Genomic DNA, 115,343 nt, shown 5'->3' with positions numbered 1-115,343 from the left:
TTGATGATGAAGGAAAAAGAGTAATTGATTTAGATATCAATTTATACATTGGTCCTGCCCGCGTCATCCATCTATCAAACAAGACAAAGATCGGAGCAGATGAATTGCAAAGCGTAAATCTTGAAGCAGTAACACGCCTATTAATCTATACAGGAGCATGGCAAAATCGCTCTGTTTTTCCGGAAACCATCCCTCATATTGAACCAGAATTGGCTTCTTATCTTTCACAACGCGGTATTCGGCTCATCGGCCTTGATTTACCGTCTGTGGATCCTTTGGATAGTAAAGAGCTGTCAGCCCATCACGAATTGGCCCGACACGGGGTTCATATTTTAGAAGGGATTGTCCTTGATGATGTGGCCCCGGGGGATTATGACCTATCAGCCCTTCCGCTTCCGCTTGCACAAGCTGATGGAAGTCCAGTAAGGGCTGTATTAAAAAAGATAGAGTAACATTTAGTTAAAAGCGTGGGAACGGTTTATTTCGTACGAATGAGCCAAGTACTCGAAATCAAGGTTGTGTTTCAATGAAGCCATACAATGAATGCAATCCAAGCATGAAAATGATGATATAAGGAGACTGACAGGATTTCTGCCGGTCTTTTGCTATGTATAGGGAAAAATGTACAGATACCTTATCGTTTTGTCTTTATGGAACAATAAGGCTTCCTAAAAAAATTCTTGTATCAAAAGCTGATGCTCCCTAGGCCAGTGATTACGAGTCACTATTTTCTAAAAAAAGTTTTTTTTCATCAAACACTATCCCGCACTTTCTCATAAACTTTAATGATCGTATTAAGGAGTGGTAGATGCATGAAAGGAGTTATATTAGCGGGAGGAACGGGTAAGCGGTTGAGGCCTTTAACGCGTATTATCAATAAGCATTTGCTTCCCGTCGGTCCATATCCGATGATTTATTGGCCAATTCAAAAATTGAGGGAAGCTGGTATTGACGATATTTTAATCATTACAAACCAGCACGATCTCGGATCTTTTATTTCTTTGCTGGGACTTGGCGAAGAACTGGGCGTTCGTTTAACATACAAGATTCAGCCTGCCGCAGGCGGTATTGCTGAGGCCTTGGGTATTGCAAGTACATTTGTGAAAGGCGAAAAGTTTGTTGCGCTGCTTGGAGATAATATTTTCCAGGACAGCTTAGTTCCATATATCCAAGCTTTTGAACAGCAGTCTGAAGGAGCAAGGATTTTACTCAAGCGTGTGAGTGATCCACATCGATTTGGAATTGCAACATTAGATTTGGCCCATAATCGTATCCTAGATATCATGGAAAAACCAAAAAATCCATCATCTGATTACTGCGTAACAGGCATCTATATGTATGGCCCGGAAGTATTCGAATATATTATGCTTCTTGAACCTTCCAATAGGGGAGAATTTGAGATTACAGATGTCAATAATTTGTACATTAAAACCAATAGCTTGCAGTTCGATTTTTTAAAGGGATGGTGGATCGATGCCGGTACTCCGGAATCGCTGCATCAATCCAATCAATTTGTTTTCAGGGACTTATGCAATGATTAAGTTCAAGATAGATGTTAATAGGCTGGCCAAAAGACAAGAGACTCACTTCCATTGAACCGGCTTCATGAAATGGTCCGTCCTGTGAAATTCAGTAAAACCAAGACGGACCATTTCGCATAAAATCAAGGGAGTTCTTTTTAGCCACCAGGCTTTACTTGTTCCATCCCGTTTGCTGGCTATATCGTGGATGAAATGTTGAAAAAGTAGAAAGGAGATGGGGAAAGTGAAAAAAATTAGAACAAAGCTGGACGGCGTATATATTATAGAACCGCATGTGTATGGTGATCATCGCGGATTTTTCATGGAAAGCTACAATCTGCAAGAATTCAAAGAACTGGGAATCGAACACCATTTTGTTCAAGATAACCATTCACTGTCGGTGCAGGCAGGAACGATCAGGGGGCTTCATTATCAGTTGAATCCAAAAGCTCAAACAAAACTTGTCAGGGTACTATCAGGCGCTGTATATGATGTTGTGGTAGATATCAGGATAGGCTCCCCTACATTCGGGGAATGGGCAGGAGTTATATTGAGCGAAGAAAATAAACGGCAGATCCTCATACCGCAAGGATTTGCCCATGGTATTTGCACATTGGTAAACAATACACAGATTATGTATAAGGTTGATGAATTTTATTCACCTAAGCATGATCGAGGAATTTATTGGAATGATCCTCTATTAGAAATTGCTTGGCCGGTTGCCGATCCGATCTTATCGGAGAAAGATAAAAACCTTCCATTGCTTGAAAACGCCGAAAATAATTTTCTTTTTAAGGAGGGGCTGTGGTGAAACAAGTTCTTGTGACTGGTGCCGGCGGATATATAGGAAGTGCGTTAGTTCCGAAACTTTTGGAAAAAGGCTATAAGGTAAAAGCTGTAGACCGGTATTTTTTCGGACACGATAAATTAAACTCTCATGAGAATTTAAGGATCATTCAAGAAGATACACGCAGGCTGAAGCCAGAACATTTTGCAGAAGTAGATGCCGTCATCGATCTCGTTGCGATTTCAAATGATTCAAGTGGAGAGTTATTTAAAAAAGCTACGTATGAAATTAACCATATCTCCCGGGTTCATACAGCCGTGACAGCGAAACAAATGGGCGTTAAAAGATATATATTGTCATCATCTTGCAGTTTATATGGATTTCAGGATCAAGATGCCATAGTAGACGAATCTTCACTGACTAACCCTCTTACAGTATACGCAAAGGCAAATGAGAAAGCCGAATTAGGCGTACTCCCTCTAGCAGACCAAACCTTCATTGTTACCGTCATCAGACAGGCGACTGCCTTTGGATATTCACCAAGAATGAGGTTTGACTTAGCGATTAATGGAATGACATACGGTGCATGGGAAAATGGGGTGATTCCATTAATGCGGGACGGCACGCAATGGAGACCGTTTGTTCATGTCGATGATACGACTGATGTGATGTGCCTGCTTCTTGAAGCGGAGCGCAGCCTGATCAATGGCCAGATTTTTAATGTAGGGTCCAATGAAAACAATTATCAGCTGGGGGAACTAGCGGAAGAAATTGTGAGCGCCCTCCCGAAAACAGTCAAAATCGAGTGGTACGGAGACCCAGACCACCGATCGTACCGAGTGAATTTTGATAAAATCGAACAAACACTAAATTGGAAAGCAAAATGGTCCGGTGCAGATGGGGCACTTGAAGTATACAGGAAGCTGGAAAGCGGGAAACTGACTAAATCAGAGCATACCATTACATTGAATTGGTATAAGGACTTAATGAAATGGCACCAAATCATAAAAGAGGTGGAAAAGTACGGCGGAATTTTGGATATTGAAACTTAACACATATGGTTGGACTTTGAATTCTCACTAAAAACGTGTAAAAAAGCAAAATAAAACAGATTAAAAGAATGACACACCGGTGGAGAGAATATTAGGAGGATGATAAATGAAAAGGATACTTCTTTTAGGAGCGAACGGTCAGCTTGGAACGGACATTCATTTTGTTTTTTCCTCTTTTCCGCAATATGAGCTAATCGATGTTTACCGAAAAGACTTAGATGTAGAAAAAGATGATATCCGCCAATTTTTTTCTCAAGTTGAATTTGACATACTTATCAATTGTACGTCCTACCATAAAACAGATGAGTGTGAGGACTTTCCATCCAAATCTCTTGTGGTGAACAGTCTTGCTGTATCGGAGATGGCAAAATATTGTCACGAGCATGATAAAGTATTGTATCACTTTACAACGAATTATATTTTTGACGGAAAGAAAAACCGGCCTTACAAAGAAGACGATTGTGCAAACCCGCTTAACGTTTACGGCATTTCCAAGCTTGCGGGTGAACATTTCATCAGCAACTTTCATGATAAATATTTCATTTTCCGGGTCTCCTCTCTATTCGGAAAAGCTGGAGCGAGCGGAAAAGGCGGAAATTTTGTGGAAACAATGATCCAGTTGGGAAAACAGGGAAAGACAATCAGAGTTGTCGACGATCAAGTAATGTCTCCAACGCATACACTAGAGATTGCAAAAGCTGTATTCACCTTTATTGATAAGAAAATAGATGCTTATGGTATTTATCATTGTTCAGGGGAAGGAGAATGCAGCTGGTACGAGTTTGCAAAGGAAATTTTTGTCCAATTAAATATGGACGTGGATTTAATCCCTATTCTGCACACAGGCTATCCAACAAAGGCTAAAAGGCCGGTATATAGTGTACTCGACAATACAAAGATCAATGAAATCTATCAAATGGTAAATTGGAAAAACTCGTTAACTGAGTATTTGTATCGAAAAGGGCACTTAACTTTTTAACATCAACCCTTGCCTTTTATCTTCTTCATGGCTCTTCTGTTCTCTCATCTTGAATAAACTTACAAAGGTTCTTGTATAAGCAGCTGGCAAGAACCCGCAAGGGAGCTTGCCAACTGCTTATGCGTAAAGAATTTAGCATGAGCGTTTTTTGCTCATATCAAATTCTTTATGTGGATTTATATAAAATAAGAAAAAATTGGAGAATTACAAGATAAGAGTTTCCATGCAAAACAAAGAGGAGGGAAGTATGGATGACAGCAGAGAAACGTTTGCTTATCTATATGCATATTCCCAAAACCGGGGGAACAACATTAAAAAACATTATTAAAAAGCAATATCATTCTAAGGAAGTATGGTTTCATATGGAGAAAGATATGATTCCTAAATTAAAAGAGAAAAGGAAAATCGATCAATTAAAGTGTGTGGGCGGTCATTGTTGGTATGGTCTTCACGAGTACTTTAAGCGGCCATACCAATATTTTACGATACTAAGAAATCCGATTGATCGGATTGTGTCAGAATATTATTACATTTTAAGAAGGCCTCATCATAAAGCATATCCTCAAGTCCAGAACATGTCTCTTATGGAGTTTATCCACCATTTCCCGCTAAAATCATCCAACCAGCAAACGAGGCGAATCTCAGGATGCATTCATGAACCAGATCTGGATCTTGCCAAAAAGAACCTCCAAAATAATTTTACCGTTGCGGGCCTTTCAGAAATGTTCGATGAATCCATTTTCTTGATGAAAAAAACGTTTAATTGGGGAGATATCTCTTATTCAAAAGAAAATGTCACAAATAATCGTCCTTCCGTTACTGACATGCCTAAAGACATTTTAAGTGAGCTAGAGAAGAGAAATGAAATGGATTTAGAACTTTATACGTTCACTAAGGAATTGCTGGCAGTAAAACTTGAGAGTCTAGATTCCGACTCTAAACAAGAATTAGAAATGTTTAAAGCCGGCAAACAAGATTAGGCTCTGATTTTTCATTTTTATCAAAGGTCTTCTCAGTTGTGCTTTATATATTTGACGTTCATGGGGTAAAGCACGATGCACAATCCAAAATAAGACAACAATTTGGAAAGCATATAACTTTGCTTTTCCAGTAAAAGAGGGTGATTCATTTGAAACCGGTGGTATCTATTGTCATGACAAGTTACAACAAGCCAGACACTGTAGGAGAGGCTATTCAAAGTGTACTTGACCAAACGTATACAAACTGGGAACTGTTTATTATGGACGATGCTTCAAATGCCAAAACGCAAAAAGTGATTGAAAAATATTTGGAAGACCCGCGCATTCGTTTTTATAACAGCTATGTAAAAGATGAAGAACGCTATAAAAAGACAAGATATGCGGTTTTAATCAATAAGGCACTCCCCTTAACACAAGGAAAGTACATTTCTTATTTAACGGACGATAATTTTTATTTGCGGAATCGATTAGAAGTGATGGTTGACTATTTTTGGGAACATTCGGACATTGATATTGTTTATTCTGCGCAAAGAGTGAAGAATGTCGACACAGAGTTAGATATTGTTTCAGAATTTATTCGAAAAACAAATGGAATCTTAACAAAGGCTTCGAATTTGGTCGATCACTGCTCGGTCATGCATACAAGATCAATTGCAGAAAAAATATACAGAAAATACGGAAGCTATTGGGATGAAGATGCAAAGTATTGGCATAACGGGGATGCGGCCTTTTGGAAAAGGCTGAACGAATGGGAGCCTTTTTATCCAATTGATAAGGTCCTGGATGTTTGTCTGAAAAATGAAGTGTCCTTTCAAAAATTAAATATCCATCTGCCCGACCACCTGCCTGACGGGATTCTTGTAACGGGAGTAGACACGGACATCTATTTTATTGACCGGCAAAAGCGCAGAAAAATCGATCATAACATGCTAAGAAAGCTGAAGCTGGATCGCAGGAAAATAATTCGAATTCATAATCCGCTTTTATTTAAATACAGAGAAGGACCCCCTATTAATGAGACAATTTATACCGACGTAAGCCTTTTTCCGAATCTTCTATTAGTCAAAGACACACATACACGCGCTGTTTATTATATTCAAGATCAAAAGAAACGGCTGATCAAGAATGAAGCTACGCTAAATAAGTTTCATTTCAATATGAAAGAGATCATTCACTGCGACCGGGATTTTCTCAATCAATGGCAGGATGGCGAACCTATTACAGATCGAATTACTGATAAGGTCTTGCTTCCGGACAGAATTTTATTTAACAAACGCGATAAGTACTATTTGAGCTGCAATAATCATCTTCACCCCATTGAAAAGAGAATTGTCGGGAGATTGGGTTTTTCATACAATCAGGCCGTGTCCATAACCAATGAACAAATTTCTTTTTTTGAACAAGGAAAACCGTATGTATGGGAAGTGGCCTTATTTTAATCTTTAATCTAATAGGGCTCTTATATGCAATCAACCCCCATTTAACACTACGTGAAGCGGGGGAAATCGGCAGTCTATTTTTTTGAGAGGAGATAAAGGAATGGATTTACAGGAAATTGTAAAGTCTGGTTTGTTTGATTTACATTTGCACACAACGGCATCGGATGGAGATTATTCTCCACAAGAGGTTGTGCAAAAAGCCTATGATAAAGAGCTGAAAACCATTGCGATTACAGATCACGATACATTGGATGGAGTAAACGAGGCGGTTAAAGCGGGACTTAATCTCGGTATACGGGTGATTGCCGGAATTGAATTAAGCACAAAGTACAAAGGAAAAACAGTCGATATTTTAGGTTACAACATCAAACCTGCGGGTGAATTGACCAAAGTGTTACAAGCAATGCGACATGAAAGAGAAACCCGTGCGGTACAGATTATCCGTAAGTTTCGAGACATCGGCATGGTTATCTCAATGGATGATGTCCTCAAGTACAGCCAGGGTGAAGTCATCTCAAGACCGCATATTGCGAAAGCGATTGTAGAAAAAGGGTATGTCAACGATTTTCAGACAGTCTTTGACATGTATTTAGCGGATGGCCGGCCTTGTGCAGTTGACAAAATGATCATTACACCAGAAGAAGGAATCCGTCTCATCCACAATGCTGGAGGGCTCGCTGTATTGGCACATCCGATTGTACTGGAAGATCATTTAGTCAACGAGTTACTTCAATTCCCGTTCGACGGTATTGAAGTATGGCATCGGAAACATGGGAGAGAGGATAACGAACGCTATAAGGCATATGCTCAGCAATATCACCTCATTATGACCGGTGGATCTGACTTTCATTCAGATGCCCATCGGCTGGGTGAATTCGGCTGTGACTTTTTTGACGGAACTTATTAGCAAAGAACATATTTCATCAAAATGGCCATTTAGCTTAGTCCCTCTTTTTCAGAGTGAATATATTATGTTATCGGGAAAGGGAGATAGAAAAATAGAAGAAAGTAAAGTAAAAGACAACAAAAAGAAGGAAAGAAAGCAAAAGAAGAGAAAATGAATAACCTTGCTGCCAGAAAAGAAGAACAAGCGACAGAAACAGTATACGAAGAAGTTCAAGAAGGAACAAATGAAGAAGAACATTGGTTATATTTTCATTTCAGTCATAAGAAGAGGCTGTCTTCTTGGAAGACAGCTCGCTTCACTGTGTAAGAATTTTCCCATTTTAAGTCTACACATATGTGGATATTCGGAACAGACCTTCCCATACAAGCATAAATAGTATATCAGAGGATCAATTATGAGTGCAATGTATCTCTAAAAAAGTAGGGTTAAGTATCGTTGACCATAATTTATGTATGAAAGGATGGAGCAGATGGAACGACAAGACAAATATATTGTCTGGCATCAAAGTACCGTTACGAAGAAAGATAGACAAGCGCTAAACAAGCATAAAAGCATGATGATTTGGTTCACCGGGTTATCAGGTTCGGGCAAGTCAACCTTGGCCGATGCACTTGAGAGGGTATTGTACACTGAGGGAGTACGGACATATTTACTTGATGGAGACAACTTGCGGCATGGGGTGAATCAAAATCTCGGATTCAGTCCGGAAGATCGGAAGGAAAATATTCGAAGAACGGCTGAAGTAGGAAAGTTATTTGTTGATGCGGGAGTGGTGGTTTTAGCGGCTGTTATTTCACCTTTTGAAGCTGACAGGAAAGCGGCAAGAAACATTTTTGAAGAAGGTGAATTTATTGAAGTGTATGTAAAATGTCCGCTCGAAGAATGTGAATTGCGTGATCCAAAAGGGCTGTACAAAAAGGCGCGTGCAGGAGAAATTCAAAACTTCACAGGTGTAACCCAACCATACGAAGAGCCAAAGAATCCAGAGATAGTTCTGGATACATCTGTCCTTTCAGTGGATGAAGCGCTAAAAAAACTGTTGGATTTTATTAGAGAAAGCCTGTAAAGCTGTCGAGTTCATGACTCTTATTGAATCTTGATGGCAAAAGGAATGATTGCTTTGTATACGAAGGAACCACACGGCGGGAGACTAGTCAACCAAATGAATTGATTTTATGATTATTCGCGACGGCCAAACACCGCCTCCTGAATTTAGTCGCCCCGAAGTGGTTAATATCCTGATAAAGGGAATGAAAAAGGAATGGGTAAGATGACTAAAAAGATGTGGATACCATACCCTTTAGTCATCTTACTAAAAGAACCTTTCATGAGGAATCCGTGCAGCATCAAGGATTTTAATGAAGGGTTTCTTCAGTGGAAAATGGCTTTCCTAGCTATCTCAGACTGATGCATCCCTTTATTCATTTTCTTTTGGATCTTCCTGGTAATGCTCATTCAAATAAGCATTTTCGGTTGTCGCAAAATGGACGGATTGAAGGCTTGTTTCAGGATCCAGTCCATAATATCCTTTTAATTCATTTTTTGCTAAGTTGCCGCTTTGAAAGAGAGGTTCTCCTTTCTTTTCCTTCATCTTCTATCCTTCCTTCCTATTCGTGTATGTTCTTGTATTAGTATGCTCGAAATTTAACGCTTCTTATTAAAGAATTGGAAGTAAGGAGTATACGGAGTACCTTACAGAGTTTTTTTTCGGGTAATTAGTCTTTTTATCGAGGAGGCAGCGGCGCCGGTCTGAGATTTTCGAAAGAAGCTCTTAAAACTGTGTTGACAATACGAATTTGTGATGCAGGGGATACGCTGTAAATTCTCATGATATCAAAAATCCATGGTTCTCGCCTTTGCAATTGCCGTGATGCTTGCTCTATTTTTTGATCGATGTTGCCAGTATAATTGTTGTAATTTTCATCTGCGAACGTCACCGTTGATCTAAATAAATAATCAGCAAGCTTTCGGTCCATCCCGCCCCTTTGAATCTCCGTATAAATGGTTCCATACTGTTGATTCAAAACTCGCATCACCCGGTTTACATCTTCCGGTGTTCTCATTGTCTCTTCATCATAATATTCGAATCCATCATATGCCTGCTGCACATAGCCGTTTGGCTGCCCGTAAAAGGAAGGATAAACCGCCCGCGCAGTATACAGGTTTTGATAAATGGGCGGATTTGCCATCCCCATATGCGGATTAAACCATTGATTGTATTGCATGTTGTCACCACCTAATTGTTATCACCCTATCATATGTGGGCATTGGAGAAATGGCACTAAGCATTCGATACATACTTTCATCAATTAGACTCACCCTGTAGGGACATAAAAAGCTATATAGGAAATAGAAAGAAAGGAAACGAAAAGGGGACCATATTATGGGGGGCCCCAAAGCCATCGTTTTTTTCATGGTTTTGGGGCATTTTTCACTTTTTAAATCATTTTGTCGCACTTAAAAATTATTGGAAGAAATGAAAGTAAAGAATTGGGTTTTTATTGTCTGGAATTTTGACGCTTCGTAGGATGAATGGCCTTTTCAAGCTCTTCAGCAGCCATTACGTTATTAACAGTATCTGCATTCGGCTTTCCTTTTTGAGACCCTTGTTTTGCCTTTGCCATCTTAATCACTCCATTTCTCAGTCGAGATAACAACGGATAGTTTGTGAAAAACCTTCCTGGAATATGCGTCCTGAAAGAAGTCAATCTACCCATTCAAGCTTGTACAAGAGAACGGCAAAAACGCTTGGCCGTAAATATTGCCAATAAAAAATAAAAACAAAGGGGTAAAATCCGCAAATATAATCTAAATAAACTATGTTCTAAAAGAAAATATAATATTAAATCATAGCCATTAAGACAGTCCCAAACCACATCCTATATATAGGAATTCTATTTATTTTTTTTAGCATCAATCCTCACCCTTAATAAGGCTAAAAGCAATGGTTTGTTGGCACTGGACTAAAATCTTCTTGACTTAGCAAGTTAAAGCATTATACAATACAAAACGTAATTATTACGGTTTAATCAAAGGAGGATATTACATAATGAGAGTAAAAGTAACACTACAATGTACGGAAACAGGTGATCGTAATTACATAACAACGAAAAACAAACGCAACAATCCTGATCGATTAGAGTTAAAAAAATACTCACCACGTTTAAAGCGTTATACTCTGCACCGTGAAACCAAATAGCGAGGAGAAAAAGAGATACAAATACTTAATCGTGTTACATGATCAAGATAGGCGAATTAAATTGGTGCCTTTATCAAAACCAAAATCGGCCTGTTCAGAAAATATCAATACCAGAAGAAAAGGGCTAAAAATGAATTTTTTATCGCCATAAAATCGTAATAATAACGATTTGTGATTAATAGGAGGATAACATGAATAAGATTCCAGTGACTGTATTGAGTGGTTTTCTTGGCTCTGGAAAAACGACTCTCTTAAATCATCTTCTTGCGAACCGGGAAGGCAGGAAGATAGCTGTTATCGTCAATGATATGAGTGAAGTGAACATTGATGCAGCATTAATTGAACAAGGCGGTTTTTCACGAACGGAGGAAAAATTTGTTCAACTGCAAAATGGCTGCATTTGCTGTACATTGCGAGAAGATCTGATGATTGAAGTTGAAAAATTAGCGCAAAATGGTCAGGTCGATGCTATTGTCATTGAATCAACAGGTATCAGTGAGCCCATCCCTGTGGCCCAAACATTCGTATATATGGATGAGGAGCTTGGGATTGACTTAACAAAAACATGCCGACTTGATACGATGGTGACGGTTGTGGACGGTTATCGCTTTTGGAGTGATTTTTCATCGGGTGAAAGCCTATTGGACCGAAAACAAGCAACAGATGAACAAGATACAAGGGAAGTAGTCGATTTGTTAATCGATCAAATTGAATTTGCCAATGTGATCGTTTTGAATAAGCTAGATATGGTGGACAGAGAGACCGCTGACATATTAAAAGGATTTATTCGAAAATTGAACCCTGGGGCAAAGCTGATTGAAACATCCTTTGGGAATGTTCCACTTTCTGAAGTGCTCGATACGGGGTTGTTTGATTTTGAACAGGCAAGTCAAAGTGCGGGCTGGCTAAAGGAATTGAATGAAGAACATATCCCCGAAACAGATGAATACGGTATTTCTTCTTTTGTCTACCGAAGAAAGCGCCCGTTCCATCCGGATAGATTCAACCGATTGTTGGAAGAATGGCCGATTGAAGTTGTCCGTTCCAAAGGCTTCTTGTGGATTGCCAGCCGTAGTTGTATAGCCACTTTACTGTCCCAAGCCGGTCCTTCCATTATGCTGGAACAAGCAGGTTACTGGGTAGCAGACCTTCCGGAAGATGAACGAAATGAAGTACTGAATGAAGAACCGGAGCTTCTCGAAAGATGGGATAATGAAACAGGTGACCGAATGACGGAGCTTGTATTCATTGGGATTGATATGGATCAAGAAGAAGTGGAGCGCCTTCTGGATGAATGTTTACTGTCCAGCGAAGAAATGGAGATGAATTGGGGGGATTTCTATGATCCCCTGCCGAATTTAAGTGGAGAAGGGATCGTACAATTCTGATAGAGGAAGCAGGAATTTCAAATAGCGTGTTGAATATCGTGATGGATAAGTCAGGAGAAATTGAAGTGGCTTCATATAAAAATTACGACATGAAAAAATGAACATATAACAGAGAAGTTTAACCATTTGACAAAAAGAGAAGTGGACATCATATGTGTCCACTTTCATTTTTTGTTATGCGGAAGTTTTATAGTTGGACACAGGGGCTTTGCCAGGTTGAGGCTTCCAGTTTTTTAACTTGTTTTTCAAGTAGTCCTTCAAAAAATCACGCTTCTTTTTCCGCTTTTTATCACGATTTTTCACAGGAACATCACCCCCTTTAAGTTTTACCGGAAAAAATCCGGTTATCTTTATTATAACTTTATCAGCAAACTCAATCTATCCCTTCCGGAGAAGGTAAAAGTATCCAATCATCTATTGCATTATATTCAAATAGCAACATAAAAAAACCCTTATAACAACCCAAACGACAGATTTATATAAGGGATTTTCTTATTAGCTATTATTGATGGGTTTTAGTCTCATCCTATAGATGCTCTAAAATGGCTTCCTGGTACAACCTTCTTAAAAGATCATTTTGAAAATCATCGAATAACCTCATAGGCAATCCTAACTCTTTTCGTTTTTGTATATCCATTCGAAGGGTGTTGCGCACTTCTGAGGCAGCGATTTTGGCCGCATCCTCTTTTTCCATGGACAGGTTTTTCTTCAGTTCATAAACCTCTAGGCAATAATGTTCGAAATTTTCTTGTAATTCAAATCGTTTGAGATAGGAAGAGAGTTTTTCATCCTCCGTTGTTTCCTTCATAAATGACGGAATCATCTCTTTTCTGATGACACCACGTCTTTTTGGCGCCCAACCTTTTTTGACAGCGGATAATAAATAACCGGGAACGTTATCAATTTCCTTTGTTTGCAATCGCTGCTCTGTGTATTCAAGGGCGTTTTTTATACGCTCAATCTCGTATTGTTCCAGTAAAGACGCAGCTGTTGATTCCTCCATGTTATATTTTAAAAGTTTGCGGAGTAATGCGGCTTGCTCCTCGCCCCATTTTTTCACAGAGACTTCTTCTACAGGTACAACAGAGTTTTCCTCTATAACCTTCTCCTTTGCTGGAAGTAAAGTTGGTTCCTCATGATCTTTTGGAATGATACGGAACTCTATGGCGACCACTTTTCTCCCGCTCTTTACTTCTTGAAACTCAAACTTCATATCTGTGACCTCATTGATATCTTCTTGGGCTTTTAACAAGATTCGATTCTTGAAGTGACCGTATTGTTTATATGTATTAGGTTCCAGCCCTATCCATTCCCTTAAGGTTTCAAGAGGAATCGTACGGGTTTTATGCCGTAAAAATTGATACTGCTTTAGCAATTCATAAATTCGAATCGAATAGAAAGAACTGAGTTGCAATATATATTTGAGCTGATAGGAAGTAAAGCGTTTCTTCATATTGAGCAAAAATGGTTTTAGCTTGGAAGAAATCTCTAATTCCACATAGCCTTCACCCGGAAAATATTCAGCGCTGGCTAACCAATTCACAACAAGAGTTGATTTGTCCTGTTTGATTGGAATGGTTTTTTCCTGCAACCCTGTGATGATCTCACGAATGTATTGATAAATATTGCCCTTAATTCCAACCATGTTAGCAAACTCTTTAACAGTAAACTTATAAACCTGGAAATGTTCATCATCAGGTTCAACCATACTAATAAGTGTATGTATAATCCTTGTTTCTTGCAACGATAACTTATAAGCGGTTTCGATTAAATCATTTGACTTGGTTACTTTATGATCGGGGCTAATTTTTTTCTCCTGTTTTATGACTTCCTGCATATGACTGCCTCCTAGCTATCCATCACTAATTTTAATAAATTGTGATAATTACATCAATCAAAATCCTTTTAAAAGTATAAAATCTGTGATAGTTGCTGCTTTTTACTATAAAAAGTGTGATAGTTACAAAGCAAATTCAATATCGAGATAAAAAATGTGATAGTTAATGGGACTGCCGCTTGCAACAAATTTTATAGAATGCCAGGAATACCTCATAATTAAAGGATTTAGCGTGTTTTGAAGACATTCATGGTGCATAAAATCATAAATAAAAAGTGTAATAGCTACAAAATGGAATGCGGAAAGAATGGAGATAAAAAATGTGATGGTTAAAATAAAAAGTGTGATAGTTAACATAAAAAGCATGATGGTTAAAGATAAAATCTGTGATAATTAAGATAAAAAACGTGATGGTTAAAGATAAAATCTGTGATAATTAAGATAAAAAACGTGATGGTTAAAGAAAAAATCTGTGATAGTTAAGATAAAAAGTGTGCTGATTAGGGATAAAACTTGTGATAATTGAGATAAAAAATGTGATGGTTAGAATAAAATATGTGAGAAATTGGATAAAAAGCGTGAGAGTTGGAAAATAAAATGTGTGATTCCTAACATAAAAAGTGTGAGAGTTCAAATAAAAAGCGTGAGATTATGAATAAAAAATGTGATAACTAAAATAAAATCTGTGATATCAAGGATAAAAAATGTGATAGTTACCCTCGATAAAAGTTGATATATCAAGCTTTTTAAAATCTTAAAACATAAAAACAAAAAACAATTAAACAAAGAAAACATAAAAACAAAATATATATAAACAGTATAAACAGATAGAAAAGTATGTTTTGGTTATAATGTTGAAAATACACATTGCTATAACTAAAATGACAAAGATACTGGCTGACTAGGCTGACTGCTTACATCACATTCATATAAATACAAAATCTTTTTTTAAAGAGGTTTAAAATATAAAAATTTAGGTAATTAATCAAGGATAAAGTATATTTAGCTCTAAAACAGGGTAACCGCTTATCCTGCCGTATGCTCCTTAAAGAGCGATTTATAAATAAAAAAGGAAAGTTAGGGGAAAGTTAAAAACAAATGTAATATAGAATTAGAAGGAGAAAGCCTATGAGATCAGAAAAAAGATTGTTGCATAACCATTCGGCCGTTAAAATTGGGGATATGATTAAATGGGAGAGAGAAGTGATTCAACAGCGCCAAAAAGAAAATGTGACCCTAACAGGAGAAGTAATAAAAATCAATGAAAACTCGGTGATTGTAAGACTGCTTGATCCAACTCTTACAAAGTTGTTACGAATTGAAAACGACCTCACCAATGTACATCATAATCGATATAGCATTTTAACCTCATAAAAGCAGCCTGGTTATTGGACCAGCTGTTTTTTTATCTATATAAATCATTTGACATAAATAAAAAGCATTTATGTCAAATGATTTATGCATAAGCGGCTGCCCGCGCACGTTGGAGCTGAACAGTCGGCTTCGCTTTTCTTAGTTGTCCAGCTGCGCCTCCTAGCTCCTCCTACGTTTCACTCCTTCCTGCGGAACCAAAAAGCGGTTCCTTCTCAGGAGTTCCAACGCACGTCGGAGCTGAACAGTCGGCTTCGCTTTTCTCGTCTAAAAATGAAAAAACCCTGTTAACCGCGCAGGATTTCCCATCCTGTTGGCAAAGGGTTTACCGACTAAATTTTCATCCCATCCGATAGTTAAAGCTTCCCGGCTTCATTAGCTAGGATATACGAAAGAGGTTCATCGTGAAACGGACAGAAGCGGAATTTTATCCATCTTTTTTATAAAAAAAGATGGATAAAATTCTAACAGATTCTTTTTATAGAGAATTTTTAAGTAAATATCAATAAAAATTCAGGGGCTACCTGAAGAAAAAACCATCTTATATTCCGAAATTGTTTCGTTAATTTCATTTCCTTTAACGAATTGCTATGGCAGTCATTTTCTATAAACATAGAAAATGGAGAGCACGCTTTTGGCAAAATCCAAATTCGCACTCTCCATACTTTTGTTTAAATTATTTAGCCGGCTGTTCGCCGCTGAACCATTTTTCGATTAATTTGTCTAGTTCGCCGCTTTCTTTCATTTCATTTAATACGCGGTCAAAGTCTGCTTTCAACTTGCTGTCATTAGGAAACGCAACAGCTGATCCCTTTTTCGCTGCATCAGGAACTTCAAAGCCTGTAAGGTTCTTATCTTTTGCAAAGTAGTTTTTCGCTACTACATCTTCGATGATTGCCGCATCAAAGCGGTTTGAATTCATTTCTTGAATAATTTCTGGAATGCGGTTGCGGTTTTCAACCTTCATATCAACAGTTTTCTTAATTTCATTCGCTTTTTCTTCTTGAATCGTGCCTACTTGAACACCAACTGTTTTTCCTTTTAAATCTTCCACTGTTTTAATGCCGCTGTCTTTCTTTATCACAATAAGATTTTTAGTAATGTAATACGGCTCAGAGAAATCGACGCTCTTTTCACGTTCTGGAGTAGGGGTCATGCCTGCCATAACAAAATCCACTTTCCCGGCTTGAATTGCAGGAATTAAACCATTGAAATCCATGTCCACTATTTTCACTTCGTAACCAAGTTCTTTCGTAATGGCTTTTGCTAAATCAGCATCAAAACCGATAATTTCATCACCTTTTGCTGTGTCAATGTACTCAAACGGCGGATAATCTGCAGATGTACCCATCGTTAATACTTTCTTTTCTTCTTTTCCTCCGGCATTTCCTTCAGAAGCATTTTCTTTATCATTGCTTGTCCCGCATGCAGCTAATAAACCAATAACAAGCATGCTGATTAAGGTTAATGAAAACCACTTTTTCTTTACCATACTTTTTCCCCCATTTTTATTTTTTAAAAATTAATAATATTATGAAATAAATTCTTTATTATTTCAAGGGCGTTGAACAAATTAATATTTATTCAACTAATTGTATTTTAACACGTTTTTATGAATATACAACTATTTTATTATAAATTTTTTATTGTATTAATAATATATAAATCCACATGATGAATTTGACATAGGCAAAGACCGCCCATGTCAAATTCATCATGCATAAGCGGTCGGCAATCTCCCTTTCGGGTTCTTCCCGACCGCTTATATGAAGACCTTTGTGAGCTTATTCGAGATGGAAGAACCGAAAGGCATAAATAACCTAAAAATCAGTAGTGAATGTTAAAAAATTAAATTGGATTTATATATATAAATTCACGTAAAGAATTTGACATGAGTCAAAAACGCCCATGTCAAATTCTTTACGCATAAGCGATTGCCAAGCGACATGAAGGGTTCTTGGCAATCGCTTATACGAAGACCTTTGTAAGCTCGTTCAAGATGAAGAAACAGAAAGGCGCAAATAGAAGAAGGAGCGGTGACAGAGGGGAAAATAAGCGGGATTTATATATAAATCGAACTTTAATGTACCACTAGTCTTCGCCTATGATCCTCTTCAGGGTTTTGTGGATTTATATAGACACTTTGCGGATGGATTCATTTTCCTTATTTGATTTAAAAAGTTGTTTTATTAATATGAGAGAGCAAATAAAAAAGACGATTACAACGAATCCGTACAATCCTCTAAAGCCCCCGAGGTGAAACAATATAGTGCCAATCATTGGTCCACATGCCATCCCCATATAACGGAAGAAATTATACACTCCTACTGCCGTTGCCCGATTGGTTTGGAATGCTTGTGTGAGTAAAGTTGTCTGTACAGGTAATGACGTTCCCAAAAATAATCCAACCAGAACAATAACCCCTATTAATAATGGAAGTGACACGGATGAAAGAAATAGAAACAGAAGGATAGAGGCTGCATTTAAAAAGGATGTAGTTACGACTACATTACGTCCTTCAAACCGTTCCTGAATTTTTCCTCCTATGAAACTACCGATCATAATGGAAAGAGACATAGGAAGAAATACCATTCCTTTTTGTTCTGCTGTTAATCCATATCGTTCACTTAGAAGGTGAGGAAGAAAGACAAGAAAGTTATAAAAGGAGTAGTAGTGAACAAATCCCAGAAGAATGATAGATGAACCTATCCGATTTTTTAAGATGATGAAAAAATCGTTTGGTGTAAATCGATTTCCCGTAATAGCTTCTGGTTTCGTTTCCTTAAGAAAAGCAAGATTACAAATAAACACAATCATCCCCACAACAGCTAGAGCGAGAAAGACAGAGTGAAAATCAAATGTTCCACCGAGAAAACCGCCAATGACTGGTCCGATAACCGGCCCGAGGGCTACCATCATCTGAAACGTCGCCATCGCCTTGCCGCGGGACTTTCCTTCAAATAAATCCCCGATCACTGTTACCGCTACAACAGAACCAGCCGCAATCCCGATGGCTTGTAACGCCCGAAAGAACAGTAATACATAAATGGAGTTAGAGAAGAAACAGCCGAGAGAAGCGAAAATATATAGTATAGTGCCGAACAAAATGACAGTTCTTCTTCCTTTTGTATCTGTCAAAGGACCATAAATCATCTGCATCAAGGCCAAGAACAAGGTGAAAATCGAAATTGTTAGGTTGACCAAAAATGGAGAGGTTTGAAAGGAGTGTGTCACTTCCGGGATGATGGGTGCATAAATCGTCTGGGTAAACGGACCTAAAAATGCAGCAAAGGATACAAGGTATACAATAAATTTTCTATTCATAAACAGAGGTCCCTTCCAAAAAATTTGATTTTCTTATTATAACAGGAAAGAAAGAAAAATTCCCTTTTCTTGTATGTTGATTCATTAAATAGTGTTTATTGAGTGATTTTCTTATGGTTTAATAGATTGATAGTAACTAAAAAATGCTATAATTATTTGAAAGTTCGATAAAAAAGAAAGTATTTGAATTATTTACATAGGGGGGCAAGCAATTGGTAGGTGTTCAAGGTCTACTCCTAAATATATTTATTATTTTATGTTCAATTTTTTTGAGCTTTATGATCATCTTAAATCAAAAGAAGAACAGCATTGTTGTGGACAAAAAGAGAAAATTCGCCATTCTCTTCTTGTCAGCTTTTACTATTATATTATGCATGTCTTTTCCGTTGTCGATGTTTCCCGGACACGTGTATGACTTAAGAATCATCCCTTTATTGCTGGGAATGCTATATGGAGGATATGTTACAGGGGGAGTATTAACCGTTGTGTTGTTCGCATATAGATTCTATTTGGGCGGGGATGGATTTTATACAACGATCTACTCTTATGTGATCATCATGTGTATTGCCTGTTTTTTTATGTCTAAATATAGGAGCGGTACAATTCAGAAAAAATTTTTTATTGGATTGGGCCTTTCATTTTTTTCCTCATTTTTGGTTACAATTATTAGTTACATTATAATGATCGATTCAGGAATACGGCTCGATGCAAATATGGGCAGCTTTTTCGTTGTTTATTGTCTCTTGCATGTTCTGGCGATGTGGATGGCCATCTATATCATTGAAATGATGCACGAAAATTTTATTTTTCGGAAGGAAATTGAACGGGCCGAAAAAATGTATGTATTAGGTGAACTGGCTGCATCGATTGCCCATGAAATTCGAAATCCGATGACCGTCATTCGCGGATTTATTCAACTCCTCAATAGTCAAGAAATTGACAAAAGAAATAAGGGTTATATGACTTTAATCATCAGTGAGTTAGATAGAGCTGAATCCATTATTGAAGATTATTTGTCCTATGCCAGGCCCCGGATGGAAAGAAATGAGGCTATTGAGATGGGGGAACTACTGAAGCAAATCATTAATATAATCGAGGGTTTTGCAACGATAGAAAATGTTGAAGTTCTATATCATATGCAGGATTCTTTGTTTGTAATGGGAGACTCAAAAAAGCTTGGGCAAGCATTGATTAATATTCTAAAAAACGGAGTAGAGGCAATGCCGGAGGGAGGAACACTCCAAATACATAGTTACCAAAGAGATCATAAAGTGATAATCGATATCACTGATAATGGGATAGGAATGGGACGCGAAGAAATAGAAAGATTAGGGAATCCGTTTTACTCAACCAAGGAAAAAGGAACTGGCTTAGGGCTAATGGTGACTTATCGAATTATCGAGACGATGGATGGCAAAATTGAAGTTTTTAGCAAGAAGGGAAAGGGGACAAAGTTTTCAATTATATTGCCGGCAATGAAAGAGAACAATTCCGTTTTGCAAACTAACGCGGTGTAAAAATCCCTTTTCACCAATGATGATATCATTCAATTATTACGAAAGCAAGGACGTGAGAAACGGTGGATTCCATTTCAAGTGCTGCTAAATACCTTACTGAAAATGCACAATCATTGGCTATTGAAATCGTTGATGACATTATCCATAGATTTGAATTTGAAGTTCCTAAAGAGGAAATAGAGCAGGCCATCATTGCCTATACTAATTTTTGGGGTTTTTTGGGGGAATCTGTTACTTTCGCTGAGGAGAATAAAGATTGTCAGTTGAATTTTAATGTTAATTTTTTATAAAACAAGCAAAAGGCCGGCCTGAAAATCGGTCCTTTTGCTTGTTTTGTTGAATATAGCCCATAAAAAACTTCTACCCCATAATAATTGGTAAGGCTTGTTGTAAACTGCTATAAGTAGAAATATTACGAAAATCTAACCCTAACTGTATGGTGGTTTGAGCTATCGTAGGGCTTATTCCTGTAATTACCGTACTGATCCCCAATAGGGAAAGTGCCTTATTGATTTGAAAGAGCTCATTAGCCACCATTGTATCCATATATGGAACCCCAGAAAGATCGATAATTAAGTATTCCAGTTTTAATTTGTTGCTCCGAGTAAGCGTTGTTTCTCTAATGATTCTGGCACGGTACGTATCAATATCACCTACCAGAGGTAAAATCCCGACTTTTGAAGTAACAGGGATAATGGGAGTACTCAATTCTAAAATCATTTCTTTGTGGGATGTTAAAAGTTCTTCATTTGCATGGCTTATCAAAAAGTCGTGCAGCCTTTGAATATTTGTCACGGAGAATCACCTTCATTAGAAAGATTTCAGTGTACTATTTTTATTTAACTATATCTTTAAATTTTTCTGCAACCATAACGCTTTATCTATCTTGCGAAGAACCTTTACTCCCTTTTATAGAGAAAGTCTCTCGTCTCTTGTATATGTTTACATCTTCTCTAACGAAATCAAATAGTTTTTGGATGGAAAATTTTCTATTGTAAGGATATTCAAAAATGCAACTATATGAATCCACATAAATCATTTGACGCGGATAAAAAACATCCACGCAAATGATTTAACCTTTGTAAGCTCGTTCAAGATGAAAAAACAGAAAATTTTCTACTTTTTTCAACACACTAAGCTCACCATTTTTGTGGTGGTTAAAGGACTTGATTTTTAGGATAAACCACTTCAGACTGAATATTTTGATAAATCAACTTCATTATTACTTCTTTTTTAACAGCCGGTCGTGTAGTTTTGACAGGATGAGCAACGCCAGGATCGAGCCGACTAAGGCAAACGACATATCCCATTGTGCATCCCAAATATCGCCCTGCGTACCCAAAAAATCTTTAGCCGCTTTTCCTCCCTTTGTTATCTTAGAAACTAACCATTCGGTAATTTCGTACAAGGCAGCGATTGCAAGCGAAATGCCTAGAACGATCACAACTAGCCAAGGGCCTGTAGTTAGTGGAGTTTTCCGTAATAATATTTCTCTTATTACAATGGCAAACGACCCCTTTAGAAAATGTCCAAATCGGTCGTAGTGATTACGTTTAAAATCGAACACATCTTTTATCCAATTAAAAAGGGGAACCTTTGAGTATGTGTAATGACCGCCGATGAACATCATAATGGCTAGAATTGCAATAATGATATAAGAAAGAGCAGTAAGGCGAAACTTGTTGTATGCTGCCATTACAACAATCAGTCCGATAACGGCAGGACTCACTTCCAGTACCCATGTTAAGTATCCTGCCGGCTTGATAACTGACCATATAAAAACGGCGATAACGGCCAATAATAAAAATAAATGAATGGTTGTACTTTTACCTCTTATCATTTTTTTCACTCCTATAAAGAGGTTTCCTGCTTACAGTATTTGAATAAACGCAGGATCGTATACAAAGTAAGTATAAGAAAGAAGGTGTATACTCAATGATTGGTAGACGCTTCTTTCATTATGTTAAAACACGAAACGATCAAACCTTTTATTAGATCAAGGGTTTGATCGTTTTGTGTTATTCATTGAAAATGATAGGGATGAATGTTTATGCCCAGTTGTTTCATTTTAAAAAATTATGTTGAGACATGAGAGTGCATGTTTTTGTGCAGCTCCCGGCGATTTAAGAATCTAAATAAAGGCGGTAAGATAATGCAGACGATCATGATACGAAGCACTTGTACCGCTACCACAAAAGTTGAATCCGCATGTAGAACGGCTGACGTTGTAGCCATTTCTGCAATACCTCCGGGTGCAAAAGCCAAGGCAGCGGTGACAAAAGTAATACCGGTTGCTTTTGAAACGAAAAACGCACATACAAACATGGCGAAGATAAGACCAAGAGTGCTTAACAAAGCTACAAAGATCGTTTTCTTTAATCCTGTTAACATATTTTTATGAAAACGGGAACCAATACTTGAGGCAATGAAAATTTGGGATAAAATCATAACACTGCGGGGCCACCAGGCAATCAGGTCATAACCAACATAAGAAGAACCGAGCGTTTGAACGCTGGCAACACCTAGCATTCCCCCGACTAACCATGGGGCCGGCAATTTTAAATATTTTCCTATATAGTACCCTCCCCATGCTGCCAATGCTAAAACAGCGGTCCAGAAAAGCTGGACTATTTCGAATTCGGGGATGCCGGCAGAAGCGGAATGGCTGGTTAGTGTATAGTCAGCAGGATTGGCGAGCCAAGAAGAAACAATCATTGGGATGGTCAGTACAACTAGAAAAACACGCATTGTTTGAATAATGCTGACGACTGCCGTATTCGCACCTACCTCTTCTGCAATGCCGGGCATTGCGGTTAGTCCTCCTGGTGCTGTTCCAAAAAAGCTTGTTAGCATATCCGTTTGACTAAACTTCCATAGAATGAAACCGGAAAGTACAGAAAACATAATGGACAAAAAAAGCATGACAATAATCGTCATCCAATCCTCTTTAAAGATATGCAAAACAGACAAGTTTATTTTTTGCCCCAACTCAATTGCCAACATACATTGCCCGATACGTAACCAATATGGCGGAATACCCTTTTGATTGATAGGTAACTTTAACGAAGCTGGCTGCCAAAAGGAAAGAAGAGCCCCGATAAGTAATGTTCCAATCATCCAGCCAATGGAAAGGCCTGTTAAAGAGAGAATAAAACCTCCGGTGCTGCTTATTGTGATGAACCCAACATTACGGATGAATAATTTATTTTCTTTCATACAAAGTCCTTCTTTCTTACTTAATACTAGCCGTTGAAAACGAAGGGGAGCATAAAGCCGCCATAGCAGCGTATTGTGAGGTATCCATGTTCTGATAAAAGCCATGGAATACTGTGTAGATAAATATAGTATAATTTTAGAAATAAATAAAATATCGAAATTTTATAGGTAACCATAAATAAAAACGATGGCTGAATAGGAGGGTTTATATGGAGGATCGAGATTGGCTGGTTTTGAAAGCCCTTCACAATGAGAAAAACATTACGAAGGCAGCAAAAAGCTTATACATTTCTCAGCCTGCCTTAACAAACCGTTTGCAACAAATCGAAAAGGAGTTCGGAGTTCAGGTTGTAAACAGAGGGAGACGCGGAGTCCAGTTTACCCCTCAAGGGGAGTATTTGGCAAAGTGTGCGGACAAGATGTTATTGAACATTCAAAAGATCAAAGAGAATGTACTGAATATGGAGCAAAATGTGGCAGGAACATTAAGGCTGGGTGTATCAAATTTTTTTGCCCATTATAAACTTCCTGATCTGCTAAAGCTTTTTAAAGACGAGTACCCTAATATTGAATTCAAAGTAACGACAGGCTGGAGCAGTGATATCACTAATTTGGTCTATAACCAAGACGTACATATCGGATTTGTTAAAGGAGACTACAGTTGGGGAGATCAAAAACGTTTATTATTTGCAGAAACAATATGTATTGCCTCAAAAGAAAAGATAGATATGAACGATCTACCCCGCTTGCCAAGAATTGATTACCGTACAGATTACTTACTAAAGACCTCGATAGAAAATTGGTGGGCCGAAAATTATTCGCAGCCGCCATTGGTCAGTATAGAGGTTGATAAAGCAGATACATGCAAAAAAATGGTTATGAACGGTTTAGGCTATGCCATTATGCCAAGTATGATTTTAAAGGACATAGACGATGTTCATAAAGTCGACATCAAAACAAAAGATGGGGAACCTATATTACGAAAAACTTGGATGTTTTATCATGAAGAATCTTTAAAGTTGAATATGGTCAAAGCGTTTGTTACTTTCATAGAAGGTGTAGATTTATATAATCTAGATACTCTCCCTTAAAGGAACAAGTTGATGCTTCGGAACCAGCAGGGAACTGGCGTGATGAACCTGAAGTGCATTTATTTTATCGAAGTATGGTTTTAAGAGCGGTCTATGCCATTAGCTCTCCCGTACCAGTACATATAGCAGTAAACACTTTGACCTTGTTCATATTATGTGATTATTAGCTGTCCTCGCATAAAAGTGTTCTATTTAAAATAACATGGCCCAACCAAAAAGACATCAACAATCAAGCTGATGTCTTTTTGGTTATTAATCGGGAATAGTAACATAGATGATCAAAAGCTGACCGGAGGGGGATATGAAATGGAAAACAAATACCGTAAAACAAACAGCTAGCTTTGCACCAAATCAAATCATGTGACGATTATTCCGTGTTTTCGAACAAATTTAAAAAAACATATTTTTATATTGATATATTTATTTTGTAGGAGTATAATACAAAACGTTGTTATCTCTTTATTTGATAAATTATTCTGAAAATTAAAAAATGTTATCGATGGATAATAAAGTGTTTTTGCTTGGAGGGTTTGTTGTGTCAACTAAAGTATCATCTTCTTATGTTCTTGTTATTGGACTGATGCTTTTTGCTCTTTTCTTTGGAGCAGGCAATTTAATTTTTCCGGCTATGTTGGGCCAAACAGCCGGAAGTAATGTATGGTTTGCGACTGCTGGATTTTTGATCACAGGGGTTGGACTTCCATTACTTGGAGTATTTGCATTCGGCATTTCTGGAAGTGATGATTTGCAGTCATTAGCAAGCCGCGTTCATCCTTGGTTTAGTGTCGTTTTCAGCTTTGTTCTCTACTTGGCTATTGGGCCTCTGTTTGCTTTACCTAGAGCAGGAAGCGTGTCTTTTGAAATAGGTGTTAAGCCGTTTTTGCCAGAAAACGCAGGGCATATACCTTTGTTTATTTTTACTATCATTTTTTTCGGTATTACATGCTGGTTCTCTCTCAATCCTGCGAAAATTGTCGATGTTGTCGGAAAAATCTTGACGCCAATCAAACTAACGTTTATCGGGGTTTTAGTGATTGCCGCAGTTGTACGTCCGATTGGTGCCATTCAAGCACCAGTACAAGCCTATACGCATAATTCCTTTTTCAAGGGATTTCAAGAAGGCTATTTAACGATGGATACACTTGCTTCGTTTGTTTTCGGGATTATTGTCATTAATGCCATTAAAGCAAAAGGAGCACATGATAAAAAAGAAATCATCAAAATTTGTGCAAAAGCAGCTTCTATCGCAGCTATCGTACTCGTTATGATTTACACGTCGCTTTCCTACATGGGAGCGTCAAGTGTTGAAAAATTAGGGCATTTGGAAAATGGCGGAGCAGTTTTAGCGAAAGTGGCTACTTATTATTTTAGTTCTCTAGGCGGTTTATTATTAGGATTAATGATTACTGTTGCTTGTTTAACAACCAGCGTTGGACTTGTTAGTTCTTGTTCAGCTTACTTCCATAAAGTATTTCCAAAGATTTCATATCAAGCAATAGCTGTCATTTTATCTGTTTTCAGTGCAGTTATCGCCAATTTCGGATTAACACAATTAATTCAAATATCTGTGCCGGTATTAACGGCTATATATCCTTTAGCCATTATGCTTATTTTCTTAACTTTTTTACACCCGGCATTTAAAGGAAGAGCGGAAGTATACCAAGGGAGCTTGTTGTTAACTTTTCTTGTTAGTTTATTTGACGGACTTAACGCTGCTCATTTGCCGATTCAAGCGGTAAATAATTTATTCAATCATATCCTTCCGTTATACAATGTAGGTTTGGGCTGGATTTTACCAGCCGTTGCAGGAGGAGTAATTGGATACGGTGTTAGTTTATTACGAGCTGGATATGCTCCTACTCCTAAGTCGCCTAAATTAAACCATTAAAAGTGTCAATACAAAAAGACATCAACAATCAAGTTGATGTCTTTTTGTTTGTTGGTTGGATAATCGTAACATAGATGAGCAAAAACTGAACAAAGGAGGACGAGGTTATGGAGAATAAAAACCGAAAAACAAACCGACTGATTCATGAGAAACCCCAGTATTTGCTGCAGCATGCGTTTTTATAGTTATTTATCTTTTTATAGATATTTTATAATAATATAGGGAACTTTTGTTTTTAATTGTTGATCTACAATTGTATTTGGAGGTCCTATTACCACAGAGTCATTTATCGGAGCTAATTTTTTATTATTTCTCAAACTCAAGCCGTCCGTTGAACAAGAACCCATCTCTTCTATTACATATCATCTTCGAACTGCACGCCAATTAATCCTTAATCACTACGCACACCAGACTAATTATAAGTGCATAACATGCCTATAAAGTTAATGTAAAGAGGTGAAGAAAATTTATGGTTTCATATATAGATTACACATCTCCATCAACTCAATACACTTTTGATGTAAATAAAAGTCCCTTGTTTAAAAAAGATAACAACAACTATATTAACGTATTAGGTGTGAAACAGCTGAATACATTGGAAAATGTGTCTCTGCTAGACATTTTCCTAAGTGCCAATCATGTCGTAGAACCGCACTATCACCAAAATGCAGCCGAGCTAGTCTATTGTATCTCTGGTGCTGCTGCTGTATCGATGCTGAACCCGTTTACAAAACAAATTCTCAGTTACTCTATTACACCTGGAAAAGTAGCAAACATTCCACAAGGTTGGTGGCATTATGAAGTAGCTACAGTTGATAACACTCATCTTTTGGCAATTTTTGATGCACCAACTCCAGAAGTGATCTTAGGCTCTGACATCTTAAAATTTACTCCTGCAAATATCATGTCGCATACTTATTGCATCGATGAAAATCAATGGAAACAAGCAACTGCATCAGTTAAGCCCACAACATATATAGGTCCATACAAGAACTGCGATAGAGTAAAGGAAAAGATGCCTCATCAATATTTAAATCAATATTATCAACAGCTGCAATATATTCCGCAATACCAACAAATTTCTTACGTTCCTCAGTATCAGTAATATTGGGGCTAATAGATCAACAAATACAACTATCGGCATGGATTTTATCTCTCTTGTTCAACCTGCCCCGTTAGCCAGCCGTGCTTCTGACGCAGCATCACAGATTATGGAAGATGTTTCGTTCTTCCACATGATGAAGAATAGATAATGTAATAAAACAAATGATAAAAAGAGCCTGTATCGATGATTACTTGGTAATTAACGATACAGGCTTATAACCTCAATATCAAACTGTCGGTATATATTTAATTCTTGAGTCGCTCCTTTTCATGAACCATAAATATATATGCTTAAGTTCCACAGATTTTGTGCGGCAGAACAAAAGTATATAGCTACATAGCTTTGCTTACATCAGAAGTTTTTGCCTCTTTTTCTTTATCGGCTATCGATCTGTTGATTTGCTCAGCCTCTTGAGTGTATCCTGTTTTTATTCCGCTTCTCACACCCCAAAAATAGAACATAAGTGACAAACATGCAATGAGGAGCATATCCCAGCCATATGGAATCATATTTCTCCCTCCGAATTTTTCACTTCCGAGGTAAGAAATCAGGATCATACATAATAAATAGACAATCAACCAAATTCCTGAAAAAAATTGTTGTTTAAATCCACGCCAGTTGTTCTTTGCCTGATAATAAAAATATAATGGCAACCCAATAATCATAATGAATAATACTTCTCCTGTCAGCGGCCAACGAGCCCAATATAAAGTAAGAGATGCAAAAATAAATCCGCAAGGCGCAATGAAAGATGCCCCTTTAAGATAGAACGGCCGGTGGAAATGTTCAGCAGTACGCCGCAACGTCATGAGTGCGACAGGTCCCATTATATAAGAAATCAATGTTGCCACAGAAATAATTTCAGCCAGTACCCCCCAACCCCGAAACAAAAACAAAAAGAGAAAGCATATGCCTAAATTCAAAAACATCGCCGCACGCGGAACGCCATAAACAGGGTGGACAGTTCCGAAAACAGGAGGCAAATATCCGTTCTTTTGCATTCCATAAATCATCCGTGCTGTGGTGGCGGTATAAGTCGTTCCTGTACCGGACGGGGAAACAAATGCATCCGCATACAGCAAAATTGCCAGCCAATTGAAAGCAAGTGCAATCGCCAAATCGGCGAATGGAGAATTAAAGTTAAGGTGACTCCATCCTTTTACAAGCAGGAACGGGTCTACTGCACCAATAAAAGCAATTTGCAAAAGAACATATATGACAGTTGCGATGAGAATAGAACCAATGACTGCAATTGGAATAGAACGGTTTGGTGTTTTGGCTTCACCGGCCATATTTACCGGACTTTGAAATCCGTTAAAAGCAAAGACAATTCCAGAGGTTGCGACAGCCGTTAATACACTTGCCCAACCGTATGGAGCCACACCGTTTGTGCTTGTAAAATTCTCTCCGTGGAAACCTGCAAATAGTAAAGCGCCGGCTGCGATGCCTGGAATAATAAGCTTAAATACTGTAATGGATGAATTGGCTTTTGCAAAAAGATTAACAGTCCAATAATTTAAGAAAAAATATACTAGAAGCAGCATAGATGCGATAAGTAAACCTTTGAATGTCAATACATTATTTTTTACGAGTGAATGTGTCCAATTTGCCCATTCCCAAGGCCATGTACTCATATATTGAACGGAAGCGATCGCTTCAACAGGAATAGTGGAAGCGATCGCGATCCAGTTTGCCCACGCTGCCAGAAATCCAACAAATGAGCCGTGTGAATATTGAGGATACTTTACCATTCCTCCGGCTTCTGGAAACATGGTGCCAAGCTCTGCATAAGACAAAGCAATCAATAAGATAACCGCCATACCGATAATCCAAGAAAAGATAGCTGCCGGGCCGGCAATTTGTGCAGCTTTCCAGGCTCCAAATAACCATCCTGAGCCAATGATGGAACCAAGACCAGTCATAGTTAGGGCAAAAGTTCCCATTTTTCTCTGCATATTATTCATGCATATCTACTCCTTTTTTTAAAATTAGGAAAATAAAAAGCACTTGATTAAAAAATCAAGTGCTTGCCCAGGCGCGCGGCTCATGAACCTATATGCTCCCTCATGGTACTCCATGTTGCGCCAGTTACATATAGGATTAATATTTGTGTGATATATCATTTGTTAGTATATAATATTATTTCGCAATTAACAATATTTTATGAAAAATAACATGATTTTACTTGTGAAATCTAAAAAGTGTTATTTAAAAAATGTTTGCATTCAACCAATCGTTATATTGAAATAAATGAAACATAATGCCAAGAAGATGTGTTTGATATTCATGCAGAAGTAAATCACACCTCTGCTTTTTCTTATTTCTCAATGTATGAATAAAAAACTTGTTATTCCCTGATTGATTTTCACCGTTTTTTCATTTTTGAAGATTAAAGTAACAAAGGTACAGGCATGTATATACCGCACGATGACGTGTTAATTCTGGATTGGATGATGCCCAACGGAGACGGAGTGGAAGTATGCCGGCGCTTGCGCAAAGAGGGGTATTCGGGAGCGATTCTTATGTTGACAGCAAAAGATGCCGTTGAAGACCGTATAGAAGGGTTGGATTCGGGAGCGGATGATTATCTCGTCAAACCGTTTGAAATTGATGAGCTGCGTCCACCCCCGGAGCGTCATGAAATTCATCTCATGATAGCCGGCCGTCCAATTTTCTACAAAGGTCAATTCATCGGAATGCTTTATATCGGAAAAGATATTTCATTTGCTTATCGACTATTCAAGTTGCTTCTGATGATTCTGGTGGGATTAGCCGTTCTATTTTTCGGGGTGCCCTGTTTATTAGTTATTTGATGTCGAAAAAGGCGATGATTCCCATTACCCGGGCATTTGCCAGACAACGTGAAATTTGATTTTCGGCCTCCCGTGGAAAAAGCGATTCAATCGGTTGGATCGCTGGCCGCATCGAAGCAAATTAATCTAAAAAGAATTGACGCACAAATCGTCGGTGCCGACCCGTTAACAGACTTAGCTGTATTAAAAATAGATAGCCAGTATGTGACACCGATTGTAGAAGACCTATTACAATACGGCGAAGTAAAAAGACCGTACCTTGGTGTAGGGCTGCAAAATATTAGCGACTTGTCCCAATACATTCAGCAAGGACAGTTAAGTCTGCCCGAGGATCTAACAGAAGGAGTGATCATTACAACTGTAGAGCCATCTTCACCTGCAGCAGAGGCCGGACTTCAAGTAAAGGATGTAATTATATCTATCAATGGCACTAAAGTAAGCACTGTCGGCGAATTAAGAAAATATCTTTATACTCAGACAAAAATCGGAGACGAAATTAAAATGGGACTTTATCGCAACGGGATTTGGAGGGTCTGACCCTGCTTTGCACGCTTGATTGACCGCAAGGTGTGCGGTCAATTAGTGAACATGAAGGAAAGAAGCCGCTTTGTCCGCGGGCTTGTCAGCTGGGTGGGGTTTAAACAAACCGCCATTGAATACGAGCGGGACGAACGCCTGGCGGGAGAGACGAAGTATCCGCTCAAGAAGATGCTCCATTTCTCGATGGATGGGATTACTTCTTTCTCCTATAAGCCGTTAAAAATGGCGAGTCTCTTAGGCGTCCTTCTTTCATTTGCAAGTGTAATCTGGATGTTCGTTGTTTTGTACCTGAAACTATTTACCGACTCGACCGTCACCGGCTGGTCTTCCCTTCTAATGACTATGCTTTTCTTTAATGGGGTGGTTCTCATTATGCTGGGAGTGATCGGTGAGTATATCGGAAGAATTTATGATGAAGCAAAGGGTCGTCCGTTATATATTCTTCAGGACAGCCATAGGGTCGAACGAGAGAGTGAAAAGGTATCTCGTTATGTCCAATATCTTTTAGCGCAGGTTTGTTCTTATGCAGCCGGCATGGTGAACAGCTATGTAAGGAACAAGTTAGTAGACACATTTAAATTAGCTCTTAAAAAATGTATAATGTAAAAAACTCAAAGGAGAATAAACAGTGGAAAGTATTACGCTCATATATGTATATATGGCTATAGCATTGGTTATCAGCCGGATACCTGTTCTAGGAGTTTATATTGCCCTTTGCAACACGCTGCTTCACGAGGTGTTTCATGTAATTTGTGCGGCTTGTTTAAGCGGAAGGATAGCACACAAAATTTCATTACACAGTGATGCTTCAGGGCTAGCGATAACAAGGATCAATTCTCGGTTTGCGAGAGTGCTGGTATTTTATGCTGGTTATACAGGCTCTTCATTAACGGCGATAGGATTGTTTTATTTAGTGGAAAAAGGTTATTTTAATATAATTATTTATTTTTTCATCACTCTGGCAATCATTTCTGTATTATTATGGGTACGCAATTTTTATGGTTTTTTCTGGGCGATTTCTTTTATTTCTTTATTGGGTTTTATTACTTATAAAAAGTATGAAATAGTTATGATGCATACAAGTATCTTCTTATCGTCAGTTGTACTCCTTCAATCTATCTTTACTGCCTTTACGGTGTTTAAACTAAGTTTCATTCAACGCAAAGATGCCGGAGACGCCACAAATCTTGCGCAAGCGACTTTTATTCCGGCACCGGTTTGGGGGACTGTATTCTTTGGTCAATCACTCTATGCCGGGTACTTTATCTTGAACTACCTACCACTTAATTTTCTAACGAAAATTTGAAGTGGGAGTCTTCTCGCCTAAAATGATAAACGGATTACTTGATCGGGGAGGCAAAGGAGTTGATTGCCAAAAGGACCCGGCAGGCTGGACTGGCGGTGGACCGTGGAGAAGAATCTATGGCACATATTTTGATAGACTACATTATCCAGGAAAAAACAGATACCTTCTGGTGTCTGTTTTTTCGTGGGAATGGGTTATGAAAACCAATATAGCGTTCATTTGATAAGCAAGTTTTCTTTATTGCAGCCTGTTATGTTCTGCATGTTTGATAAACATTCTTTCGTCCTCTACTAATCCGCAGGTGGCACACTGAACGCGGCGTTCAGGTCCACGGTATGGGGTATGGAACGGGTCCAAGTTGTCGTTTGTGTACTCTTCCATAATATCACCGGTACGCGGATCCATTTTTACGGGCTTTGCCACTTGTTCAATAATATTGAAACGTGAGCGATTCGTCTTACAGTTTGGACATAAGTAAGCATTTGGCATGCCGAACACCTCCTGTATGTTACCTTTTCCAATTTAAACAAAAACATACGGTTTGAAAACGAACGTTTATTCGTTAAAATAGAAGCTAGGTGATGTTGAATGAAGATACGGAAAAATGTACAGGAAGTTATGAACGTTTTAAAAGAAAATCCTGATTATAACGAAAATATTATCCATTGGCATACAATCGAACCGAAAGAAGCAAAAAACGTTCCGTTTCCTTCTTTTATGGATGAACGGTTAAAACGGGCATTGGAAAAACGGGGGATCGGCTCCCTTTATACCCATCAGGAAACAGCCTTTTTAACTGCTTACAAAGGACGAAGTTTTGTGGCGGTCACCCCGACAGCATCAGGGAAAACGTTGTGCTATAACTTGCCTGTCCTGCAAACGATTTTAGACAATCAACAGGCGCGGGCCCTCTATTTATTCCCGACCAAAGCGCTGGCACAGGACCAAAAGAGTGAAATCAATGAAATTATTGAAGAAATGGGAGCAGCGATCAACAGCTATACATATGACGGGGACACGCCGGCAAACATCCGGCAAAAAGTCAGACAAGCCGGTCATGTTGTCATCACAAACCCGGATATGCTGCACTCGGCGATTTTACCCCATCATACAAAATGGGTCTCGCTCTTTGAAAATCTAAAATATGTCGTCATAGACGAGTTGCATACGTACCGGGGAGTGTTCGGCAGTCATGCAGCAAACGTCATTCGCCGTTTAAAGCGCATTTGCGCCTACTATGGAAGCAACCCGACTTTTATATGTACGTCTGCTACCATTGCGAATCCGAAAGAGCTGGCGGAACAACTGACCGGGGAAAAAATGGTATTGATCGATAATAATGGTGCTCCATCCGGCCGGAAGCATTTCATTTTCTATAATCCGCCCATTGTGAATAAACCCCTTAATATTCGTCGCAGTGCAACATTAGAGGTTCGAAAACTGGCGAGCGAATTTTTGAAAAACAAAATTCAAACGATCGTTTTTGCCCGCAGCCGGGTACGGGTTGAAATCATTTTGACGTATTTACAAGAGTTAGTGAAAAACGAGTTATCAGCCAAATCCATCCGCGGCTATCGAGGCGGTTATTTGCCGAAGCAGCGACGTGAAATTGAAAGAGGTTTGCGCAGCGGAGACATTTATGGGGTCGTGAGCACAAATGCACTGGAGCTTGGAGTCGACATCGGCCAATTGCAAGTGTGCATTATGACGGGTTATCCGGGAAGTATTGCGAGCGCCTGGCAGCAAGCGGGACGAGCCGGAAGAAGACATGGAGAAGCAGTAATTGTGATGGTCGCAAGCTCAGGGCCTCTCGATCAGTACATGATTCAGCATCCGGATTATTTCTTTAACCGCAATCCGGAAACCGCACGCATCAATCCTGATAACCTGGTGATTCTGGTCGATCATGTGAAATGTGCGGCATATGAACTTCCATTTAAAAAAGGCGACATGTTTGGAAATGTGGATGTGGAAGACGTGCTTGAATTTTTAACAGAAGAACGCGTTCTTCACCTGAGTGGAGAAAAATGGTACTGGATGAACGATTCATTTCCGGCCCATAATATTAGCCTGCGTTCTGCTTCGCAAGAAAATGTCGTCATTATTGATCAATCCGATGTAGCGAATGTGAAAGTAATCGGAGAGATGGATCGTTTCAGCGCAATGACACTTTTACATGAAGAAGCGATTTATTTGCATCAAGGCATTCAATACCAAGTCGAAAAGCTGGATTGGGAAGAGAAAAAAGCGTTTGTTAGAGAAGTAGATGTTGATTATTTTACCGATGCTAACCTGGCTGTAAACCTTAAAGTGCTTGAAACAGATAAGTCCAAGCAGACGAAAGACCTTGAAATGGGCTACGGAGATGTAATGGTTACAGCGATGGCGACCATTTTTAAAAAAATTAAGTTTGAGACCCATGAAAACATCGGTTCAGGTCCCATTCATCTTCCGGAAGAGGAACTCCATACGAATGCGGTCTGGTTTAGTTTTGATGATCACTTGTTTGACAACTCGCAAGAAAGATTGGACCAAGCGCTCGTCTCGGTCGCCCATGCCCTGCAATCCGTTGCCCCGTTAATGGTTATGTGCGATCCGTCTGACTTACATGTTGTCCCGCAAGTAAAGGCTGTTCACAATGAGAAACCGACAATTTTCTTATATGACCGGTATCCGGGAGGAATCGGATTGAGTGACAAAGTATACACAATGATGGATAACGTGCTGCAAGAAACATATGAATTGATTGCAGGGTGTTCGTGCGAAAGCGGCTGTCCATCCTGCATAGGGACAGAAACCCAAACAGAAAAAGCGAAACAAGATGCTTTAACATTACTAAAAGCACTTGTACAATAACAGATGGGTGATAGGATATGTCGATGAAAAATAAGCTGCGGAGGATGAAACAACATTTAAATATAGAAAAACAGGATTCAATAAGCGAGAATAGGGAACAAGTAGAGCAGAAGGGGTTTACCTCCATTCCTTTTTGGCAGGAGTGGAAAGACTTCGGAGCCGTTCCATATTATACGGAAGGCGGCTGCTGTTTGATCCGGGAAGTCGTCTATCCACTTCATTATGAACATGGTGTCCATTCTTTTGGGCAGCTGCATGAGGTAGTGGAACAGTGGAATGGAACAACCGCAAGGCATCCGCTTTCCTCTGCAGGATATAAGTCCACGGACTTGTTTTTCTTTGACACCGAAACGACGGGGTTAAGAGGGGGAGCGGGAACAACGATTTTCCTGCTGGGCTACGCCAGGGTTTTTGAGGACAAAGTGGTAGTAAGGCAGCATTTTTTACCGGATCCGAGCGGAGAGATTGCTTTTTATGAAAGCTTTTTAAAGCATGTAGACTACACGACTCTTGTCACATATAACGGAAAGGCATTTGATTGGCCGCAGGTAAAAACACGCCATACGCTGCTGCGTGAACATTTGCCGAAGCTCCCTTCTTTCGGGCATTTCGATTTATTGCATGGGGCAAGACGGCTGTGGAAGCATAAGCTAGAGTCAGTCAAGTTGTCACAAGTAGAAAAAGAAATTTTACAAATTAAACGAATCAAGGACGTACCCGGCTTTTTAGCTCCCATGATTTATTTTGATTTTGTTCAGTCAAAAAATCCCCAGGGTGTCTTTGAGGTCATGAAGCATAACGAGCATGATATTTTGACTCTTATTACATTATATGTCCATATGTCAAAGCATTTGTTGAATTCTTCTTATTCTACTACTAAAGAGGCGTTTGAAGTGGCGCGCTGGTATGAAGCGATTGGTGATAGGAAAACTGCCGTAAAAGGCTATGAATATGTATCCGGTATAAAAGAAGAAGAACATTATAGAGCAAAAATGGCGTTGGCCGCTCAATATAAGAGGGAGCACCAGTGGGAAAAAGCGATCGGGTTTTGGAAAGAAATCGTCAGCCTTGGGGCGGGCGTAATCAGGATAGAGGCAGCTGTCGAACTTGCAAAAGCGTACGAACATCGGGTAAAAGATTTGGACGAAGCTCTTTGCTATGCTTCTATAGCTTATGAATTGCACACACGCCTGTTAACCAACCGTGAAAAACAGGAGCGTGAGTTGGAAAAGCGAATGGAACGGTTGAAACGAAAGCAGCAGAAACGGTAAGATACTTCCAGTAAAACGAGAAAAAAGACACCGAAATAAGACGAACTTTTCAAAATAGTGGAATTTTTGTTTTGAACCATTTTTTTTATTGTTCTACGATTCAGGCATTGATAAAATAATGCATTGTAATGACTAAAAACTTTGAAATATAAAAATAGGTGGAGAGAGGTTTCATGAAAAACATCATTCTCGTTTCGTTTTTTGCCCTTGTTTGTTTAACGATGATTGTATTGAGCAGTCTGAAAAATTCTTATTATACTTTTATGTAAAAGGCGGTAAAAATAGGTGTTTATATCAGTACATGTACACATCCTTTCACATACTGTATTAGTGTAACAAGTACAAGAAAGGGGAAAGATAGATGTATTGTAGACCACCATGTCCGACAGTATGTTGTCCGCCAATTGTTCATCCTACTAAATGTTGTGTGCAGCACACTTGCCAAAACGTCATTCAACCTCATGTTCATCCAACGCACACAACACTCGTGAATCATACGAACGTTCAGCATCAACACTATTTTCCACAAACTCAATCAGTAGCAAATGAAGTAACAAGCCAGCATGTTAATATGGGACCAGGGCCAGGGCCAGCACCATTAGCACCAGCACCAGGAATGCCATTCACTGGTACAATCTCAGGTACACTAGGAATGCCGGGTGCGATGCCAGGTATGATGCCAGGTATGATGCCAGGTATGATGCCAGGTGCAATGCCGGGTGCGATGCCAGGCTCATTCTATCGTTAATGCTTATGATAGGGATCGGATTTTTTTTTTCGGTTCCTATCTACTTATACATAGCAAGGAGTTATGATGTATTGAAAGTAGTGGCCATAACGGGATATAAACCGTTTGAATTAGGGATTTTTCAGGGGAACCACCCGGGAATCGGTTATATTAAGAAGGCGTTAAGTCGACAGCTTGTGACACTATTAGAAGATGGGCTGGAATGGGTCATCATCAGCGGCCAGCTAGGATCGGAACTCTGGGCAGCTGAAGTGGTATTTGACTTACAATTGAAGTATCCGCAGCTTCAACTGGCGGTTATTACGCCTTTTCTGGAACAAGAGGAAAATTGGAATGAAGCGAACCGGGAGCTGTACGAATTCGTCATCAGCCAAGCGGACTTTGTGGACAGTATTACGAAAAAAAAATATGAAAGTCCCGTTCAGTTTCGGTTGAAAAACCAATTTTTTATTACAAAAAGTGACGGATTATTAATGGTATACGATGAGGAACATGCAGGGAGCCCAAAGTACATGTTTGAAGCAGCCAAAAAAAGAGCGGAAACCGAAAATTATCCCATTATTCTAATCACATCGTATGATTTGCAGGCCATTGTAGAGGAAGAGCAATTCAATCAATAATGAAAAAATGTCGAAAATCTTTCGCTTAGATAAATTGACAATTGCTTTTATTTTTGAAAAAATAGTGAGAGAATAGGGTTTACCGTGTTGAGGTGAGTAAAATGCTTTCTGATAAAATTCGTTTTACAGCAAAAGACATATTGGAGAAAGATTTCAAAACAAGCATGAGAGGCTACAGTCAAGAGGAAGTAGACAAGTTTTTGGATGGAATCATTAAAGACTATGAGACATTCCATCAAGAAATTGAAGAGTTGCGCCAGGAAAACCTGCGGTTGAAAAAGCAAGTGGAGGAAGCGCAGAAGAAGCCGTCATACTCCGCTCCGCAAACGGCAACAGCCGGTACAACAAACTTCGATATCTTAAAACGTCTATCCAATCTTGAAAAACATGTATTTGGAAGCAAATTATATGAGTAAAAACATGGATTCAAAAAATCACGAAAGAACATGTGATTTTTTGGACCCGTCAAAAGAATCGTCACGAAGAATCCGGTGAAATCAAAGGTTCTTTTGACGATTCTTTTGGCTAAAAGACTTATTATAAAAAACAAAATTTTGATTAACGATATGTTTAATTTCATGGGAACGTTTTGCTCAATCCATGTTTCAGTGAAGCAAAGCGGACGTTTCAGTGAGTGGAGCTAACTTAAAAGTCTCTTGAGAATGATAATAATCTATTCTTTGCGATGAACGGTTACCAAGATTCTCGTTCTTCCTGGATTTTCGATGACGGTTCATCGCATGAGGATGTGCCCTAAATACGTTTTAGGGCACATCCTCATAAAAATAATAGTTGCATCTTGTTCATTTTTTTATTATACTTAAGTTTGTCTTTTGAGATGAGTGCATAATGTTCGGATAATCGCTGGATTGTTTGACAATTCAGAGGAAAGTCCATGCTCGCACAGGCTGAGATGCCTGTAGTGTTCGTGCCTAGCCAAGTCATAAGCTAGGGCATCCGGGCGATAATGCTCGGTTGACGGCGGAGAACGGACCTAAGTCCATTCGGATATGGTCTTACTATCCTGAAAGTGCCACAGTGACGAAGTCTTACAAGAAATTGTAAGAGTGGAACGCGGTAAACCCCTCGAGCGAGAAACCCAAATAATGGTAGGGGCACCTTTCTGAAGGAATTGAACGGAGGAAAGGACAGGTAGATGTTCTATCTGTAGATAGATGATTATCACCGGAGTACGAGGCGTTGCTTGCCGTTTGCAGTACAATGGAACAAAACATGGCTTACAGAACATTATGGCTAAGCAATATATACCCAATAATATTTCAATCAATCCACACCAGCTCTCCTTAGCGATGGGGAGATTGCTACATAAAGTGGCTGAATCAAAAGTCTTTAGAGGATGAACATCCTCTTTTTTTTATTTTCGCGTTTAACATAATTTGTTAATCTCTGCCATTGCTTCTTATTCTCTCCACGGCCTTCTGTTCTTTCATCCTGAATAAGCGTATACGTAAAGAATGGAACATGGGCGTTTTTGCCCATGTTCCATTCTTTATGTGGATTCGTATAGCGTTTTCATTTAAAATAGTGAAAGGTGCTCAAACAGGAAAAGAGTAAGCATCAGAGCAGTACGCAGTACGAGGAGTTGGTTTCATGGAGAAAAAATGGTGGAAAGAAGCCGTTGCATATCAAATTTACCCGCGCAGCTTTATGGACTCAAACGGTGACGGAATTGGTGATATTCAAGGTGTCATCTCCAAGCTTGATTATTTAAAAGATTTAGGAATTGATGTTATCTGGATTTGTCCGATTTATCAATCTCCGAACGATGACAACGGTTACGACATTAGCGATTACCAAGACATTATGAGAGATTTTGGAACAATGTCTGACTTTGATCAGCTGTTGGCAGAAGTGCACAAACGCGGGATGAAACTAATTATGGACTTAGTCATCAATCATACATCAGATGAGCATCCGTGGTTTGTTGAGTCTCGCTCGTCCAAGGACAATCCGTATCGTGATTATTACATTTGGCGTGAAGGGAAAGACGGCAAAGAACCGAACAACTGGGAATCTATTTTCGGCGGATCTGCTTGGGAATATGATGAGAAAACGGACGAGTACTACTTACATGTGTTCTCGCGCAAACAACCTGACTTAAACTGGGAAAACCCGAAAGTGCGTGAAGATTTATACGAAATGGTAAATTGGTGGTTAGATAAAGGAATTGATGGCTTCCGTGTAGATGCGATTTCTCACATCAAGAAAGTCCCAGGTTTCCCTGACCTTCCAAATCCAGAAGGGCTGGATTATGTTCCATCTTTTGAAGGTCATATGAACCGTGAGGGCATCCAGGACTTTTTAACAGAACTGAAAGAGCAAACGTTTGCAAAGTACGACATCATGACAGTTGGTGAAGCGAACGGTGTTTCTGCAGAGAATGCCGCTGAATGGGTTGGAGCGGAAAATGGAAAGTTCAATATGATTTTCCAATTCGAGCACATGGGTCTTTGGGATAAAGGTGAGTCCAATCCACTAGATATCAAAAACTTAAAAAGAATTTTAACCGCCTGGCAAAAAGGCTTGGAAGCAAGCGGTGGCTGGAACGCGTTATATTTGGAAAACCATGATCACATCCGTTCGGTCAACAAGTTTGGTGACCCTGAATTCCGTGAAGAAAGCGCCAAATGCTTAGCGGCCCTATACTTCAATATGCAAGGAACGCCATTCATCTACCAAGGTCAAGAAATCGGAATGACAAATGTCAAGTTTGACTCGATTGAGCAGTACAACGATGTTGGCATGGTGAACTATTATCGCATTGAGAGTGAAAAGGGCCGTCCGCATGAAGACATCATGAAGGTTGTGTGGGAACAAGGGCGTGATAATTCGCGTACACCGATGCAATGGAATGGTGAAGCAAACGGTGGCTTTACAACAGGAACACCATGGCTGGGCGTTAACCCAAATTATGTGGATATTAACGTAGAAGCACAGCAAAACGATCCAAATTCTATTCTAAACTTCTATAGGAATCTTGTTCGTCTCCGTAAAGAGCATGAAGTGCTTGTATATGGAACATACGACTTAATCTTGCCGGACCATGACAAAATTTACGCCTATACACGTACATTGGGAAATGATAAAGTGGTTGTCATTTGCAACATGTCCCGTCAAGAAGAAAAATTTGAATTGCCGCAAGACATTACATTTAACCGTCAACAACTATTAGTACACAATTATGATATTGAGAACATTGAGTCTGTTTACTCGTTTACATTAAAACCGTATGAAACACGTGTTTACTTATTATCACATGAGTAATGAGCAATCGTTTGCATTCAACAGGCCGACAGCCCCTTAAGCAGGGACATCGGCCTGTTGGCAGCCTGGGGATATCCTTGGGCTGTTTTTAATATATGGAGCCCCGTCCTGTCATTGCAATGAGGCTCCTAGTATGTTAATTTAACAATTGTTATACATAAACAAATATTAAAGAGGTTGAGCTATGAGTAAATATACATTAATCGCGACCGCTGCGATGGGACTTGAAGCACTCGTTGCGAAGGAAGTACGGGATTTAGGATATGAATGTACAGTAGAGAATGGAAAAGTCACGTTTAAAGGCGATGAATTAGCGATTGCCCGCAGTAACATTTGGCTGCGGACCGCAGATCGCGTCAAAATTAAAGTAGGAGAATTTAGAGCGAAAACATTTGATGAGCTATTTGAAAAAACGAAAGCGTTGAACTGGGGAGATTACTTGCCGGTAGATGCCCATTTCCCTGTAAGCGGAAAATCTGTCAAATCCAAATTGTTCAGTGTTTCTGATTGTCAAAGTATTGTAAAGAAGGCGATCGTTGAAAATTTAAAAAAACATTATAAAAAAACGACCGGTTGGCTGGAAGAGACAGGTCCCGAGTTTAAAATCGAAGTGTCTTTATTAAAGGATGTCGCCACGTTAACCATCGATACGAGTGGAGCAGGCCTTCATAAGCGCGGGTATCGTACAGGGCAAGGGGAAGCGCCGATAAAAGAAACGTTGGCAGCTGCGCTTGTCCTATTGACAACCTGGCACCCGGATCGCCCGTTTGTCGATCCATTTTGCGGATCAGGGACCATCCCAATTGAAGCCGCTTTAATCGGACAAAACATTGCTCCTGGTTTTAACCGTGATTTTATTTCTGAAACATGGCCCTGGCTTTCAAGGGAAATTTGGGATAAAGCCCGTGATGAAGCGGAAAATTTAGCGAACTATGATCAGGAATTGGATATTTCCGGTCATGACATTGATCACCGCATGGTCAAAATCGCACAGGAAAACGCTTTTGAAGCGGGGTTAGGGGATCTTATTACGTTTAAGCAAATGCAAGTAAAGGATTTTACAACCGATAAACAATACGGTGTCATCGTCGGGAACCCGCCGTACGGAGAACGTTTAAGCGACCGTCCATCGGTAGAGAAAATGTATCAGGAAATGGGCCGGGCCTTTGCCGATCTTGAGACGTGGTCCATTTACATGTTGACTTCTCACAAAGGTTTCGAGCAATTTTATGGGAAGCAGGCAACGAAAAAACGAAAATTATTTAACGGATTTATTGAAACGGATTACTATCAATATTGGGGAAAACGTCCGCCGAGAAAAGACTGATGTGGTGCGGGTTTGGAGGCTGTTAAATATAGTGGCCGGAAGTTCACTGGATTATTTTTCGTTTGACCAGATTGCTTTTCCAATGAAAAATCATTGGGAGGAAGATGGACATATTAATGAACATGAAAATCCAGACTGCAATTGACCACCCCAAATTCCAACCATGATGGTAGGAGATTAACTTCCCGAACTTGAATACACCTTCTATTATGGTGGAAAAAACAACACAGAGGGTTATATAGGCCATTTGCCAATACGTTGATAACTTGTAAGGATATTTTGAAAGATAAAGAAAGACTATTGAAGAAAAGGCTGTAAACGTAATGAAAAAATTGGCTGTTATATGGTTGGGAGTCAGATTACCGAATAATGGATATTTTTTTAAGTATTATTTGGTGTCCCACTGAAATTAATGTATTGTTATTACACCATATTGCCCCTTTTGTTAAAGAACCTTTCTGATAGACAATCTACAATTAATTTCAATCATATTTTCGTGAACGGTAAATCCCAATACCATATCATCGTCCCAATCAAGCAATACATAGTCATTACCGTTGGAGTACGATTTACAATCTTTGTGTGAATATAAAACCATCCGTTCATCTAAAATATGTGAATAAAGAAATCCAAACAAGTATATATTGATAATATTTAATAAAGTTAGGATGGCAAAGGAGGATGGATTGATGACGAAAGGACAAGTGGATTTTTCGATGATTCATCATGCATTGCAGCAGAGCTATCAACATCTTTTAATGTCAGCAGATGAAGTTTCCGCTGCTACTTTACACGAGCTTGAGCAAGCGCGAGAAGATTTGCAGTCGGCCCTGTCATGTGCAACAAATATTGATAAAAAATATTTAACCTATACAAGAACCACTTAAGAGGAGGGTGTCCCAACTTTTGGGACACCCTCCTGCGATGAACCGTCATCAAAAATCCAAGAAAATCATGGATTTCGGTGATGGTTCACCGGAGAAAAATAGATCATGGTCATCCTTTGAAGACTTTTGAGTCAGCTCCTTCTTTCTTTTGAAAAATATTGACAATTAAAGCAGAAAGCGCGATAATTATATTTTGTTTAATTCGAATTTATTGAAGGAGTATCGGTGAATGATTAGAGAACGGTTGCCTTTTGCCCTTGAACCAAAAGAAAACTTTTTTGATAAATTAAATGAATGGATTGGCGATGTGTTTTATGACCTTCTTCCGGAAGCAGGTCTGGAGCTTCGAGATGAACAAATTTTTATGGCGTTTCAGGTGGAACGTGCATTTAAAGAAAAAAAAGTGATGTTTGCAGAGGCAGGGGTTGGAACGGGAAAAACGATTGTATACTTGCTTTATGCACTGTGCTATGCACGCTATACAGGAAAGCCGGCCATTATTGCTTGTGCGGATGAAACATTAATCGAACAGCTCGTCAAAAAAGAAGGTGACATTGTAAAGCTTTCTAATATTTTAGGGCTGAACATGGATGTTCGTCTGGCAAAATCTCAAGATCAATATCTTTGTTTAAAAAAGTTGGATGAAGCATCAATGCGCCTGGATCATGAAGGAATCGAAGAAATTTACGACTCGCTGCCGCCGTTTGTACATGAACATGGTGCGATGCAGTCCTTTCATCATTACGGTGACCGTAAAGAATATCCTCATTTAGCGGACGAAGAATGGAAGCTTGTAAGCTGGGATTCTTTCCAGGACTGCTCTTCCTGCGATCAGCGCCATCGCTGCGGTTTAACTTTATCGCGCGAGCATTATCGTAAGTCGGTTGATTTAATCATCTGTTCACATGATTTCTATATGGAACATGTATGGACATATGAAGCCCGTAAGCGTGAAGGGCAGCTGCCGCTTCTTCCGGAAAGCTGTGCCGTTGTATTTGACGAAGGACATTTATTAGAATTTGCTGCTCAAAAAGCATTAACATACCGCGTGCAGGAAAATACTTTAGAAAACTTGCTGACCCGTTTGCTTGAAAACGATGTAAGGGAAGAGTTTGCTCTAAAGGTGGAACGTGCCATTGAAGTATATGGTGAGTTTTTTAACGTGTTGAGTTCTTCTACGAAAAACATCGAGGGATCGAACCGCAAGGAAATCAACTTAAATCAAGAGCTTTCTCAAGCTGCAAGCCGCTTGCTTGGAATATTAGAGCAAATCGGAAATGAAATGGTATTTGAAAGTGAAACGTATACAATTGAAGAATATGCGTTGAAAATTGTGGATGAATATTTGGATCAAATCGATTATTCCATTCACCTGTTTTTAGAAAATGAAAATGCCATCTATTGGGCGGAAGAACATGAAGGGGAATTAACGCTTGTTGTCATGCCGCAGGCGGTCAAAGATATTTTAAAGGAAAAAGTTTTTTCTAAAAAGATTCCTTATTTATTCACCTCTGCTACGTTATCAGACAACCAATCATTTGACTATTTGGCATACAGCTTAGGAATCTCAGACTATTTATCGTTCTCTGTCGAGTCTCCGTTTGAATACGAAGAACAAATGACTCTAACCATCAAGCAAGTTCCGAATGCTGAAATGTCATTTGTGGACAAGTTTGACTATAGTATGAAGATGATTGAAAAAACGAATGGGCGAGCATTGTTCTTATTTAATAGCAGAGAAGAATTGATGCAATTTAAGAACGCAGTCGTTTATGAGGACCGTTACACCTTCTTGTTTGAAGGAGACCAGGAAATCAGTAAGCTTGTATCGCGCTTCCAACAGGAAGAGGAAACGATTCTTTGTGCCGTTCATTTATGGGAAGGTCTGGATATCCCGGGTCCATCGCTTTCAAATGTTATCATTTGGTCGCTTCCATATCCACCGAACGATCCGGTGTTTCAGGCGAAACGGAATCAAGTGGCTGATCCGTTTTGGGATGCAGAGATGCCGTATATGCTGCTGCGCTTAAAACAGGGAGTCGGCCGTTTAGTACGTTCCCACGATGATAAAGGATACGTCACGATTTTTGTGCCGGAAAACACGGATCAGGAAGTACTGGATATTATCACTTCCAACTTACCGACTACACCGGAAATCGCATAAGAAGGAACCGCTGCTTTGGCAGCGGTTTTCTTTTTTATGGAAGAGAAATGTGTTAAAATTGTTCAGAAAGTTTTTTGACGGGGGGAATCGATGTGAACAAAGAGAGTATTCTCATGTTGGAGGAGCAATTTTTAGAATATGTGAAAAAAATGACGGCTTACAATGAAGCGATTGGGGTAATGTTTTGGGATTTGCGAACAGGAGCTCCGAAAAAAGGGGTCGAACAGCGCTCTGAAGTGATCGGAATGCTGTCATCTGAAGCATTTCAAATGTCTACATCAGAAGAAATGGCTGCTTTTCTTGCCCAATTAAACACGGGAGAAGCCGGGCAACATATATCGGACATCACAAAGAAAATGCTGTCTGAATGCCAAAAGGAATATGATCGCAATAAAAAAATCCCCGCAGATGAGTACAAAGAATACATAATATTAGCATCAAAATCAGAATCAGCCTGGGAGGAGGCAAAGGCAAAATCCGACTTTGCTTTGTTCCAGCCATATTTAGAAAAGATTGTGGAATACAAAAAACGTTTCGTGGAGTACTGGGGATATAAAGGAAATAAGTACAACACGCTTCTTGATATGTACGAGCCGGGGGTAACCGTTGAAGTGATTGACCGTGTATTCGGCCAGCTTCGCGATCGCATTGTACCGCTTGTTCAACAAATCGCCGCTTCAACCAATAAACCGGCCACGTCTTTTTTATACCGTCATTTCCCGAAAGAGCAGCAACGCAAATTTAGCCTGGCCATCTTGAAGGAGCTTGGCTATGACTTTGAAGCGGGCCGTTTAGATGAAACGGTCCATCCATTTGCAACAGGATTAAACCCGGGGGACGTAAGGATTACGACAAGATATGATGAGAATGATTTCCGGACGGCCATTTTCGGAACGATTCATGAATGCGGCCATGCACTGTATGAGCAAAACATTTCCAAAGAGTTGATTGGAACGAATTTATGTGATGGGACGTCAATGGGCATCCATGAATCACAATCACTGTTTTTTGAAAAGTTTATCGGAAAGAACTATTCGTTCTGGAAGCGCAACTACGGTATATTGAAACAATACACACCGGGACAATTTGACGATGTTGCTTTAGATGATTTTTACCGTGCAGTCAATGAATCAAAGCCGTCCCTCATTCGCATTGAAGCAGATGAACTGACGTATCCGCTTCATATCATGGTTCGTTATGAGATTGAAAAAGGATTGATTAATGGAGAAATCGAAGTAAAAGATTTGCCTCAAATCTGGAACGATAAATACGAAGAATATTTAGGCATCCGCCCTGAAAATGATGCGAAAGGTGTGCTTCAGGACGTCCATTGGTCAGGGGGGGATTTCGGTTATTTTCCTTCTTATGCCCTTGGATACATGTATGCCGCACAATTTAAGCATGCGATCTTAAAAGATTTACCAGACTTCGACCAATTAATCGAAGATGGAAAAGTAGATGAAATTCGCCAGTGGCTGACATATCATATCCATCAGTACGGTAAAACGAAGCAGCCGCTCGAGATTCTTCAAGATGTGACCGGTGAAGGGCTCAATGCGGGGTATTTGATTGATTATCTGGAAGAGAAGTATAGACGTATCTATCAATTAGTTTAAAAACAAAGAGGTTAACCAGTGTTTTGGTTAACCTCTTTGTTTTTAAATGAAGAGAAGGTAATTCATCATGCTTGGGAAGACATGTTGTGACCATGATTTTGCTTTTTATTCATAGAGGGGAGAGATATTCGTCCGTGAAGCAGATAGTAAACACCGATTCCGATTAAAACAAGGAATGAACTGTAAAAATATAAAGAGCTAAATCCTACTTTGGTTCCGGCGAGTCCTACGATAAATGATCCAATTCCAATCCCTAAGTCAAAGATGGAAAGGAAGGTAGCAGTCGCCAACCCTCTTCGTGCGGGAGGTGCCTCCTGGATGGCAATCGTTTGAAAGATAGGAAACAGCGTTCCCCAGCCAAGACCAATAAGAGAGGCGGATAAAAGAAAGACAAGAGCCGTTTCGGCCGTGCCTAAGAGAACCATACCAACGGCAAAACAGAAAATAGCAGGATAAACAATAGCGTTTGCTCCATACAGATCAAACCATTTTCCCGTAAAAGGCCTGGAAAGGACCAAGACAAGGGCATAGACGACAAAGAAATAGCTGGCTGCTTCCGCCAAGCCAAGCTCTTTGGCATATACGGATACGAAAGAAAGAATAGAGGAGTAAACTAAAGCGAATAATGCTCCCACCATGGATATACGAATAGCAGAAACTTCGAATAAGCCTTTAAAGCCAATTCCTGTTTTACGTGCAGGCGTAACCGGGATTTCTGTCTGTTCTTTCTTCAATAATTTAATGGATAACCCTGCGATGAATGCACAAAGAGCACAAATGGCACTGATGGTGAACAGCACATTCATCCCCCATTGCTGCATTGCCGTCAATCCTAAAAAAGGACCAATGACCATTGCAAGATTCATGGACAGAGCATAATAGCCCATTCCTTCTCCTCTACGGGCATCCGGAATAATATCAGCCACAATTGCCCCGGTAGCTGTTGTAGCCATTCCGAATCCGATTCCATGAAAAAAGCGAAGAATCAATAAGCTAATCATAGAATGAGATGTAAAATAGAAGGTGGATGCTGCAAAAAAAATAAGAAGTGAGCTTATTAAAATAAAGCGCATTCCTACTGACTCCATCCATTTGCCTGCTAAAGGCCGGATGATAATCGCTGCAATTATGAAAACCGTCACAATTAGTCCAGCGTTTGATTCATCACCATGTAAGTCTTGTAAGGCATAAATAGGTAATGTTACTAACAAGTCATAAAAAGTTAGAAAAAGAAAAAAGCTGCTTAAAGAAACACTAATAAAATTTTTTGTCCATAATTTTGGTTTATTCATTTATTTATCTCCCCCTGTTGTGGATGACTGAAGTTGATGGAGCCACGTGGAAACGAGTATGTAAAGCTCCTCCTGTGAAGACTTCGAGAATTGTTTAATTAAAGAATCATTCATTTGTAAGATGGCTTCTTCCCACTTTGGAAATTCTATCAGTGCCTTCTCTGTTAATTGAATGTGTTTCGTTCGTTTATCTTCTCCCGGGACTTGTTTGACATATCCTTGTTTTATGAGCCTTTGAATGGTTCGCGTCATAGGTGGGGCTTCAACAGATAAATACTCACAAAGACCTGTTTGCGTTAAAGTTCCTTTTTTCTTTAGCACATATAAAACTGACCACTGTGCACTATACAATCCAAATGGCTGCAATACTTCATTTACATGTTTTGTCAATTGACGGGATAGCTGATGGATAGAGTGGAATAAATTATGATTATCCAACATTTGAATCACTCCTAAAAATCATTACCTAGGTAACTGAAAAACAAAAAAACAACCACTTGATCAAAAAGTGATTTTATTTACCTGGGTAACTATATCATGAATAAAAAAGAGGGGTCAAGGGGTCTGCTCAGAAGTTTTCCCGGCATCTTACAAAAGTCTTTTCATTAAATGAATCTGGTAAAGAAGCCACTCAAGGGCATGGAGTGCGTTAGTCGTCTTATAGATTGGAATGTAAAAATCGAATGTTTAGAATGTTTTTGTTGTGAAATGTTCGTATAATCTCTAGATATTCTCTTTTCATTCTTTCATTTTCTTGTTATAATTCAAGTAACTTAATAACAGCACTCATATAATTGCGGGGATATGGCCCGAAAGTTTCTACCGAACCACCGTAAATGGTTTGACTATGAGTGGGCGGTGAAGAATCGTAAAGGCTGTTCCTGTCTTTTCATTCTTTTCTTTGCGTTTATCTATTAAGCTCAAAGACATTGCTCTACTCATATCGAGTGCAGCAATGTCTTTGGGCTTTTTGTTTTTGGGCAAAAAGGCTTAACCCGAGAATGAAAGATGTGGGGGAATTCAAAATGAAACAACTAGAGGAAAAGATTTTAGCAGAAGGAATCGTTTTATCGAACACCGTCTTGAAAGTTGATTCATTTATCAATCATCAAATGGATCCTGTTTTAATGAAAGAGATGGGAAAAGAGTTTGCTAGACGCTTTCAACATAAAAAAATTACAAAAGTGTTAACGATTGAGTCTTCAGGGATTGCCCCGGCCATTATGACTGCTTTAGAATTGGAAGTTCCGATGATTTTCGCTCGTAAACGTAAGTCATTAACTTTAAGAGAAGGATTGATTACGGCAAAAGTATATTCGTTTACGAAAAAAGAGGAAAATGAAATTACTGTCGCAGAAAAATTCGTTTCTCCAAATGACCAGATCTTAATCATCGATGATTTCCTTGCAAACGGCCAGGCCGCTTTAGGATTAATGGAAATTGTCAAGCAGGTTGGTGCAAAAGTAGCGGGAATTGGAATCGTCATTGAAAAATCGTTCCAGGATGGACGTCAGAGATTAAACGATGCAGGCATTCAAGTCGAGTCGCTTGCACGCATTGCTTCCTTGGAAAACGGAAAAGTGGAATTTGTAAAAGAAGAAGCGTTAGCAGGAGGAATGTAAATATGAACAAGGGAAAAGTTCTTTCATTAGGGTTCCAGCATGTGTTAGCGATGTACGGCGGTGCCATTATCGTGCCATTAATTGTTGGAGGAGCGTTAGGGTTAACGCAAGAACAGCTCACATATTTAGTCGCGATTGATTTATTAATGTGTGGAATTGCCACTTTATTACAAGTTTCAAAAAATCGTTTCTTTGGAATCGGATTACCGGTTGTATTAGGCTGTACGTTTACAGCTGTAGGCCCAATCATTGCCATTGGCAGTTCGTACGGTGTATCGTCGGTTTATGGCGCGATTATCACATCAGGCATTATGGTTGTATTAACGGCAAAGTATTTCGGAAAGCTCGTGAAATTTTTTCCGCCTGTTGTAACGGGTTCAGTGGTAACCGTGATTGGGATTACCCTTATTCCAGTAGCAATGAAAAACATGGCCGGCGGTGAAGGCAGCAAGGATTTCGGTGATATCAGCAATATTGCGCTGGCGTTTGGCGTGTTGGCGTTCATCATTTTGTTATACCGCTTTTTTGATGGTTTTATTCGTTCTGTTGCCATTTTATTAGGTTTATTGGTCGGTACGATTGTAGCCGGTTTTATGGGCAAAGTAGACCTATCCGCTGTTGGTGAAGCATCGTGGTTCCATATGCCGGAAATGTTTTACTTTGGAATGCCGACATTTAACGTAACAGCCATTTTAACCATGTTGCTTGTTGCCATTGTAAGTTTGGTGGAATCAACTGGTGTTTATTTTGCACTAAGTGATATTTGTGAACGCAAATTAACGGAAAAAGATTTAGAAAATGGGTATCGTGCAGAGGGATTGGCTATTATCCTAGGAGGATTGTTTAATGCATTTCCGTACACGACATATTCCCAAAACGTCGGTCTTGTTCAATTATCGGGTGTCAAAGCACGAAATGTCATTGTTGCAGCAGGAAGCTTATTAGTGCTGCTTGGGTTCGTTCCGAAAATTGCTGCCATTACGACCATTATTCCGAATCCGGTACTTGGCGGTGCCATGGTCGCGATGTTTGGAATGGTCGTAGCATACGGAATTAAAATGTTAAGTACAGTGAACTTCGCTTCTCAAGAAAATTTATTGATCATCGCTTGTTCCGTCGGAATGGGATTGGGCGTAACGGTCGTTCCCGATTTGTTTGCCAAATTCCCCCCAAGCCTCCAAATCCTGACGGCGAACGGAATCGTAGCGGGCAGTATTACGGCGATTGTATTAAATATTGTGTTTAACATTTTAAAGAAAAAAGAAAAAGTAACGAATGTAACAAACATGGTAGATCAAAAGGTTTCCTAAAGCGTAACCTTTCCTTAGTATTTATCCAACATATTCACGTATAAAATACGTTAAAACGTCGTCTGCATTTTCTTCCTTTTTGGTGAGAATTTGGAGGTGGCGTTTTTTTTATCAATTGATTAAGTGAATCTCATTGTGAAATAAAAAAGTGAATGAGGATCCAAAAATTTGCAGATACCTTCACCGGATAACCTTTTTGCCCTCATATTGAATTGGGCACCACTTAGAGAAAATGTATTACTTTACAAATATTTATTCTGTGCTATAGTTTTAAATATATTTTGAATTTAATATATGATCGAATCACACTAGGGGGGCCTATGGCTGAGATGGAACTTTTGTTCTAGACCCTTTGAACCTGATCTGGATTATGCCAGCGGAGGGAAGTGGGACGAGCTATTTATGTCAGCCTCATTTTTGGGCATGAATAATTCAACCCATCCATTTCTCCGGAAGTGAGTGGGTTTTTATTTTGTAAAAAATGCGTTTTTAAAGGGGTAAGAAAAATGAGAGCAGTATCTGGGGATTTATTTGAACGGATTTCATATGAAGTGGATGCAAGAAAAGAAGAATTAATCGAACTACTGACCAAACTAATCGCGTTTCCAACGGTAAGTCCACCTGCTCGAAATACAAACGATGTGCAGGAATTCATCAAAGGCTATCTGGAGGAATTGGGATTTAAGACGGATAAATGGGATGTTTATCCAGGGGATCCGAATGTTGTAGGGATTTTGCCGGGGGAAGCTTCCGGGCAATATAATAGCCTGATTGTAAACGGGCATGTGGATGTTGCGGAAGTTGGCGATGATAAAGAATGGGACTCCTCTCCTTTTGCTGCACATATCAAAGATTCCTATATTTATGGTCGTGGTGTTGCCGATATGAAGGGTGGAATCGCGGCATCGCTACTCGCTATTAAACTTTTAAAAGAATTAGGTATTACCATAAAAGGGGATCTTCAATTTCAATCGGTTATCGGTGAAGAAGTGGGCGAGGCTGGAACGCTGGCTTGTACAGAGAGGGGCTATACGGCAGACTATGCTGTCATCGTCGATACCAGCGATTTACATATTCAGGGACAGGGCGGCGTCATTACCGGTTGGATAACGATTCAAAGCAAAGAAACCTATCATGATGGCCTGCGGAGGAAGATGATTCATGCGGGTGGCGGCGTAAAAGGGGCTAGTGCGATTGAGAAAATGATGAAAATTATATCCGGCCTTCAGGAACTGGAACGCCACTGGGCTGTTACAAAAAGCTATGAAGGCTTCGCACCTGGCAGCAATACCATCAACCCTGCCGTCATTGAAGGAGGCAGACATGCGGCGTTTGTGGCCGATCGTTGCGCACTGTGGGTTACGGTTCATTTTTACCCAAATGAAGATTACGAAGAGATTATCAATGAAATTGAACAGCATATCAATGCTGTGGCGGAAGCCGATCCGTGGTTGAGAGAGAATCCGCCGCAATTCACATGGGGAGGAAAATCGATGATTGTTGATCGGGGTGAGATTTTTCCTTCCTTGGAGATTGATCCTGAGCATCCGGGAATTCGCCTTTTAGCCCATTCGTATGAAAAACTATTAGGTCAAAAACCGACAGTTGGAATGTCCCCTACTGTTACCGATGCAGGATGGCTGGGCCGAGCCGGTATTCCGACGGTCATTTTTGGGCCGGGAAAATTAGAGGATGCCCATGCAGTAAATGAGAAGGTTGAAATTCGTCAATTATTAGATTTTACTAAAGTTTTAGCTGCATTTATCGCTACCTGGTGTAACACCAGAAAGGAGGAGTAAAGAGTTGAAGATTACGGAAGTTCTTTTTGAAAAAGTAAAGGAAATCTGGGACAAAACCCATCAGCATCCTTTTGTCGTGGGGATGGGGAAGGGGGATTTACCTGTCGAATCCTTTATCCGTTACATGAAACAGGATTACGTGTTCTTAATCGATTATTCCAAGCTTTTTGCTTTAGGTGCCGTGAAGGCAAAAGATATCGAGACGATGGCTGCTTTTGCCAAGCTCCTGGATGAGACCTTGCATGGGGAAATGGATTTGCACCGCCAATACGCAGAAAGGTTTGGAATTACCAATCAACAGCTTGAGGAAACGAAGCCAACTCCAATCAACTTAGCCTATACACGGTACATGCTGAATGTGGCTCAAAATGGTTCACTCGAAGAATTAATTTCTGCGCTGCTGCCTTGTATGTGGAGTTACTGGGAGATTGGCAAAATGTTAGCAGAAAAATATCCAGGCTCAACCGACCATCCTTTATACGGTGAATGGATCAAAATGTACTCTTCCAGTGAATTCGGTTCATTAGCTACCTGGCTTATTGATTTATTGGACCAATTGGTCGACGGGAAACCAGAAAGGGAGTTGCAAGTCATCGAAGAACATTTTCTAACGACATCTCGGTTTGAATATCTGTTCTGGGATATGGTCTACCAAGGGGGCGAGTGGCCTGTCTAGTTCGCCATTATTATCAATAAAAGAACTATCGTATTCTTTTCCAGGCGAGGAGAACTCCAAGTCCATTTTTCAAAGCATCTCAATGGATGTGGAGCCAGGGGAGTTTGTCTCCGTAATCGGGGCGAGTGGTTCAGGTAAGAGCACGCTTTTTAAACTAATTACCGGACTACTGGAGCCTGACCAAGGACAAATTTGGATCGAGGGGCAACAGTCTGGAAACAGATTAGGGAAAGTCGGCTATATGCCGCAAAAGGATCTGCTTTTACCATGGAGGACCGTAATAGACAATGTTTTGCTTCCACTTGAGCTTACGAAGAATAAAAAACAAGAAAAGATTGAGGAAATCAGAAAATGGTTGTCCCGGTTTGGTTTAGCCGATTATGAAAAAGCTTATCCGCATGAACTATCCGGAGGAATGAAGCAGCGCGTTGCTTTTTTAAGAACGATTATGACGGGCAGAGACCTTTTATTATTAGATGAGCCGTTTGGCGCCCTCGATTCCCTAACAAAACACAATATGCACAGTTGGTTGTTGGAATTATGGGGAGATTTACAAAAGACGGTACTTTTTATTACCCATGACCTAGAGGAAGCGATTCTACTAAGTGATCGGATTTATCTACTGCCTGGCGAAGGCAAACGAAGGGTTAAAGAAATGAAGGTCAAACTGCCAAGGCCAAGACGTTCGGATCTAATTTATCAATCAGAGTTCATTGCTATGAGAAAAGAATTGGAGTTGCTGATTCACAATGAAAAGTAGATTGAAAAAATGGACAGGAGATTACGGCCTGTTTATATTGGTCGTATTTCTTCTTGTAAGCATCTGGGAATGGATTGTACGACATGGGATGATCCCAACCTTTATATTGCCTTCTCCATCATCCATCTGGAAATCATTAATGGAAAACCGGCAACTTTTGTTGGCGGAGCATTTACCCGCTACCCTTAAAGAGGTGTTGATTGGTTTTGCCCTGTCCCTTATTGGTGGAGTGGTACTAGGAGTGGGCATGCACTTTTCCCGGGCATTGGAGAAGGTACTTTATCCATTTCTTGTCATTTCACAAACAGTACCGCTTATTGCGATTTCTCCGATTTTTATCATGTGGTTCGGCTATTCGATATGGAGTAAAATTGCCGTCACCATTTTAACGGCATTCTTTCCGATCGTCGTTAGTATTTATGATGGGCTTAAAAACGGGGGAGAGGAATACCGTGAATTGTTGTTGACGATGGGGGCGAATCGTTGGCATATTTTTAAGAAGGTCCAGGTACCGCTCGCATTGCCGGTCTTTATGTCAGGATTGAAAATGTCTATCGTTTATTGTGTCGTTGGAGCGACAATTGGAGAATGGCTGGGTGCCAGTGAAGGTTTGGGGTACTTCAGCCGGCGAATGTCAGGGAATTTACAGGCGGATGCCGTATTTGCCTCCATATTTTTGCTTTCATTACTCGGTATCGTGCTCTTTTTATTAATAGGCTTAATAGAAAAGCAATTATTGAAAAATAAAATTCGCTAAAAAGAAAAAAGGGAGTAAAAAGGGAATGAAAAAAAGTTTTTTGGTCATGATTAGTTTATTTTTACTGTTATTAAGTGCTTGTAGTGCAGGAAATAAGGATAACCAAGCCAGCACTAAGGAGAATTCCGCCGCTAACGAGAAAGCCCAGAAAGTTACTTTAATGTTAGACTGGTATCCAAATGCTGTGCACTCCTTACTTTATGTAGCACAGGAAAAGGGATATTTTAAAGAACAGGGCTTAGATGTCGATATTAAGATGCCTGCTGATACAAACGACCCGTTAAAACTAGTTGCGGCGAACCAAGTTGACATGGCGGTTAGCTATCAACCACAGGTAATTGTGGCACGTGGAGAAAATATTCCTGTTCAATCGTTTGCGGCTCTTGTTCGCCACCCGCTCAATCAATTAATGGTCCCTGCTGATGGTCCCGTTAAATCGCCAAAGGATTTAGCAGGAAAAACAATCGGATATCCTTCCATTCCACTGGATGAAGCAATTGTCCAAACGATGGTGAAATCCGATGGCGGCGATCCGCAAAAGATTAAAATGGTCGATGTTGGCTGGGATTTGATTCCTGCAATGGCAACGAAAAAAACAGATGCTCTTATCGGTGGTTATATCAATCATGAGAAATTGTTGCTTGAAAAAGAGGGTCACCCAATGCTTGCTTTAAATCCAACAGAATTTGGCGTTCCTGATTATTATGAATTGGTATTGGTTTCCAGTGAAAAACAACTGAAAGAGAAACCGGAAGTGTTTAAGAAATTTATGGCAGCCATTACGAAGGGACAAAAATATGTTCAGGATCATCCGGAAGATGGTTTGGCTATTTTATTGGAGCATGAAGACAAATCATCTCCACTAGATAAGGATGTGGAAACAAAGAGCTTACAAATCCTTCTCCCACTTATGGATGCAAAGGATAAAACATTCGGCTATCAGGATTCACAAACATGGGAGAATGTTGCTAAGTGGTTACATGATAATAAAGTGGTAAAAACCGAAATAAATGCTAAGGATGCATTTGTGAATTTTTAAGTCTATAGAGCGGCAGGGATCATCCAATATTTGGATGATCCCTGCCGCTTTTTTACTGCTTGAAATAACATTTTTCCATGCGTATCATTCGCGGATTTAGCCTTTGATCGTTCATCATTTTGGGGTGTTAGTTGAACAAATCGGGCCTCTTATGAGCAGTGTGTTCCTTCACTTAACGCAGCTTGAAGCGGGGGGCACTGCCCGTTAGAGCGGATAAATTTTTAAAGAACGCTAACACTAACAATACAGAATGGACGAAGTTGAAATGGAGTGGAACGAAACATGACAACTGCGATGATGCAAACTGTGATATTCGAAGCGAAAAACGGGAAGATGGTGACGATCCGACCGGCTCAAGAGCGTGATGCAGAACAAATTACAACCGCCGTTCAGGAGATTATTGAAGCCGGCCAATATATTCAAAAAGAAGAGCCAGGAACAATAGAAGAAGAAAAAAGGTTCATTCGCTCTGTTGAGAAGAAAGAGAACATGTACGTTGTAGCAGAAGTCGACGGAGAAGTAGTCGGAATCGCCCGTGTATTGCGCGGAGATTTACAAATGAAGCATCATACGGGAATGTTCCGTACATGGCTGATTTCAAAAGCGCAAGGAATGGGGATCGGGAAGCGGTTCATGGATTATACACTCAACTGGTGCCGTGAACAAAAGCTTCATAAACTTTGCTTAACGGTTTTTGCTTCCAACCCTATCGCATATGAGCTCTACAAAAAAGCTGGCTTCCATGAAGAAGGTGTCATGAAGGAGCAGGCAAATTTAAATGGCGAGTATGTTGATGAAATCTTTATGGCAATCTTCTTTGATTAATGAACAAGACAGTTAAGCATTTCTTATTGAAAGGACCCGGTCATGCCCAGTCCCCGATTTGTTCAATCTGCCGTGCGGGTTCATGACAGGAGGGGGGGGCTGACCCATAAGTTCAAAAAAAGATCGGTTTTATGTTTTATGCAAAATGGACCGTCAATCAAAATCCTTGGTATTACTGGATTTATATAACGGTCCATTTTGCATGGAGTGACTCAAAAGGGGTGATTTTCCCCTTTTGAGTCACTCCCCTCTTTATTTTACTTGTTCTCATCAATCATGACGGGCAGCTCCGTCTCACCGCGGGTATTGTCTTTAAAATGAACAGGTTCTTGACCGGGCTTTTTCCCCAGATACGGTGATTTATGCTCTTCAGAAAGTTTTGCCACTTTTGCGTGATTTTCATTTACCATTACAATCTCCTCCTTATTTAGGCTTAATATGTTCGAAAGGAAGAAAATCATACAAAAGGGACGGGATAAAGATTTTATTAAGTTCTCAAATTTATGGTTAACCGTTCATCTTTGAATAAGAGACCTCGATATTATTTGGAAGATATTGTTTATGGAACGAGTAGTGATTTGCGTTATAATAAAAGTGCACAACAAATCACTCCTTCAAAACGGAGGCTTTCCCGACTTTTTGGGAAAGCTTTTTTTGTTTCGTATAAATTTTCCGATCCTCACAAAAATTATAATGAATGTTGAAGTCGAGGTGAAGATAGTGCCTAAAATCGTATCGATTGGAATGGGGGTTCCTCTTTTTGAACTAAAGCAAGAAGAAACGGTAAAATTTGCCCGCCGGCTGTTTTCTCAGTCTTTTAAAGACATTGAACGTTTATTAACGGTGTTTGTAAATGGAGAAATCGAAAAGCGGCATTTTGTTAAAGATTTAGACTGGTTTTGTGAACAACATTCATTTGAAGAAAAAAATAATGCCTTTATTGAAGCAGCCATAGAGCTCGGTACAAAAGCAATCAATCAATGTTTACGTCATGAGGCCTATCTTAAACAGCCCATTCCTTACGAGGAAATCGATGCGATTTTTTACATTTCCACTACCGGCCTTTCCACACCAAGTATTGATGCAAGAATCATGAATCGATTACCTTTCTCGCCGAATACAAAACGAATTCCGATTTGGGGATTAGGCTGTGCCGGCGGAGCATCCGGATTGGCCCGTGCCCATGAATATTGCCTTGCTTTTCCTGATGCGAAAGTTCTCGTCCTATCCATTGAGCTTTGCAGCCTGACCTTTCAGCATAATGATCGTTCTAAAAGCAATTTGATCGGAACCTCTTTATTTGCAGATGGGGTTGCATGTGCGCTTATCGCGGGAAATCAAGTGGAGGTCCAGAGTTTTTCAACTCTATCCCTTCACCCCGTTATTCTCGATACCCAATCAACCCTTATGCCCCATTCAGAGGATGTGATGGGGTGGGACATTAAAAATGAAGGCCTTTTTGTCATTTTTTCGAGGGATATTCCGTCCATCGTTCAAAAATGGTACGGGGGTCAAGTGACCCCGTTTTTAGAGAAACATCAGCTTACCACAATGGACATCCGCCACTTTATTGCTCATCCTGGAGGCAAAAAAGTGCTTGAAGCGTATGTCAAAGCGTTGCAGCTTGAACCCTCAATGATGGAACACTCTTTTCATATTTTAAGACAATATGGAAATATGTCATCTGCCACCGTGTTGTATGTGTTAAACGAATTCTTGAGAAACGGGGCTGCTGAAGGGGAACACGGGCTCATTACGGCACTTGGGCCTGGATTCAGTTCTGAGCTGCTTTTAGTGAAGTGGGGGTAGGCATATGTTCTTTTATATCATGTTAACGTTTATTATCATGCAGCGGCTGCTTGAATTAGCCGTGGCTAAACGCAATGAAAAATGGATGCTGGGACAGGGGGCCGTCGAAATCGGAACATCCCATTATAAATGGATTGTGCTTGTACATAGTCTATTTTTTGTATCCTTGGCGAGTGAAGTGGTGCTGATGGAAAAACAATTATCGTCACTCTGGGTATTGCTGCTTATCATGTTTATCATTACACAGGCAGGTCGGGTTTGGGTCATTACGTCATTAGGCCGATTTTGGAATACGAAAATCATGGTTCTTCCAGAGACAGAAGTGGTAGTAAAAGGTCCTTACAGATTTTTGAAACATCCAAACTATGTCATTGTGGCACTTGAATTTTTAGTGGTCCCTTTGTTGTTTGAAGCATATATAACGATGATCCTGTTTAGCTTACTTAATCTGTTTGTTTTAGCGGTTCGTATCCCAATGGAAGAAAAAGCATTGTGTGCGTTTACGGATTATGACAACAAGACAGGACAGCAAGCTCGATTTTGGCCTGCAAAGAAATGATAAAGGAAACTTCCATCAGTGGGGGGATTCTTTCAGCCCCCCCTGATGGTTAGTTGATCTTATCGGGCTTTTACGGGCAGTTATCCCCACTGAAACTTCTCCGATGGTGCTCAGTTTTGAAGTGGGGGTTACTGCCCGTTAATGCGGGATAAAAATTCTCATTGAAAATGATTATCTTTCATGATAAGATAAAAGCAACTGATAAAGATTATCACTTTCACAAATATTAACGAGGTGAAGATAATGGTAAGCTTATTCGTGATCGGAACAGTGGCTGTTTATGCCATAGTAGGGAAATACGTGTTAAAAGGTATACATAACGCACAAAAGGCGTAAGATAGCTCGGTAGTTATAAAAAGGGAAGTGCTCGAAAAAGGCACTTCCTTTTTCTTTATCCTTTGCCCTTTGCCCGCTGGAGGGGTGATGCAAAAATTAAATAATTCAAATATTTATAATAGGAAATGAAGGTGAAATCAAGTAAAATGGTTATAAAGGAAACTTCCATCAGTGGGGGGGGGGAGAGGTCTTCATCCCTCACTGATGGTTAGTTGAGCTTATCGGGCTTTTACGGGCGGTAATCCCCACTTAAACTTCCTTCGATTATGCTACTTTGAAGTGCGGATCTTACTGCCCGTTAATGCGGGATAAACAAAGGGAAAAAGGGGTATAAACGATGTTGGATGTGAAACAGCGAAGTCATTCATCTGAGACAGCCAAAAAGTTAGCGGCATTATATGAATGTTTTATGAAAGAAGAAGATGCGCAGAACGCTAAAAAGATTGTTCAGCTTTATAAAAAGTGGTCGGAGCAGCAGTTTGTCATCGCCTTTTGCGGCCATTTTTCGGCTGGTAAATCCAGTATGATCAATGAGCTGGTAGGTTATCATTTGCTGCCTTCAAGTCCGATTCCAACGAGTGCCAATCTTGTGTCCGTACAGGCAGGAGAAGAGCATGCGACCGTCTATTTCAAAAAAAGTGAACCTGTTCGCTATTTGGCGCCATATGATTATGAACAAATTAAAGCTTTTGCAATAGACGGGGATGAAATTGAATCCATTCACCTTTCAATTAAAACGAATCAGCTTCCAGAAGGAATTACGGTCATGGATACACCGGGGATTGATTCAACAGATGATGCCCATCGGCTCGCGACAGAATCAGCACTTCATTTAGCTGACGTCATTTTTTATGTGATGGATTACAATCATGTTCAATCAGAGTTGAATTTTCAATTTACAAAAGAGCTGAAACAACAAGGAAAAAAACTATACTTAATCATCAATCAAATCGATAAACATCAGGATAATGAATTGACTTTTCCACAGTTTAAGGCATCTGTCAGACAGTCCTTTGCCAATTGGCAAGTCGAGCCCGATGATATTTTTTACACAACCTTAAAAAATCAATATCATACATATAACGAATTGGACAAAGTTAAACAGCTGCTCCATCATTATGTCCTTGAAAAAAAACAGTATATGGAAGAGCACCTCATTCAGGGGATGAAGAGGCTGATCGATCATCATGTAAAGCTTATTGAAAAGCAACAGGAAGAAGAGATAGCTATCTATGCAAATGTGCTTACAGGTTTGCCGGAGCAAGAAAGGGAGCGGTTGGTCCAAAACATGTATACGCTGGATCAAGAGCAGCAAAAAATTGAAAATGAAGAAAAGCAGCTGGAACAAACCTTTTGGGCTGAAGCCAAAGCCATTTTGCAAAATGCGAATCTCATGCCGTATGAGACAAGAGAAAAAGCGCGCTTATTCATCGAAAGCTGTCAGGAAGATTTTAAAGTCGGATTTTTATTTTCAAAGAAAAAAACCGAGCAAGAGCGCAAGGAGAGATTGGCGCGATTTTATGAAGATTTAAAAGAAAAGGTGACGTCCCAGCTGAACTGGCATTTGCAGCAGTTTTTGCAGCGCTTTTTAAAGGAACATCAATTGGATACAAGCGATTTGTTGCAGGAAGCGAATGGATTTGGGGTGGAGGTGAAAGAAGAGGAATTACGCTCACTCGTCAAAAGCGGAGCGGGGGTAACAGGTGCATACATCTTAACCTTTGCTGATGATACGGCCAACGAATTGAAAAAAAGGGCAGAAAGACAGCTGCAAGGCATTCTGATGCATCTATTGTTCTGCAAACGTAACCTTTCTGAACAAAAGATTGCCTCCATTCAAGAAGGGTTGTCACGTTATCCAGAATATGAGGGGGAACTGCACCATATTGCGCGTTTGCAGAAAAAAGGGGAGGAAACAAAAAGCGCATTAATCAACATCATGAATAACCATGCCCTGATGGAAGATGCGGGGTCCACACAACTTCTTGAGTCATTCGTGAACGAATCATTTATCGTGAAGGAAGGTCAAGAATTGGAAGGTTTGTCTCCAAAGCATGCCATGGCTATAGATAAAAAAGAGGAAGCGGCCGAATTACCGTCTCAAAGCATAAATGGAAAAAGTATGGCACAGGCCGTCGAGGATGTGAAGAAAACCATTGAAGTTGTGTCACCGTTTCAATCGTTGGGCGGGATGGCCAAGAGATTGGAGGAAAAAGCGGAGCGATTGAACAATCATCAGTTCACAGTCGCCTTATTTGGTGCGTTTAGTGCCGGGAAATCATCCTTTGCCAATGCTTTAATTGGAGAGAAGCTTTTACCTGTTTCTCCAAATCCGACGACAGCAACCATCAATAAAATTATGCCGCCATCCCCGGGGCATCCGCATAGAACGGCCAAAGTGCATTTGAAATCAAAAGAGCAGCTATTTCTTGATTTGAAGGCTTCTTTAAAATGGTTTGGGCAACAGGCAGACAGTTTGGAAGAGGCGCTCAACCTCATTCAACAGTTGCGATATGATGAAAACATGGATGTGCGTCACAAGTTGCATTTGTCGTTTTTACAAGCCGTTAAGAAGGGATACCGGACTGTCTCCAATCATCTGGGTGAAGCAGTGACCGTCACCATTGAGGAATTTCATGAGTATGTGGCAAAAGAAGAAAAGGCTTGTTTTGTTCAGTTTATTGAGTTGTATTATGATTGCGAGTTAACACAAAAGGGTATTACATTAGTTGATACACCGGGAGCAGATTCTATTAATGCAAGACATACGGATGTAGCGTTTGAATACATTAAAAATGCAGACGCTATTTTGTTTGTCACGTATTATAATCATGCATTTTCAAAAGCGGACCGTGAATTCTTGATTCAATTGGGACGTGTCAAAGATTTGTTTACACTCGATAAAATGTTCTTTATCATTAATGCAGCGGATTTGGCATCATCGGATGATGAACTAAGCGTGGTCGTGAAATACGTGGGACAACAGCTGGAGCAATACGGCATTCGCTTCCCAAGGCTGTTTCCATTATCAAGTTTGCTTGCTTTAACGAATAAAGAGGAAGCGAACTTTAAGCCGTTTGAAGAAGCCTTTGACCGGTTCATCTCGACCGAGTTAACACAATTAGTCACAACGTCAGCTTATGAGGAAATTAGTCGTACCCTTCAGATGGTCGATGAATTATTGAAGCTGCAAACACAGACAGAGTCAGAAAAGAAAGCACGCTTGCAAAGCATTATCACAGCAAAGCAGAAGTTAAAAGATATTGTTCAATCTCTTGTAGTAAGTCAAGAACAGCAGCGCCTTCATCATGAGATAGAAGAACTGCTCTATTATGTGAAACAACGTGTACTGCTTCGTTATTTCGATTTCTTTAAAGAATCATTCAATCCCGCTAGTTTAAGGGACGATCAGGGACGAATCAAAGAGCAGCTTCAAGCATGCCTCGAAGAGCTGCTGCAATCAGTCGGATTTGACATCGCCCAGGAAATGAGAGCAACTTCCCTTCGTTTGGAAACGTTTATAAAGCGGTTGGGCAAAGAAGTCCATGCCTCCTTTACAAAGGAAGCAGGCGCGGTCGATTCCACTCTTCAATGGGGATATCAATGGGATGTGCAAGCGGCTGATCTAACATTTGTGTCCCCTTTCGAAGGAATGGATATGAGCCGTTTTAAAAAGCCGTTAACGCTTTATAAAAACAGTAAAAGCTTTTTTGAGAAAAATGAGAAAGAAAAAATGAGTGAACAACTGAAGGAACTGATGTCCCCAATTGTTGACGAATATGTAAAAATAAAGCAGAGCCAGCTTGCAGACATTTTTATTGCCATATTCAATCAAATGGTCGAACACTACCAACGGCACTTGCTAGCAGAAATTGAGCAAACGTATAACGGTTTAGAAGAAGCCATTACGCATCCAATTAGCATTGATGGACTGAAACGAGCAAAACTAACATTACAGCAAATGATTTGAAATGATTGAAGGTTGTTAAAGTTTAGTGTTGACGCTTTAACTAGGAGAACAGTGCTGCCAGATAATCGCGTACACTTTACAGCAAAGGACTGACAGCTATGGAACAAACAATCAAACAACATTTACACGACATCGGGAAGCTAAATGGAATTCAAATCTTATACGCTTGTGAAGCGGGAAGCCGTGCTTACGGACTTCATACAGAAAAAAGTGACTATGATGTTCGATTTATCTTTAAACAAGATGTGAGTGAATATTTAATGCTTCAATCTCCAACGGAAGTGATGAATGACCACTCAATTCCGGGAGTTGATATTCAAGGGTGGGATTTGTATAAAGCGATGCATTTATTTACGAAATCCAACCCCTCTTTATATGAATGGATGTATTCCCCTATTGTTTATCAAGAAAATACGACATTTTCGATCCAATTAAGGGAGTATATCCGTTCTCAGTATTCGTTAAAAAAGTTAGGATTTCATTATTTACGACTCATGAAATCCAATCTTAAAAAACGGTTTTCACAACCGATTACGATGGGGGATATAAAAATTTGCTTACACGTGATGCGAGCTTATTTATCCTTGCAGATTATGTTGAAGGAGCATCTATTCCCCCCCCTTTCATTTGATGAGTTGTTTGGAAAAGGGATATTTTCTGGAGACGTTGCAGAAAACATTGCCCTTTTGCGATACGCGAAAACAAAGGACACATTCGTCGAAAAAGAAGTTTGTCTCTCCCTGATGACCTTTGCCGACCAGCAGCTCCCGTTTTTAAAGGAGCAGGTAGAAGGGCTGGGAGAAGGGTCAATTGATAGAGAAAAGATTAATCAATGGATCATATCATTACACAACATTTAGGAGGAACAGCATAATGAGCGTACATAAAGCTATTTCAGAACATTCAAACCGACAACATCAACGAATCAAACAATTTGCCCAATTAGATTCATTAAGGGAAATGTATATCGAGGAAGCTGTTTCACGTTGCCGGCAAGGTCAATCATTTTCAGTAGAGCAAATCAATGAAGTAACGAAACAAATCAATGAACTGGCTCGGCAAGGGATTGTACCAACGCGGAAAATGGTAACACCAGAGATGGTACAGGAATATGTAGAACGCCAAAAGTAAACAACGGTAAAGGAGGATAAGGAGATGTTTCAGCATATTATAGAAGCTGATTGGTTAATGGATCACCTGCAGGATGAAAACGTCCGAATTGTGGATTGCCGCTTTTACTTAGGAGAGAGGCAAAAAGGATATCGGGAATATCAAGAAGAGCATATTGCCGGAGCGGTATATGCAGATCTTGAGCGTCATTTATCCGGGGGTGTTGGACAGCATGGAGGAAGACATCCGCTCCCTGACATTGACGAGTTTGTCGCTTTTATAGAAAATTTAGGTATTTCGCCTGATATGACCGTTGTGGCCTACGATAGCCAAGCTGGTGCGATGGCCTCCCGCTTTTGGTGGCTGATGAAATATATTGGACATGACCGGGTATATGTATTAAACGGTGGTTTTCCAAACTGGAAGAAGCATTCTTTTCCTGTTTCGGCTGAACAGCCTCTTTTCAATAAAACGGTGTATCCTTCGTCGATCCAGTTATCAATGCTTGCTCAAATGGAGGAAGTAAAGGATAGATTGAACGATGGAAAAACGCTGCTCATTGATTCCCGGGAAGAAAAGCGATATGCAGGGATCGAAGAACCTGTTGATTCAGTTGCCGGCCATATCCCGGGTGCCATCAACAAATTTTGGCGTGAAGCGTTAGATGAGCACGGAATGTGGAAAGAGCCTGAGGAGTTACAGAAAAGATTTGCCGAAGCAGCTGGTCATGAAAACATCATTGTTTATTGCGGCTCCGGTGTGACGGCTTGCCCGAATGTATTGGCTTTAACAGAGCTTGGTTTTCAGAATGTGAAGCTGTATTTAGGCAGCTGGAGCGATTGGATTACATACGAAGGAAATCTAATTGCCACCGATATTGACTAAAGTTGTTAGCCATAATGCTTTACGTTTTACCCATACTAAGAGTGTGTCTTTCCGATACACAAGAGGAGGAGAGTGTAATGGGTAAAACAAAATTTGGTAATGCCAATGCACAGAGAAACAATAATGCTAAAGGGAAAAACCAATTTAACCAAGAATTTGGGAAAGAACTTAGCTTTCAATCCCAAAAAATGAAGCAAAACGCTGAGGCGATGAAATACACATACGGTCAGGAATTTGCTTCCTATGCGGAGTTTGAAGCTGCGAAAATGAATAACGCCGAACAGCGTCCCAATATGCCGAAACAAAAAAATCATCAATAAAGAAAAGGCGAGGGTGTTCCAAAACGACATGATACTCGGCGTGTTGGAACACCCATCAAAGGAAGCGTCATAGAAAATCCAGCAAAATCAAGGGTTTTCTTGACGCTTCCTTTGATTTAAAAACAGTTTATATTTTTAGAAGAGACCTTTTGAGTCAGCCCCCTCTTATCTTTGCTATATAAAAAATTGCAGATTGTGCGTGTCGTCCCTAAACGAGCCGCTTCCGCTTTTCTTTGTTGTCCAGCTACAGCGGCTAGGGACTCGCGTTGCTTCACCTTCTTCCTCAGAAGCAAAGAACGCTTCTGTTGAAGAAGCCTCCAGCGCGTGTCGTCCCTAAACGAGCCGCTTCCGCTTTTCTAGTGCCTCCTAGCTCCTCCTACGTTTCACTCCTTCCTGCGGAACCAAAAAGCGGTTCCTTCTCAGGAGCTCCAACGCACGTCGGAGCTAAACAGTCGGCTCCGCTTTTCTTGTTACCAGAAGATGCGTGAATAGTTCAATCGGTCAAAATGGAGACTAAAAAAGAGGTGAAGCATATGAACAAGGGGATTTCCATTTCTTTAGCATCCATTGGGTTAGCCCAATTATTGAAAGTTCCGATCAAAAAATCCCAAACCGGGAAGTGGGACTGGAAGATGGCTGTTGCCAGCGGCGGTATGCCAAGTTCTCACTCAGCTGGTGTAACATCATTGGCAACATACGTTGCCTTAAAAAAAGGTGTGCCGAGCGTTGATTTCGCTCTCGCGTCTGTTTTTGGCTTAATCGTCATGTACGACGCTCAAGGAATACGAAGACAAGCAGGAGAGATCACATTAAGAGTAAATGTACTGGATGAAGAAATCGAGAGAATTGCGGGTTCACCAGAGCGTCATCTTATCGATGCAAAGAATGAACGTTTAAGAGAAATGCTTGGGCATCAGCCGGAGGAAGTGTTAGGTGGAGCCATATTAGGAATTACCCTGGGAGCGCTGGGGTATTTTTTAGATGAAAAAGCATAGTCAAATCTGAAAATTTACGCTAAGATAAGGGAGGAATTTTTTTAAAAGGATGGGTGGATGTGTCATCAACTGTACAAACGATCGAGGATTACCTTCTTTATCTTGAAGAAAAGGGCTTTCATTTAAGAGAAGATGCACGTGGTTTCATTTCTTTTGGAAAGCATTATACTGGGGCATCGGATGAGATAGTGAATTGTGCAATTGAATGGACGTTAAAAGTACAAAAAGAGTTTGATGGCAGTTTTTTTATGTCATTATTAGAAAATCTAACAACTCAAAACATTACATCACGCAAGCGTGCATATTTGTTTTTGAAGCAAAGAGGAATGATACAGTAAAAGGAGGAAAGATGGCATAGTACGCCACTTTTCCTCCTTTTTATTTACGTAATGAGCCCGTTCTGCTTATTCCATTACAAATAAAAGAGAAACGTTTCATTGTTTGCGACAGAATCATCCGACTATGATAAGCCTGCTCCTTTTTCAATAGCTGTTTTCTTTTTTAGGGAAGGCAGTTCAGCAATGATCATGCCGATAAAAATACATAAGCAGCCTGTTACAGCAAGGCCTGTCAACCGTTCTCCCGCCCAGAAAAAAGCGGCGATCGCCGCAAATACAGGTTCCATGGCAAAAATGAGGGCTACACGTGCTGCTGTTGTATACTGTTGAACAGAGGTTTGCAATAGAAATGCAAGAGCCGTTGCAAGCAGTGAAGTAATCACTAAGGCGACGGTGACTTCTTGCTTCAATAATAACGATGTTTGGAGAACCGTTTGCCAATCTTCCATGAAGAAAGCAAACATCACACAAAGAATGGTAACGGTCCCCAATTGAATAATGGTCAGTAACAAAGTAGGGTGCCGCTGGCTGAATAAGCCCGTTACAAGAATATGGAGCGCAAACGAAATCGCACATAGAAAAACAAGAAAGTCGCCTTTATCGATGGACCACTTGTCACCAAGTGTCAAGAAATAAAGGCCGACCGTCGCGATGACCACTCCCGCAATGCCATTTGCTTTGAGCTTTTGTTTCAAAAGTAAAAAAGCAAATAAAGGAACGAGGACAACGCTCAATCCCGTAATGAAACCTGCCTTGGAAGAAGTGGTATACATCAATCCCACCGTCTGAAAGGCATATCCGGCGAATAAACATGTTCCCATCACTGCTCCATGGAGCCAAGTCTTTTTGGTTAACTGTTTTAATTGCTGGCGCTGAAAAAGAAGCAGCCAGGAGAATAAAAATAGGGTAGCAATTAAAAAGCGAATACCGTTAAAGCTAATGGGAGGAAGATATTGAATCGCTTGTTGGACAATGACAAATGTGGCTCCCCAAATAAACGCGACACATAGTAAAGCGCCTTCTGCTAACCATACTTTCTTCATGGGGTCTTCACATCCCCTCGATGTTGTTGAATCGCTTTCCTCGCCAGCTCATCCGCCACTTTATTTTGACTGCTTGGAATCCATTTCATAAAGAATAGATCAAACTGTTTAGACAACTCTAATGCTTTTGCAAGCAATGGGGAAAACTCTGGATTTTTGACGTATTCTTTTTCGATAGCACGATTGACCAGTTGAGAGTCTGTACGGAAAGAGACGACTCGAAAGTTCCTTTCAAGACAGATTTCCAGCCCTTTGATGAGGGCATGATATTCAGCCTCGTGGTTTGTCATATTCCCTAAAGGAATAGAATATTGAAGGTTTTCCCCATTCCCTTTAATAAAAATACCGGCTCCTGATAATCCAGGATTTCCTGCAGTGGCTCCATCTACATATACTTCAATCAATTCAGCACCCCCGCGATATGAGTTTTCTGCTTGTATTTTATCATATGATTCTTACATTCAGTGTAAACTTTTAGAAAAACAAAAAAGGAGCTTAAACGACTTTAAAGTGCCTCGCAATGTATAAGAAAGGAGTGTTAATCCCCGCAACGAGCCATTTAATAAAATAAGCGGCCATAAAATTTGTACTCACTCATTAAAGGGAAAGATGCTTAAAAAAGCTACAGATATGAAAATGAACGTGTCCAACAATTGACAGACCTGGTACTGCCGCCATTATTGCAAATCCAAAATTGATTTGATTTTGGAAATTTCTTTTTTAATTTAAGCAAGAAAATAAATAGACATCCGTGTGCTGGCTAATCCTATAAGCAAGCTTCCAGCTGCAACCCGGGGAAGAAGAGCAAAAATTGTTTTTAGGGAATCTCGGGCATGGTCGATCTCATCATAATGTATCCTCCAAATTGCTTGAATGTGCATAAAAGTAGTGATACCATTATTCAACGTATGAGAAAAGATACAAACACAATGAAAAGTTATGATACCGAAAAGAATATATAGCCGAAGAAAGGATTACAAAGCGATGAAATTCCAAATTGAATGGCATTATAAATTCAAGAGCAGGGAAGTATCTTTTTTATCGGAATACACGAATGCAGAAGAAGCACTATTAATCGTTGAAGATCTGGAAAAAACGGGACGCACAAAGGAAACCTTCTTACTGGATGAACAACGAAACAAATGGACGGTGAAAGAAGCGAAAAAATTAGTGAAGGACGTGGAAACGGAACCACATGATATTGTTGCTTACTTTGACGGAGGCTTTGATCTTAGTATGGGTACATCAGGAGTGGGCGCAGTTATTTATTATCAACAAAACAACCGAAAGTACCGTATCCGTCAAAATGCGAGGCTGGAACAATTGAACTCAAATAATGAAGCGGAATATGCCGCGTTTTATTATGTGTTACAACAGCTTGAGTTGCTTGGAGTGTCCAAAACATCGATTGTCTTTCGCGGAGATTCTCAAGTCGTTCTAAAGCAGCTGTCAGGGGAGTGGCCTTGTTTTGAGGAAGATTTTAATCGCTGGCTGGATCGTATTGAAGAAAAAATGGACGAATTAAAAATTCATCCAATTTATGAGCCTGTTTCACGAAAACAAAATCAAGAAGCTGATCAGCTTGCGACCCAGGCTTTACAAGGAACGGAAATTGCAAGCCATAAACAACTGGATGATTAGAAAATAGGAGATGAAGATAGATTGGAACGAAAAGAGTTGTTAGAGGAAGTAACAGAACTGTTAGATTATTATTGCCAGGATTGTTTTGTTAAACGCACGTTTAATAAAGAATATGGAAAAAATCATGCCCAGTCTTTTTGTATAAATCAATGCACAATTGGTGAGAAGATTCAGCATTACGGAAAATTGCTACTCGAAAAATAAGCCTTGACACAAATCAAGGCCTATTTTTATTTTCCTCTATGTTAAGGTATCGCTTCACGCTTCAGAAGAAGGGTATTGATCCATCCGCTTTTTTATTGCAATGCTTCGTTTAGCTGGTGCTCACATTCAGAAAGGGCATTCTCACAATTTGTTAAAAACTCTTCATCAACACCGGTCGCATTGGCACGCGCATTTGCCAGCTGAGTTTTCGCATGATTGACGGCATTTTGTGCATGCTCAAGGAATTCGGGATCCATGCTGATTGTAGCGGAACCCACCGTTTTTCGGGCCGCTTCAATGGAAACCTCTACTTGTTGTAAATCGTTATAGCCAGTTGTCACTTTTTGATTTGGTAATCTGTCCATAAAAACACCTCCATAACAATAGAGTGTTTTGATTCGAATAAAAATATGCGATGAATAAATCCACACAAATCATTTGACATGAGCAAAAAGCGCCCAAGCCAAATGATTCCTTTGTAAGTCCATTTAATTATAAAACCTCCTGCGAATTGCAGGAGGTTTTACATTTATATATGAATACGCGAGTTTGTTATTATAATTTCACAACGTTAGCTGCTTGAGGTCCGCGGTTTCCTTCAACGATTTCGAAAGAAACTTCTTGCCCTTCTTCTAAGCTTTTGAAACCTTCGCCTTGGATAGCAGTGAAATGTACGAATACATCGTCGCCGCCTTCAACTTCGATAAAACCATAGCCTTTTTCATTGTTAAACCATTTTACTTTACCGTTTTGCATGACTCTGAATCCTCCTAATTACTTTGTAGCTTCTCTATGTAGCTACTTGAAGACTTTATTATCATATAACAAAATATCACATGAATGCGCATACAAAACGACTTTGTTATTTTGTATATTCACATAATATTCAGTTAGATGATTGTCTTAAATATACAATAATCATGATGAGAGCGTCAAGTGAAAAACAGGGGTTTTTGGAGGAATAAATGAAATAGTTAAAATTATCTACTATCTTTTTCGCATGAATGGATTTTGGGCTTCATTTCTCCAGCGAAACTTCTGTTAGGGCAACTTACTGCTTGTTGGAGCCGGATAAATTTAAGGGAATTGGACACAGAAATTAGAAGGTATTTCATTGAAAAATGGTGAATACTTTAAATAGAAGCTCAGAAGGAGTTGATTAAGATGTTTCGTGGAAAAATGGGAGATCAGGAAATTATCATCTTATTTTCTTCTGCCATTTCTAAATCATTTGACGAAGAAAAAGATATTGTGTACAAACAAATTTTATCAGTGGGTGAACGGATTTTATCATTTCAGGACGGGACAAGTTTTACAGTAGCTGATCCTAGTCGCTTAATTGTTGCAGAAGTAAAGAAGCACGATCTAGTGACCGTCTATGTGCAGCATATTATTGAGAAGCCATTCATGTACGATGTTGCCAAAGAAGAGGATCAAGCAGGGTAATGGTGACGATGAAACTTTATCATATAAATGGAAAAGACCGGACTCGCAAAAGGGTGAGTCTGGTCTTTTCTATAGTTGTCTGACATCCAATAGCTCTTGTATAAATATATCGGTTTTTGTCGAAAAACAAACGATAAAATTTCATGCTGTGTTTATTATTTCCCACTATCATATTTTCATCGATCCTTTTAAAAAAGCAGACTAAGGATGAGAACCTATATTTATCTCTAATCGTTTGTTAAAATATTTTTGTGGATCATTTCCAACAAAAAGTCCAAAGGGGAGAAGGGCATGTTTGAGGGAAGGGTAGGGATAGTGACGGGCGGAACATCGGGAATCGGACTGGCAGCGGCGGAATTGTTAGCAGCAGAAGGAGCGCATATTGTGGTTGCTTCCAGAAGTGTGGAAAAAGGGGAACAGGCGCTGGCGCGTTTGAGAAAGCGTTCACCTAAATCCCTGTATATTCAGGCAGATGTCACAAAAAACGATGATGTAAAGAGGCTTATTGAACAAACACATGTCACTTTCGGAAAAATAGATTTTGCTTTTAATAATGCGGCCAACGATGAAGTAAGGCCTGCACCCACTCACGCATTTGCGGAAGAGGATTTCGATCATTTAATCGATGTGACTCTAAAAAGCGTATGGCTTTGCATGAAATACGAACTGCAAGTAATGATGCAGCAAAGAAGCGGGGCCATTGTGAACACTTCATCAATGGATGCTGTCTTATGTTCGGCTGGTACAGGTGTATATGCTGCTGGAAAGAGCGGGGTCATTGCGTTAACAAAATCTGTGGCGCAAGAGTATGGTCCTTACAGCATACGAGTAAATTCACTTTGCCCTGGAGCGTTTCGCACGCCGATGTTGGAGAAAAAATTTTCTTCGCTATCAGCAGAAGAAGCTGAACAGTTAAACCAAATGTATAAAAAAATAAATGCAATGGGAAGGGTAGGGGAACCGGAAGAAGCGGCAAAAGCAGTAAAATGGTTATTGTCGGATGACGCTTCATTTGTGACAGGACAAAATGTGATAGTAGACGGAGGGATCGGTTTCCGTTTTGAATAGCCTGGCCCCAAAAAGTACAGTATTCCATTCATGTCAGCTCCTTTGACCAAAGAGGTTGATTTTTTTTGGATATAGAAGCTAGATATCGTATTGTCATTTTCATGGTTGGTTGAGTTATTATAAATAAAAGAATAAAAACATCAGGCAAGCACCTTCTGGCCGGATATTTTTTACACAAGGAGGAGGATTTATATGAAAAAAGGTATCATAAGTCTTGGGGAAGCACTTATTGATTTCATTCCATTAGATGAAACGAATCTTACATATCAAAAAAGTCCTGGAGGTGCACCGGCAAATGTGGCTGTAGGCGTGGCCCGCCTGGGAATCAAGTCCACTTTTTTAGGTAAAGTTGGAGATGACGTGTTAGGTAGATTTCTAAAAGATACTCTCGATAACTTCGGGGTTCGTACGGACTCTATGCCGCTAACGAACGAGGCCCGCACCGGAGCGGTATTTGTTACTCTTTCAGAGACGGGCGAACGCAGCTTTGATTTTTATATCAATCCGAGTGCTGACCGCTTTTTAAACGAAGAAGACGTGAAGGAAGAGATGTTCACTGAGCATAAAATCCTTCATTTCGGTTCGATCTCTATGATTAGCGAACCGTCGAAAAGTGCAACAAGGAAAGCGGTCAAACTAGCCAAAAAACACGATATGATCGTATCTTATGATCCTAATTTACGTCTTGGTTTATGGGATAGCGAAGAACAAGCGCGTGAGACGATCATCTCTATGCTGCCATATGCAGACATCTTAAAAATCTCGGAAGAAGAACTGGAGTTTTTAACAGGGGAAGCCGATATTCCAAAAGGTGTTGAAGCTCTAAAGCCATACAATATTCCTCTTACCCTTATTACATTAGGAGCTGAAGGAAGCTATGTATTGACGAAACAGGGGATGGCCCGTGTTCCGGCTTTGAAAATAAACACAGTAGACACGACAGGTGCAGGGGATGCATTTGTATCAGGGATTTTGTATTCGTTAAATGAATATGACAAGGCAATGGAAGAAATAACAGTGGAAGAAGCAGAACAAACGGCACGTTTTGCAAGCGTTTCAGGAGCGCTGGCTGCTTCGACCAAAGGGGCTATGACGGCTTTGCCGACGTTAAGTGAAGTTCAAGATATTTTAACAAAACAAAAAGCATAAGTTCACATGGATAAAAAGTCATCAATGGACTTTGCCATCATTAAAAAATAAAGGTAAGTCGACTGCAGGATGAGGATAGGCAGTCGGCTTTTTTATATATAAATCCACATAAATCATTGAACATGAGCAAAAAGCGCTCTCATGTTCAATGATTTACGCATAAGCGGCTGGCAAGCTCCCTTACGGGCTCTTGCCAGCCGCTTATACGAAGACCTTTGTAAGCCTGCTCAAGGTGAGAGAACAGAAAAGCGCAAATTGAAGAAGGCTCCATGACAGAGGTTAAAAACTTAAGTTGAACTTATATATATTCACATAAATCATTTGCCCATTTACATTAAGGCCCCTTGTCAAATGCTTATACGAGAACCCTTGTAAGTCATTATACCCCTTCCCGTTTAGGGGTTGACAAAACAATGGTTAAATGGAGGGGCAATTCCTTTTAAATCGCTATATATAATACATATATTGATAGATTTTTAACAATAGAGGAATTCATACACGGGAAGCACATATATATAAATCCACGTAAAGAATTTGACGTGAGCCAAAAACGCCCGTGTCAAATTCTTTACACATAAGCGATCACCAAGTGACATTAAGGGTTCTTGGCAATCGCTTATACGAGAACCCTTGTAAGTCCATTCGAGATGTCAGAACAGAAAGGCCATGAATAGCATAAACGGCAAAACTGATGTTAAACGATTAAGTTAGAGTTATATAGCATGGAAGAATATGGATTATCGAAAGGGAGTGGCTCTTTTGGCGATAAGACCAAAAAAATTGCAAAAAGGAGATACAGTTGGGGTCATAGCACCTGCAAGTCCGCCTGATCTTGAAAAACTTCAGCGTGCGCTCCCTTTTTTGGGAGAGCTCGGTTTAAATGTGAAAGTGGGAAAGCATGTTGAGTCGGTAAACGGCTATTTAGCGGGGAAAGATGAGGAGAGAATCGAAGACATACATGAAATGTTTGCAGATAAAGAAGTAAAAGGAATCATTTGTGCAGGCGGCGGGTTTGGAACGGCAAGAATTGCAGCCAGGCTCGATTATGAGCTCGTGAAACACAATCCGAAAATTTTCTGGGGCTACAGCGATGTTACGTTTTTACATACGGCCATCCATCAAAAAACGGATCTGGTCACGTTCCATGGACCGATGCTAAGCTCTGACATCGGGCAGGAAAAGGTGTATGAGCTGACGAAACAATCGTTTAAACAGTTATTTACCGAGACAACGATCGAGTATACAGAGGAGGTTTCTCTTTTAGAGGTGATTCATGAAGGGAAAGTAACAGGGGAAATCATTGGGGGGAATTTATCCTTGCTCGTCAGTACATTAGGTACACCATTTGAAGTAGATACAAGAGGAAAGATTTTATTCATGGAAGATGTTGATGAAGAGCCTTATCAAGTAGATCGTATGCTCAATCAGCTAAAGATGGCAGGGAAAATAGAGGAAGCGGCAGGGATCCTTGTTTGTGATTTTAATAATTGTACACCAAAGAAAAGAAAGCGCTCCTTAACACTTGACGACGTGGTGGCCGATCATATTGCGTCTGCCCATAAACCTGCGATGAAAGGGTTCAAAATCGGACATTGTTCACCGCAGGTAGCCATTCCAATCGGTGTGAGAGGCACACTTGATACAAATTCAAAGACTTTTATCGTCGAGCCTGGTATTCAATAACCAATACCATGAGAAGGGGGAGCCAAAATGAAAATCCAGCAAATCGAGACATTCCGTACAGCTGTTCCTCTCGTTAAACCTTTCAAAACGGCTTTACGAACAGTAGAAGTGGCAGAGGCCATTATCGTCAAAATTACATGCGAGAATGGAATTGTCGGTTGGGGGGAAGCGCCGCCTACTGTCGTCATTACAGGTGATAGTTTAGAAAGCATCGAGTCGGCGATCCGGCATGTGTTAAAGCCGGCATTAGCGGGCAGAAATCTTTTAAATTATGAAGGTATCTTTCAAGACCTTCAAAAATTATTAATCCGCAATTCGAGTGCCAAAGCCGCAATTGACATGGCCATTTATGATTGTTTGTCAAAAAACAGCGGGCTGCCTCTTTATCAGTTTTTAGGCGGATACCGGAACGAGATTGAAACGGATTTTACTGTGAGCGTTAATTCACCCAAAGAAATGGGTGAAGATGCCGTTCAATACGTGAAGGATGGTTTTACGGTGTTAAAAGTAAAGGTCGGAAAAGGTGAGATTGAAACGGATATTGCTGGCATTCGGGAAATCCGAAATCGCGTAGGTTCTTCGATTAAAATTCGGCTCGATGCCAACCAGGGATGGGGAGTAAAAGAGGCAATCCGTGCCATTCGAAAAATGGAAGATATGGGGCTTGATATTGAATTGGTCGAGCAGCCGGTCCATGCTGAAGACATTGCAGGATTAAAGCGAGTAACGGATGCCGTTGAGACACCGATCATGGCGGATGAAAGCGTTTTTTCCCCGAAGCAGGCATTTGAAGTACTCAAAACAAGAAGTGCAGATTTAATGAATATTAAGCTGATGAAAGCGGGTGGAATTTATCAGGCACAGATCATTAACCAATTTGCTGACGTTTGCGGTGTCCCATGTATGGTTGGAAGTATGATCGAGACCCGTCTCGGGATCAGTGCAGCTGCCCATTTTGCGGCAAGCAAGAAAAACATCACGCGCTTTGATTTTGATGCTCCGCTAATGCTGGCAAAAGACATCGTCCACGGCGGTATCGTGTATGAAGGCAAAAAGATTACATTCCCGAAGAGCCCGGGACTGGGGATTGAGAAGGTAGATATATAAGGGGGACAAACGTTGGAAAACAAAGGGGTTTATTTAGTTGATGCAGCGGTAGCTACCATTTGGACGAATCCGGATTCACCGCGCGGGATTGACCAAGGAGCGGTCTCCAATCCCGTTTTGCTGCGTGAATGGCTTGATTCGTTAACATTTGAGGCACTTTTAGACCTTTGTAACAGCAATCTTGTTCAGTCACAAGCGTTATGCGGCCAGGAAGTGATGGTATTAGAAGAAAAAGGTGACTGGGTACTGGTCGTCGTGCCAGAACAGCCATCTTCCAAAAATTCGCATGGTTATCCAGGGTGGATGCCAAAAGGACAGCTGAAGAAAAAAGAAGAAGATTATACGGGTAATGGAGTCGCTGTTGTTACCAGTCCTACGTCTTTGCTCTATCATGACGATGGGTCAAGTTGGATGGAGCTCAGCTTCCAAACAAGGCTACCATTAGTGGAGGAGTCGGAGGATTGGGTTAAAGTAAAGACTCCTTCCGGCACAGGATTGCTTCGAAAAGATGGTACGGCAGTTTATGCTTCAGTTGTGGAGATTCCAAAAGGAAACGGTCAGCAAATTGTAGAAGCGGGAAAAGCATTTTTAGATTTGCCGTATTTATGGGGAGGCATGAGCGGATTCGGATTTGATTGTTCAGGATTTAGCTATGCGATGTGTAAAGCAAATGGATATATCATTCCGCGTGATGCCCATGACCAGGCAAAAGAAGGGGAGAATGTAGCGCTGGATCAGTTAAAGCCGGGCGACTTATTATTTTTCGCTTATGACGAAGGAAAAGGTGCCATTCATCATGTTGGTATTTATTACGGAAACGGGCAAATGATTCACTCGCCGAAAACGGGAAAAACAATCGAAGTCATCGATCTGAAAGATACAATTTATGAAAGGGAACTTTGTGCCGCACGACGCTATTGGACTTAAACGGGGGAATTCATATGAACGGTTTGAACAATAGATCAAACAAATGGCGGCCGAGGTAGATGACCTTGATGATTATCGTTATCGGAGCAAGCTGCCCATGTTCATTGAAAAAGGGTTGTCCCAAAAGTGTTTGCTTTTTGGACAACCCCTTATTAATTGGATAAAAATGCGCATTTTTGTTATCGGACATTAGAAAAGGTAGTATTTAAAGAAACGGGAAGTACAACTTCCGCAACCGTTCCTCCTTCTACTTCACTATGAAATTGAATGTGGCCTCTATGAGATTCCAAAATCCTATAGCTTACCGTCAGCCCAAGACCTGTCCCTTTTTCCTTTGAAGAATAAAAAGGTTCTCCCAAGTGTTTCATTCGCTCTCTAGAAATCCCGCAGCCGTTATCTTCTACTTTTATTAAAATGTGTTCCTGGTCTTTCATATCTAAAATGACATTTACTTTTTTAGAAGAGGCTTCAATCGAATTTTTTATAAGGTTAATAAATAATTGTTTTAATTGATTAGGCTCACATTCGATGAGAGGCAATCGATGTTTGATTTCCATGGACATTTCAACGCCATAAAGGTTTGCCTGTGATTCTAGCAGTGATACAACAGATGTTAGAATATCTCCCAGGTCAGCTTTTTTGAAAAGGAGCTTCTGAGGTTTAGCTAATACTAAAAATTCACTGACTATTTCGTTAATCCGGTCAAGTTCATCCAACATGACCTTGTAATATATTTGTTTCGTTTGATCATCGTCTTGTATGAGTTGCACAAATCCTTTAAGAGAAGTAAGAGGATTTCGAATTTCATGGGCAAGGCTTGCGGCGAGTTCCCCCACTACAGACAGTTTCTCTGTTTTCTTTAATTTTTCTTCCGTCTCTTTGAGCTGAGTAATATCTTTGGCATATCCGATCACCCCGACAATCTGATCATCAATGACCATTGGAACAGATGTACATGATAAAATAGCTTTCTTTCTGTTTTTGCGCATGATTTCTACTTCTTTGTTATTCCAAGCTTTCCGTGTTTTAATGACTTTACAGAAAACTTTTTTTACTTGCTTTTGATCTTTTTTTGCTACAAACTGCAGGATAGGTTTACCAATGTATTCCTCTCTTGAATGTCCCGTGAGAACTTCAAACTGATGATTCAAATTGGTAATGTTTCCTTTTAAGTCTACCATGTAAACCACTTCTGGGTTATATTCAAACAAAGATTGATAGCGTTGCTGCTTTTCCGATAACTTTCTCTCGATCATAACCCGCTCTGTAATATCCCGTCCTATTACAACAAGTCCTTTGCGGCTCCCGTCTCTTTCGTATAATGGAACCTTAATCGTATCGAACGTTTTTGAGCCGCCTTCAGGCAATGGTATTATTTCTTCGGAGCGGGTAATTTTACGGGCTTTCCATGTTTCTTCATCGGAATTTTCGCAATAGAGCAAAGCCTCTCGATAAAAGTCGGTGTATTCAGCAAGATCCGAATCCTTTTTTCCTCTAAAATCAACATGTTCCAGCTGAAATAGCTTTAGTCCAAAATCATTTGCTTCGATCCACCGGCCTTCACCATCTTTAAAGTTAACGAAATCAACCATGGAGTTGATGAGCGTTTGAAGTTTTTCCTTTTCTTTTTGGACGGTATGAAATTCTTCCCGCTTAATAATCAGGTAGTATATGAAAATACTGGATAAAATTATAAAAATGATCGCTTTTATTTTTTGCCACAATAGAAGATAGTTGAGATTATTGTGCAAATAGAGCAACAGCTCATCAGTAAGAAAAACCCACATAAGGCTGAAAGCGATATAGATGAGCAATATATATTTTTTTGACATAGTTCCCCCTCGTTAAAGTCGATATCCACATTGTTCATTTTACTCGTTTTTATATAAAAAGAAAGACAAAATAAATATATGAATCCACATAAAGAATTGAACATGAGAAAAAACGCTCTCATGTTCAATTCTTTAGACCTTTGTAAGCTCATTCAAGATGAAAAAACAGAAAGGCGCAAATAGAAGAGAGACCGGTGACAAAGGTTAAAAAATTAACGTGGATTTATATAGATTAGTTTTTAGTAGATATTATAACAAGAAAGAAGAAAGAGGGGACTAACAATTTTTTGATGGTTTTTGAAAATATTGCTTCATTTGTTTCAATTGGATGTTGGTTTATTTTATGGATAAGCTTGAAGGGAAGAATAAGCGAAAAATGATTAGAAAGGGCTCCTATCTCAAGGCCATATGACTGAAATTATGTGCTCAAAAAAACTCGGATGCAGTAAAATCCGAGCCTTCTTGCTGGTGTAATGATTCAGTTGAGAAAGCCTAACGCACAGCACATTAAACGGTATGGTTTCTTGGGTTTACTAAATTGTGTAAGAGACGTTCTCCGCTTTTCATTGTATTTCCACATAAAGGACAATTAGGATGATCTTCAAGAGCAAAGTTCTTTCGCATCCATCCCAAACAATTTTCTGCCTGGCATTCCCAAATGGCTACTTGTTCTTTCTCCTCTTCCGGGGCATTTCTTTTATTCCAATACATTAGATCACTCCTCCGACATGAAAAATATCATTTCAATAACCTTTAAAAAAATAAAAAATTCACATATTATCAAGAATCGATAAGGCCCTTCATATCATCCTTATTGGCCTTTGATAATATGTGAATCACATTAACATGTTTTTTATACCAATTAATTCATTATACTTCATAGTAAAAACTTTTTCAAGGTGATTTTCTGTTTTTTGTCATTAAGATAAAAAAGTCAATATAGTTTTTAATAAAGACAAAAATTTACATGTCTGCCCTTCATGGTAGTACAAACACTTCGGACTGATTTCGATGGTATAATAATAATTCAACTATATAAATCCACATAAATCATTTGACGTGAATAAAAAACATCCATGTTAAATTCTTTATGTGGATTATATATCTCAATTAAATGGTTTTTAGTATGAAAATATAGTAATCCCAAGATACAATATTAGGGAGTTTAAATGTGTTAGGAGATTTTTTATGAAGTTAATTATTGCAGAAAAGCCCGATCAGGGTTTGAAACTGGCTTCTCCTTTCTCTTTTAAGAAAAAGGACGGTTATGTGGAGATAGCGCCAAATCACCTTTTCCCCAACGGAGCACTATTGACATGGGCAATTGGTCATCTATGTGAACTGGTGCCTCCTGAAGAATATGATCAAAAATGGAAAAAGTGGTCTTTACAAACTTTACCCATTATCCCTGAACAATTTCAGCATCGTGTAACAAAATCGAAATGGAAACAATTCAAGCTTATTAAAGAGTTGGTCCATCGGAAAGACATAAATGAAATTATCATTGCAGGTGATGCAGAAAGAGAAGGGGAGGCTATTATTAGAATCATTCTTTCCTTATGCAAGAACAACAAAAAAATGAAACGTCTATGGATATCCTCGTTAACGCCAAAGGCGGTTATAAATGGATTTGAAAATTTGTTGGATGAATCCCAGACCAGGAACATTTATTATGAGGCATTGGGGAGAGCATGTGCTGATTGGCTTGTGGGGATGAATGCTTCCCGGGCTTATACACTTTTGCTCCAACAAAAAGGGATTTCAGATGTGTTTTCTACGGGACGTGTACAAACCCCAACCCTTGCTCTCATTGTGAAAAGGGAAAAAGAAATTGAAAACTTTAAATCAGAGCCTTTTTGGGAGGTACTGGCCACCTTTAATATGGACGGAAAAGTATATAAAGGCAAATGGCATAAAGATGGCGAAGCACGCTTAAATGAAGAAAAGATGGCTCAAAAGATCTTCCAGTTTTGTAAAGGAAAAGAGGCAGCCATTGATTCCATTGAGAAAGAGCGCAAAGAGTTTCAGCCGCCGTTTCTTTTCAACTTGTCATCTTTGCAAGCGACGGCGAACAACATGTTTAAGTTTTCACCGCAAAAGACACTTGAGATTGCTCAAAAGCTATATGTTAAAGGGATTATCTCTTATCCTCGTTCCGATTCAAGTTACGTCACTAGAGAAGAAGCAGCGATGTTTCCGGAGATATTACAAAAGCTCAGCCAGCTGGATTCGTTTAAGGGATATTTTCCCGTGCCTTATCCATCGATCATCAATAATAAAAGGTATGTAAATGAAAAGAAGGTAACGGATCACTATGCCATCATTCCGACCGAGCAAGTGACAGATCCGGCTAAAATGTCAGCAGAGGAGCAAAAAATATATACGTTAATTGTTCAAAGGCTAATCGCGGCTCATTATGATAAAGCCATCTTCGACTATACAACCATTCACACATTGGTTGAAGGCAGAGCCACTTTCCTTTCTAAAGGAAAAGAGCAAATACAGGATGGATGGCGGAAAGTCATATATGGTGGTAAGAAAGATCAGGATCCTGAAGAAGATGAACAAGATTTGCCTTCTCTAAAAGAAGGAGAAGAAGGATTTGTTCAGGAGGTTGAGGTAAAGGAAGGCAAAACACAGCCTCCGAAAAGATACACCGAAGGCCAATTGATTACACTAATGAAAACTGCCGGCAAACACCTGGAAGATGGAGAGTTAGTGAAAGTGTTGAACAAAACGGAAGGCTTGGGTACAGAAGCAACACGAGCAGGGATTATTGGTGTATTAAAAGATAGGAAATACATTGAAGTAAAGAAAAATCAAGTGTTCGCAACTAATAAAGGAAAGCTGCTCATTGAATCGATAGGCACAAGCATTTTGGCTTCACCTGAAATGACGGCCAAATGGGAGCAGCGCCTGCATCAAATAGGGGAAGGAAATGCATCTCCCAAAGAATTTATGGAACAAGCAAAAAAGCTGTCGATAAAATTGATTGAAGATGCCAGGAAACAAAGTGAAGCCTGGTCTTTCGATGGTTTTGATCTCAGTGAGTTTAAGAGACAAAAAGCCGGAAGAAAGACAAAAAACATTGGAACAAAAGTTGGGAAATGTAAAAAATGTGATGGTGATGTAGTGGATAAAGGGACCTTCTATGGTTGTTCCAATTATTCTACTACAAAATGTGATTTTACTATTTCCAAAAAGATTTTAGGAAAAACGATTTCGCAAGTTAATATGAAGAAGTTGCTTAAAGGTGGAAAAACGGATTTAATTAAGGGCTTTAAAAAAGGTGAGAAGACTTTTGACGCATTCTTAGAATGGGATGAAAAAGAAAACAAAGTGAGCTTTTCATTCCAAAAAGGATAAACGTTCCTATCATTAACTAAGGAATAAAGGCTAAAAAAGGAGGATGACTCAAAAGGTATGGCCTTTTATACCTTTTGAGTCATCCTCTTTTTTAGCTAATAAGAAAGCATAAAAATCCTTTCTTGACCGCACAAGTGCAACTAGGCGGTTGCCGGCGCCTAAAGACTTGGCCCTAGCCAAGTTTTCTTTATATTCTTTCAGAATTGCGGCAGTAAACCATATTTATTTTCGTATAGATCCGTTCATGTATTCAAAAAATAATGTTGGTATATTATCTCATCGAACAAGGGGATTAACATGGAGTTATACGATGTTCTTCACGGTATAAAAATAAACAATCAAGCTGAAATTCTGAAAAATATAAGCATAGACGGTCTTTCTTTCCATTCAAATAAAGTCCAGAAAAATGAAGTGTTTATAGCTATTAGCGGGGGCAGGCATGATGGACACGATTATATCAAGCAAGCAATAAATCATGGAGCTGCCGCAGTAGTGGGAGAAAAGGAAATAAAAGAAGAACTTCCTGTTCCGTATATCCGGGTACAAGACAGCAGAAAAGCACTTGCTAAAATGGCAGCCAATTATTATAAAAATCCTGCAAAAAAGCATATCATGATCGGGATTACAGGAACAAACGGCAAAACAACGACAGCGTTTATGCTAAAACACTTGATAGAAGAGGCGGGGTATACTTGTGCCATGTTCGGATCAGTGGTAAACGTGATGAATGGCAAAGAATTTCCAGCTGTTCATACAACGCCGGATAGTCTGGAACTGAATCGATTGCTTCATGTAAGCGATGATGATTTCGTGGTGATGGAGGTCTCTTCCCATGCGTTATCACAGGCGAGAGTTGAGGGAATTGAATTTGATTATTGCCTTTTCACCAATTTGGGACATGATCATTTAGATTATCATAAAAGCTTTGAAGAGTACTTCTCTGTCAAAGCGAGCTTATTTAATCAATTGAAATCCGACGGCTTTGCCATTGTAAATATCGATAATCAGTGGGGAGAAAAGCTTCAAGCCATTCTTGAAGAGAAGAAAATTAATACAATTTCCCTCAGCCAATTTGAAGAAGCCGAATGGACTTTCCGTAAGACGTTAAACGGTTTATGCCCGTCGGTTATCTTAAAGAATAGACAAAAGGAAGAGCTTCATTTCCATGTGAAGATGCCTGGAGAGCATAACATATACAATTCCGTAATGGCTTTAATTACAGGAAGAAAAATAGGGATAGCTATAGATAAACTTGTGCTGGGCATATTGAGCTTTAAGGGAGCGCCAGGCCGATTTGAAATGATTGATTATGATGGAATCACCATAGTGATTGACTATGCCCATACTGCGGATGCATTTGAACATTGTCTAAAAGCTGCACATGAATGTGGTGCTAAAAAGGTTTTTCATGTGTTTGGGTTTAGAGGAGGAAGAGATGAAACAAAAAGAGGAGACATGCTTCAAACTTCGGTCGGTTTAGCTGATTGTTGTATTTTAACTCTGGACGATTTAAACAATGTGCCGTTCGATAGTATGGTCTTGACCATGAGCACTCTCAACAAAGAATACGGAAGAGATAAAGGTGAAGTGATTCCGGATCGAACTCTCGCTATTAAGAATGCAATTAAAAGCGCTTCCTGTGGTGATTGGGTTTTCATTACCGGCAAAGGGAACGAATCCTATAAATTTCCGTTTGAAATCGGGACAAGCTCCGATACTGAAACCGTTCTTTTCCTAAGAGAAGGAAAGGAAAAAGACTGGACCGATGCCGTAATATAAAAGGAAAACATTAGACATTAACATAGATTAAATTTTACACATAGAAGATGTGAACTATTTTCTGAATGATCATATATTATTCAGCCAAAAATGTTCATGTCTTTTCTTATTTTTTATAGTAGATGAACTTTCAAATATTGACCATGTATGCGGGATATTCTAAACTTAGGTCATTCCAGTCTCATTTTTATTAGTGTGGGGGAACAATCCAAATGATTACCATTAAAGAAATAGCTAAAATGGCTAATGTATCCAGTACGACCGTTTCGCGTGTTTTGAATAATTCTGGATATGTAAGCGATCCTGTACGTCAGCGTATTTTAAACGTTATTAAAGAAACCGGCTATGTTCCGAGCGAGCATGCAAAGTCGCTTCGTACCAAAAAAACAAAAGTCATTGGCGTCGTACTGCCAAGGATGGGGACAGAAACATCAAGCCGGTTGATTAACGGCATGAGTGAAGAACTTGCGAAACATGAATATCAAATTTTGCTCGCCAACACGAACTTGGAACGGGAAAAGGAAATTGTCTATTTACGCCTTCTAAAGAGCCGGCAGGTGGATGGAATTGTGTTATTGGCTACGAACATCAATGAAGAACTTCTTTCAGAAATCAAACAGTTAAACATTCCATTCGTAGCGGTAGGACAAGACATTCCTGGCGTTTCAACCGTTGTGAACGATGATTATCATGCGGCAAAAGAAATCATTAAACTGTTTGTTGAAAAGGGCCATTCAAAAATCGCTTTCATCGGAGTGGATGAATCGGACCGCTCTGTCGGATATTTGAGAAAACAAGGATACCTTGATGCAATGGAGGATTACAAATTGCCTGTAGAAAAGGAATGGGTGCAAAAAGGGATTTTTAATATCGAATCCGGCTATGAAGCAATGAAAAGGATCATGGAAAAGTCCTTCATAGCACCAACGGCTGTGTTTGCCGTGACAGACCGTTTAGCTGTAGGGGCAATGAGGTATTTAAAAGAGAATGGATACTCCATTCCACAAGAGATGGCTCTTGTGGGCATTGGTGCATCTGAACTTTCGATGTATGTTACACCGTCGCTAACGACCATTGACTTTTTATACGAAAGGGCCGGTAAAGAAGTTGCCTCCTTGATTTTACAGCAAATTTCTGGAAAAGACACGGGACAGAAAAAAATTCAGTTAAATTATAGACTTCTTGTTCGTGATAGTATATGATGAGTGTGTAATCGATTCCACATCCTTTTAAGGAAATGTGGAATCGATTACATATATTTTTTTATTTTGTGAAATCGATTACATGAAATAACTGGAATTCTATTAATCTTTTAAATTGTCATGTCAGGAGTGAAAGAAAATGACGGATAACCGAAAAATTGCACAGGAAATTATTGAAGCGGTTGGAGGCAAAGACAACATTATGTCAGTGGCTCACTGTGCGACTCGTTTAAGAATAATGGTTAAAGACAAAGAAAAAATTGATCAGCCAAAAGTTGAAGATGTGGACAAGGTAAAAGGCGCTTTCTTCAACTCGGGACAATATCAAGTTATTTTAGGAACTGGTACAGTCAACCGCATTTACGAAGAAGTCGAGAAGCTGGGAGTTGAAAGCTCGACGAAAGCGGAACAGGCACAAGAGGCAAAAAAGAGCGGAAATGCGTTTCAACGGGCAATTCGCACATTTGGTGATGTGTTTGTCCCGATTATCCCGGCACTTGTCGCAACCGGATTGTTTATGGGTCTTCGCGGCTTAGTCATGCAAGAGCAAATTCTAGCATTGTTTGGACTAACACCTGCGGATATCTCTGAAAATTTCATCTTGTTCACCCAAGTGCTAACAGATACGGCCTTTATTTTCTTGCCGGCACTTGTTGCGTGGTCCACTTTTAGAGTGTTTGGTGGAACGCCGACGATTGGATTGGTTCTTGGATTGATGCTTGTAAGCCCGGCATTGCCGAATGCATGGGGAGTTGCAGGAGGAGATGTGGAACTGCTTAAATTTTTCGGCTTCATCCCGGTTATCGGTTATCAAGGATCTGTTTTGCCAGCGTTTATTGCTGGAGTAGTCGGGGCTAAGCTGGAGCAGCAAATTCGTAAAAGAGTACCGGAAGCCCTGGATTTAATTGTCACACCGTTTTTAACATTGCTTCTTATGATCACCTTAGCTTTATTCGCCATCGGTCCGATTTTTCATATTGTTGAAGAAGCCATTTTAAATGGAACGGTGGCTGTGTTAAAATGGCCGTTTGGCATTAGCGGTTTGGTGATCGGGTTCTTAAATCAAATGATTGTTGTAACCGGTGTTCATCATGTCTTCAACCTATTAGAGATTCAATTGTTAGAGAAATATGGATACAACCCTTATAACGCTATTATTACATGTTCGGTTGCGGCACAGGGCGGCGCTGCCTTAGCAGTTGGACTTAAAACAAAATCAGCTAAATTAAAAGCGTTAGCGTTGCCGTCTTCTTTTTCGGCACTATTAGGAATTACAGAGCCTGCCATCTTCGGCGTAAACTTACGTTATATGAAACCTTTTATCATGGGATTAATCGGTGGGGGCGCAGGCGGATTCTTTGCTTCGATTTTTGGCCTGAAAGCAACGGGTATGGCCATAACGGTGATTCCGGGTACATTGCTTTACTTAAACGGGCAAATCTTATTATATCTGTTGGTCAATGTCATCGCGATTGCCACAGCTTTCATTCTCACATGGTTGTTCGGTTACTCGGATAAGATGAGAGAAGAGATAAATCAATAAAATGAGTTCAATGGAAACTTCTAATAGCAGGAGCTTTCTCTCAGCTGATAGTTCGTTAATCCAATCAAGGAGTTTAAAGGTAATGAATGAGCGTGAAAAATTATTGATTGATCAAGCATATAAAGAAGTGGAACAATACCGTAATACCGTAGTATCTGATCCTTATCGCCTAACGTATCATATCATGCCCGATGTTGGGCTTTTAAACGATCCGAACGGATTCATTCGGTTTAAAGGCGAGTATCATTTATTTTATCAGTGGAATCCGTTTCAAACGGCGCACGGTGCAAAATTTTGGGGACATTACACGTCAACTGATCTTGTTCATTGGAACCATGAACCGATCGCGCTTGCGCCGAGCGAATGGTATGAAAAAAATGGTTGTTATTCGGGCAGTGCTGTAGAGAAGGATGGCAACATGTTCTTGTTTTATACAGGAAATGTGAAAGATGGATCGGGAAACCGTGAAACATATCAATGCATGGCCATCTCAAAAGACGGGGTGAACTTTGAGAAAAAAGGTCCAGTTATCATGTTGCCGCCCGGTTATACAGCTCATTTTCGCGATCCAAAAGTTTGGAAAGAACATGATAAATGGTACATGATCGTGGGAGCTCAAAGCGAAAACAAAGAGGGAAAAGCAGTGCTGTTTTGCTCAGACAATCTTAGTCACTGGGAACATCTTGGTCCGATTGCAGGGACAAACATGAACGGTCTCGGTGAATTCGGCTATATGTGGGAGTGTCCCGATTTGTTTGCTTTGAATGAAAAGGCTGTATTGATCGTTTCCCCGCAAGGACTGGAGCCTCAAGGAGATATGTATCACAATTTGTTTCAGTCAGGTTATTTTGTGGGTGAAATCGATTATGAGAAGGTTCACTTCAAACATGGGGCGTTCACTGAGTTAGACCGTGGCTTCGATTTCTATGCGCCTCAAACAACACTTGATGAGAAAGGAAGACGGTTGATGTTTGCATGGATGGGGATTACAGATGATCAAGAACCATATCATCCAACCATTCAGCATCGTTGGATTCATGCCATGACATTGCCGCGTGAGCTTGTGTTAAATGGAAGCAAGCTATATCAAAAACCGGTACAGGAACTTCAGAATTTAAGAAGAAATGAAGTGTCACACGAGTGCATCGAGTTAACAAAAAGAGATGTATCGTTTGAAAAGATCGAGGGCCAGTCTATTGAATTAAAAGTCAACACCATGAAGCTGGAAGGGGAAATGTTTGATATTTTGTTCAGAGACAATGCGCGTTTTGTGTATGACCCGGTAAGACAACGTGCGTCTTTTGAACGGAAACGTTTTAATGATAATATGTGGGAAGCAAGACATTGTCAGCTCGATAAATTGGAAAAGCTGCAAGTTTTCATGGATACCTCTTCAATTGAAATCTTTATCAATGATGGGGAAGAAGTGTTTACTTCAAGGATTTATCCTAATGTGAACAACTCATCTATTCGTTTCTCTGTTAAAGGAAAAGCAGCCTTTAATTTGCAAAAGTGGGATTTAAGGAACACTCCTTAAAATGGGACACCTCTTTTTATGTATTAAATGATTTTGCGTGCCTATGAAACAGAGAGTAAAACAGCATGTCCGGTAAGAAAAAGCAGGCTGTCACTCCTCTGGTTGATATTATCATCATCTCCGCGACCTTGATTCGCTTTTATGGACAGCAAGACTCACCGAATCTAACAGAATATTTCATACATAAACATCTCAAGTGTACCCAACAATAAAACGAGATATAAGGAGGGGATTTTGGATGAGCAAAACGAGTTGCACCGGGGGGCAAGAGGAGAACAACTTGAAATGGTGGCAGCTATCCTTGATTGGGGTAGGCTGTATTATAGGGACCGGTTATTTCCTTGGCTCGGGTCTTGCCATCAAAATGACCGGGCCTTCCATTATCATATCATTTATATTGGCTGCTTTTGGCACGTATCTTGTCTTTGATGTGCTTGCCAAAATGACAGCTTCAGATCCGCAGAAGGGATCTTTTTGCGCCTATGCGAAAAATGCTTACGGTCGCTGGGCGGGATTTAGCTGTGGATGGGTATACTGGTGCTCAGAAATCCTCATCATAGGAAGCCAACTGACGGCACTGTCGATTTTTTCCCGCTTTTGGTTTCCGGATATTCCTTTGTGGGTATTTGCCGCCGGATATGCAGTTCTTGGACTGCTTGTCATATTGGCTGGCACAAAAGGATTTGAACGTATTGAAAACTTATTTGCCGTCATAAAAGTTTCAGCTATTTTGATGTTTCTCATCATTGCTGCACTCGCGCTTTTTGGTGTGCTTGACGGAGGGAAACCGGACCTTAAGATTCCGGATGCCGGAGATGAGTTTTTTCCGAAAGGTTTAAAAGGATTTTGGTCTTCTCTTATTTATGCCTTTTATGCATTTGGGGGAATCGAAATCATGGCATTGATGGCGATTAACCTTCAAAGGAAAGAAGATGCTCCAAAATCGGGTAAAGTAATGTTGCTGCTTCTGACTATCATATATGTTTTATCCATCGGATTAGCCGTCACGATGGTTTCGTGGCGTTCTTTTAATGCGGAGGAAAGTCCATTTGTCATTGCCTTAGATAAATATGACCTTCCGTTTTTTCCTCACGTTTTCAATGGTGCACTAATTATAGCGGGTTTTTCAACGATGGCCGCTTCTTTATTCGCCGTTACCAGCTTGCTTGTTACGTTAGCCGAAGGGGGTGACGCTCCTTCCTTTTTCGCTAAAAAAGGGAAGAAAGAAAAAGCAAAGGAGAAGCCGCCCCTGGCTGCTGTAGGACTTACAACGGCCGGGTTGGCTGCATCGGTCATATTGGCATTGCTAATCCCCGGAAAAATTTACGAATATATGACGACAGCAGCAGGACTTATGCTGTTATACAATTGGTTTTTTATTCTCCTGTCTTCAGGACGATTACTGCAATTAACGGGATGGGGTAAAGTCAAACGTATTTTGGGCATGATTCTCATCGCACTTGCTGTCAGCGGCACCTTATGGCAAAAAACAAGCCGGCCCGGATTTTGGATGAGTTTGCTATTTGTCGTCATTATAGGATTGGTAGTTCTTATGATGCGCACTAAGTGGAAAAAAGGGGAAGGCCAAAAGGGGATCCTTGCCATTAAAACCTTAGGGAGGTAAGTTTCTTGAAATTTCCTTATCCTATGGGCAATTGTCCTGATTCGCCTTCCAATAACGTGCAAAAGGACAGGAGGAAGATGATGTGTCATCATCCGTTAAGAAATATTGCTTCCATTCATAGTTGTCCGATTGTCCATACCACTTCAAATCCGAATGAGGCGGCACCTCATCATAGGCCGTCAGACGCTCACGAATGGATTGCTTAACTTTGGAAGCCGTCTTTACGGCCGCACTGAATTCTTCCAGCACCCACCTTGGTGTAATCGCAAGCATAAAGAACGGAAAGCTGCGGCTTTTGCGCATAACATGTCCTGGTGTAGCACAATACACAAAATACTGTTCTTGATGAAAGCAAAACTCCCAGGCATGATGTGCCGGATTCGGTGGAATGTGTGATGGCCATTCTTTTTCATCCAGTTTGCTAGTCCCGTTTAAAAGTGACCAAAACAAACGTTCATAATCTTTAATATTATGGGTCTGAACAAGATCGGCTGGCGTTTTAAAAAATACGATGAGAGAGGCATGTTTGCCTGTCTGCCGCGAACACTCACTATAGGATTTCAATAAAGCGGCTAGATCTTTATGTGTAGCTGATGCCCTTGGATCCCCCAAGAAGGCATATCTAAGATGGTTCAGCATAAAGCCTTGATGGGCAGGTATGCAAGGGAATGGTTTTTCTCTATCCGTCATTTTTGTTGCCAATAAATGAAAAGCGGATTGTTCCCACTCTTCTAAAAGGGCCGAGTTTTCCTGAATACTGTTTTTGTCGTATAGTTGAATCATTATTACTTCCTCCTTCATATTGCATACTATTGAAAGGAGGAAATATAGGTGACTGTCCCATTCTAACTTAACAACACTTGAACGGCTTGAAAGCCGAAATAAACGCCGAAACCGATCAGTGATAGACCCGATAAAACCGAAATCATCGTAAGAAACTTTGAGGTCAATATTCTGCGGAAGGTGCTGGCAACACCCGCCATCGTTACATCCCATAGTAAAATTCCGATGAATATAGCTCCGCTGTATAAAACAAGCTGGCTTGTGCCATAAGACGAAGCGGTTTTTGCTAAAACGGATCCATAGATACCAAGCCAAAAAAGAATAGTCAAAGGATTGGAGATGGACATGAAAAAACCCGATAGAAATGATTTAAAACGGGACTCAGCGCATCTTTTGCCGCTTGTATGGATCTGACCGGCCTTCAATAAAGTTTCGATACCGGTATAAGTTAAAACAAAACAACCAAAGAACCAGAGGAAAGTTTGCATGAACGGCGTATCAAGGAAACGGACGACCCCTAAATAAACGACCATCATATATACAGCGTCTGCGGTGACAGCTCCTAACCCGAATATCCACGCGTGCCAAAAGCCGCTTCGAATCCCTCTATCTAATTGGGCCGCATTAACAGGACCGATGGGAGCGGCCAACGACAGTCCTAAAAATATGTAACTTATGATCATGCTCATGTACACACCTCCCGCTTTTATTTGTCTAACAGAAACTGCTCGTACATTTTATTCACAGAGATTGTTTTGTAAAACCTAAAGTTGACTGTGGTATAAAATCTTAAAGTAAAAAACGAGGGGTGATTTTATTGTCTTTACTCAAGTCAAAAATCAACAATAGGCATCAATAAAAAGCATTGATGGCAAATTATTTACCTTTGTAAGCCTGCTCAAGGTGAGAGAACAGAAAAGCGCAAATAGAAGAAGGCTCGATGACAGAGGCAAAAAACTCAAGTTGGAATATATGGATTTAAGTAATGTTTTTTAATATTGGAAGAGTTTACTTTAAATGTGACATTACGTCAACATTCTAAAAATTTAGAATATTTCGTATTGACATCCATTTTAACGGACCATATAATCGAGTTAGAAATGGAAAAAGTCAGTTAGTTTTTGAGGGGAGGTTTAAGGGGCATGCAAACACTGGATACAGTGATTGTTACAGGATATGCAAAGGCTCCTCAGGGAACTTCCATGTATGAAATGTATAAGCATGCAGGAATTGTACTAGAGGTGGATCTTAAAGAACATAAAATAGTGGGTGCTGAGTTCACATTCGTAACGGAATTAACGAAAAATTATTTTCAAAAACTGCTGATTGGTTATTGTCTCGAAGATGGGGTAGAGCCGCTTATCGAAAGAATCCAAAACTATTATTTTGCTCCATCCCAGCAAGCGATCATTGTGGCTCTCCAAGCTGCAATTCAACGTTACTGGGATAATGTAAAGCAAAAGAATACATAACGTTTGGTTATAATAAAGTGGGAAGATGACCTCTTCCCATGGTCTTATTAAAACCGGGCAGACATAAACACTTTGTAGAGAATGTTGTTTAAGAGGACATTCTTTATGAGGAATTTGTGTCTTGCCCGGTTTTTTATATACCTGACGTTTTTATCCATAATAACGGATGGAGAGGAAGGGAATGGAAAATGAGCAAGTTGATTACATGCGAAGAAGCTGTAAAGATGATCAAAAGCGGCTCGCGAATTATGGTGGGGGGGTTCGGGCTCGTTGGATGCCCGGTCGGTTTGGTTGCAGCATTGGCTCAAACAGGTGTAAAAGATTTAGAGATTATTAGTAACAACCTTGGTGGGCCTGGAAGAGGGCTTGGGGTGCTGGTTCGACAAAACCAAGTAAAAAAAGTGATTGGTTCGTATTTTACGTCCAACCCGGAAGTGGTGAAAGCGTACCAAGAAAAAGTGTTGGAAGTGGAACTTCTTCCGCAAGGTACCATGTCGGAAGCGATCCGTGCCGGGGGTGCCGGACTGGGAGGATTTTATACGCCTGTCGGTGTAGGGACAAAGATTGCAGAAAAAAAAGAAGAACGAATGCTTAATGGGAAAAAATATGTACTTCAAGAACCATTAAAAGCAAACTTTGCTTTAATCAAAGCGAAAAAAGCGGATAAATTAGGAAACCTCCTCTATAGTAAATCGGCAAGAAACTTTAATCCGATGATGGCGACAGCAGCGGATGTGGTCATTGCGGAGGTGGATGAGGTGGTGGAGGTAGGCGGCATTTCTCCTGAAGAAATCGTGACTCCTCATTTATATGTTGATTATATCGTTTTGAAAGGAGGGAACTAGCATGAATACAAAAGAATATATTGCGGCAAGAGCGGCGAAGGAGTTAAAAAACGGAGATATCGTGAATTTAGGAATTGGCATCCCTACATTGGTAGCCGATTATATTCCAGCCGATGTCCAAGTGTTTTTACACTCTGAGAACGGCATTCTTGGTGTAGGGCCAACACCTGATGACGAGAACATCGATCAAGATCTTGTGAATGCCGGAAAATTACCTGTTACCGTTTTAGAAGGCGCTTCCTTTTTTGATAGTGCCTCCTCTTTTGCGATGATTCGCGGAGGGCATGTAAGTGTCTCGATACTAGGTGTTTTACAAATTGATGCGAAAGGCCGGATCGCCAACTGGGCAGTCCCGGGGAAAAGCGTTCTTGGGGTAGGCGGAGCAATGGATTTATTGGAAGGATCCAAAAAAGTCATCGTTACAACGATGCACACAACCAATCAGGGGGCTTCCAAAATCGTCAAGGATTTATCATACCCAATTACTTCAGAGCGGAACGTGGATTTAATCATTACAGATTTGGCGGTATTTGAAGTGAGAAAAGATGGACTTCATCTTATCGAATTGGCACCCGGAGTTTCCTTAGAGGAAGTTCAAAAGAAAACGGATGCTCCATTTCATGTCGATGAATCATTAAAACAAGACAATGAGGTGACTGCCTAATGGTCGTAGTTGTTAATGCGTATCGGACTCCGATTGGGAAGTTTGGCGGATCACTGGCAGAAACGCTTCCGGAAGACCTCATCACACTTGTGATGAAAAATAACCTTTCCTCATCGGGCTATGGTGCCCGAATTGTTGATGAAGTCATCGTGGGTCAGACAAAACAAAGCGCCCATGCGCCGAATATTGCAAGAGTAGCTTCTTTAAAGGCCCATTTTCCGGAGTCGATTCCGGCATATACGGTTCATCGGCAGTGCGGCTCAGGGATGCAGGCCGTCATTAACGGCACGATGGCCATTTTAACAGGCCAGGCGGATGCCATACTGGCCGGCGGAGTGGAGAGTATGTCGCAGGCACCGCATTATACAGTCGGTACTCGATTCGGTTTAAAAATGGGAGATATGACACTGTATGATTCCAATACGGAAAGTCAGCCGAAATCACAGCCGGAAGAGATGTATGGTCATTTTACGATGGGGCAAACTGCCGAGTGGCTTGCTAAAAAATATAATATTACGCGCATCGAACAAGATGAATTTGCTTTCCAAAGTCAGACGAAAGCGAAACGGGCGATTGAACTTGGGCTATTTGAGGATGAAATCATTCCTGTTCCCGTGAAGGAAGGAAAAAAGGGAATTAGGCATTTTGCAGTAGATGAACATCCTAGATTGACAGAGCTTGAAAAACTCGCTGCTCTTCGTCCTGTTTTTCAAAAAGATGGAACAGTAACGGCAGGAAACTCTTCCGGCCGAAACGATGGAGCGGCCATGCTGCTGTTAATGTCAGAGGAAAAAGCGAAACAGCTTGGATTGGTGCCGATGGCAAAAATTCGTTCATTTGCTGCAACCGGTGTATCACCACGGGAAATGGGAATCGGACCGGTACCGGCGTCTGAAATCGCGTTGAAAAAAGCTGGCCTTCGTTTAGAGGACATTGATTTGATTGAGTTAAATGAAGCATTCGCGGCGCAAAGCCTTGCTTGTTTAAGAGAATGGGATGTTAAAGGCGACAATGTGAATATAAATGGAGGAGCAATCGCTTTAGGTCATCCGCTTGGTTGCTCGGGGGCTAGAATATTGGTCACGTTGGTACATGAACTTGAAAAACAAAAACGAAATTATGGCCTTGCTGCAATTTGCGTAGCGGGAGGATTAGGAATGGCGATGGTGGTGGAACGATGGACGGAATAAAAAAAGATTATGTATTTCATCGCGATTTAAAGAAAGAGTATCCGATCATCACACATGGGGAAGGGGTCTACCTCATCGATGAGGATGGAAAAAAATATATGGATGCTTGTTCCGGAGCGGTTGCTGCTAACTTAGGCCACGGTCTTGCCGAGATTGCTGATGCCATGGCAGAACAAGCGAAAAAAGCTGCTTTCGTTCATACAATGCGCTTCGAGACGAAAGCCTTGCACGAGCTGGCAGAGAAAATCGGAAAAATGGCTCCTGATCCATTAAACAAAGTGTATTTTACAACAGGGGGTTCAGAAGCGAATGAGAGTGCGCTGAAACTTGCAAGACAATACCATAGGGATGCGGGAAGACCGCAAAAGCATATGGTGATCGGCCGCTGGCAATCCTATCACGGCAACACAATCGGTTCTTTATCGGCGGGAGGAGATGTCAAAAGAAGGCATTTGTATACGCCAAATCTCTTAAACTATGCCCATGTCTATTCACCTTATTGTCACAGATGTCCATATCACCGTCAAAAGGAAGATTGCCTTGCTAAACAAAACTGGACGTGTGTCACGGATATCGAAAGAGTCATTTTAGAGCTTGGACCAGAGAATGTATCGGCATTTATAGCCGAGCCGATCGTTGGAAGCCAGCAGGGAGCTGTTCCGCCGCCTCCGGGATATTTTGAGAAGATGCGGGAATTGTGCGATCGCTACGACATTGTCTTGATCATGGATGAAGTAATGACGGGATTCGGTCGTACCGGTACACACTTCGCCACAGAACAAATTGGAATTGATCCTGATATTATCACGTTCGGAAAAGGGGTCTCTGCAGGCTATGCCCCGCTTGCCGGAATGATCGTCCATGATCATTTAATTGAAGGGCTGCTTCAAAACAGTGACGGTAAATTCATTCACGGATACACATACAGCGGTCACCCTGTTGCAGTGGCAGCCGGTCTTGCCGCTTTGGAAGTATATGAACGTGATTCGGTGCTGAAAAATGTCAGAGAACAAGGATCTTATCTCGTCGAACGTCTTTTAGAACTAAAAACGAAACATTCTTTTATATCGGATATACGAGGCAGAGGGTTGTTAATTGGAATTGAACTTGTAAAGGATCATGAAAAGGATATGTTGTTCCATCCTTCCGAGAAAGCAGCCGAAACATTGAACCAAATTGCAATGGAGCTCGGCGCGGTCTTTTATCCGGGCAGCGGTTCCATTGACGGAAATAAAGGGGAGCACTTGATCATCAGTCCGCCGTTAAATGTTACTAAAGCGGAAGTCGATGAGATTGTGAGAATACTAGATAAAGCATTGACGATGTTTAAAGGTCAATTAAGAAAGGATGAGACACATGAAATTACAAAATAAAACAGAAGAAATTCAAGAGAAGGCAAGAAAACATTTATCACCGGTCATGACAAGGGTGACAGAACTTGTGATTGAAAAGGCCCACGGCGCAAAGTTCTGGACGGCGGACGGCAAGGAGTACATCGATTTTGTTTCGGGCGTTGCCGTGAATGCGGTCGGCCATACGCACGAGAAAATGGTAGAAGCGATTAAAAAGCAGGCAGAGTCATTGATCCATCTTGGATTAAATTACGGATATTATGAATCCGCAGCGAATTTGGCCGAAAAGCTTGCTCGCATTACACCTGGTAATCTGGATGTGGTATTTTTTTCTAACTCTGGAGCTGAAGCCATTGATGGAGCACTTAAATTGGCAAGGGCGGCAACAGGCAGACCTGCCATCATTGCATTTGAAGGTTCGTTCCATGGCCGTACGCTAGGGGCGACAGCCATCACAGCATCAAGCTCGAAATACCGCCGTTACTATGAGCCGATTTTAGGTGAGGTACATCATGTGCCATATCCGTACCCGAGCCAATTGAAACATATTAAAGAAGATGAAGTCGAAGAGTATTGCTTGAATCAGCTCCAAAAATTGTTTGATTTGCGAGTGGACCCATCCCGTGTTGCAGCCATTATCATTGAGCCGGTAATGGGTGAAGGCGGCTATTATCCGGCACCGCCGAGCTTCCTGCAGGCATTAAGAAAAATTACGGAAGAGCATGGCATTTTACTCATTTTTGATGAAGTGCAAACTGGTTTTGGCCGTACAGGTAAAATGTTTGCGGCAGAGCATGCGAACGTGACTCCTGATATTTTGGTGCTGGCAAAAGCTCTTTCCGGGGGCATGCCGCTTGGTGCGATTGTGGCAAATCTCAGCTTGCATGAAAAATGGCCGACAGGGGGGCACGGCTCAACGTTTGGAGGAAACCCGGTTTCTTGTGCTGCAGCATTAGCGAACATTGAAGTCATTGAAGAGGAAAAGTTGGTAGAGCGCAGTGCAAAACTTGGAGCGGAGATTGTAGAACGTCTTCAAAAATCGGTAGCGCACTTACCGGGCATTGTTGAGGTTCGAGGAGTAGGCATGATGATCGGGATTGAATTCGACCACCAATCTGCTGCATCTCTTGTACCGAAAATCAAAGAAAAAGCGCTGGGAAATGGCCTCTTAATTATGAACTGCGGTGTAAGCGGCCAAACGATTCGATTAATGCTTCCGCTCAATATTCAAGAAGATGTGTTAAATGAAGGGTTAGCCATTTTAGAAGATGTGATGGTCGAAACAATCTCAGGAAACTAATTGCCGTTTCTCCCAAATATAACGGAAAGGAAGGTCGCATTAATGTCTAATCAAGTGAAAACAGATGTGCTTCAAGCAGATCTTTATATTAATGGAAAATGGGTAAGTGAACCTGATCAGTCATACTTTGAAAGCTTAAATCCCGCTACAGGGGAACTTGTCGGAACATGTGCCATCGCGACGGCTGAACAAGTAAATGAGGCAGTATCTAAAGCGAACAAATCCTACACCGCGTGGAGAAATACGCCGATTCCAGAACGCGCTGCCTATTTATTGAAGGCTGCTGAAGTGGTTGAAAAGCGAAAAGAAGAACTGGCTCGGGTAATGACAAAGGAGATGGGCAAAGTCCTGGCGGAGTCACTGGGAGAAGTCGGTGTAGTCAGCGCGACAGCCCAGTATATGGCAGGAGAGGGACGGCGCCTCTTCGGGGAAACGGTTCCTGCTGGCTTCTTGAACCGCAATATCACGATGGTGCGCGAGCCGCTTGGAGTCGTCGCATGCATCACGCCTTGGAATTTCCCGGTTGCCCTGGCTTCTTACAAAATCTTTTCAGCGTTAATCGCCGGAAATACCGTCGTATGGAAACCGGCTTCAGAAGTGGCATTATCAGCGAAAATATTTGTGGAAGTATTAGATGAAATCGGGCTGCCTCCAGGAGTGGTGAACTTAATCACCGGTTCAGGAAAGACGGTCGGCCAGACGCTTGCTGAACATCCTGATGTCAAGGTGATTTCGTTTACGGGTTCGACAGAGGTAGGACAAAAACTTGCGGAAATGAGCAACAAAACGCTGAAACGCATTTCGCTGGAACTGGGCGGAAAAAACGCGGTCATCGTGCTAAAAGATGCCGATTTAGACAAAGCGGCAGATGGAATCGTCAAATCCGCATTCACGACCACAGGGCAGCGCTGTACAGCGGCAAGTCGTGTGATCGTCGAACGCTCCGTTAAAGACCGTCTCGTTCAAAAAGTGGTTGAGCTCACTCAATCATTGAAAATCGGAAACGGATTGGAAGAAGGGAGCCAGGTGGGACCTCTTGTGAACGAAGACCAGCTTCATGCAGTGGAAAAATATGTAGAAACAGCAATGAAGGAAGGCGGAAAGATTGTATCGGGCGGTAAACTTGTAGAGGAATTGGGAGGAAATTATTACGAACCGACCATTATCGAGAACGTGAAGCCGAATGATACGATCGCGCAAGAAGAAATATTTGGACCAGTTCTAGCCATTATGGAAGTTGATTCATATGAAGAAGCGATGGAAGTCAACAATGGAACGATTTACGGATTGTCCACTTCCATTTATACAGAAAGTCTACACTATGCAAACCGGGCTGCAAAAGAAGCGGTCAGCGGTCTTGTGTATATCAATAACGGAACATCCAATGCCGAGATGGGAGTGGCATTTGGCGGAATGAAAATGTCCGGAAACGGCCACCGTGAAGTTTCCTACCATGCCTTTGATGTCATGACGGAGTGGAAATCCATCTACATGAATTATTAAAAACCGGTTTCTGGCATAAAGGAGGGATAAGATGAGGAAATACCGTATCGGGATTGCGTTCTTTTATCATGAATCACACAGCTTCAGTCCGATGAAAACGGAAATCGAGCATTTTTGGAACGAAGGCTATTTCAAAGGTGATGAAATTTACGATGCTTATACAGGGACCAAAACGGAAGTTGGCGGTTTCTTAGATGTACTAAAAAAAGAAGGAGATGTGGAAGTTGTCCCGTTGCTGTGTGCAGCTGCCATTCCGTCGGGAGTAGTATCAACGGAAGCTTATTCCATTATAGAAGAACAAATGCTGGAGTCCATCCGGCAAGCGGGGAAACTGGATGGTTTGTTGCTTGCATTGCATGGGGCCATGGTGGCAGAACACCTCTTTGACCCGGAAGAGCATCTATTGGGGAATATTCGAACCCTTATCGGTTCGGATGTTCCGATTGCGACGACATTGGATATGCACGCGAATTTAAGCGGAAAAATGATCCGCTACACACCTCTTCACTTTGGATTCAAAACATATCCGCATGTCGATATGTATGAACAAGGAGTAAACGCAGCTGTTGCACTACTGAAACGGCTGAAAGACGGATTAACCTTTTATGCGTCCTTTGAGAAGCTGCCAATGATGCCGCCTTCCATCAATATGCGAACGGCGGAAGGGCCGATGCACAAAATGATCGAGCGGGCAAAGCAAGCTGAACAAGAAGAAGGGATTTACAATGTGTCTGTGTTCGGAGGCTTTCCTTACTCGGACATCCCGATGGTTGGAGCGAGCGTGCTTGTAGTTGCGTTAGATAAGGAAAAGGGAGAAGAGACGGCCCGTAAGATGGCTTCCCTGTTTTGGAGTGTAAGAGAAGAATTTATCATGGACTTACCTGATGTAAAAGAAGGATTGGATCTTGCCTTATCGCTTGAAGACACAAAGCCGATCGTGCTCGCCGACATTTCCGATAATCCTTTAAGCTGCGGGAGCGGAGATACGACGGAATTATTACGGGAGATGGTAAAGGCGAACATTCCGAATACATTATTTGGAGGGTTGTATGATCCGGAATCCATCGAAGCGTGCCGGCAGGCGGGAGTCGGGAACAAGATAACCTTGTCTCTTGGCGGAAAGGTATCGCCTGAGTTCGGAGGACCTGTCCATACGGAAGCGACAATCATGGCTTTATCAGACGGCGTGTTTTACAACTCAGGACCGTTTAATCAAAACTTAAGAGTCGATTTAAAAGGAGCGGCACACATTCGGATAGGCGAGATGGATGTTCTCCTGATTGGAAGACCAATGTCAGCCAATGATCCGGAGATGTTCCGGCATATCGGTCTTGAACCTTCTGCAAAACGGATTTTAGGGTTGAAGGCGAAAAATCACTTCCGGGCTGCCTTTGATCCGCTTGTAGGACGCATCATCTACATTGACGCGCCTGGTATCGCCTCCAACCGTTTATCTATTTTTAATTACCGCCACATTCCAAAGCCAATTTGGCCGTTGGATAACGTTGAATATAAGGTCGAACAGAAGGGGACAGAGATATGGAAACAGTAGAGAAACCTTATTATGTGGAAGTGCCTGCTTCACTCAATCCGGAACAACAAAAGATGATGATGGAACTTGAGAAGGACGCGTTCCCGGGAGTGGGAGCGATTGATGAACAAACGCTTGTTCCGCTGGCGCGCTATGGGAAGATTATCCAATATCGGCAGGAGAATGACCCAAGGCCGATCGCTGTTTGTGAAGTGATGAGAGATTATCATGATATCCATAAAGCTTATATTTTCGGATATTATGTCCGCTCAGACCAGCAGGGCAAGGGAATTGGAAAGCTATTTTTCAATGAAATCTTCCCCATTTTAAAGAAGGATGGGTTCAAGAAAGCATGCCTGACCGTAAGCATGAAAAATACGGCAGCGGTCAAGGTATATGAAAAAGTGGGATTTGAAGTAAAAGAGACGAGATTGAATGAATTTGGAGCCGGGGAAGATCGCTATTATATGGAGTGTATCATCTCTTAGACGGAAAAGAGACAGATAGAAAACAGAGAGATAAAACCATTATATCGTGGAGGGATTAAGATGCTAAACACTTTATACAAACCGAAAAGACATTGGAAAGAAATCGATCTTTGGAAAGATGTGACGGATGAGCAGTGGAACGATTGGATTTGGCAATTAACAAATACGATCAAAACGTTGGAAGATTTAAAGAAAGTCGTCAATCTAACACCAGAAGAAGAGGAAGGGGTTAAGATTTCAACAAAGACCATTCCTTTGAATATCACGCCGTATTATGCATGGTTAATGGATGTAGACGATCCGAGATGTCCGATTCGCATGCAGTCCGTTCCGATTTCACAGGAATTGCATAAAACAAGATATGATTTAGAAGATCCGCTTCATGAAGATGAAGATTCTCCGGTGCCTGGTTTAACGCATCGCTATCCAGACCGCGTCTTGTTCTTAGTCACAAACCAATGCTCCATGTACTGCCGTTATTGTACGAGAAGACGTTTCTCCGGACAAATCGGAATGGGTGTACCGAAGAAGCAATTAGATACGGCGATCAACTACATCGCTTCCCATCCGGAAATTCGTGACGTCTTAATTTCGGGTGGTGACGGCCTGCTAATCAACGATAATATTTTAGAATACATCTTAAAGAACTTACGTGAAATCTCGCATGTGGAAATTATACGTATTGGCACGAGAGCGCCTGTTGTATTCCCGCAGCGTATCACGGAAAATCTATGTAACATTTTGAAAAAGTACCATCCAGTTTGGTTAAATACGCATTTCAATACATCAATCGAGATTACGGAAGAATCAAAACGTGCGTGTGAAATGCTTGTAAACGCAGGCGTGCCGGTCGGTAACCAGGCTGTTATTTTAGCGGGTATTAACGACAGTGTGCCAATCATGAAGCAGCTTATGCATGATCTTGTAAAAATTCGTGTTCGTCCATACTATATTTACCAATGTGACTTATCAGAAGGAATCGGCCATTTCCGTGCACCGATTGCCAAAGGGTTGGAAATCATGGAAGGGCTGCGCGGCCATACATCTGGTTATGCGGTGCCGACATTTATCGTCGATGCGCCGGGAGGAGGCGGTAAAATTCCTCTGCAGCCAAACTATATTATCTCTCAAAGTGCTAACAAGGTGGTGTTGCGTAATTTTGAAGGTGTTATCACGTCTTATCCAGAGCCGCAAAATTATCAACCAGGCAGCGCAGAGGACTACTACAAAAAGGTTTATCCAGAAGTATTTGAAAAATTTGAAAGCAACGGCGTTCTATCCATCATTGATGATACGAAATTTAACCTTACACCAGAAGGCTTGAAACGGTTAAACCGACGTAAAACATATCAAGAAAATCCTGAACATAGCTCTTTAAAAGATAAACGTGACAAACGCGACGAGTTAAAAGAGAAGAAATTCCAGTCTCAAATGACGAAGTATGAGACAGCGGGAGCGAAGGAGGAATGACTTTGAATTGTCAATGGTGTGAATCTGACACTGCTCGTGAAACGAGTGACACGGTTTATTGGGAACTTCCGGATGGAACAAAAGCGATTGAAATCCAGGAGACGCCATCTATCCATTGTTTAGATTGTGGAATGACGTATCAATCAGATGAAACGGTAAAAGAGATTGAGGATCAGCTGTTTCTGATCGATACATCTAAGCTTGAAAAGAGTATGACATACGCGGAACTCATGGCCGCTCCTCGATTGTTGAAACGAAACTACTTCGATTTTTCGCAATAAGAAGCAAGTTAGGAGAGTATTCCAAAAAGACAAAAAATGCACTTTTGGAATACCCTCCTGCGATGAACCGTCATTAAAAATCCGAGAAAATCATAGATTTCTGTGACGGTTCATCGCAGGAAAAATAGATTATTGTCATTTCCCCAAGGCTTTTGAGTCAGCCACATAAATTTTATAATGGTTGGAGCAGTTGTCCGAAAAATATCCTAATTTTCGAAAGGGTTTTCTTGCCAACTAAGCGATTGCATGAATGAAGTCAATCAGCCATCTTACAATTCTAACAGAAGTAAGGTGCTTCATTTTTAATGATGAAAGGTGGGACATGAATGCAAGTAATGAAGATCAAAAGTAGTCGGAATCATGGTCTATTTTCTGATGACAAGCCTTGGAGAAATGGCGACTTTTATGCCGGTTTCAGGTTCATTTTCTACATATGCCAGCCGCTTTGTTGATCCGGCCCTGGGGTTTGCTCTAGGGTGGAACTATTGATTCAACTGGGCTGTCACATTGGCTGTCGAAATTGTCGCTTCAGCCATTATTATGAAATTTTGGCTTCCGGATGTACCGGGCATTGTATGGAGTGTCCTGTTTTTAGGGCTGATTTTCTTGTTGAATGCGCTGTCCGTAAAAAGCTACGGTGAGTCGGAGTACTGGTTTGCTTTAATAAAGGTGGCGACAATTATTGTCTTTATTGGGGTTGGTCTCCTTACGATTTTGGGCATTTTAGGAGGCGAATATAGTGGGTTTACAAACTTTACAGCGGGAGAGGCGCCAATCAGCGGAGGTTTTTTATCTGTTTTAAGCATTTTCTTTATTGCCGGTTTTTCGTGTACAAGGAACGGAACTGGTCGGCATTGCAGCAGGGGAAAGTGAAAATCCGGAGAAAAATGTACCGAGGGCGATCCGGCAGGTATTTTGGCGTATTCTTTTATTCTATATTGCTGCCATTGCAGTGATGGGTCTTATTATTCCTTATACAAGCCCTGACTTGCTAGGCGGCGATGTTGATAACATTGCGATCAGCCCTTTTACTCTTGTCTTTGAAAAAGCAGGGATTGCCTTTGCTGCTTCTGTCATGAATGCGGTTATATTGACATCCGTTTTATCAGCAGGAACGTCTGGACTTTATGCATCCACTCGCATGCTCTGGTCGATGGCAAAAGACGGACAGGCTCCGAAGTTTCTGCAAAAAGTAAACGATCGAGGGATTCCGATGAATGCTCTTGTAGCGACGACGATTATTGGAGGATTGGCCTTTTTAACGTCCATCTTCGGAGACCAAGCACATACATGGTTATTGAATGCTTCAGGCTTAACAGGTTTTATTGCGTGGGTTGGAATCGCGGTCAGCCACTACCGCTTTAGGAAAGCATATATGGCCCAGGGCGGTGAATTGAGCAAGCTAAAATATCAAGCAAAGTGGTTTCCGATTGGCCCCATTCTTGCTTTTACGATGTGTATCATTGTTATCCTCGGACAAAACTATCAAGCTTTGTTAAACGGTAAAATTGACTGGTACGGCTTAGCCGTTTCATACATTGGGCTGCCGATCTTTTTGGCAGTATGGCTTGGATACAAAGTGGTTCATAAAACGAAAGTCATTCCGCTGAAAGAATGTTCGTTTGAGGAAACATCTATCAATGAGTAATTTGTTTGCAAAATGGAAATAAGAAAAAATATTTTAAGTGAACCCATAAAATCCTATAGAGGATAAAAACACACTTTCAGAAATTTTAGGGTGTGTTTTTGTTTGAAACCTTTTCATCTGTTCATACGTATTGTAGTCAAGAAAGAAAAAGAAAGGGAGCTTAACGGATGACCGTGTTAAAAAAGAATGCCGCGGGAATAGTGGCTGTTCTTCTATTATTAGCAGGCAAACTGAAGTGGGTTCTTGCGATCTTTAAGTTTGCAAAGTTATCAACCTTGATTTCTATGCTTGTTTCTTTTGGGGCATATGCGCTGCTCTACGGCTGGAAATTTGGAATTGCCCTCATTTATCTTTTATTCGTTCACGAAATGGGACACCTGGTTGCTGCCAGACGGAAAGGTATTGCTACTTCTCCGGCCGTGTTCATTCCTTTTATGGGAGCGGTAATTGGGATGAAAGAGCTGCCGAAAAATGCAATGGATGAAGCATATATCGCCTACGGCGGACCACTGTTTGGTTTGCTGTCATTTTTGCCGGCTGTTCCATTATATTTATGGACGCATGACCCTTTTTGGGGAATGGTGATTGGATTAGGATCACTCTTAAATCTGTTTAACTTGCTTCCTGTGTCTCCGCTTGATGGAGGCCGGATTGTGACGGTCTTATCAACGAAAATATGGTTTATCGGGTTACTCATCCTCATTCCGCTCATGATTATTGACTCGAGTGCAATTCTTATTTTAATCTTCATCATTGGACTCTTTACTTGGTGGCAGCGTGTACGTGAAAATTACGAACTCGCTGTTACAAATGGGGAGTTAACCGTTTTAGAAGAGGTGAAAGCGGTTTACAAACCAATGGAGGAGCATAAGGGCGTGTATGAGCCAATTCGTTCAGCTGAGTGGAGCGGCTATAAAGAACGGATGGCAGAGGCTTATCGATTAAAAAGGAAGCAAACGCAGCTGAAGGCGGAAGGGATGAAGTCGTTTTATATTCCTTTTATCCAGGATGACAAGAAAAAAGAAAAAGCGACTCTGCAGTTCCGAAAAGAACAATATGATCGATTGGTCAATGTATTGGAAAACGAGCATCGATGGTCCGAAGATCACCAGGAATTGATCCGCATTCAAAAAGAGATAAAAGAAAGAGAGAAAAAGGTTGAAAAGCTTAAAACATATTATTTAACAACGAAAAAAGAAAAATGGATCGGTTTAGGTGCCTACTTATTACTGCTCGTTGTCTTGGGTGGATTTTATATATTCGGCAGCGGTATTATGCAGCAAACCGGGCCGTTCATCAGCTAATGACAAAGGGACTGTCCCATATTAAAATAGACAGCCAAAAACATTTTTACTGAAAGGACCCGGCGGAAAAATCCTTGACTTTATGACATTTCTCTTGCCGGGTCATCCTTTTTGTTTTATTTATCTGTATCTGTTTTATCGTTTTGATCTTTATTGCGCTTGTTTCCTTTACTGTTATCTCCGCTAGTAATTTCTGCACCCATCTCCACTAGCTCATGCTGCAATTTAGGGTTGCTTTGGTTTTGGCTTCCGCGATTATATTTTTTGGTCATTATTTAACACTCCTTTTAAAATGTCGGCAAAGAATCTAAATTGTTAGAACAGTCACCATCCGGATTGCTGCGAATGTACGTTTCACCGTCTTTGCCGGTGAATGTGTTCACACCTTCAATCATGCGGGCCTGCACTTGTTGGAGAGCTTCCTCATAATGTAAAATGCGTCCGAACGATGTTTTAAATTCCACTAAATCCCCGTCTTCATTTTTGCGAACAGCGACAAATGTCTCTTTCGTATCCATGAGTCACACTCCTTCTCGTACATAGATTGGGGCAATACGCCTGAAATTATGCATGAAAAGGGTTTTGCACCATCGTCACGAATATATGAAAATGAAGGGGAGGATAAGGAATGACCGATTTCAATTGGCATGAAGAAGCAAAAAAGCAGTGGGATAACCGGGCGGATTTCTGGAACAAAAGCAGTGAAGAAATGTGGACGACAGGGAGCAGAAAAACCATCATTCCATTTATGGAACAGTACATACCAAAAGACGGCTTGGTTGTGGATGCAGGGTGCGGTGACGGTTTCGGATCGTATTTGCTTGCGGAGAAAGGATATCGTGTCACGGGGGTCGATTTATCCGATGAAATGATCGAGATAGCCAACAAGCGAGCAAAAACAGATCGATTGTCGTTTTTGCAAGGAGATTTAACCAATCTTCCGTTTGATGATAAGTCTGTCGGTGCCATTATGGCAATCAATTCACTAGAATGGACGAAAAAACCGATAGCGGCTTTAAACGAGCTAAGACGAATCGTAAAAGAAGAAGGATATGCATGTGCGGGGATACTCGGGCCCACTGCGCATCCGCGTGTAAACAATTATCGCCGCCTTTACGGAGAAGATGTCATCATGAATACGATGATGCCGTGGGAGTTCGAGCAGCTCGCAACAGAAAACGGCTGGAAGGTCATTGGAGGACACGGTGTTTACAAGCGCGGCGTGAACGAAAAAATGCTGGGCAGTTTGCCGAAAGAGCTTAAACAGTCGTTGACATTTATGTGGGTGTTTATGTTGCAAAAGCAATGAAATAGGCGTGAAAGATGTGGAGGTAATACAAACATGGATGTGATCATTGCACCGGATTCGTTTAAAGGCTCATTATCAAGCATGGAGGCAGCAGAAGCAATCGAAAAGGGAATGAAGCGGGCGCATGAAGGACTGACGCTTACAAAAATTCCGATAGCGGATGGTGGGGAGGGAACGGTTGATGCGCTGATTGCCATTCTTGGAGGGCGAAAAATAGAGGAAGTGGTAGAAGATCCTCTTGGCCGGAACATTCAAGCGTCGTTTGGCTGGGTTCCTTCTAAAAAGATCGCTGTCATTGAAACAGCGGCAGCCTCAGGGTTACCTTTATTAGCAAAAGACGAATTGAATCCTTATGAAGCCTCTACATACGGAACCGGACAATTGTTAAAGAGAGCACTTGATTTTGGGCCTGAACAGGTTATCATCGGGTTAGGCGGGAGTGCTACAGTTGATGCCGGAGTCGGCTTTTTACAGGCGCTCGGAGTTACATTTCTAGACGAAAAAGGATATGAAATAAGAGGGAATGGAAAAGCACTCGGACAGATTTCAAGCATTGACGTGTCCAACTTGGATAAAAGGCTGGCATCTATACAGATTCAAATAGCTTCGGATGTCACCAATCCGCTGCTCGGGAGAAATGGTGCGGTTGCTGTGTTCGGTCCGCAAAAAGGTGTGACGAACATAGAAGAGTTTGAGAAGATGATGGAACAGTATGCATCGGTTGTCGTGAAAACGATCGGAGAAGATATGAGGAGTAGAGAAGGAAGCGGAGCGGCAGGAGGCTTTGGATTCTCACTTCAGTCCTTTCTAAAAGTGGAAATGAAAAGAGGTCTTTCGCTTATTGCCGATTTGGGGAATTTAGAAAACAAGATTAAAGAGTCATCGCTTGTCATTACAGGAGAAGGAAAGATTGATGTTCAATCATTATTCGGAAAAGTACCGGTTGGAATTGCCAAGGTGGCTCAGTCCCACCAAGTTCCTTGTGTCGCATTCTCGGGATGCGTTGAAGGGGAGTCCGCACTTTTTGAAAAAGAAGGATTATCGGCTGTGTATCCGATTGCGAATCGCCCGATGACGCTCGAGCAATCAATGAAACAAGGTGCTTATCTATTAGAAGAAGCGGCATATCGCTTCACTAAATCCATTTTTCTATTGAAATAGTCAAAAAGGCAGTCGAATGAGGCTGCCTTTTTAAGCTTTTTTATTATTCATCTTCTTTTAAGTTCTTTTTCATTAACTCAGCGATAGATAAAAAGAACGTGTGTTTGCATTTGTTCTTGAAAAAGGAACAAACGTTCGGTAAAATAGCCTTATAAGGAGATGAGCTGATGCTTCCAGTACTAAAACGCTGTATAGAATCAACTGTTCCTGCGGAAATCATCTACTTGGCTTCAAATGGCCAAATTACGCAAAGAACAATCATCATTCAAGAAATCAAGGATGATACGATCAAGGCTCTTTGTTTGTTAAGGAATCAGCAAAGGGTTTTTAGAATAGAAAATATTTTGGCTGCAAAGATGACGAGAAAGAAACAAAAGAAGCCCGCATAATCAAATGGTTGTACTCATCCAAACAACTCGATCTATCCCTAACAGATCAATCCCGTGTCATGGATTGCTTCATAGCAAATTGTTGATATGAGATATAAAAAAGCAGTCTATTGTAAATATTAAAGGAGTGCTGGCACCAGTACGAAATTAAATTTAAGGGGAGTCTCATATGTCTAATCAACAATCACAACAAGCAAATAATCAGAGTAATACAGTATTAAAGTCTCAACAATCGATTACTCAAACATTTCAAGATATTGTAACACAGGCGCAGGACGATCTTGCCCAGGCTCAAGCTGCAGGAAACCAGGATTCTATTAAGAACCGTCAAGCACAACTTAATCAAGCGCAGGCACAATTAACACAAGCCCAGACTGCTTATAAAAATACTTCTGAACAAATTCAAGGGTAAACGAATCAGATAAATTCATTCAATATGGCTGACTCAAAAGTCTCCGGATGACGGCAATCATCCATTTTTTTGTGATGGAACGTCGTCATGATGCTTGATTTTCCCGGATTTTTAATGACGGCCCATCGCAGGAGGGTGTCCCGAAAGTATATTCTTTGTATTTTTGGGACAATATTTAAACCTTCTGATTTGGATTTTAACGGGATTGTTCAAGCATTAGTCTTCTGGCTCTGCCTTCGGATGGGTCTTTGTTAGAAGGATTGTGGACAGAAAAATGTCTAACAAATGAATTGTTTTTTTCACTAAAGGGCGGCATTACTTCAACAAGTGATGTTGCCTTTTTTCTTGAACGAAAGAGGAGTTCGGTTCAAGAAGGAATAAGGTTCATATCGACATCTTACTTCATATTAGGACGTTAATGCGACACAAACACCAAGGAATACGCTTTTTATCTTTATGACGTAGAATGTAAAAATTTGTCGATGTTTTCTCATATCTTCGGAAGCTTATCTGAGTTAATATTAAGAGTATAAATGATTATATTTTGGACTGTTTTTTAAGTCTGGATCCCTTTAATGAAAGAATGGGAGACCGAATGAAAGTAGAACAAATCAAAAAAATGGTCGGTGAATGAACGAGTAAACAATATATTGACCATGAAATTACGCATACTTTAAACCAAATAATGAACACATTATTTCTGTATGTGTGTTAGTTATTTGAATAAAAAGGCAATGTATCAGTTTATTAAACATCAAAACTCAACTGAATTCGGCGGAGGGATATGAGTGAGTGTAAACTTCGGAGTAAAACTGATTGAAAATTATGCTAAATTAGAAGATGAAGTTTTGGTAGAGCTGGCTCACAATGGGGATGGCGAGTCATTGGATTTTTTAATCAACAAATACCGGAATTTTGTCCGCGCCAAGGCAAAAACATACTTTTTAATTGGTGCAGATAAAGAAGATATTGTTCAAGAGGGAATGATCGGTCTGTATAAAGCCATTCGTGATTTCAGAGAGGACAAGCTGACCTCTTTTAAGGCTTTTGCTGAACTTTGTATCACCAGACAGATTATAACGGCAATTAAAACAGCTACCCGTCAAAAGCATATCCCTCTAAATTCATATATTTCCCTGGACAAGCCTATTTATGATGAAGAATCAAGCTATACACTTATGGATGTGATATCCGGAGCAAAAATAACGAATCCGGAAGCATTAATCATTAACCAGGAAAAAGCCGATGATCTTGAACTAAAAATGGCAGAAGTGCTTAGTGATTTAGAAAGAAAAGTATTGACCTTATATATGGACGGTCAATCATATCTGGAAATTTCTGAAGAACTAAACAAGCATGTAAAGTCGATTGATAATGCCCTTCAGCGAGTAAAAAGAAAACTCGAACGATATCTGGAGATAAGAAAGGTTATCCTATGATAGAAAAAGAATACTGTTCTTGAATGAAAAAAGGGGCTGACTCAAAAGCCTCCAGATGACGGTAATCATCCATCTTTTCTGTGATGAGCCGTCACCGCCATGCTTGGTTTTCCTGGATTTTTAACGACGGTCCATCGCAGGAGGGTGTCCCAAAAGTATGTTCAGTACTTGGGACACCCTCTTCATTTCTAAACACATGGCAAACTTAAATTTGACAATACAAGGAGATGAAGGGAGAAAGTCCCGCAATTGCTTGCTCACTCTGTTCCTTTCAACAGTCTTATTATGAAGGGTTTCCTCTTTACTATTCAGCCAAAATTTTCAAGGTATCGGCCTTTTAGATAAAAGGAACCTTAAGGATGTACAAGGAGGTGAAGACAGATGTCAAACCGCAGTGGCGGCCGTAACCGCTTATTAGTACAAGGTGCAGAGCTGGCAATCGAGCAATTAAAATATGAAATCGCGACTGAATTTGGTGTGCAGCTTGGAGCAGACCAAACAGCTCGTGCAAACGGTTCAGTAGGTGGCGAGATCACAAAGCGTCTTGTTGCGACAGCTCAATCTCAATTATCAGGACAAGTTGGTGCAGCAGGTACATCTCGCTAATGAATGTTTAAATATAACAAGTAAAATGAAATATTCCAATATGGCTTAGGCTACCTGCTAATGTAGGTAGTCTTTAAGTTGTTGGAAGACCCTTTGGGTTTCTCGATCAGTTAACTGCCTGATAAAATAGGCGGTTCCTTTTACCTGGTAGTCGGTTTTCTGTTCGCTTTAGGTTCTTTCCTATTTTCTAAGTCACTTATAAACAAACTTGTTTAACTATTAAACTACTTCATTTATAAATTGACTTGAATGGAAATTCAGCATATAATCAGGAAAAGTGACACTTTATGTAAGGAGATATAACATGGATGTTATCGATGAATTATACCATAATGTTGTTTTTCAGCTTTCATCTAAGGAATTAACTAAGATCATGCAATGTATAAAGAATAAAAAGGAACAAGAAATAGAGGAAATCAAGGACAAAATCAGTAAATACGAACAGAAAAAACGAGCTGAAGAAGCTTGGTATCAATCTTTATCCCCTATCCGAAAAATCTTTGCCGGACGTCCTCCCAGCCATCATCAAGCAGTCGAGTACATGGTTTATGTAAAAGACCGGTTTAAGAAGATCGAACAAATAAAACAGAGAATGGTTGAATTGGATAAAGTCATTAATCTGTTACAAAATGATTTAACTATAAAGGAGATTGCGTTACCCACTGCCATCATTGAAGAAATGAAACTATTTAGGGAAACGGAGGTACGGTAGAAATGACGACGGCTGCATTAAGTGCCGGTTTAGATACAACCTGGGTTGTTCTAACAGCGGCTATGATTCTTCTAATGGAAGGGGGATTTGCCCTATTAGAAGCTGGTTTTGTTCGGCATAAAAATAATGTCAATATTATCATGAAGGTTTTCGCAGATATTACAATTGGCACACTTTGTTTTTATTTTATTGGTTTTGGTTTGATGTATGGTGCTGATTTTTTGGGACTTATTGGAACAAATGGATTCATGTTAAATGGTAACCTATCGCACTTAAAGTTTTCGATTTCCTTGGATACATTATGGTTATTTCAAGCCGCGTTTGTTATTGCTGTGGTCTCAATTGTCTCAGGTGCAGTAGCAGAGAGAATAAATTTTCGTGCCTATCTTCTTTATGTAGTTTTAATGACTGCGTTTATTTATCCAATTGCCGGACATTGGGTATGGGGTGGCGGTTGGATAAGCAAGTTAGGGATGTTAGACTTCGCCGGTTCAGCTGTTATTCATGCATTAGGCGGTTTTTCTGCATTGGCGGCAGCGATACTTATCGGTCCGAGAAAAGGCAAATTCACTTCCGGTGGTACTAGTTCAATTGCATTGCCAAGCAACCTCCCTTTAGCTTCAGTGGGAGCTTTCCTATTATGGTTCGGATGGTTTGGCTTTAATGCTGGAAGTACATTAAGTGCTACTGATGAACGGATCGGCCATATTGCAATTGTCACCATGTTATCAGCTGCAGCAGGCGGAGCAGTCACCATGATTTATACATTATTTCGTTATAATCGGTCAGATGCACCATCTGTCATTAACGGTTCTTTAGCTGGCCTAGTCGGTATTACGGCGGGTTGTGCTTTTGTTAGTGATCAATCAGCTATTCTGATTGGAGCTGTTTCCGGCTTACTCATGATGGCTGCAACTAACTGGTTGGAGGCTAAACGCATTGATGATCCTGTAGGAGCATTTCCTGTCCATGCTGTTTCCGGAATGTGGGGGACAATAGCTGTAGGGCTCTTCTCAACAGATGGCGGACTTTTTACGGATGGTGGTTGGCACTTATTAGGTGTACAACTCTTGGGTTTAGCTGTACTATGTGCATGGGGATTTTTGTTAACATGGTTCGGACTTAAAATAATCCGATTATGGATACCGATCCGTGCAACTGAAGAAGAGGAAGAAGTGGGATTAGATATTAGTTATCATGGCATTATGGCTGTCCATAGGTCACGTGAATTTATAAAGTATGAGGGCCCTTATACCCAGATTCAACAGGATGACTTTGATGACTAATTTCCAAATCATTCTATGCTATCGGAGTCATCCATTTCGATATACACACAGAGGCCATGTCAAGGAGGTAAATGATTTTGGCTCTAACTAACCCTTAAGTGCATCAGAGGTGGGAACACTTTGGCTTAAGTTTTAAGTATTCCATAAGAAGTATCGTTTCTTGTATAACTATCCCCGTGATGTCGACACCTTTTAAAAGATCTGTATCGATTAACACTTGTGGTCCATGGCATATGGCAAAAACAGATTTTCCTTCTTGAATGAATGCTTTTGCAAATTCACCAAAACGATCGTCTTCACGCAATAAATCGGGAGAGAATCCACCAGGGATAAGCAAAGCATCAAAAAAGACTTGTGCTGGTTCAGTGTACTCAACGTCTTCGAATAGGTTCGTTATAAGTGCAGCAATTTTTTTGCCCATACCCATTAACTTCCTTAAATGGATCGTTTTCAACGCCTTCGATTAGCTGGGTTTCAATACCAGCCTCACGTAAATAAGATTGGATTTTATCGAGATAACCCGATTTTTTAATTGATTGACCGCCAATAACGATGGTCGCTTTTTTCCCTTCAAGGGTTTTCAAAACTTCTAGGGATCCTTCCCCAAAATAAATATCTCTCGGAATCGTAAATCGGTTCATGTGTGCCAATTCTCCTTTTCTCCAGTTGTTTAGGGAAACCTCAACAACTTTAAGGTTCCCTTATTCATTTTTCTAAAATAGAATACGTCATAAGTGTTTCCCATCATCTTAAAAGTTACTAATGAACATACTCAAGGTCTCTCTCAACATTGGCACTTAAAATGTCTTCTGTTTTGATTTCGAGTAATTTCTCCAAGAACCTTATGGTTCCTAATACTGCTTGAATATCCTCCTCTGTTTGAACGTCTTCCATTTTCTTTTGAAGAATCAGTTCATTTATAACTTGTTTGAAAGCCTGGGTCTTTATAAGCCATTCTCCAACTAGTTCCTTTGTTGTGTCTCTCTCGCCTTCATTTTTGACAGCAATTAAACTTTCCGTTTTTGTTTCTACGAGTGTTACGGAACCAAAATCGGAATCCATACGGATGCGAAAATAATTCTTTCTACTGTCATAATATCTTTCTTCCTTTAATAGAAAATACTCTATCCCTACTGTGATTTCATAAAAGGGTTCTGTCTCTGTAGGATAATGAAGATCTCTTACATCCACACTTTTTACAACGTCTAAATAGGTCTCCAAACCATATTGGGTACTAATGATTTTTGCATCCATTACGTTCATGATTTCACTCCCTTTTTCACCTTGCGGATTGTTTTAATATTTAATCAGCTTGTTTACTAAAATCCATCCTATATTAACCTAATTGCTTTTTTCAACTGCATGTCCACCAAACTCGTTTCGAAGGGCAGCGACCACTTTCCCTGTAAAGGTGTCATGATCTAAAGAACGGTAGCGCATCAAAAGAGACATGGCGATCACGGGAGTGGCTGCCTGCAGATCCAAGGCCGTTTCCACTGTCCACTTTCCTTTTCCTGAAGAATGCATGGTTCCTTTGATTTGTTCTAAGTTTGCATCTTTAGAAAATGCACGTTCTGTTAAGTCCATGAGCCATGAACGAATGACTGAACCG

General features: G+C 40.5%; 108 protein-coding genes, 1 other RNA gene, 5 pseudogenes and 3 riboswitches (1 of these 117 running past the window's edge). Of the genes and pseudogenes, 85 read left to right on the top strand and 29 right to left on the bottom strand.

Annotated features, from left to right (window positions below; translation table 11 throughout):
- The 10 genes from kynB to cysC form a co-directional block, all read left to right on the top strand.
- Positions 1-452 carry the 3' portion of an arylformamidase gene (kynB, locus tag ACFOU2_RS11825; protein WP_377915345.1) on the top strand. 175 nt of this gene lie to the left of the window's left edge, so only the last 452 of its 627 coding nucleotides appear in the window; its start codon lies off the left edge, out of view; its stop codon occupies positions 450-452.
- A gap of 360 nt (positions 453-812) precedes the next feature.
- On the top strand, positions 813-1,541 hold the full coding sequence (locus tag ACFOU2_RS11820; protein WP_377915343.1) for a sugar phosphate nucleotidyltransferase: 729 nt from the start codon (positions 813-815) through the stop codon (positions 1,539-1,541).
- 223 nt (positions 1,542-1,764) lie between these two features.
- Positions 1,765-2,331, top strand: coding sequence for a dTDP-4-dehydrorhamnose 3,5-epimerase (gene rfbC, locus ACFOU2_RS11815; protein ID WP_377915341.1), 567 nt, complete (start codon positions 1,765-1,767; stop codon positions 2,329-2,331).
- Complete coding sequence (locus ACFOU2_RS11810) at positions 2,328-3,359, top strand: NAD-dependent epimerase/dehydratase family protein (protein WP_377915339.1); 1,032 nt, start codon at positions 2,328-2,330, stop codon at positions 3,357-3,359. The genes rfbC and ACFOU2_RS11810 overlap by 4 nt, the downstream gene beginning before the upstream one ends.
- A 106-nt stretch (positions 3,360-3,465) precedes the next feature.
- The gene (gene rfbD, locus ACFOU2_RS11805) at positions 3,466-4,338 is read left to right on the top strand and encodes a dTDP-4-dehydrorhamnose reductase (protein WP_377915337.1); all 873 of its coding nucleotides are present in this window, start codon (positions 3,466-3,468) and stop codon (positions 4,336-4,338) included.
- A 251-nt stretch (positions 4,339-4,589) separates the two neighbouring features.
- A complete protein-coding gene (locus ACFOU2_RS11800; protein WP_377915335.1) occupies positions 4,590-5,318 on the top strand; it encodes a sulfotransferase family 2 domain-containing protein in 729 nt (242 codons plus the stop codon).
- Between the two features lie 158 nt (positions 5,319-5,476).
- On the top strand, positions 5,477-6,757 hold the full coding sequence (locus tag ACFOU2_RS11795; protein WP_377916372.1) for a glycosyltransferase: 1,281 nt from the start codon (positions 5,477-5,479) through the stop codon (positions 6,755-6,757).
- 100 nt (positions 6,758-6,857) lie between these two features.
- Positions 6,858-7,664 (top strand): PHP domain-containing protein, encoded by an 807-nt coding sequence (locus ACFOU2_RS11790; RefSeq protein WP_377915333.1) that lies wholly within the window; start codon positions 6,858-6,860, stop codon positions 7,662-7,664.
- A 150-nt stretch (positions 7,665-7,814) separates the two neighbouring features.
- Entirely contained in the window at positions 7,815-7,970 is a 156-nt protein-coding gene (locus ACFOU2_RS11785; protein ID WP_377915331.1) for a hypothetical protein, read from the top strand.
- A 163-nt stretch (positions 7,971-8,133) separates the two neighbouring features.
- Entirely contained in the window at positions 8,134-8,730 is a 597-nt protein-coding gene (gene cysC / locus ACFOU2_RS11780) for an adenylyl-sulfate kinase (RefSeq protein ID WP_377915329.1), read from the top strand.
- Between the two features lie 351 nt (positions 8,731-9,081).
- Here cysC and ACFOU2_RS11775 read toward each other — a convergent pair whose 3' ends face one another.
- The 3 genes from ACFOU2_RS11775 to ACFOU2_RS11765 form a co-directional block, all read right to left on the bottom strand.
- Positions 9,082-9,255: a hypothetical protein gene (locus ACFOU2_RS11775; RefSeq protein ID WP_377915327.1), complete on the bottom strand. Its 174-nt coding sequence runs from the start codon at positions 9,253-9,255 to the stop codon at positions 9,082-9,084.
- Positions 9,256-9,388: 133 nt separating this feature from the next.
- Positions 9,389-9,889: a hypothetical protein gene (locus ACFOU2_RS11770; RefSeq protein WP_377915325.1), complete on the bottom strand. Its 501-nt coding sequence runs from the start codon at positions 9,887-9,889 to the stop codon at positions 9,389-9,391.
- A 273-nt stretch (positions 9,890-10,162) separates the two neighbouring features.
- A complete protein-coding gene (locus tag ACFOU2_RS11765; RefSeq protein WP_377915323.1) occupies positions 10,163-10,288 on the bottom strand; it encodes a hypothetical protein in 126 nt (41 codons plus the stop codon).
- A gap of 425 nt (positions 10,289-10,713) precedes the next feature.
- On the opposite strand from ACFOU2_RS11765, the gene rpmG reads away from it, so the two are divergent.
- Together rpmG and ACFOU2_RS11755 are read left to right on the top strand one after the other, a co-directional pair.
- Positions 10,714-10,863: a 50S ribosomal protein L33 gene (gene rpmG / locus ACFOU2_RS11760; RefSeq protein ID WP_377915321.1), complete on the top strand. Its 150-nt coding sequence runs from the start codon at positions 10,714-10,716 to the stop codon at positions 10,861-10,863.
- A 191-nt stretch (positions 10,864-11,054) separates the two neighbouring features.
- Positions 11,055-12,251, top strand: a complete 1,197-nt coding sequence (locus tag ACFOU2_RS11755) for a GTP-binding protein (RefSeq protein WP_377915319.1) — start codon at positions 11,055-11,057, stop codon at positions 12,249-12,251.
- Between the two features lie 526 nt (positions 12,252-12,777).
- Here the strand turns inward: ACFOU2_RS11755 and ACFOU2_RS11750 are convergent.
- Positions 12,778-14,088, bottom strand: a complete 1,311-nt coding sequence (locus ACFOU2_RS11750; RefSeq protein ID WP_377915316.1) for a replication initiation protein — start codon at positions 14,086-14,088, stop codon at positions 12,778-12,780.
- A gap of 1,128 nt (positions 14,089-15,216) precedes the next feature.
- On the opposite strand from ACFOU2_RS11750, the gene ACFOU2_RS11745 reads away from it, so the two are divergent.
- A complete protein-coding gene (locus ACFOU2_RS11745) occupies positions 15,217-15,462 on the top strand; it encodes a DUF2187 family protein (protein ID WP_377915314.1) in 246 nt (81 codons plus the stop codon).
- Positions 15,463-16,135: 673 nt separating this feature from the next.
- Here ACFOU2_RS11745 and ACFOU2_RS11740 read toward each other — a convergent pair.
- Both ACFOU2_RS11740 and ACFOU2_RS11735 read right to left on the bottom strand, forming a co-directional pair.
- Positions 16,136-16,951 carry a transporter substrate-binding domain-containing protein gene (locus ACFOU2_RS11740; protein ID WP_377915312.1) on the bottom strand — a complete coding sequence of 272 codons (816 nt, stop codon included), beginning with the start codon at positions 16,949-16,951 and terminating at the stop codon, positions 16,136-16,138.
- 638 nt (positions 16,952-17,589) lie between these two features.
- Positions 17,590-18,783: an MFS transporter gene (locus tag ACFOU2_RS11735; protein ID WP_377915310.1), complete on the bottom strand. Its 1,194-nt coding sequence runs from the start codon at positions 18,781-18,783 to the stop codon at positions 17,590-17,592.
- Positions 18,784-18,995: 212 nt separating this feature from the next.
- Between ACFOU2_RS11735 and ACFOU2_RS11730 the strand changes: the two genes are divergently transcribed.
- On the top strand, positions 18,996-20,300 hold the full coding sequence (locus ACFOU2_RS11730; protein ID WP_377915308.1) for an ATP-binding protein: 1,305 nt from the start codon (positions 18,996-18,998) through the stop codon (positions 20,298-20,300).
- Positions 20,301-20,362: 62 nt separating this feature from the next.
- On the top strand, positions 20,363-20,590 hold the full coding sequence (locus ACFOU2_RS11725) for a hypothetical protein (protein WP_377915306.1): 228 nt from the start codon (positions 20,363-20,365) through the stop codon (positions 20,588-20,590).
- Between the two features lie 70 nt (positions 20,591-20,660).
- Here ACFOU2_RS11725 and ACFOU2_RS11720 read toward each other — a convergent pair whose 3' ends face one another.
- The 3 genes from ACFOU2_RS11720 to ACFOU2_RS11710 all read right to left on the bottom strand — a co-directional run bounded on the left by ACFOU2_RS11720 (position 20,661) and on the right by ACFOU2_RS11710 (position 23,516).
- Complete coding sequence (locus tag ACFOU2_RS11720; protein ID WP_377915304.1) at positions 20,661-21,095, bottom strand: STAS domain-containing protein; 435 nt, start codon at positions 21,093-21,095, stop codon at positions 20,661-20,663.
- A 427-nt stretch (positions 21,096-21,522) separates the two neighbouring features.
- Entirely contained in the window at positions 21,523-22,140 is a 618-nt protein-coding gene (locus ACFOU2_RS11715) for a DUF2238 domain-containing protein (RefSeq protein WP_377915302.1), read from the bottom strand.
- Positions 22,141-22,376: 236 nt separating this feature from the next.
- Positions 22,377-23,516 carry an AbrB family transcriptional regulator gene (locus ACFOU2_RS11710; protein ID WP_377915300.1) on the bottom strand — a complete coding sequence of 380 codons (1,140 nt, stop codon included), beginning with the start codon at positions 23,514-23,516 and terminating at the stop codon, positions 22,377-22,379.
- Between the two features lie 209 nt (positions 23,517-23,725).
- On the opposite strand from ACFOU2_RS11710, the gene ACFOU2_RS11705 reads away from it, so the two are divergent.
- The 3 genes from ACFOU2_RS11705 to ACFOU2_RS11695 all read left to right on the top strand — a co-directional run bounded on the left by ACFOU2_RS11705 (position 23,726) and on the right by ACFOU2_RS11695 (position 27,600).
- A complete protein-coding gene (locus ACFOU2_RS11705) occupies positions 23,726-24,607 on the top strand; it encodes a LysR family transcriptional regulator (protein WP_377915298.1) in 882 nt (293 codons plus the stop codon).
- A gap of 535 nt (positions 24,608-25,142) precedes the next feature.
- Complete coding sequence (gene brnQ / locus ACFOU2_RS11700; RefSeq protein ID WP_377915296.1) at positions 25,143-26,495, top strand: branched-chain amino acid transport system II carrier protein; 1,353 nt, start codon at positions 25,143-25,145, stop codon at positions 26,493-26,495.
- A gap of 469 nt (positions 26,496-26,964) precedes the next feature.
- Positions 26,965-27,600, top strand: coding sequence for a cupin domain-containing protein (locus tag ACFOU2_RS11695; RefSeq protein WP_377915294.1), 636 nt, complete (start codon positions 26,965-26,967; stop codon positions 27,598-27,600).
- Between the two features lie 332 nt (positions 27,601-27,932).
- On the opposite strand, the gene ACFOU2_RS11690 is transcribed toward ACFOU2_RS11695, so the two are convergent.
- The gene (locus tag ACFOU2_RS11690; protein ID WP_377915292.1) at positions 27,933-29,564 is read right to left on the bottom strand and encodes an APC family permease; all 1,632 of its coding nucleotides are present in this window, start codon (positions 29,562-29,564) and stop codon (positions 27,933-27,935) included.
- Positions 29,565-29,622: 58 nt separating this feature from the next.
- Positions 29,623-29,702: riboswitch (ZMP/ZTP riboswitch) on the bottom strand.
- Positions 29,703-30,029: 327 nt separating this feature from the next.
- On the opposite strand from ACFOU2_RS11690, the pseudogene ACFOU2_RS11685 reads away from it, so the two are divergent.
- From ACFOU2_RS11685 to ACFOU2_RS11670, 4 genes and pseudogenes are all read left to right on the top strand, one after another.
- Positions 30,030-30,218 (top strand): annotated as a pseudogene (locus ACFOU2_RS11685) (response regulator); the annotation flags it as partial.
- Between the two features lie 243 nt (positions 30,219-30,461).
- A complete protein-coding gene (locus ACFOU2_RS11680) occupies positions 30,462-30,950 on the top strand; it encodes a S1C family serine protease (RefSeq protein WP_377915290.1) in 489 nt (162 codons plus the stop codon).
- Positions 30,951-30,962: 12 nt separating this feature from the next.
- A pseudogene (locus ACFOU2_RS11675) lies at positions 30,963-31,448 on the top strand (glycosyltransferase); the annotation flags it as partial.
- Positions 31,449-31,581: 133 nt separating this feature from the next.
- On the top strand, positions 31,582-32,259 hold the full coding sequence (locus ACFOU2_RS11670; RefSeq protein WP_377915288.1) for a M50 family metallopeptidase: 678 nt from the start codon (positions 31,582-31,584) through the stop codon (positions 32,257-32,259).
- Between the two features lie 237 nt (positions 32,260-32,496).
- Here ACFOU2_RS11670 and ACFOU2_RS11665 read toward each other — a convergent pair whose 3' ends face one another.
- On the bottom strand, positions 32,497-32,748 hold the full coding sequence (locus ACFOU2_RS11665; protein ID WP_377915286.1) for a DNA alkylation repair protein: 252 nt from the start codon (positions 32,746-32,748) through the stop codon (positions 32,497-32,499).
- A 99-nt stretch (positions 32,749-32,847) separates the two neighbouring features.
- On the opposite strand from ACFOU2_RS11665, the gene ACFOU2_RS11660 reads away from it, so the two are divergent.
- The 8 genes from ACFOU2_RS11660 (at position 32,848) to ACFOU2_RS11625 (ending at position 42,366) form a co-directional block, all read left to right on the top strand.
- Positions 32,848-35,115: a DEAD/DEAH box helicase gene (locus ACFOU2_RS11660; RefSeq protein WP_377915284.1), complete on the top strand. Its 2,268-nt coding sequence runs from the start codon at positions 32,848-32,850 to the stop codon at positions 35,113-35,115.
- A 17-nt stretch (positions 35,116-35,132) separates the two neighbouring features.
- On the top strand, positions 35,133-36,386 hold the full coding sequence (locus tag ACFOU2_RS11655) for a ribonuclease H-like domain-containing protein (RefSeq protein ID WP_377915281.1): 1,254 nt from the start codon (positions 35,133-35,135) through the stop codon (positions 36,384-36,386).
- 361 nt (positions 36,387-36,747) lie between these two features.
- Positions 36,748-37,134 carry a CotD family spore coat protein gene (locus ACFOU2_RS11650; RefSeq protein WP_377915279.1) on the top strand — a complete coding sequence of 129 codons (387 nt, stop codon included), beginning with the start codon at positions 36,748-36,750 and terminating at the stop codon, positions 37,132-37,134.
- Between the two features lie 71 nt (positions 37,135-37,205).
- Positions 37,206-37,754 carry a DUF1273 domain-containing protein gene (locus tag ACFOU2_RS11645; RefSeq protein ID WP_377915277.1) on the top strand — a complete coding sequence of 183 codons (549 nt, stop codon included), beginning with the start codon at positions 37,206-37,208 and terminating at the stop codon, positions 37,752-37,754.
- Positions 37,755-37,855: 101 nt separating this feature from the next.
- The gene (gene gpsB / locus ACFOU2_RS11640; protein WP_377915275.1) at positions 37,856-38,170 is read left to right on the top strand and encodes a cell division regulator GpsB; all 315 of its coding nucleotides are present in this window, start codon (positions 37,856-37,858) and stop codon (positions 38,168-38,170) included.
- Between the two features lie 433 nt (positions 38,171-38,603).
- Positions 38,604-39,000, top strand: an RNA gene (rnpB, locus tag ACFOU2_RS11635) — RNase P RNA component class B.
- 365 nt (positions 39,001-39,365) lie between these two features.
- Positions 39,366-41,039: a glycoside hydrolase family 13 protein gene (locus ACFOU2_RS11630; RefSeq protein WP_377915274.1), complete on the top strand. Its 1,674-nt coding sequence runs from the start codon at positions 39,366-39,368 to the stop codon at positions 41,037-41,039.
- A 184-nt stretch (positions 41,040-41,223) separates the two neighbouring features.
- Positions 41,224-42,366 carry a THUMP domain-containing class I SAM-dependent RNA methyltransferase gene (locus ACFOU2_RS11625; RefSeq protein ID WP_377915272.1) on the top strand — a complete coding sequence of 381 codons (1,143 nt, stop codon included), beginning with the start codon at positions 41,224-41,226 and terminating at the stop codon, positions 42,364-42,366.
- A gap of 43 nt (positions 42,367-42,409) precedes the next feature.
- Here the strand turns inward: ACFOU2_RS11625 and ACFOU2_RS11620 are convergent, their stop codons facing one another.
- Positions 42,410-42,724 carry a CBO0543 family protein gene (locus ACFOU2_RS11620; protein ID WP_377916370.1) on the bottom strand — a complete coding sequence of 105 codons (315 nt, stop codon included), beginning with the start codon at positions 42,722-42,724 and terminating at the stop codon, positions 42,410-42,412.
- Between the two features lie 331 nt (positions 42,725-43,055).
- Here ACFOU2_RS11620 and ACFOU2_RS11615 point away from each other — a divergent pair, with 331 nt between their 5' ends.
- The 3 genes from ACFOU2_RS11615 to ACFOU2_RS11605 all read left to right on the top strand — a co-directional run bounded on the left by ACFOU2_RS11615 (position 43,056) and on the right by ACFOU2_RS11605 (position 47,033).
- Positions 43,056-43,253 carry a DUF3921 family protein gene (locus tag ACFOU2_RS11615; RefSeq protein WP_377915270.1) on the top strand — a complete coding sequence of 66 codons (198 nt, stop codon included), beginning with the start codon at positions 43,056-43,058 and terminating at the stop codon, positions 43,251-43,253.
- 229 nt (positions 43,254-43,482) lie between these two features.
- On the top strand, positions 43,483-45,417 hold the full coding sequence (locus ACFOU2_RS11610; RefSeq protein ID WP_377915268.1) for an ATP-dependent DNA helicase: 1,935 nt from the start codon (positions 43,483-43,485) through the stop codon (positions 45,415-45,417).
- Positions 45,418-45,530: 113 nt separating this feature from the next.
- Entirely contained in the window at positions 45,531-47,033 is a 1,503-nt protein-coding gene (locus ACFOU2_RS11605; protein ID WP_377916368.1) for a carboxypeptidase M32, read from the top strand.
- A 65-nt stretch (positions 47,034-47,098) separates the two neighbouring features.
- Here ACFOU2_RS11605 and ACFOU2_RS11600 read toward each other — a convergent pair whose 3' ends face one another.
- Both ACFOU2_RS11600 and ACFOU2_RS11595 read right to left on the bottom strand, forming a co-directional pair.
- Positions 47,099-48,325: an MFS transporter gene (locus tag ACFOU2_RS11600; RefSeq protein ID WP_377915265.1), complete on the bottom strand. Its 1,227-nt coding sequence runs from the start codon at positions 48,323-48,325 to the stop codon at positions 47,099-47,101.
- On the bottom strand, positions 48,326-48,766 hold the full coding sequence (locus ACFOU2_RS11595; protein WP_377915263.1) for a MarR family winged helix-turn-helix transcriptional regulator: 441 nt from the start codon (positions 48,764-48,766) through the stop codon (positions 48,326-48,328).
- A 325-nt stretch (positions 48,767-49,091) separates the two neighbouring features.
- Positions 49,092-49,193: riboswitch (purine riboswitch) on the top strand.
- 157 nt (positions 49,194-49,350) lie between these two features.
- Here ACFOU2_RS11595 and ACFOU2_RS11590 point away from each other — a divergent pair.
- From ACFOU2_RS11590 to ACFOU2_RS11555, 8 genes are all read left to right on the top strand, one after another.
- Complete coding sequence (locus ACFOU2_RS11590; protein WP_377915261.1) at positions 49,351-49,947, top strand: xanthine phosphoribosyltransferase; 597 nt, start codon at positions 49,351-49,353, stop codon at positions 49,945-49,947.
- 2 nt (positions 49,948-49,949) lie between these two features.
- Complete coding sequence (locus tag ACFOU2_RS11585) at positions 49,950-51,257, top strand: nucleobase:cation symporter-2 family protein (RefSeq protein ID WP_377915258.1); 1,308 nt, start codon at positions 49,950-49,952, stop codon at positions 51,255-51,257.
- A 300-nt stretch (positions 51,258-51,557) separates the two neighbouring features.
- A riboswitch (TPP riboswitch) is annotated at positions 51,558-51,659 on the top strand.
- A gap of 104 nt (positions 51,660-51,763) precedes the next feature.
- A complete protein-coding gene (locus ACFOU2_RS11580) occupies positions 51,764-53,056 on the top strand; it encodes an acetylornithine deacetylase (RefSeq protein WP_377915256.1) in 1,293 nt (430 codons plus the stop codon).
- Positions 53,057-53,060: 4 nt separating this feature from the next.
- Positions 53,061-53,732: a thiaminase II gene (gene tenA / locus ACFOU2_RS11575; RefSeq protein ID WP_377915254.1), complete on the top strand. Its 672-nt coding sequence runs from the start codon at positions 53,061-53,063 to the stop codon at positions 53,730-53,732.
- A gap of 82 nt (positions 53,733-53,814) precedes the next feature.
- A complete protein-coding gene (locus ACFOU2_RS11570) occupies positions 53,815-54,492 on the top strand; it encodes an ABC transporter ATP-binding protein (RefSeq protein WP_377915249.1) in 678 nt (225 codons plus the stop codon).
- Complete coding sequence (locus tag ACFOU2_RS11565) at positions 54,482-55,249, top strand: ABC transporter permease (protein WP_377915247.1); 768 nt, start codon at positions 54,482-54,484, stop codon at positions 55,247-55,249. The genes ACFOU2_RS11570 and ACFOU2_RS11565 overlap by 11 nt, the downstream gene beginning before the upstream one ends.
- Before the next feature lie 25 nt (positions 55,250-55,274).
- Positions 55,275-56,288 (top strand): ABC transporter substrate-binding protein, encoded by a 1,014-nt coding sequence (locus ACFOU2_RS11560; RefSeq protein ID WP_377915245.1) that lies wholly within the window; start codon positions 55,275-55,277, stop codon positions 56,286-56,288.
- Positions 56,289-56,570: 282 nt separating this feature from the next.
- On the top strand, positions 56,571-57,113 hold the full coding sequence (locus tag ACFOU2_RS11555; RefSeq protein WP_377915243.1) for a GNAT family N-acetyltransferase: 543 nt from the start codon (positions 56,571-56,573) through the stop codon (positions 57,111-57,113).
- A 257-nt stretch (positions 57,114-57,370) separates the two neighbouring features.
- Here the strand turns inward: ACFOU2_RS11555 and ACFOU2_RS11550 are convergent, their stop codons facing one another.
- The gene (locus ACFOU2_RS11550) at positions 57,371-57,523 is read right to left on the bottom strand and encodes a hypothetical protein (protein ID WP_377915241.1); all 153 of its coding nucleotides are present in this window, start codon (positions 57,521-57,523) and stop codon (positions 57,371-57,373) included.
- Positions 57,524-57,833: 310 nt separating this feature from the next.
- On the opposite strand from ACFOU2_RS11550, the gene ACFOU2_RS11545 reads away from it, so the two are divergent.
- The 9 genes from ACFOU2_RS11545 to ACFOU2_RS11505 all read left to right on the top strand — a co-directional run bounded on the left by ACFOU2_RS11545 (position 57,834) and on the right by ACFOU2_RS11505 (position 67,435).
- Positions 57,834-58,922: a type III polyketide synthase gene (locus ACFOU2_RS11545; protein ID WP_377915239.1), complete on the top strand. Its 1,089-nt coding sequence runs from the start codon at positions 57,834-57,836 to the stop codon at positions 58,920-58,922.
- Between the two features lie 4 nt (positions 58,923-58,926).
- Positions 58,927-59,481: an isoprenylcysteine carboxyl methyltransferase family protein gene (locus ACFOU2_RS11540; RefSeq protein ID WP_377915237.1), complete on the top strand. Its 555-nt coding sequence runs from the start codon at positions 58,927-58,929 to the stop codon at positions 59,479-59,481.
- 673 nt (positions 59,482-60,154) lie between these two features.
- A complete protein-coding gene (locus ACFOU2_RS11535) occupies positions 60,155-63,787 on the top strand; it encodes a dynamin family protein (RefSeq protein WP_377915235.1) in 3,633 nt (1,210 codons plus the stop codon).
- 98 nt (positions 63,788-63,885) lie between these two features.
- On the top strand, positions 63,886-64,647 hold the full coding sequence (locus tag ACFOU2_RS11530) for a nucleotidyltransferase domain-containing protein (protein WP_377915233.1): 762 nt from the start codon (positions 63,886-63,888) through the stop codon (positions 64,645-64,647).
- A gap of 13 nt (positions 64,648-64,660) precedes the next feature.
- A complete protein-coding gene (locus tag ACFOU2_RS11525) occupies positions 64,661-64,918 on the top strand; it encodes a YpbS family protein (RefSeq protein WP_377915231.1) in 258 nt (85 codons plus the stop codon).
- A gap of 24 nt (positions 64,919-64,942) precedes the next feature.
- Positions 64,943-65,782 carry a sulfurtransferase gene (locus ACFOU2_RS11520; RefSeq protein WP_377915229.1) on the top strand — a complete coding sequence of 280 codons (840 nt, stop codon included), beginning with the start codon at positions 64,943-64,945 and terminating at the stop codon, positions 65,780-65,782.
- 77 nt (positions 65,783-65,859) lie between these two features.
- Entirely contained in the window at positions 65,860-66,102 is a 243-nt protein-coding gene (locus tag ACFOU2_RS11515; protein WP_377916411.1) for a hypothetical protein, read from the top strand.
- A 533-nt stretch (positions 66,103-66,635) separates the two neighbouring features.
- On the top strand, positions 66,636-67,097 hold the full coding sequence (locus tag ACFOU2_RS11510) for a divergent PAP2 family protein (RefSeq protein WP_377915227.1): 462 nt from the start codon (positions 66,636-66,638) through the stop codon (positions 67,095-67,097).
- Positions 67,098-67,156: 59 nt separating this feature from the next.
- A complete protein-coding gene (locus ACFOU2_RS11505) occupies positions 67,157-67,435 on the top strand; it encodes a DUF6123 family protein (RefSeq protein ID WP_377915225.1) in 279 nt (92 codons plus the stop codon).
- 122 nt (positions 67,436-67,557) lie between these two features.
- On the opposite strand, the gene ACFOU2_RS11500 is transcribed toward ACFOU2_RS11505, so the two are convergent.
- Both ACFOU2_RS11500 and ACFOU2_RS11495 read right to left on the bottom strand, forming a co-directional pair.
- A complete protein-coding gene (locus tag ACFOU2_RS11500) occupies positions 67,558-68,478 on the bottom strand; it encodes a DMT family transporter (RefSeq protein ID WP_377915223.1) in 921 nt (306 codons plus the stop codon).
- Positions 68,475-68,882, bottom strand: a complete 408-nt coding sequence (locus tag ACFOU2_RS11495; RefSeq protein WP_377915221.1) for a reverse transcriptase-like protein — start codon at positions 68,880-68,882, stop codon at positions 68,475-68,477. Before ACFOU2_RS11495 ends, ACFOU2_RS11500 begins: the two co-directional genes overlap by 4 nt.
- A gap of 580 nt (positions 68,883-69,462) precedes the next feature.
- On the opposite strand from ACFOU2_RS11495, the gene ACFOU2_RS11490 reads away from it, so the two are divergent.
- Positions 69,463-70,119, top strand: a complete 657-nt coding sequence (locus ACFOU2_RS11490; protein WP_377915219.1) for a ribonuclease H family protein — start codon at positions 69,463-69,465, stop codon at positions 70,117-70,119.
- Positions 70,120-70,140: 21 nt separating this feature from the next.
- Complete coding sequence (locus ACFOU2_RS11485) at positions 70,141-70,323, top strand: zinc-finger domain-containing protein (protein ID WP_377915217.1); 183 nt, start codon at positions 70,141-70,143, stop codon at positions 70,321-70,323.
- A gap of 92 nt (positions 70,324-70,415) precedes the next feature.
- Here ACFOU2_RS11485 and ACFOU2_RS11480 read toward each other — a convergent pair whose 3' ends face one another.
- Both ACFOU2_RS11480 and cspD read right to left on the bottom strand, forming a co-directional pair.
- Complete coding sequence (locus tag ACFOU2_RS11480) at positions 70,416-70,688, bottom strand: DUF2564 family protein (RefSeq protein WP_377915215.1); 273 nt, start codon at positions 70,686-70,688, stop codon at positions 70,416-70,418.
- Between the two features lie 190 nt (positions 70,689-70,878).
- A complete protein-coding gene (gene cspD / locus ACFOU2_RS11475; protein ID WP_028396624.1) occupies positions 70,879-71,079 on the bottom strand; it encodes a cold-shock protein CspD in 201 nt (66 codons plus the stop codon).
- 408 nt (positions 71,080-71,487) lie between these two features.
- On the opposite strand from cspD, the gene ACFOU2_RS11470 reads away from it, so the two are divergent.
- From ACFOU2_RS11470 to ACFOU2_RS11445, 6 genes are all read left to right on the top strand, one after another.
- Positions 71,488-71,769 (top strand): hypothetical protein, encoded by a 282-nt coding sequence (locus ACFOU2_RS11470; protein WP_377915212.1) that lies wholly within the window; start codon positions 71,488-71,490, stop codon positions 71,767-71,769.
- A 291-nt stretch (positions 71,770-72,060) separates the two neighbouring features.
- Entirely contained in the window at positions 72,061-72,837 is a 777-nt protein-coding gene (locus ACFOU2_RS11465; protein ID WP_377915210.1) for an SDR family NAD(P)-dependent oxidoreductase, read from the top strand.
- Between the two features lie 192 nt (positions 72,838-73,029).
- Entirely contained in the window at positions 73,030-73,986 is a 957-nt protein-coding gene (locus ACFOU2_RS11460) for an aminoimidazole riboside kinase (RefSeq protein ID WP_377915208.1), read from the top strand.
- Positions 73,987-74,718: 732 nt separating this feature from the next.
- The gene (locus ACFOU2_RS11455) at positions 74,719-75,669 is read left to right on the top strand and encodes a S66 peptidase family protein (protein WP_377915206.1); all 951 of its coding nucleotides are present in this window, start codon (positions 74,719-74,721) and stop codon (positions 75,667-75,669) included.
- A gap of 27 nt (positions 75,670-75,696) precedes the next feature.
- Positions 75,697-76,776: a mandelate racemase/muconate lactonizing enzyme family protein gene (locus ACFOU2_RS11450; protein WP_377915204.1), complete on the top strand. Its 1,080-nt coding sequence runs from the start codon at positions 75,697-75,699 to the stop codon at positions 76,774-76,776.
- A gap of 12 nt (positions 76,777-76,788) precedes the next feature.
- Positions 76,789-77,703, top strand: a complete 915-nt coding sequence (locus ACFOU2_RS11445; RefSeq protein WP_377915202.1) for a C40 family peptidase — start codon at positions 76,789-76,791, stop codon at positions 77,701-77,703.
- A gap of 179 nt (positions 77,704-77,882) precedes the next feature.
- On the opposite strand, the gene ACFOU2_RS11440 is transcribed toward ACFOU2_RS11445, so the two are convergent.
- A complete protein-coding gene (locus tag ACFOU2_RS11440; RefSeq protein WP_377915200.1) occupies positions 77,883-79,535 on the bottom strand; it encodes a PAS domain S-box protein in 1,653 nt (550 codons plus the stop codon).
- 507 nt (positions 79,536-80,042) lie between these two features.
- Complete coding sequence (locus ACFOU2_RS11435; protein WP_377915198.1) at positions 80,043-80,246, bottom strand: cold-shock protein; 204 nt, start codon at positions 80,244-80,246, stop codon at positions 80,043-80,045.
- A gap of 477 nt (positions 80,247-80,723) precedes the next feature.
- On the opposite strand from ACFOU2_RS11435, the gene ACFOU2_RS11430 reads away from it, so the two are divergent.
- From ACFOU2_RS11430 to ACFOU2_RS11405, 6 genes are all read left to right on the top strand, one after another.
- A complete protein-coding gene (locus tag ACFOU2_RS11430; protein ID WP_377915196.1) occupies positions 80,724-82,901 on the top strand; it encodes a DNA topoisomerase III in 2,178 nt (725 codons plus the stop codon).
- 297 nt (positions 82,902-83,198) lie between these two features.
- Positions 83,199-84,680, top strand: coding sequence for a UDP-N-acetylmuramoyl-L-alanyl-D-glutamate--2,6-diaminopimelate ligase (locus ACFOU2_RS11425; protein ID WP_377915194.1), 1,482 nt, complete (start codon positions 83,199-83,201; stop codon positions 84,678-84,680).
- A gap of 212 nt (positions 84,681-84,892) precedes the next feature.
- Positions 84,893-85,882 carry a LacI family DNA-binding transcriptional regulator gene (locus ACFOU2_RS11420; protein WP_377915192.1) on the top strand — a complete coding sequence of 330 codons (990 nt, stop codon included), beginning with the start codon at positions 84,893-84,895 and terminating at the stop codon, positions 85,880-85,882.
- A 139-nt stretch (positions 85,883-86,021) separates the two neighbouring features.
- Complete coding sequence (locus tag ACFOU2_RS11415; RefSeq protein ID WP_377915190.1) at positions 86,022-87,425, top strand: sucrose-specific PTS transporter subunit IIBC; 1,404 nt, start codon at positions 86,022-86,024, stop codon at positions 87,423-87,425.
- Positions 87,426-87,507: 82 nt separating this feature from the next.
- Entirely contained in the window at positions 87,508-88,962 is a 1,455-nt protein-coding gene (locus ACFOU2_RS11410; RefSeq protein ID WP_377915188.1) for a glycoside hydrolase family 32 protein, read from the top strand.
- 238 nt (positions 88,963-89,200) lie between these two features.
- Positions 89,201-90,586: an amino acid permease gene (locus tag ACFOU2_RS11405; RefSeq protein ID WP_377915186.1), complete on the top strand. Its 1,386-nt coding sequence runs from the start codon at positions 89,201-89,203 to the stop codon at positions 90,584-90,586.
- A 21-nt stretch (positions 90,587-90,607) separates the two neighbouring features.
- Here ACFOU2_RS11405 and ACFOU2_RS11400 read toward each other — a convergent pair whose 3' ends face one another.
- Together ACFOU2_RS11400 and ACFOU2_RS11395 are read right to left on the bottom strand one after the other, a co-directional pair.
- A complete protein-coding gene (locus tag ACFOU2_RS11400; protein ID WP_377915184.1) occupies positions 90,608-91,369 on the bottom strand; it encodes a YqcI/YcgG family protein in 762 nt (253 codons plus the stop codon).
- Positions 91,370-91,431: 62 nt separating this feature from the next.
- Positions 91,432-92,058, bottom strand: coding sequence for a LysE family transporter (locus ACFOU2_RS11395; RefSeq protein ID WP_377915182.1), 627 nt, complete (start codon positions 92,056-92,058; stop codon positions 91,432-91,434).
- Positions 92,059-92,511: 453 nt separating this feature from the next.
- On the opposite strand from ACFOU2_RS11395, the gene ACFOU2_RS11390 reads away from it, so the two are divergent.
- The 13 genes and pseudogenes from ACFOU2_RS11390 to ACFOU2_RS11330 all read left to right on the top strand — a co-directional run bounded on the left by ACFOU2_RS11390 (position 92,512) and on the right by ACFOU2_RS11330 (position 106,417).
- Positions 92,512-92,841 carry a DUF3870 domain-containing protein gene (locus ACFOU2_RS11390; protein ID WP_377915180.1) on the top strand — a complete coding sequence of 110 codons (330 nt, stop codon included), beginning with the start codon at positions 92,512-92,514 and terminating at the stop codon, positions 92,839-92,841.
- Between the two features lie 188 nt (positions 92,842-93,029).
- Positions 93,030-93,686, top strand: coding sequence for a CoA transferase subunit A (locus ACFOU2_RS11385; protein ID WP_377915178.1), 657 nt, complete (start codon positions 93,030-93,032; stop codon positions 93,684-93,686).
- Position 93,687: 1 nt separating this feature from the next.
- Positions 93,688-94,350 (top strand): 3-oxoacid CoA-transferase subunit B, encoded by a 663-nt coding sequence (locus ACFOU2_RS11380; RefSeq protein ID WP_377915177.1) that lies wholly within the window; start codon positions 93,688-93,690, stop codon positions 94,348-94,350.
- Positions 94,350-95,540: a thiolase family protein gene (locus ACFOU2_RS11375; protein WP_377915176.1), complete on the top strand. Its 1,191-nt coding sequence runs from the start codon at positions 94,350-94,352 to the stop codon at positions 95,538-95,540. The genes ACFOU2_RS11380 and ACFOU2_RS11375 overlap by 1 nt, the downstream gene beginning before the upstream one ends.
- Entirely contained in the window at positions 95,528-96,913 is a 1,386-nt protein-coding gene (locus ACFOU2_RS11370; protein WP_377915174.1) for an aspartate aminotransferase family protein, read from the top strand. The genes ACFOU2_RS11375 and ACFOU2_RS11370 overlap by 13 nt, the downstream gene beginning before the upstream one ends.
- Entirely contained in the window at positions 96,897-98,192 is a 1,296-nt protein-coding gene (locus ACFOU2_RS11365; RefSeq protein WP_377915172.1) for an aspartate aminotransferase family protein, read from the top strand. The genes ACFOU2_RS11370 and ACFOU2_RS11365 overlap by 17 nt, the downstream gene beginning before the upstream one ends.
- A gap of 42 nt (positions 98,193-98,234) precedes the next feature.
- Positions 98,235-99,695 (top strand): aldehyde dehydrogenase family protein, encoded by a 1,461-nt coding sequence (locus tag ACFOU2_RS11360; protein WP_377915170.1) that lies wholly within the window; start codon positions 98,235-98,237, stop codon positions 99,693-99,695.
- Between the two features lie 31 nt (positions 99,696-99,726).
- The gene (locus ACFOU2_RS11355) at positions 99,727-101,247 is read left to right on the top strand and encodes a M81 family metallopeptidase (RefSeq protein WP_377915168.1); all 1,521 of its coding nucleotides are present in this window, start codon (positions 99,727-99,729) and stop codon (positions 101,245-101,247) included.
- Entirely contained in the window at positions 101,235-101,714 is a 480-nt protein-coding gene (locus ACFOU2_RS11350; protein ID WP_377915166.1) for a GNAT family N-acetyltransferase, read from the top strand. Before ACFOU2_RS11355 ends, ACFOU2_RS11350 begins: the two co-directional genes overlap by 13 nt.
- Positions 101,715-101,774: 60 nt before the next feature.
- A complete protein-coding gene (gene kamA / locus ACFOU2_RS11345) occupies positions 101,775-103,184 on the top strand; it encodes a lysine 2,3-aminomutase (RefSeq protein ID WP_377915164.1) in 1,410 nt (469 codons plus the stop codon).
- A gap of 2 nt (positions 103,185-103,186) precedes the next feature.
- Positions 103,187-103,465, top strand: a complete 279-nt coding sequence (locus ACFOU2_RS11340) for a YokU family protein (protein WP_377915161.1) — start codon at positions 103,187-103,189, stop codon at positions 103,463-103,465.
- A gap of 351 nt (positions 103,466-103,816) precedes the next feature.
- Positions 103,817-105,113, top strand: a pseudogene (locus ACFOU2_RS11335) (amino acid permease); the annotation flags it as partial.
- Positions 105,114-105,280: 167 nt separating this feature from the next.
- Positions 105,281-106,417, top strand: coding sequence for a site-2 protease family protein (locus ACFOU2_RS11330; RefSeq protein WP_377915159.1), 1,137 nt, complete (start codon positions 105,281-105,283; stop codon positions 106,415-106,417).
- Positions 106,418-106,533: 116 nt separating this feature from the next.
- On the opposite strand, the gene ACFOU2_RS11325 is transcribed toward ACFOU2_RS11330, so the two are convergent.
- Entirely contained in the window at positions 106,534-106,689 is a 156-nt protein-coding gene (locus ACFOU2_RS11325) for a hypothetical protein (protein WP_377915157.1), read from the bottom strand.
- A 15-nt stretch (positions 106,690-106,704) separates the two neighbouring features.
- On the bottom strand, positions 106,705-106,935 hold the full coding sequence (locus ACFOU2_RS11320; RefSeq protein WP_377915155.1) for a DUF3892 domain-containing protein: 231 nt from the start codon (positions 106,933-106,935) through the stop codon (positions 106,705-106,707).
- Between the two features lie 110 nt (positions 106,936-107,045).
- On the opposite strand from ACFOU2_RS11320, the gene ACFOU2_RS11315 reads away from it, so the two are divergent.
- From ACFOU2_RS11315 to ACFOU2_RS11280, 8 genes are all read left to right on the top strand, one after another.
- On the top strand, positions 107,046-107,726 hold the full coding sequence (locus tag ACFOU2_RS11315; protein WP_377915153.1) for a class I SAM-dependent methyltransferase: 681 nt from the start codon (positions 107,046-107,048) through the stop codon (positions 107,724-107,726).
- 33 nt (positions 107,727-107,759) lie between these two features.
- Positions 107,760-108,887 (top strand): glycerate kinase family protein, encoded by a 1,128-nt coding sequence (locus tag ACFOU2_RS11310; RefSeq protein ID WP_377915151.1) that lies wholly within the window; start codon positions 107,760-107,762, stop codon positions 108,885-108,887.
- A 167-nt stretch (positions 108,888-109,054) separates the two neighbouring features.
- Complete coding sequence (locus ACFOU2_RS11305) at positions 109,055-109,276, top strand: hypothetical protein (RefSeq protein WP_377915149.1); 222 nt, start codon at positions 109,055-109,057, stop codon at positions 109,274-109,276.
- A gap of 169 nt (positions 109,277-109,445) precedes the next feature.
- Positions 109,446-109,688, top strand: a complete 243-nt coding sequence (locus tag ACFOU2_RS11300; RefSeq protein ID WP_377915147.1) for a hypothetical protein — start codon at positions 109,446-109,448, stop codon at positions 109,686-109,688.
- 788 nt (positions 109,689-110,476) lie between these two features.
- A complete protein-coding gene (gene sigH, locus ACFOU2_RS11295; protein ID WP_377915145.1) occupies positions 110,477-111,127 on the top strand; it encodes an RNA polymerase sporulation sigma factor SigH in 651 nt (216 codons plus the stop codon).
- A 381-nt stretch (positions 111,128-111,508) separates the two neighbouring features.
- A complete protein-coding gene (locus ACFOU2_RS11290; RefSeq protein ID WP_377915143.1) occupies positions 111,509-111,733 on the top strand; it encodes a small, acid-soluble spore protein, alpha/beta type in 225 nt (74 codons plus the stop codon).
- A gap of 304 nt (positions 111,734-112,037) precedes the next feature.
- Positions 112,038-112,445 (top strand): hypothetical protein, encoded by a 408-nt coding sequence (locus tag ACFOU2_RS11285; protein ID WP_377915141.1) that lies wholly within the window; start codon positions 112,038-112,040, stop codon positions 112,443-112,445.
- Positions 112,446-112,447: 2 nt separating this feature from the next.
- The gene (locus ACFOU2_RS11280) at positions 112,448-113,731 is read left to right on the top strand and encodes an ammonium transporter (RefSeq protein ID WP_377915139.1); all 1,284 of its coding nucleotides are present in this window, start codon (positions 112,448-112,450) and stop codon (positions 113,729-113,731) included.
- A gap of 172 nt (positions 113,732-113,903) precedes the next feature.
- Here ACFOU2_RS11280 and ACFOU2_RS11275 read toward each other — a convergent pair.
- From ACFOU2_RS11275 to ACFOU2_RS11260, 4 genes and pseudogenes are all read right to left on the bottom strand, one after another.
- Positions 113,904-114,152: pseudogene (locus ACFOU2_RS11275) on the bottom strand (DJ-1/PfpI family protein); the annotation flags it as partial.
- Entirely contained in the window at positions 114,103-114,372 is a 270-nt protein-coding gene (locus ACFOU2_RS11270) for an iron-containing alcohol dehydrogenase (RefSeq protein WP_377915137.1), read from the bottom strand. The gene ACFOU2_RS11270 and the pseudogene ACFOU2_RS11275, both read right to left, overlap by 50 nt.
- A gap of 118 nt (positions 114,373-114,490) precedes the next feature.
- The gene (locus tag ACFOU2_RS11265; protein ID WP_377915135.1) at positions 114,491-114,994 is read right to left on the bottom strand and encodes a hypothetical protein; all 504 of its coding nucleotides are present in this window, start codon (positions 114,992-114,994) and stop codon (positions 114,491-114,493) included.
- A gap of 78 nt (positions 114,995-115,072) precedes the next feature.
- Positions 115,073-115,343: pseudogene (locus ACFOU2_RS11260) on the bottom strand (phosphogluconate dehydrogenase (NAD(+)-dependent, decarboxylating)); the annotation flags it as partial.

It is taken from the genome of Bacillus songklensis (genome assembly GCF_042649685.1).
Classification (GTDB): domain Bacteria; phylum Bacillota; class Bacilli; order Bacillales; family Bacillaceae_H; genus Bacillus_BA; species Bacillus_BA songklensis.
The sequence above is the reverse complement of the archived record's forward strand: the minus strand, read 5'-3'. Positions and strand labels throughout refer to the sequence as shown.

Coding starts and splice junctions, on each gene's coding strand:
- ACFOU2_RS11595 (WP_377915263.1), bottom strand. CDS start 48,766: ATGTTGGATAATCATAATTTATTCCACTCTATCCATCAGCTATCCCGT.
- ACFOU2_RS11370 (WP_377915174.1), top strand. CDS start 95,528: ATGGACGGAATAAAAAAAGATTATGTATTTCATCGCGATTTAAAGAAA.
- ACFOU2_RS11390 (WP_377915180.1), top strand. CDS start 92,512: ATGCAAACACTGGATACAGTGATTGTTACAGGATATGCAAAGGCTCCT.
- ACFOU2_RS11560 (WP_377915245.1), top strand. CDS start 55,275: ATGAAAAAAAGTTTTTTGGTCATGATTAGTTTATTTTTACTGTTATTA.
- ACFOU2_RS11325 (WP_377915157.1), bottom strand. CDS start 106,689: ATGACCAAAAAATATAATCGCGGAAGCCAAAACCAAAGCAACCCTAAA.
- ACFOU2_RS11385 (WP_377915178.1), top strand. CDS start 93,030: ATGAGCAAGTTGATTACATGCGAAGAAGCTGTAAAGATGATCAAAAGC.
- ACFOU2_RS11375 (WP_377915176.1), top strand. CDS start 94,350: ATGGTCGTAGTTGTTAATGCGTATCGGACTCCGATTGGGAAGTTTGGC.
- ACFOU2_RS11665 (WP_377915286.1), bottom strand. CDS start 32,748: ATGCCAAATGCTTACTTATGTCCAAACTGTAAGACGAATCGCTCACGT.
- ACFOU2_RS11715 (WP_377915302.1), bottom strand. CDS start 22,140: ATGATAAGAGGTAAAAGTACAACCATTCATTTATTTTTATTATTGGCC.
- ACFOU2_RS11365 (WP_377915172.1), top strand. CDS start 96,897: ATGAAATTACAAAATAAAACAGAAGAAATTCAAGAGAAGGCAAGAAAA.
- ACFOU2_RS11270 (WP_377915137.1), bottom strand. CDS start 114,372: ATGAACCGATTTACGATTCCGAGAGATATTTATTTTGGGGAAGGATCC.
- ACFOU2_RS11525 (WP_377915231.1), top strand. CDS start 64,661: ATGAGCGTACATAAAGCTATTTCAGAACATTCAAACCGACAACATCAA.
- ACFOU2_RS11520 (WP_377915229.1), top strand. CDS start 64,943: ATGTTTCAGCATATTATAGAAGCTGATTGGTTAATGGATCACCTGCAG.
- ACFOU2_RS11435 (WP_377915198.1), bottom strand. CDS start 80,246: ATGTATTGGAATAAAAGAAATGCCCCGGAAGAGGAGAAAGAACAAGTA.
- kamA (WP_377915164.1), top strand. CDS start 101,775: ATGCTAAACACTTTATACAAACCGAAAAGACATTGGAAAGAAATCGAT.
- ACFOU2_RS11600 (WP_377915265.1), bottom strand. CDS start 48,325: ATGAATAAACCAAAATTATGGACAAAAAATTTTATTAGTGTTTCTTTA.
- ACFOU2_RS11530 (WP_377915233.1), top strand. CDS start 63,886: ATGGAACAAACAATCAAACAACATTTACACGACATCGGGAAGCTAAAT.
- ACFOU2_RS11515 (WP_377916411.1), top strand. CDS start 65,860: ATGGGTAAAACAAAATTTGGTAATGCCAATGCACAGAGAAACAATAAT.
- ACFOU2_RS11625 (WP_377915272.1), top strand. CDS start 41,224: ATGAGTAAATATACATTAATCGCGACCGCTGCGATGGGACTTGAAGCA.
- cysC (WP_377915329.1), top strand. CDS start 8,134: ATGGAACGACAAGACAAATATATTGTCTGGCATCAAAGTACCGTTACG.
- ACFOU2_RS11420 (WP_377915192.1), top strand. CDS start 84,893: ATGATTACCATTAAAGAAATAGCTAAAATGGCTAATGTATCCAGTACG.
- ACFOU2_RS11305 (WP_377915149.1), top strand. CDS start 109,055: ATGCTTCCAGTACTAAAACGCTGTATAGAATCAACTGTTCCTGCGGAA.
- ACFOU2_RS11465 (WP_377915210.1), top strand. CDS start 72,061: ATGTTTGAGGGAAGGGTAGGGATAGTGACGGGCGGAACATCGGGAATC.
- ACFOU2_RS11320 (WP_377915155.1), bottom strand. CDS start 106,935: ATGGATACGAAAGAGACATTTGTCGCTGTTCGCAAAAATGAAGACGGG.
- ACFOU2_RS11615 (WP_377915270.1), top strand. CDS start 43,056: ATGACGAAAGGACAAGTGGATTTTTCGATGATTCATCATGCATTGCAG.
- ACFOU2_RS11660 (WP_377915284.1), top strand. CDS start 32,848: ATGAAGATACGGAAAAATGTACAGGAAGTTATGAACGTTTTAAAAGAA.
- ACFOU2_RS11555 (WP_377915243.1), top strand. CDS start 56,571: ATGACAACTGCGATGATGCAAACTGTGATATTCGAAGCGAAAAACGGG.
- ACFOU2_RS11315 (WP_377915153.1), top strand. CDS start 107,046: ATGACCGATTTCAATTGGCATGAAGAAGCAAAAAAGCAGTGGGATAAC.
- ACFOU2_RS11400 (WP_377915184.1), bottom strand. CDS start 91,369: ATGATTCAACTATACGACAAAAACAGTATTCAGGAAAACTCGGCCCTT.
- gpsB (WP_377915275.1), top strand. CDS start 37,856: ATGCTTTCTGATAAAATTCGTTTTACAGCAAAAGACATATTGGAGAAA.
- ACFOU2_RS11610 (WP_377915268.1), top strand. CDS start 43,483: ATGATTAGAGAACGGTTGCCTTTTGCCCTTGAACCAAAAGAAAACTTT.
- ACFOU2_RS11565 (WP_377915247.1), top strand. CDS start 54,482: ATGAAAAGTAGATTGAAAAAATGGACAGGAGATTACGGCCTGTTTATA.
- ACFOU2_RS11480 (WP_377915215.1), bottom strand. CDS start 70,688: ATGGACAGATTACCAAATCAAAAAGTGACAACTGGCTATAACGATTTA.
- ACFOU2_RS11510 (WP_377915227.1), top strand. CDS start 66,636: ATGAACAAGGGGATTTCCATTTCTTTAGCATCCATTGGGTTAGCCCAA.
- ACFOU2_RS11395 (WP_377915182.1), bottom strand. CDS start 92,058: ATGAGCATGATCATAAGTTACATATTTTTAGGACTGTCGTTGGCCGCT.
- ACFOU2_RS11415 (WP_377915190.1), top strand. CDS start 86,022: ATGACGGATAACCGAAAAATTGCACAGGAAATTATTGAAGCGGTTGGA.
- ACFOU2_RS11430 (WP_377915196.1), top strand. CDS start 80,724: ATGAAGTTAATTATTGCAGAAAAGCCCGATCAGGGTTTGAAACTGGCT.
- ACFOU2_RS11710 (WP_377915300.1), bottom strand. CDS start 23,516: ATGAAAGAAAATAAATTATTCATCCGTAATGTTGGGTTCATCACAATA.
- ACFOU2_RS11650 (WP_377915279.1), top strand. CDS start 36,748: ATGTATTGTAGACCACCATGTCCGACAGTATGTTGTCCGCCAATTGTT.
- ACFOU2_RS11440 (WP_377915200.1), bottom strand. CDS start 79,535: ATGTCAAAAAAATATATATTGCTCATCTATATCGCTTTCAGCCTTATG.
- ACFOU2_RS11500 (WP_377915223.1), bottom strand. CDS start 68,478: ATGAAGAAAGTATGGTTAGCAGAAGGCGCTTTACTATGTGTCGCGTTT.
- ACFOU2_RS11360 (WP_377915170.1), top strand. CDS start 98,235: ATGTCTAATCAAGTGAAAACAGATGTGCTTCAAGCAGATCTTTATATT.
- ACFOU2_RS11800 (WP_377915335.1), top strand. CDS start 4,590: ATGACAGCAGAGAAACGTTTGCTTATCTATATGCATATTCCCAAAACC.
- ACFOU2_RS11330 (WP_377915159.1), top strand. CDS start 105,281: ATGACCGTGTTAAAAAAGAATGCCGCGGGAATAGTGGCTGTTCTTCTA.
- ACFOU2_RS11425 (WP_377915194.1), top strand. CDS start 83,199: ATGGAGTTATACGATGTTCTTCACGGTATAAAAATAAACAATCAAGCT.
- ACFOU2_RS11450 (WP_377915204.1), top strand. CDS start 75,697: ATGAAAATCCAGCAAATCGAGACATTCCGTACAGCTGTTCCTCTCGTT.
- ACFOU2_RS11350 (WP_377915166.1), top strand. CDS start 101,235: ATGGAAACAGTAGAGAAACCTTATTATGTGGAAGTGCCTGCTTCACTC.
- ACFOU2_RS11785 (WP_377915331.1), top strand. CDS start 7,815: ATGAATAACCTTGCTGCCAGAAAAGAAGAACAAGCGACAGAAACAGTA.
- ACFOU2_RS11745 (WP_377915314.1), top strand. CDS start 15,217: ATGAGATCAGAAAAAAGATTGTTGCATAACCATTCGGCCGTTAAAATT.
- ACFOU2_RS11695 (WP_377915294.1), top strand. CDS start 26,965: ATGGTTTCATATATAGATTACACATCTCCATCAACTCAATACACTTTT.
- cspD (WP_028396624.1), bottom strand. CDS start 71,079: ATGCAAAACGGTAAAGTAAAATGGTTTAACAATGAAAAAGGCTATGGT.
- ACFOU2_RS11820 (WP_377915343.1), top strand. CDS start 813: ATGAAAGGAGTTATATTAGCGGGAGGAACGGGTAAGCGGTTGAGGCCT.
- ACFOU2_RS11570 (WP_377915249.1), top strand. CDS start 53,815: ATGGATGTGGAGCCAGGGGAGTTTGTCTCCGTAATCGGGGCGAGTGGT.
- ACFOU2_RS11280 (WP_377915139.1), top strand. CDS start 112,448: ATGACGACGGCTGCATTAAGTGCCGGTTTAGATACAACCTGGGTTGTT.
- ACFOU2_RS11300 (WP_377915147.1), top strand. CDS start 109,446: ATGTCTAATCAACAATCACAACAAGCAAATAATCAGAGTAATACAGTA.
- ACFOU2_RS11690 (WP_377915292.1), bottom strand. CDS start 29,564: ATGAATAATATGCAGAGAAAAATGGGAACTTTTGCCCTAACTATGACT.
- ACFOU2_RS11655 (WP_377915281.1), top strand. CDS start 35,133: ATGTCGATGAAAAATAAGCTGCGGAGGATGAAACAACATTTAAATATA.
- ACFOU2_RS11380 (WP_377915177.1), top strand. CDS start 93,688: ATGAATACAAAAGAATATATTGCGGCAAGAGCGGCGAAGGAGTTAAAA.
- ACFOU2_RS11605 (WP_377916368.1), top strand. CDS start 45,531: ATGTTGGAGGAGCAATTTTTAGAATATGTGAAAAAAATGACGGCTTAC.
- ACFOU2_RS11705 (WP_377915298.1), top strand. CDS start 23,726: ATGGAGGATCGAGATTGGCTGGTTTTGAAAGCCCTTCACAATGAGAAA.
- ACFOU2_RS11755 (WP_377915319.1), top strand. CDS start 11,055: ATGAATAAGATTCCAGTGACTGTATTGAGTGGTTTTCTTGGCTCTGGA.
- ACFOU2_RS11770 (WP_377915325.1), bottom strand. CDS start 9,889: ATGCAATACAATCAATGGTTTAATCCGCATATGGGGATGGCAAATCCG.
- ACFOU2_RS11775 (WP_377915327.1), bottom strand. CDS start 9,255: ATGAAGGAAAAGAAAGGAGAACCTCTCTTTCAAAGCGGCAACTTAGCA.
- ACFOU2_RS11265 (WP_377915135.1), bottom strand. CDS start 114,994: ATGAACGTAATGGATGCAAAAATCATTAGTACCCAATATGGTTTGGAG.
- ACFOU2_RS11290 (WP_377915143.1), top strand. CDS start 111,509: ATGTCAAACCGCAGTGGCGGCCGTAACCGCTTATTAGTACAAGGTGCA.
- ACFOU2_RS11410 (WP_377915188.1), top strand. CDS start 87,508: ATGAATGAGCGTGAAAAATTATTGATTGATCAAGCATATAAAGAAGTG.
- ACFOU2_RS11585 (WP_377915258.1), top strand. CDS start 49,950: ATGAACAAGGGAAAAGTTCTTTCATTAGGGTTCCAGCATGTGTTAGCG.
- ACFOU2_RS11550 (WP_377915241.1), bottom strand. CDS start 57,523: ATGGTAAATGAAAATCACGCAAAAGTGGCAAAACTTTCTGAAGAGCAT.
- ACFOU2_RS11460 (WP_377915208.1), top strand. CDS start 73,030: ATGAAAAAAGGTATCATAAGTCTTGGGGAAGCACTTATTGATTTCATT.
- ACFOU2_RS11765 (WP_377915323.1), bottom strand. CDS start 10,288: ATGGCAAAGGCAAAACAAGGGTCTCAAAAAGGAAAGCCGAATGCAGAT.
- ACFOU2_RS11490 (WP_377915219.1), top strand. CDS start 69,463: ATGAAATTCCAAATTGAATGGCATTATAAATTCAAGAGCAGGGAAGTA.
- ACFOU2_RS11750 (WP_377915316.1), bottom strand. CDS start 14,088: ATGCAGGAAGTCATAAAACAGGAGAAAAAAATTAGCCCCGATCATAAA.
- ACFOU2_RS11405 (WP_377915186.1), top strand. CDS start 89,201: ATGAGCAAAACGAGTTGCACCGGGGGGCAAGAGGAGAACAACTTGAAA.
- ACFOU2_RS11590 (WP_377915261.1), top strand. CDS start 49,351: ATGAAACAACTAGAGGAAAAGATTTTAGCAGAAGGAATCGTTTTATCG.
- ACFOU2_RS11735 (WP_377915310.1), bottom strand. CDS start 18,783: ATGAATAGAAAATTTATTGTATACCTTGTATCCTTTGCTGCATTTTTA.
- ACFOU2_RS11540 (WP_377915237.1), top strand. CDS start 58,927: ATGTTCTTTTATATCATGTTAACGTTTATTATCATGCAGCGGCTGCTT.
- ACFOU2_RS11740 (WP_377915312.1), bottom strand. CDS start 16,951: ATGGTAAAGAAAAAGTGGTTTTCATTAACCTTAATCAGCATGCTTGTT.
- ACFOU2_RS11310 (WP_377915151.1), top strand. CDS start 107,760: ATGGATGTGATCATTGCACCGGATTCGTTTAAAGGCTCATTATCAAGC.
- ACFOU2_RS11455 (WP_377915206.1), top strand. CDS start 74,719: ATGGATTATCGAAAGGGAGTGGCTCTTTTGGCGATAAGACCAAAAAAA.
- ACFOU2_RS11470 (WP_377915212.1), top strand. CDS start 71,488: ATGTTTCGTGGAAAAATGGGAGATCAGGAAATTATCATCTTATTTTCT.
- ACFOU2_RS11790 (WP_377915333.1), top strand. CDS start 6,858: ATGGATTTACAGGAAATTGTAAAGTCTGGTTTGTTTGATTTACATTTG.
- ACFOU2_RS11355 (WP_377915168.1), top strand. CDS start 99,727: ATGAGGAAATACCGTATCGGGATTGCGTTCTTTTATCATGAATCACAC.
- ACFOU2_RS11285 (WP_377915141.1), top strand. CDS start 112,038: ATGGATGTTATCGATGAATTATACCATAATGTTGTTTTTCAGCTTTCA.
- rpmG (WP_377915321.1), top strand. CDS start 10,714: ATGAGAGTAAAAGTAACACTACAATGTACGGAAACAGGTGATCGTAAT.
- ACFOU2_RS11580 (WP_377915256.1), top strand. CDS start 51,764: ATGAGAGCAGTATCTGGGGATTTATTTGAACGGATTTCATATGAAGTG.
- ACFOU2_RS11630 (WP_377915274.1), top strand. CDS start 39,366: ATGGAGAAAAAATGGTGGAAAGAAGCCGTTGCATATCAAATTTACCCG.
- rfbD (WP_377915337.1), top strand. CDS start 3,466: ATGAAAAGGATACTTCTTTTAGGAGCGAACGGTCAGCTTGGAACGGAC.
- ACFOU2_RS11535 (WP_377915235.1), top strand. CDS start 60,155: ATGTTGGATGTGAAACAGCGAAGTCATTCATCTGAGACAGCCAAAAAG.